This is a genomic window from Burkholderia sp. WSM2230 (genome assembly GCF_000472445.1).
In the GTDB taxonomy this organism is placed as follows: domain Bacteria; phylum Pseudomonadota; class Gammaproteobacteria; order Burkholderiales; family Burkholderiaceae; genus Paraburkholderia.
Genome location: NZ_AXAJ01000017.1, coordinates 1 through 114710 on the forward strand (window position 1 = coordinate 1; position 114710 = coordinate 114710).

General features: G+C 63.7%; 103 protein-coding genes, 1 tRNA gene and 1 rRNA gene (1 of these 105 running past the window's edge). 70 read left to right on the forward strand and 35 right to left on the reverse strand.

Features of this window, described 5'->3' with window-relative positions:
* Nucleotides 1–102: 102 nt before the first annotated feature.
* Nucleotides 103–216, forward strand: a 5S ribosomal RNA gene (rrf, locus tag A3AC_RS0124935).
* Nucleotides 217–522: 306 nt separating this feature from the next.
* Here the strand turns inward: rrf and A3AC_RS0124940 are convergent.
* Nucleotides 523–1719, reverse strand: a complete 1197-nt coding sequence (locus tag A3AC_RS0124940) for a M20 aminoacylase family protein (protein ID WP_025602178.1) — start codon at nt 1717–1719, stop codon at nt 523–525.
* A gap of 191 nt (nt 1720–1910) precedes the next feature.
* Between A3AC_RS0124940 and A3AC_RS0124945 the strand changes: the two genes are divergently transcribed.
* Entirely contained in the window at nt 1911–3989 is a 2079-nt protein-coding gene (locus A3AC_RS0124945; RefSeq protein ID WP_025602179.1) for a molybdopterin-containing oxidoreductase family protein, read from the forward strand.
* A gap of 156 nt (nt 3990–4145) precedes the next feature.
* Entirely contained in the window at nt 4146–5819 is a 1674-nt protein-coding gene (locus A3AC_RS0124950) for a long-chain fatty acid--CoA ligase (RefSeq protein ID WP_025602180.1), read from the forward strand.
* A gap of 210 nt (nt 5820–6029) precedes the next feature.
* On the opposite strand, the gene A3AC_RS0124955 is transcribed toward A3AC_RS0124950, so the two are convergent.
* Nucleotides 6030–7199 (reverse strand): porin, encoded by a 1170-nt coding sequence (locus tag A3AC_RS0124955; RefSeq protein ID WP_025602181.1) that lies wholly within the window; start codon nt 7197–7199, stop codon nt 6030–6032.
* Between the two features lie 302 nt (nt 7200–7501).
* On the opposite strand from A3AC_RS0124955, the gene coq7 reads away from it, so the two are divergent.
* The 18 genes from coq7 (at nt 7502) to lpxC (ending at nt 27978) form a co-directional block, all read left to right on the forward strand.
* On the forward strand, nt 7502–8140 hold the full coding sequence (gene coq7, locus A3AC_RS0124960) for a 2-polyprenyl-3-methyl-6-methoxy-1,4-benzoquinone monooxygenase (RefSeq protein WP_025602182.1): 639 nt from the start codon (nt 7502–7504) through the stop codon (nt 8138–8140).
* A 432-nt stretch (nt 8141–8572) separates the two neighbouring features.
* Nucleotides 8573–9001 carry a division/cell wall cluster transcriptional repressor MraZ gene (gene mraZ / locus A3AC_RS0124970; protein ID WP_013340588.1) on the forward strand — a complete coding sequence of 143 codons (429 nt, stop codon included), beginning with the start codon at nt 8573–8575 and terminating at the stop codon, nt 8999–9001.
* A gap of 15 nt (nt 9002–9016) precedes the next feature.
* On the forward strand, nt 9017–9970 hold the full coding sequence (rsmH, locus tag A3AC_RS0124975; protein ID WP_035475837.1) for a 16S rRNA (cytosine(1402)-N(4))-methyltransferase RsmH: 954 nt from the start codon (nt 9017–9019) through the stop codon (nt 9968–9970).
* The gene (ftsL, locus tag A3AC_RS0124980) at nt 9967–10329 is read left to right on the forward strand and encodes a cell division protein FtsL (RefSeq protein WP_025602184.1); all 363 of its coding nucleotides are present in this window, start codon (nt 9967–9969) and stop codon (nt 10327–10329) included. Before rsmH ends, ftsL begins: the two co-directional genes overlap by 4 nt.
* The gene (locus tag A3AC_RS0124985) at nt 10326–12191 is read left to right on the forward strand and encodes a peptidoglycan D,D-transpeptidase FtsI family protein (RefSeq protein ID WP_025602185.1); all 1866 of its coding nucleotides are present in this window, start codon (nt 10326–10328) and stop codon (nt 12189–12191) included. Before ftsL ends, A3AC_RS0124985 begins: the two co-directional genes overlap by 4 nt.
* Entirely contained in the window at nt 12188–13747 is a 1560-nt protein-coding gene (locus tag A3AC_RS0124990; protein ID WP_025602186.1) for a UDP-N-acetylmuramoyl-L-alanyl-D-glutamate--2,6-diaminopimelate ligase, read from the forward strand. The genes A3AC_RS0124985 and A3AC_RS0124990 overlap by 4 nt, the downstream gene beginning before the upstream one ends.
* Complete coding sequence (locus A3AC_RS0124995) at nt 13744–15180, forward strand: UDP-N-acetylmuramoyl-tripeptide--D-alanyl-D-alanine ligase (RefSeq protein ID WP_084515574.1); 1437 nt, start codon at nt 13744–13746, stop codon at nt 15178–15180. Before A3AC_RS0124990 ends, A3AC_RS0124995 begins: the two co-directional genes overlap by 4 nt.
* Nucleotides 15181–15197: 17 nt before the next feature.
* The gene (gene mraY / locus A3AC_RS0125000; protein WP_025602188.1) at nt 15198–16367 is read left to right on the forward strand and encodes a phospho-N-acetylmuramoyl-pentapeptide-transferase; all 1170 of its coding nucleotides are present in this window, start codon (nt 15198–15200) and stop codon (nt 16365–16367) included.
* 26 nt (nt 16368–16393) lie between these two features.
* Nucleotides 16394–17908, forward strand: a complete 1515-nt coding sequence (gene murD, locus A3AC_RS0125005) for a UDP-N-acetylmuramoyl-L-alanine--D-glutamate ligase (protein WP_025602189.1) — start codon at nt 16394–16396, stop codon at nt 17906–17908.
* Nucleotides 17905–19173: a putative lipid II flippase FtsW gene (ftsW, locus tag A3AC_RS0125010; RefSeq protein ID WP_025602190.1), complete on the forward strand. Its 1269-nt coding sequence runs from the start codon at nt 17905–17907 to the stop codon at nt 19171–19173. Before murD ends, ftsW begins: the two co-directional genes overlap by 4 nt.
* Nucleotides 19170–20288, forward strand: coding sequence for an undecaprenyldiphospho-muramoylpentapeptide beta-N-acetylglucosaminyltransferase (gene murG, locus A3AC_RS0125015; RefSeq protein WP_025602191.1), 1119 nt, complete (start codon nt 19170–19172; stop codon nt 20286–20288). The genes ftsW and murG overlap by 4 nt, the downstream gene beginning before the upstream one ends.
* Nucleotides 20285–21688 carry a UDP-N-acetylmuramate--L-alanine ligase gene (murC, locus tag A3AC_RS0125020; RefSeq protein ID WP_025602192.1) on the forward strand — a complete coding sequence of 468 codons (1404 nt, stop codon included), beginning with the start codon at nt 20285–20287 and terminating at the stop codon, nt 21686–21688. Before murG ends, murC begins: the two co-directional genes overlap by 4 nt.
* Nucleotide 21689: 1 nt before the next feature.
* On the forward strand, nt 21690–22643 hold the full coding sequence (locus tag A3AC_RS0125025; RefSeq protein WP_025602193.1) for a D-alanine--D-alanine ligase: 954 nt from the start codon (nt 21690–21692) through the stop codon (nt 22641–22643).
* A gap of 36 nt (nt 22644–22679) precedes the next feature.
* The gene (locus A3AC_RS0125030; protein ID WP_025602194.1) at nt 22680–23432 is read left to right on the forward strand and encodes a cell division protein FtsQ/DivIB; all 753 of its coding nucleotides are present in this window, start codon (nt 22680–22682) and stop codon (nt 23430–23432) included.
* 27 nt (nt 23433–23459) lie between these two features.
* Complete coding sequence (ftsA, locus tag A3AC_RS0125035) at nt 23460–24692, forward strand: cell division protein FtsA (protein ID WP_013340575.1); 1233 nt, start codon at nt 23460–23462, stop codon at nt 24690–24692.
* A gap of 142 nt (nt 24693–24834) precedes the next feature.
* The gene (ftsZ, locus tag A3AC_RS0125040; protein WP_013340574.1) at nt 24835–26031 is read left to right on the forward strand and encodes a cell division protein FtsZ; all 1197 of its coding nucleotides are present in this window, start codon (nt 24835–24837) and stop codon (nt 26029–26031) included.
* Between the two features lie 231 nt (nt 26032–26262).
* Nucleotides 26263–26766 (forward strand): peroxiredoxin, encoded by a 504-nt coding sequence (locus tag A3AC_RS0125045; RefSeq protein WP_025602195.1) that lies wholly within the window; start codon nt 26263–26265, stop codon nt 26764–26766.
* A gap of 294 nt (nt 26767–27060) precedes the next feature.
* Nucleotides 27061–27978, forward strand: coding sequence for a UDP-3-O-acyl-N-acetylglucosamine deacetylase (gene lpxC, locus A3AC_RS0125050; RefSeq protein WP_025602196.1), 918 nt, complete (start codon nt 27061–27063; stop codon nt 27976–27978).
* Between the two features lie 82 nt (nt 27979–28060).
* Here lpxC and A3AC_RS0125055 read toward each other — a convergent pair whose 3' ends face one another.
* Nucleotides 28061–28546 (reverse strand): DciA family protein, encoded by a 486-nt coding sequence (locus tag A3AC_RS0125055; RefSeq protein WP_025602197.1) that lies wholly within the window; start codon nt 28544–28546, stop codon nt 28061–28063.
* 287 nt (nt 28547–28833) lie between these two features.
* Here A3AC_RS0125055 and secA point away from each other — a divergent pair, with 287 nt between their 5' ends.
* From secA to A3AC_RS0125075, 4 genes are all read left to right on the forward strand, one after another.
* Nucleotides 28834–31644 carry a preprotein translocase subunit SecA gene (gene secA / locus A3AC_RS0125060; RefSeq protein WP_025602198.1) on the forward strand — a complete coding sequence of 937 codons (2811 nt, stop codon included), beginning with the start codon at nt 28834–28836 and terminating at the stop codon, nt 31642–31644.
* Between the two features lie 165 nt (nt 31645–31809).
* Nucleotides 31810–33051, forward strand: a complete 1242-nt coding sequence (gene argJ, locus A3AC_RS0125065; RefSeq protein WP_025602199.1) for a bifunctional glutamate N-acetyltransferase/amino-acid acetyltransferase ArgJ — start codon at nt 31810–31812, stop codon at nt 33049–33051.
* A 37-nt stretch (nt 33052–33088) separates the two neighbouring features.
* Nucleotides 33089–33958 (forward strand): ATP-binding protein, encoded by an 870-nt coding sequence (locus A3AC_RS0125070; protein ID WP_025602200.1) that lies wholly within the window; start codon nt 33089–33091, stop codon nt 33956–33958.
* A complete protein-coding gene (locus A3AC_RS0125075) occupies nt 33955–34380 on the forward strand; it encodes an NUDIX domain-containing protein (RefSeq protein ID WP_025602201.1) in 426 nt (141 codons plus the stop codon). Before A3AC_RS0125070 ends, A3AC_RS0125075 begins: the two co-directional genes overlap by 4 nt.
* Nucleotides 34381–34510: 130 nt before the next feature.
* Here the strand turns inward: A3AC_RS0125075 and yacG are convergent, their stop codons facing one another.
* The 9 genes from yacG to A3AC_RS0125125 all read right to left on the reverse strand — a co-directional run bounded on the left by yacG (nt 34511) and on the right by A3AC_RS0125125 (nt 42871).
* A complete protein-coding gene (gene yacG, locus A3AC_RS0125080; protein ID WP_025602202.1) occupies nt 34511–34708 on the reverse strand; it encodes a DNA gyrase inhibitor YacG in 198 nt (65 codons plus the stop codon).
* Between the two features lie 127 nt (nt 34709–34835).
* Nucleotides 34836–35591: a cell division protein ZapD gene (zapD, locus tag A3AC_RS0125085; protein WP_013340565.1), complete on the reverse strand. Its 756-nt coding sequence runs from the start codon at nt 35589–35591 to the stop codon at nt 34836–34838.
* 308 nt (nt 35592–35899) lie between these two features.
* Nucleotides 35900–36502, reverse strand: coding sequence for a dephospho-CoA kinase (gene coaE, locus A3AC_RS0125095; protein WP_025602203.1), 603 nt, complete (start codon nt 36500–36502; stop codon nt 35900–35902).
* 3 nt (nt 36503–36505) lie between these two features.
* The gene (locus tag A3AC_RS0125100; protein ID WP_025602204.1) at nt 36506–37459 is read right to left on the reverse strand and encodes a prepilin peptidase; all 954 of its coding nucleotides are present in this window, start codon (nt 37457–37459) and stop codon (nt 36506–36508) included.
* A 27-nt stretch (nt 37460–37486) separates the two neighbouring features.
* Entirely contained in the window at nt 37487–38716 is a 1230-nt protein-coding gene (locus A3AC_RS0125105) for a type II secretion system F family protein (RefSeq protein ID WP_025602205.1), read from the reverse strand.
* Nucleotides 38713–40002 (reverse strand): GspE/PulE family protein, encoded by a 1290-nt coding sequence (locus A3AC_RS0125110; protein ID WP_025602206.1) that lies wholly within the window; start codon nt 40000–40002, stop codon nt 38713–38715. Before A3AC_RS0125110 ends, A3AC_RS0125105 begins: the two co-directional genes overlap by 4 nt.
* Before the next feature lie 238 nt (nt 40003–40240).
* On the reverse strand, nt 40241–41536 hold the full coding sequence (locus A3AC_RS0125115) for an HlyC/CorC family transporter (RefSeq protein ID WP_025602207.1): 1296 nt from the start codon (nt 41534–41536) through the stop codon (nt 40241–40243).
* A gap of 217 nt (nt 41537–41753) precedes the next feature.
* A tRNA-Pro gene (locus A3AC_RS0125120) sits at nt 41754–41830 on the reverse strand.
* Nucleotides 41831–41878: 48 nt separating this feature from the next.
* Nucleotides 41879–42871: a polyprenyl synthetase family protein gene (locus A3AC_RS0125125; RefSeq protein WP_025602208.1), complete on the reverse strand. Its 993-nt coding sequence runs from the start codon at nt 42869–42871 to the stop codon at nt 41879–41881.
* Nucleotides 42872–43109: 238 nt separating this feature from the next.
* Here A3AC_RS0125125 and rplU point away from each other — a divergent pair, with 238 nt between their 5' ends.
* The 4 genes from rplU (at nt 43110) to proB (ending at nt 46253) form a co-directional block, all read left to right on the forward strand.
* On the forward strand, nt 43110–43421 hold the full coding sequence (gene rplU, locus A3AC_RS0125130; protein ID WP_007180329.1) for a 50S ribosomal protein L21: 312 nt from the start codon (nt 43110–43112) through the stop codon (nt 43419–43421).
* A 25-nt stretch (nt 43422–43446) separates the two neighbouring features.
* Nucleotides 43447–43710 carry a 50S ribosomal protein L27 gene (gene rpmA / locus A3AC_RS0125135; protein ID WP_013340558.1) on the forward strand — a complete coding sequence of 88 codons (264 nt, stop codon included), beginning with the start codon at nt 43447–43449 and terminating at the stop codon, nt 43708–43710.
* A gap of 234 nt (nt 43711–43944) precedes the next feature.
* Entirely contained in the window at nt 43945–45066 is a 1122-nt protein-coding gene (gene cgtA, locus A3AC_RS0125140) for an Obg family GTPase CgtA (protein ID WP_025602209.1), read from the forward strand.
* Nucleotides 45067–45134: 68 nt separating this feature from the next.
* Nucleotides 45135–46253 (forward strand): glutamate 5-kinase, encoded by a 1119-nt coding sequence (proB, locus tag A3AC_RS0125145; RefSeq protein ID WP_025602210.1) that lies wholly within the window; start codon nt 45135–45137, stop codon nt 46251–46253.
* A 164-nt stretch (nt 46254–46417) separates the two neighbouring features.
* Here proB and A3AC_RS0125150 read toward each other — a convergent pair whose 3' ends face one another.
* Entirely contained in the window at nt 46418–46975 is a 558-nt protein-coding gene (locus A3AC_RS0125150; protein ID WP_025602211.1) for a CNP1-like family protein, read from the reverse strand.
* An 84-nt stretch (nt 46976–47059) separates the two neighbouring features.
* On the reverse strand, nt 47060–47800 hold the full coding sequence (locus A3AC_RS0125155; protein ID WP_025602212.1) for an RNA pyrophosphohydrolase: 741 nt from the start codon (nt 47798–47800) through the stop codon (nt 47060–47062).
* Between the two features lie 308 nt (nt 47801–48108).
* On the opposite strand from A3AC_RS0125155, the gene A3AC_RS0125160 reads away from it, so the two are divergent.
* Together A3AC_RS0125160 and A3AC_RS0125165 are read left to right on the forward strand one after the other, a co-directional pair.
* Entirely contained in the window at nt 48109–49845 is a 1737-nt protein-coding gene (locus tag A3AC_RS0125160) for a proline--tRNA ligase (RefSeq protein WP_025602213.1), read from the forward strand.
* A 12-nt stretch (nt 49846–49857) separates the two neighbouring features.
* Complete coding sequence (locus A3AC_RS0125165) at nt 49858–50457, forward strand: MarC family protein (RefSeq protein WP_025602214.1); 600 nt, start codon at nt 49858–49860, stop codon at nt 50455–50457.
* A gap of 108 nt (nt 50458–50565) precedes the next feature.
* On the opposite strand, the gene A3AC_RS0125170 is transcribed toward A3AC_RS0125165, so the two are convergent.
* Nucleotides 50566–51117 carry a hypoxanthine-guanine phosphoribosyltransferase gene (locus A3AC_RS0125170; RefSeq protein WP_025602215.1) on the reverse strand — a complete coding sequence of 184 codons (552 nt, stop codon included), beginning with the start codon at nt 51115–51117 and terminating at the stop codon, nt 50566–50568.
* Between the two features lie 121 nt (nt 51118–51238).
* Nucleotides 51239–52606, reverse strand: coding sequence for a signal recognition particle protein (gene ffh, locus A3AC_RS0125175; RefSeq protein WP_025602216.1), 1368 nt, complete (start codon nt 52604–52606; stop codon nt 51239–51241).
* A gap of 80 nt (nt 52607–52686) precedes the next feature.
* Between ffh and A3AC_RS0125180 the strand changes: the two genes are divergently transcribed.
* The 7 genes from A3AC_RS0125180 (at nt 52687) to A3AC_RS0125205 (ending at nt 61126) form a co-directional block, all read left to right on the forward strand.
* Nucleotides 52687–53634: a cytochrome C assembly family protein gene (locus tag A3AC_RS0125180; RefSeq protein WP_025602217.1), complete on the forward strand. Its 948-nt coding sequence runs from the start codon at nt 52687–52689 to the stop codon at nt 53632–53634.
* Between the two features lie 9 nt (nt 53635–53643).
* Complete coding sequence (locus tag A3AC_RS0125185; protein WP_025602218.1) at nt 53644–53961, forward strand: PP0621 family protein; 318 nt, start codon at nt 53644–53646, stop codon at nt 53959–53961.
* Nucleotides 53958–54554 carry a 1,6-anhydro-N-acetylmuramyl-L-alanine amidase AmpD gene (gene ampD, locus A3AC_RS0125190; protein WP_025602219.1) on the forward strand — a complete coding sequence of 199 codons (597 nt, stop codon included), beginning with the start codon at nt 53958–53960 and terminating at the stop codon, nt 54552–54554. The genes A3AC_RS0125185 and ampD overlap by 4 nt, the downstream gene beginning before the upstream one ends.
* A gap of 572 nt (nt 54555–55126) precedes the next feature.
* On the forward strand, nt 55127–58150 hold the full coding sequence (locus A3AC_RS0125195; protein WP_025602220.1) for a ribonucleoside-diphosphate reductase subunit alpha: 3024 nt from the start codon (nt 55127–55129) through the stop codon (nt 58148–58150).
* A 654-nt stretch (nt 58151–58804) separates the two neighbouring features.
* Nucleotides 58805–60037, forward strand: a complete 1233-nt coding sequence (locus A3AC_RS0125200; protein WP_025602221.1) for a ribonucleotide-diphosphate reductase subunit beta — start codon at nt 58805–58807, stop codon at nt 60035–60037.
* An 87-nt stretch (nt 60038–60124) separates the two neighbouring features.
* On the forward strand, nt 60125–60451 hold the full coding sequence (locus A3AC_RS30250; RefSeq protein WP_084515578.1) for a hypothetical protein: 327 nt from the start codon (nt 60125–60127) through the stop codon (nt 60449–60451).
* Between the two features lie 30 nt (nt 60452–60481).
* Nucleotides 60482–61126, forward strand: a complete 645-nt coding sequence (locus tag A3AC_RS0125205; RefSeq protein WP_013340543.1) for a histone H1-like DNA-binding protein — start codon at nt 60482–60484, stop codon at nt 61124–61126.
* Between the two features lie 319 nt (nt 61127–61445).
* Here the strand turns inward: A3AC_RS0125205 and A3AC_RS0125210 are convergent, their stop codons facing one another.
* The 10 genes from A3AC_RS0125210 to A3AC_RS0125260 all read right to left on the reverse strand — a co-directional run bounded on the left by A3AC_RS0125210 (nt 61446) and on the right by A3AC_RS0125260 (nt 69802).
* Nucleotides 61446–61922, reverse strand: a complete 477-nt coding sequence (locus A3AC_RS0125210; protein ID WP_025602222.1) for a glycine zipper 2TM domain-containing protein — start codon at nt 61920–61922, stop codon at nt 61446–61448.
* A gap of 25 nt (nt 61923–61947) precedes the next feature.
* Nucleotides 61948–62886: a carbohydrate kinase family protein gene (locus tag A3AC_RS0125215; RefSeq protein WP_025602223.1), complete on the reverse strand. Its 939-nt coding sequence runs from the start codon at nt 62884–62886 to the stop codon at nt 61948–61950.
* A gap of 97 nt (nt 62887–62983) precedes the next feature.
* The gene (gene tpx / locus A3AC_RS0125220; RefSeq protein ID WP_025602224.1) at nt 62984–63484 is read right to left on the reverse strand and encodes a thiol peroxidase; all 501 of its coding nucleotides are present in this window, start codon (nt 63482–63484) and stop codon (nt 62984–62986) included.
* 72 nt (nt 63485–63556) lie between these two features.
* Entirely contained in the window at nt 63557–64894 is a 1338-nt protein-coding gene (locus tag A3AC_RS0125225) for a zinc-ribbon and DUF3426 domain-containing protein (protein WP_025602225.1), read from the reverse strand.
* 48 nt (nt 64895–64942) lie between these two features.
* Complete coding sequence (gene prmA, locus A3AC_RS0125230; protein WP_025602226.1) at nt 64943–65845, reverse strand: 50S ribosomal protein L11 methyltransferase; 903 nt, start codon at nt 65843–65845, stop codon at nt 64943–64945.
* A gap of 3 nt (nt 65846–65848) precedes the next feature.
* Nucleotides 65849–67216, reverse strand: coding sequence for an acetyl-CoA carboxylase biotin carboxylase subunit (gene accC, locus A3AC_RS0125235; protein WP_025602227.1), 1368 nt, complete (start codon nt 67214–67216; stop codon nt 65849–65851).
* A gap of 140 nt (nt 67217–67356) precedes the next feature.
* Complete coding sequence (gene accB, locus A3AC_RS0125240; protein WP_025602228.1) at nt 67357–67836, reverse strand: acetyl-CoA carboxylase biotin carboxyl carrier protein; 480 nt, start codon at nt 67834–67836, stop codon at nt 67357–67359.
* A 71-nt stretch (nt 67837–67907) separates the two neighbouring features.
* Entirely contained in the window at nt 67908–68363 is a 456-nt protein-coding gene (aroQ, locus tag A3AC_RS0125245) for a type II 3-dehydroquinate dehydratase (RefSeq protein ID WP_025602229.1), read from the reverse strand.
* Between the two features lie 194 nt (nt 68364–68557).
* Complete coding sequence (locus A3AC_RS0125255; protein WP_025602230.1) at nt 68558–69139, reverse strand: TlpA family protein disulfide reductase; 582 nt, start codon at nt 69137–69139, stop codon at nt 68558–68560.
* A gap of 9 nt (nt 69140–69148) precedes the next feature.
* A complete protein-coding gene (locus A3AC_RS0125260; RefSeq protein WP_025602231.1) occupies nt 69149–69802 on the reverse strand; it encodes a hypothetical protein in 654 nt (217 codons plus the stop codon).
* 269 nt (nt 69803–70071) lie between these two features.
* Between A3AC_RS0125260 and mpl the strand changes: the two genes are divergently transcribed.
* From mpl to pyrF, 16 genes are all read left to right on the forward strand, one after another.
* A complete protein-coding gene (mpl, locus tag A3AC_RS0125265) occupies nt 70072–71466 on the forward strand; it encodes a UDP-N-acetylmuramate:L-alanyl-gamma-D-glutamyl-meso-diaminopimelate ligase (protein ID WP_025602232.1) in 1395 nt (464 codons plus the stop codon).
* The gene (locus A3AC_RS0125270; protein ID WP_025602233.1) at nt 71463–72065 is read left to right on the forward strand and encodes a YqiA/YcfP family alpha/beta fold hydrolase; all 603 of its coding nucleotides are present in this window, start codon (nt 71463–71465) and stop codon (nt 72063–72065) included. The genes mpl and A3AC_RS0125270 overlap by 4 nt, the downstream gene beginning before the upstream one ends.
* 227 nt (nt 72066–72292) lie before the next feature.
* Nucleotides 72293–74410 carry a ribonuclease catalytic domain-containing protein gene (locus A3AC_RS0125275; RefSeq protein ID WP_025602234.1) on the forward strand — a complete coding sequence of 706 codons (2118 nt, stop codon included), beginning with the start codon at nt 72293–72295 and terminating at the stop codon, nt 74408–74410.
* A complete protein-coding gene (aroE, locus tag A3AC_RS0125280; protein ID WP_025602235.1) occupies nt 74407–75270 on the forward strand; it encodes a shikimate dehydrogenase in 864 nt (287 codons plus the stop codon). The genes A3AC_RS0125275 and aroE overlap by 4 nt, the downstream gene beginning before the upstream one ends.
* Nucleotides 75271–75319: 49 nt before the next feature.
* Entirely contained in the window at nt 75320–76042 is a 723-nt protein-coding gene (gene mtgA / locus A3AC_RS0125285) for a monofunctional biosynthetic peptidoglycan transglycosylase (RefSeq protein ID WP_025602236.1), read from the forward strand.
* Nucleotides 76043–76937: 895 nt separating this feature from the next.
* Nucleotides 76938–77918, forward strand: a complete 981-nt coding sequence (locus A3AC_RS0125290) for an IclR family transcriptional regulator (protein WP_025602237.1) — start codon at nt 76938–76940, stop codon at nt 77916–77918.
* On the forward strand, nt 77915–79024 hold the full coding sequence (locus tag A3AC_RS0125295; RefSeq protein ID WP_025602238.1) for a 2-dehydro-3-deoxygalactonokinase: 1110 nt from the start codon (nt 77915–77917) through the stop codon (nt 79022–79024). Before A3AC_RS0125290 ends, A3AC_RS0125295 begins: the two co-directional genes overlap by 4 nt.
* A gap of 21 nt (nt 79025–79045) precedes the next feature.
* Entirely contained in the window at nt 79046–79726 is a 681-nt protein-coding gene (locus A3AC_RS0125300) for a 2-dehydro-3-deoxy-6-phosphogalactonate aldolase (RefSeq protein WP_025602239.1), read from the forward strand.
* Complete coding sequence (locus A3AC_RS0125305; RefSeq protein ID WP_025602240.1) at nt 79723–80499, forward strand: SDR family oxidoreductase; 777 nt, start codon at nt 79723–79725, stop codon at nt 80497–80499. The genes A3AC_RS0125300 and A3AC_RS0125305 overlap by 4 nt, the downstream gene beginning before the upstream one ends.
* 138 nt (nt 80500–80637) lie before the next feature.
* On the forward strand, nt 80638–81636 hold the full coding sequence (locus A3AC_RS0125310) for an arabinose ABC transporter substrate-binding protein (RefSeq protein WP_025602241.1): 999 nt from the start codon (nt 80638–80640) through the stop codon (nt 81634–81636).
* Between the two features lie 84 nt (nt 81637–81720).
* Nucleotides 81721–83253: an L-arabinose ABC transporter ATP-binding protein AraG gene (araG, locus tag A3AC_RS0125315; protein ID WP_025602242.1), complete on the forward strand. Its 1533-nt coding sequence runs from the start codon at nt 81721–81723 to the stop codon at nt 83251–83253.
* Nucleotides 83254–83305: 52 nt separating this feature from the next.
* Complete coding sequence (gene araH / locus A3AC_RS0125320; protein WP_025602243.1) at nt 83306–84322, forward strand: L-arabinose ABC transporter permease AraH; 1017 nt, start codon at nt 83306–83308, stop codon at nt 84320–84322.
* A gap of 28 nt (nt 84323–84350) precedes the next feature.
* Nucleotides 84351–85151 carry an SDR family NAD(P)-dependent oxidoreductase gene (locus tag A3AC_RS0125325; protein WP_025602244.1) on the forward strand — a complete coding sequence of 267 codons (801 nt, stop codon included), beginning with the start codon at nt 84351–84353 and terminating at the stop codon, nt 85149–85151.
* Nucleotides 85148–86068, forward strand: a complete 921-nt coding sequence (locus A3AC_RS0125330) for an SMP-30/gluconolactonase/LRE family protein (protein WP_025602245.1) — start codon at nt 85148–85150, stop codon at nt 86066–86068. Before A3AC_RS0125325 ends, A3AC_RS0125330 begins: the two co-directional genes overlap by 4 nt.
* A gap of 236 nt (nt 86069–86304) precedes the next feature.
* The gene (locus tag A3AC_RS0125335; protein WP_025602246.1) at nt 86305–87384 is read left to right on the forward strand and encodes an aldose 1-epimerase; all 1080 of its coding nucleotides are present in this window, start codon (nt 86305–86307) and stop codon (nt 87382–87384) included.
* Nucleotides 87385–87565: 181 nt separating this feature from the next.
* Nucleotides 87566–88381 carry an orotidine-5'-phosphate decarboxylase gene (gene pyrF, locus A3AC_RS0125340; RefSeq protein WP_025602247.1) on the forward strand — a complete coding sequence of 272 codons (816 nt, stop codon included), beginning with the start codon at nt 87566–87568 and terminating at the stop codon, nt 88379–88381.
* 176 nt (nt 88382–88557) lie between these two features.
* Here the strand turns inward: pyrF and A3AC_RS0125345 are convergent, their stop codons facing one another.
* Genes A3AC_RS0125345 through thiL form a run of 4 tightly spaced genes read right to left on the reverse strand, consistent with a single transcriptional unit; the run spans nt 88558 to nt 91239 of the window.
* Complete coding sequence (locus A3AC_RS0125345) at nt 88558–89133, reverse strand: cupin domain-containing protein (RefSeq protein ID WP_025602248.1); 576 nt, start codon at nt 89131–89133, stop codon at nt 88558–88560.
* Nucleotides 89134–89155: 22 nt separating this feature from the next.
* Nucleotides 89156–89656, reverse strand: coding sequence for a CinA family protein (locus tag A3AC_RS0125350; protein WP_025602249.1), 501 nt, complete (start codon nt 89654–89656; stop codon nt 89156–89158).
* Between the two features lie 28 nt (nt 89657–89684).
* A complete protein-coding gene (locus A3AC_RS0125355) occupies nt 89685–90251 on the reverse strand; it encodes a phosphatidylglycerophosphatase A family protein (protein WP_025602250.1) in 567 nt (188 codons plus the stop codon).
* Complete coding sequence (gene thiL, locus A3AC_RS0125360; RefSeq protein WP_025602251.1) at nt 90241–91239, reverse strand: thiamine-phosphate kinase; 999 nt, start codon at nt 91237–91239, stop codon at nt 90241–90243. The genes A3AC_RS0125355 and thiL overlap by 11 nt, the downstream gene beginning before the upstream one ends.
* Nucleotides 91240–91335: 96 nt before the next feature.
* Between thiL and A3AC_RS0125365 the strand changes: the two genes are divergently transcribed.
* The 3 genes from A3AC_RS0125365 (at nt 91336) to A3AC_RS0125375 (ending at nt 95175) form a co-directional block, all read left to right on the forward strand.
* Complete coding sequence (locus A3AC_RS0125365; protein ID WP_025602252.1) at nt 91336–93675, forward strand: NADP-dependent malic enzyme; 2340 nt, start codon at nt 91336–91338, stop codon at nt 93673–93675.
* 506 nt (nt 93676–94181) lie between these two features.
* Entirely contained in the window at nt 94182–94598 is a 417-nt protein-coding gene (locus tag A3AC_RS0125370) for a ribonuclease (protein WP_025602253.1), read from the forward strand.
* A gap of 7 nt (nt 94599–94605) precedes the next feature.
* The gene (locus A3AC_RS0125375) at nt 94606–95175 is read left to right on the forward strand and encodes a barstar family protein (protein WP_025602254.1); all 570 of its coding nucleotides are present in this window, start codon (nt 94606–94608) and stop codon (nt 95173–95175) included.
* A gap of 193 nt (nt 95176–95368) precedes the next feature.
* Here A3AC_RS0125375 and A3AC_RS0125380 read toward each other — a convergent pair whose 3' ends face one another.
* The 3 genes from A3AC_RS0125380 to speE form a co-directional block, all read right to left on the reverse strand.
* Entirely contained in the window at nt 95369–96109 is a 741-nt protein-coding gene (locus tag A3AC_RS0125380) for a 16S rRNA (uracil(1498)-N(3))-methyltransferase (RefSeq protein ID WP_025602255.1), read from the reverse strand.
* Between the two features lie 19 nt (nt 96110–96128).
* Nucleotides 96129–96542, reverse strand: a complete 414-nt coding sequence (locus A3AC_RS0125385) for a VOC family protein (protein WP_025602256.1) — start codon at nt 96540–96542, stop codon at nt 96129–96131.
* A gap of 111 nt (nt 96543–96653) precedes the next feature.
* Nucleotides 96654–97532, reverse strand: a complete 879-nt coding sequence (gene speE / locus A3AC_RS0125390; RefSeq protein ID WP_025602257.1) for a polyamine aminopropyltransferase — start codon at nt 97530–97532, stop codon at nt 96654–96656.
* Nucleotides 97533–97833: 301 nt separating this feature from the next.
* Between speE and tkt the strand changes: the two genes are divergently transcribed.
* Nucleotides 97834–99855 carry a transketolase gene (tkt, locus tag A3AC_RS0125395; RefSeq protein ID WP_025602258.1) on the forward strand — a complete coding sequence of 674 codons (2022 nt, stop codon included), beginning with the start codon at nt 97834–97836 and terminating at the stop codon, nt 99853–99855.
* Between the two features lie 108 nt (nt 99856–99963).
* Complete coding sequence (gene gap / locus A3AC_RS0125400; protein ID WP_025602259.1) at nt 99964–100974, forward strand: type I glyceraldehyde-3-phosphate dehydrogenase; 1011 nt, start codon at nt 99964–99966, stop codon at nt 100972–100974.
* Between the two features lie 91 nt (nt 100975–101065).
* Here the strand turns inward: gap and A3AC_RS0125405 are convergent, their stop codons facing one another.
* Nucleotides 101066–101782, reverse strand: a complete 717-nt coding sequence (locus A3AC_RS0125405; protein WP_025602260.1) for a FadR/GntR family transcriptional regulator — start codon at nt 101780–101782, stop codon at nt 101066–101068.
* Between the two features lie 227 nt (nt 101783–102009).
* Between A3AC_RS0125405 and A3AC_RS0125410 the strand changes: the two genes are divergently transcribed.
* From A3AC_RS0125410 to A3AC_RS0125420, 3 genes are all read left to right on the forward strand, one after another.
* The gene (locus tag A3AC_RS0125410) at nt 102010–103338 is read left to right on the forward strand and encodes a C4-dicarboxylate transporter DctA (RefSeq protein WP_025602261.1); all 1329 of its coding nucleotides are present in this window, start codon (nt 102010–102012) and stop codon (nt 103336–103338) included.
* 267 nt (nt 103339–103605) lie between these two features.
* The gene (alc, locus tag A3AC_RS0125415; protein WP_025602262.1) at nt 103606–104616 is read left to right on the forward strand and encodes an allantoicase; all 1011 of its coding nucleotides are present in this window, start codon (nt 103606–103608) and stop codon (nt 104614–104616) included.
* Between the two features lie 13 nt (nt 104617–104629).
* Nucleotides 104630–105199, forward strand: coding sequence for an ureidoglycolate lyase (locus A3AC_RS0125420; protein WP_025602263.1), 570 nt, complete (start codon nt 104630–104632; stop codon nt 105197–105199).
* A 141-nt stretch (nt 105200–105340) separates the two neighbouring features.
* Here A3AC_RS0125420 and fur read toward each other — a convergent pair whose 3' ends face one another.
* Nucleotides 105341–105769 (reverse strand): ferric iron uptake transcriptional regulator, encoded by a 429-nt coding sequence (gene fur, locus A3AC_RS0125425; protein WP_012434340.1) that lies wholly within the window; start codon nt 105767–105769, stop codon nt 105341–105343.
* Between the two features lie 158 nt (nt 105770–105927).
* Between fur and A3AC_RS0125430 the strand changes: the two genes are divergently transcribed.
* The 8 genes from A3AC_RS0125430 to A3AC_RS0125465 all read left to right on the forward strand — a co-directional run.
* Complete coding sequence (locus A3AC_RS0125430; protein ID WP_025602264.1) at nt 105928–106758, forward strand: outer membrane protein assembly factor BamE; 831 nt, start codon at nt 105928–105930, stop codon at nt 106756–106758.
* 177 nt (nt 106759–106935) lie between these two features.
* Nucleotides 106936–107733: a 4-hydroxy-tetrahydrodipicolinate reductase gene (gene dapB, locus A3AC_RS0125435; RefSeq protein WP_025602265.1), complete on the forward strand. Its 798-nt coding sequence runs from the start codon at nt 106936–106938 to the stop codon at nt 107731–107733.
* 59 nt (nt 107734–107792) lie between these two features.
* Nucleotides 107793–108512 carry a MotA/TolQ/ExbB proton channel family protein gene (locus tag A3AC_RS0125440; protein WP_025602266.1) on the forward strand — a complete coding sequence of 240 codons (720 nt, stop codon included), beginning with the start codon at nt 107793–107795 and terminating at the stop codon, nt 108510–108512.
* A 138-nt stretch (nt 108513–108650) separates the two neighbouring features.
* Nucleotides 108651–109112, forward strand: coding sequence for an ExbD/TolR family protein (locus A3AC_RS0125445; protein ID WP_025602267.1), 462 nt, complete (start codon nt 108651–108653; stop codon nt 109110–109112).
* Nucleotides 109113–109276: 164 nt separating this feature from the next.
* On the forward strand, nt 109277–111868 hold the full coding sequence (leuS, locus tag A3AC_RS0125450; protein WP_025602268.1) for a leucine--tRNA ligase: 2592 nt from the start codon (nt 109277–109279) through the stop codon (nt 111866–111868).
* 86 nt (nt 111869–111954) lie between these two features.
* Nucleotides 111955–112509, forward strand: a complete 555-nt coding sequence (locus A3AC_RS0125455; protein WP_025602269.1) for an LPS-assembly lipoprotein LptE — start codon at nt 111955–111957, stop codon at nt 112507–112509.
* Between the two features lie 37 nt (nt 112510–112546).
* The gene (gene holA, locus A3AC_RS0125460; RefSeq protein ID WP_025602270.1) at nt 112547–113665 is read left to right on the forward strand and encodes a DNA polymerase III subunit delta; all 1119 of its coding nucleotides are present in this window, start codon (nt 112547–112549) and stop codon (nt 113663–113665) included.
* Nucleotides 113666–113923: 258 nt separating this feature from the next.
* On the forward strand, nt 113924–114710 hold the 5' portion of the coding sequence (locus A3AC_RS0125465) for a glutamate-5-semialdehyde dehydrogenase (RefSeq protein ID WP_025602271.1). 485 nt of this gene lie beyond the right edge of the window; 787 of the gene's 1272 nt are visible here — the first part of the coding sequence; it begins with the start codon at nt 113924–113926; the stop codon falls past the right edge of the window.

Here is a 114710-nt window from a genome sequence, read left to right on the forward strand (position 1 = left end):
CAGAAACAGCACAGCCCTATACCTTATAAGGAGAGGCCTCCTCTCCACTACTTCTTCCCGATTGGTTGTGCCGCCCCACAGGCGACACGACAACAAGTCATGCCTGATGACCATAGCGAGTCGGTCCCACCCCTTCCCATCCCGAACAGGACCGTGAAACGACTCCACGCCGATGATAGTGCGGATTACCCGTGTGAAAGTAGGTAATCGTCAGGCTCCCCAGCAGTGCCCGCAACCCCACCCCATCAAGGTGGGGTTGCGGCGTTTACGCGGCAGAAAAAACGCCCGTAACAGGACCTACACGATCACGATCCGCACCCGCCAGGCCGCTCAGTCCCCGCCGATGTGAGCGGGATTCGCATAGCCCGTCAGTTCCTGATAGGCGCGTCCAACGTCAACACCGGCACCGCTTACTAGCCTCGGCAGATAAGCAAAAACCGTCTCCGCGGACCCATACACCCGACGAGAGCCAACGGATGCAGCCTGACGCCGACGCCCTATCCAGCATCCAGCTCGTACGTCCTACTTCTCACCCGCCAGAAAACGCTCCGCAAGTCGGACCCAATACGTCGAGCCGATGGGAAGCAATTCATCGTTGAAATCATAGCTCGCGTTATGCAGCATGCAGGGGCCGGCACCGTGGCCGGCGTCGCGGTGACCACCGTCGCCGTTGCCAAGGAACGCATAACATCCAGGCTTTGCCAGCAACATAAACGAGAAGTCCTCCGCACCCATCGTAGGTTCCACGGAGTCATTGACGTTCTCAGTCCCCACAATCTCTTTCATGACGGCGGCCGCGAACCGCGCTTCTTCACTGCTGTTGATCGTCGGCGGATAGTTTCTGTGGAAGTGGACGTCGACTGTGCAATCGTAAGCGCCCGCCGTATTTTCAGCGATCTTGCGCATGCGCGCTTCAATCAGGTCGAGCGTTTCGGTCGTGAACGTGCGTACGGTGCCCGCAATCCACGCATCGTCCGGGACGACGTTGACTGCATCGCCGGCATGGATTTGGGTGATTGAGAGCACAGCGGTATCGAGCGGCTTCTTGTTTCGCGTGATGATGCCCTGCAAGCCGTTCGCGATCTGCACCGCAGTAAAGACAGGGTCATGTCCGTTATGCGGCAACGCTGCGTGCGAGCCGACGCCCTTGATATCAATGCGAAATTCGTTGCTGGAGGCCATGATGGGGCCTTCGGTCACGCCGAATTGGCCCGCCGGCATGCCCGGCCAGTTGTGGATGCCGAACACTGCATCCACGGGAAATTTTTCGAAAAGGCCATCCTCGATCATCGCCTGCGCGCCGGCGCCGCCTTCTTCTGCTGGCTGAAAAATGAATACGATCGTGCCGTCAAAATCGCCGTGTTTCGCCAGATGCCTAGCTGCGCCGAGGAGCATCGCCGTGTGTCCATCGTGACCGCACGCGTGCATTTTCCCGTCGTTTTTCGATCGATGTTCGAAACTGTTCAGTTCCTGGATCGGTAACGCATCCATGTCGGCGCGCAGACCGATCGAGCGTGTTCCATTGCCGCGTTTGAGCACGCCCACAACGCCTGTTTTGCCCAATCCGCGGTGAGTTTCAATGCCCCACGACTCGAGCGCATTCGCGACCAGCTCAGAAGTCGCGGTTTCCTCGTAACGCAGTTCGGGATGGGCGTGGATCGTTCGTCGAAGATTCTGGATTTCTCCGTGAGCAGCCTGGATTTCGGGGATCAGTTTCATAATGGAGTGCCGATGCGCTTGCGCTTTGACTTGCGTGGAATCGCCTGGAATTGCCCGGGCGACATGCGTCCGGACGCAGTGCTAACGATTCTACGCCGAAGGCTTTTTGGCGGCAGCATGCAGGCAAGCGTCGGCGGACGTAATAGAATCCGGCGTTGCGCCCTGCTTACCGTCCTCTGAATGGTTACCCAATGAACGCTCCAACCGAATTCGCTCGCGCGGTTTGTCCGCATGACTGCCCCGACACCTGCGCAATGAAGGTAACCGTTGAGGGCGGCCGGGCCCTCAAGGTGGTCGCGGACGCGGACCATCCTCCGACTCAAGGTGCGTTGTGTACCAAAGTCAGCCGCTACGCGGAACGGGTGCATCATCCACAACGCCTCACGACGCCGATGAAGCGCGTCGGCCGCAAAGGCGAGGGCCGTTTTCAGCCGATCAGTTGGGAGGAAGCGCTGGAACTGGCCGCAACGCGCCTGTCGGAAGTCGCGCGTCGCGCGCCGGAAGCGATTCTGCCCTACAGCTACGCCGGCACGATGGGCCTCGTCCAGGGCGACAGCATCGCGCAACGGTTCTTCCACAAATTAGGCGCATCGCAACTGGACCGCACGATCTGCGCTGCGGCCGGCGCAGCAGGTTTGAAATACACGTATGGCGCGAGCCTCGGCATGCTCACTGAGTTCTTCGAGGAAAGCGAGGTGATTCTCATCTGGGGCTCCAACCCCATTGCGTCGAATCTCCATTTCTGGACGCGGGCGCAACAGGCCAAACGCGCAGGCGCACGCCTCATCGCTATTGATCCGTATCGCTCGTTGACCGCGGAGAAGTGCCATCAGCATATTGCGCTGAAGCCGGGGACTGACGGTGCATTAGCCCTCGGCATGATGAACGTGCTGATCTCGGAAGATCTGCTGGATCACGCGTACATCGCCGCGCATACATTGGGCTTCGCCGAGCTCAAAAATCGCGCGCTCACTTATCCGCCGGCGCGAGTTGCTGAAATTTGCGGCATTGACGAGCAGGTTATCGTCGACCTCGCGCGGCTTTACGGAAGTACAAAGAAGGCCGCGATTCGCCTGAACTATGGTCTGCAAAGGGTGCGTGGTGGCGGCAACGCGGTGCGCGCGATTGCGTGCCTGCCGTCGCTGACCGGCGCGTGGCGCGAACGCGCCGGCGGCGCCTTGCTGTCGTCATCGGGCTGGGCGCCGGTGGACTCACATGCGTTGCAGCGCCCCGACCTGATGCCCGGCTGGCCGGCGAAGCCGAGCCGCGTCATCAATATGAATGCAATTGGTGACGCGCTCCTGCACCCGGGCGACGCTCAGTTTGGACCAAAGGTCGAGGCAATCGTTGTGTACAACTCGAATCCGGTCGCCGTCGCACCCGATTCCGAGCGCGTCGCGGCAGGCTTCGCACGCGAAGACCTTTTCACGATCGTTCTTGAGCATTTCCAGACGGACACCGCGGACTACGCCGACCTGCTCCTGCCTGCCACGACGCAACTCGAGCATCTCGACGTGCACAAGTCGTACGGCCACACGCACGTCATGGTGAACTTGCCCGCGATTCCGCCGGTCGGCGACGCGCGCCCGAATACTGAAATCTTTCGCGGCCTCGCGCGCCACATGGCGTTAGATGAGCCGGCACTCTTCGAAAGCGATGAAACGGTGGCGCGCAGTGCGTTCCGTTGGCAAGACAAGACGCTTGAAGGCGTGGACTGGGAGTCGCTCAAACAGGCCGGTTGGGCAAAACTCAATCTGCCCGACGCGCCGTTTGCCGAGGGCGGCTTCCACACGCCGTCGGGAAAATGCGAGTTTTACAGCGAGCGGCTCGCGCAGCAGGGCCTGGACCCGCTGCCGGATTACCTGCCTCCCTATGAATCCGCGGAATTTGCGCCGGAACTGGCCGCGCGATACCCGCTTGCAATGATTTCGCCGCCTGCGCGCAACTTCCTGAATAGCACGTTCGTCAACGTTGAGAGCCTGCGGTCGACGGAAGGTGAGCCACATCTCGACATTCATCCAGCCGACGCCGACGCGCGCGGCATCGCCGACGGCGCCAACGTGCGCATTTTCAACGACCGCGGCTCCATGCAGGCGCGCGCCCGCGTCACCGACCGCGCGCGCCAGGGTGTCGTGGTCTGCCTGTCGATCTGGTGGAAAAAGCTCGCGCCCGACGGCCGCAACGCCAATCAGGTCACGAGTCAGGCGCTCACCGACCTCGGCGGATCCGCAACCTTCTACGACTGCCTCGTCGAGGTGGAGCGCGTCTGACGCGCTCGCTTTACATCGCCCAAGCCTCGCCGGCAAGCCGTTTGAAGGTTCGAGGCAGCAGTCTAACCCAGCCGTTTTTCGCGAATACCGCAGAGGTGCCCATGCTACGATGCGTTTTTAGCACGACCATTCGAAAATGAGGAAGGAGACGCTGCATTGGACAAAATCTGGCTGAAATCTTACCCGCCCGGCGTTCCCGCAGAGATCGACCCAACCCGCTATTCATCCCTGGCCGAACTGCTCGAGGAGGCGTTCCGGGAGCATCGCGACAAGCCGGCCTTCGTGTGCATGGGAAAGGCGATCAGCTACGGCGAAATGGACGCGCTTTCGCGCAAGCTGGCCGCGTGGTTTCAGTCGAAGGGTCTGGCGCGCGGCGCTCGCATCGCGATCATGATGCCCAACGTGCTGCAATATCCGGTCGCCATTGCCGCGATTCTGCGCGCGGGTTATGTAGTCGTGAACGTCAACCCGCTGTATACGCCGCGTGAGCTCGAGCATCAGTTGAAAGACAGCGGCGCGGAAGCAATCATCCTGCTCGAAAATTTCGCCGTCACGCTGCAGGCAATCGTGCGCAATACCGCGCTCAAGCATGTGGTGGTCGCCACGCTGGGCGACCTGATGGGGGTGAAGGGTACCGTCGTCAACTTCGTCGTGCGCCGGGTGAAGAAAATGGTGCCGGCGTGGAGCTTGCCCGGCCACGTCAAATTCAATACCGCGATCGCACAAGGCGAACACCAGAGTTTCAAACCAGTCCAGCAGGGCCCTGACGACGTCGCGTTCCTGCAGTACACCGGCGGCACGACCGGCGTCGCCAAGGGTGCAACGCTGCTGCACCGTAATCTGATTGCGAACGTGCTGCAGTCCGAAATCTGGCTCAATCCGGCCCGCGCGAACCGCACCGACATCGGGCAGTTCATTACCGTTGTCGCGCTGCCGCTGTATCACGTCTTCGCGCTGACCGTGTGCGGACTGCTGACGATTCGCACCGGAGGGCTGGGTGTGCTGATCCCGAATCCGCGCGACATTCCTGGCATGATCAAGGCGCTGCAAGGGTATGCGATCACGACGATCCCGGCGGTCAACACGCTTTATAACGCGCTGTTGAACAGCCCCGACTTCCACAAGCTCGACTTTTCGAAACTGATCGCGGCGAACGGTGGCGGCATGGCCGTTCAGGAGGCTGTCGCGAAGCGCTGGTTCGAGCATACGAAGACGCCGATCATCGAAGGCTATGGGTTGTCTGAAACCTCGCCGTGTGTGACCTGCAATCCTGTGACGGTGACGGAATATAGCGGCACGATCGGCCTGCCGCTGCCGTCGACGGAAATCTCGATCCGCGACGACGAGGGCAACGAAGTGCCGCTCGGCCAGGCCGGCGAGATCTGCATCCGCGGCCCGCAAGTGATGGCGGGCTACTGGAACCGGCCGGAAGAGACGGCCAAAGTCATGACGCCGGACGGCTTTTTCAAGTCGGGCGACGTCGGCTTGATGAACGAACAAGGGTTCGTGAAGATCGTCGACCGCAAGAAGGACATGATTCTGGTTTCCGGCTTCAACGTGTATCCGAATGAGATCGAAGACGTCGTCGCCAGGCTGCCCGGCGTGTTCGAAGTGGCGGCAGTGGGTGTGCCCGATCAGCATTCGGGCGAGGCGGTGAAGTTGTTCGTCGTGAAGAAGGATCAGGCGCTGACTGACGCCGACATTCTGGCCTACTGCAAACAGCAGCTCACGGGCTACAAGCGGCCGAAGATCGTCGAGTTCCGCACCGAGCTGCCGAAGAGCAATGTCGGCAAGATTTTGCGTCGCGAGTTGCGCGACGGTCGGGCATGAGGCTGGCGCGCTTGAACTTCGCCAAGGGTTGACGCGCGGTAACGCGTATCCCTCACCAGAATCAAAAAGGCCCGGCCGACGACAAGTCAGCCGGGCCTTCTTTTATTTGCACTGCTGCGAGCAACAGAGCCCGCGCCACCGCGGGCCGCCACAAACATAAAAAAAGGCGCCCGAAGGCGCCTTTGAGGCAAACTGCTTTATTACGACTTATTAGAACTTGTGGCGGATGCCGACGCGAGCTGCCAGCTGGTTCTGGTTCGACGAGCCCGACAGGCCGTTGATGCCAGCCGTTGCTGCAACCACGGTGCCGGTTGCGCTCAGCGTTTCGCCCGTAGCGTGCTGATACACACCGATCACGTAGACGTCGGTACGCTTGGACAGGAAGTAGTCCACGCCAACAGCGCCTTGGTGGTACTGAGCACGCGAGTTGCCGTTGATTTCCGAGCCGCGCGTGTAGTCATACGCTGCGCCGACCAGCAGTGCCGGGGTCAACTGGTACTTGAAGTTGACTTCTGCGTTGTTGAACGTAGCCGTTTGGCCCTTGAACGGCGATGCGTACGAAGCGCCCAGGTTTGCAAAGCGGATGTTCGAGTACGTCAGGCCGAGCGTTGCTGCGCCGAACGTGTATGCGCCGCCTGCACCGATAACCTGGTACGTGTTAGCCGATGCGAAGCCTGCGTAGACCGGCGAGGTCACTGCGCCAGCCGGCGTAGCTGCCGTGCCGCCGTTGTTAAACAGGCCGCCCGAAGCTGCCGGCGTGCGTGCGTTCAAGTAGCCGACGCCCAACACCAGCGGACCGTTGTTGTAGCCGGCGCCCAACGACCAGATCTGGTTCGACGAGAAGTTGCCTGCAACGCCGCCGAAGCTGTACGTGCCGCCGAACTTCAGGCCGCCGTAATCCGCGCTCGTGTACTTGACCGTGTTGTTCGTACGGTATGCGTTGTTGAAGTTGTCGATGTCGCCCGGGTGAGCAGCAATGTAGCCGCCCCACTGGTCGCCTGCTTCCAGCGGACCAACGTAGTCGACGACGGAGTCGTACTGACGACCCAGCGTGACCGTGCCGAACTGGCTCGACAGGCCGACGTAAGCTTGACGACCGAACATCAGGCCGCCTTGACCCAGCTTGCCATTGTTCACGTCAAAACCGTTTTCCAACACGAACAGCGCCTTCAGACCGCCGCCCAGATCTTCCGTGCCACGCAGGCCGAAACGCGAGCCTTGCATAACGCCGCTGGACAGGTTGTACAGGTGCTTGCCACCAGAGTTGGTGTTGATGTTGAAGCCTTCGTCAATGATACCGTACAGGGTCACGCTGCTCTGCGCATGTGCGACGCCTGCGAATGCGCCCAGTGCTGCGAGAGCGAGAAGCGACTTTTTCATCGAATGATCTCCAAGGATTACGAATCTTTTGTACAAGGCGAATATTTATGTAGCGTTGAGGCCTTGCTTATCCAACTTCGCGAGAAGTTGCACGTAATGTAACAAAACGGCTACATGGCACAAAGAAAAAGCAGGTCGCCCGGAACGCTCCTGTTTCGTTTACGCAACATGATCTAAAATCGTAATCCTGATATCTCCGGCGCCTGATTCAAGGCTGCACGGAGGCTGCGTTTTTCCCCGCCAAGCCTTGTCGCACGGGCCGCGACGCGCGGGGAGCCGGTTGTTGAATCAGGGAGTGCCGAATGTTTCTGGACGAGTTGATTACTGAATTTGATCGGGGTTTACGCTCAATGACCGGCGTTTCGCGCATGAGCCGTCCTTTGCCGGTTCCGCAAGAATCGGCGGCTCCTGCGGAAGTGCCGGAGCTGTCGCCGGCCGAGCGCGCGCACTCCGCGGGTCTGATGCGCGTGAATCACGTCGGCGAAGTGTGTGCACAGGCGCTCTACCAGGCGCAGAAGCTGGCAACGAAGTCGCCGTCGCTGCGAAGCGCGTTCCATCGGGCCGCGATAGAAGAAGAAGATCACCTCGCGTGGACGGCCAAGCGTCTGGAAGCGCTTGATTCGCGTCCGAGTCTGCTCAATCCGCTTTGGTATGCCGGCGCGCTCGCCATCGGCCTCGCGGCCGGGCGCCTGGGTGATCGCGTGAGCCTCGGCTTCATGGCCGAAACCGAGCGGCAGGTCGAACAGCACCTCGACAGCCACATGAACCACTTGCCGGCCGCTGATCGCGAGTCGCGCGCCATTGTCGAGCAGATGCGTATCGACGAAGCCGCGCACGGCAAAGCGGCCATGGACGCAGGCGGCATGGAGTTGCCGTTCCCAGCACGTGCGTTGATGCGCGCGATGTCGAAGGTCATGACCCGGACCGCGTACTACATATAAGAAGGTCTAAAAAGACAGCAGAAGCGCCGGGCTCCCGGCCTCGCTTCGCCAGGTGGGACGACGCGCGACGCGCCGTTCGCCTACCGCCGCCGAAACTCCGCCGCCCATCCTCCAGCCGCCCTTGCTGATCGCTTACGATCCGCGCGTTTCGCTCGCACTTTTCACGTATCACCTTCACAAGCTTCGTTAGCTCTTTAATTTATAACGGTTTTCCGTTTTACGTCTGACATGAAGCAGTCGCGCTAAGTCCTTGTTCTTACAAACAAAATTCGCTCAAAAACCAGTTCTCTCCCTTGACCCGTGTTTAGCGTTCCTCTAAAGTGGGAGACAGTGTGAGAAAGTGTATTTTTGTGTGATCTCACCGGCGGTTTCGGGTAGATTTTTACGAATCGGGCAGCCGGCGCAAAGGCGCGGGCCAAGAGGGAGAGCGAAGTGTTCCAAGGGGCGTCGGCGCTGACGCTCGATGCGAAAGGGCGGATGTCGATTCCGTCGCGCTATCGGGATGCGCTGCAAACACAGGCAGAGGGCCGGGTGACGATTACCAAGCACCCGGACGGCTGCCTGTTGCTCTTTCCACGCCCGGAATGGGAAATCTTCCGCGACAAAGTCGACAAGCTTCCCATGAACGCGGCCTGGTGGAAGCGCATCTTTCTCGGTAACGCAATGGACGTGGATATGGACGGCGCGGGCCGCGTGCTCGTGTCACCGGAATTGCGCGCGGCCGGCTCGCTGGAAAAAGAGGTGACCTTGCTCGGCATGGGCCGTCACTTCGAAATATGGGACGCACAGATTTACGCCGCGAAGGAACAGGCGGCGATCGCCGAGGGCATGCCCGAAGCGTTGAAGAATTTCACGTTCTGATCGCGGCATACATATATGGCATCTGCGATGAGAAATGAATTGCAGCATCGCACGGTGCTGCTGGAAGAAGCGGTAGAGGCGCTGGTTACGCGCGCGGACGGCGTGTATGTGGACGGCACGTTCGGGCGCGGCGGTCATAGCCGCCGGGTGTTGGAGAAGCTGGGTGAAGCGGGGCGTCTGATCGCGTTCGACAAAGACCCGCTCGCCATCGCCACGGCGCAGCAGATCGCGGATCCGCGCTTCGCCATCGTGCATGAGAGTTTTGCTTCGCTGCGCACCGCGATTGCGGAGCGCGGCATTGAACGCGTGTCGGGCGTTTTGCTGGATCTGGGCGTGTCGTCGCCGCAAGTCGACGATCCGGAGCGGGGTTTCAGTTTTCGCGCCGACGGCCCGCTCGACATGCGGATGGACCCGACGCGCGGCGAGTCCGCCGCCGACTGGCTGGCGCGGGCCACGGTGCAGGAACTGACGGAGGTGATACGAGATTATGGGGAAGAACGGTTTGCTTTTCAGATTGCAAAGGCGCTTGTTGCTCGCCGGGCAGAGTCCGACCGTCTTGGGCCTCTCGTCAGCACGGGCGAGCTTGCCCAAATCGTGGCTAACGTCGTCAAAACCCGTGAGAAGGGCAAGGACCCGGCAACCCGCACCTTTCAGGCTATACGGATTCACATCAATCAAGAGCTTGCGGAGCTGCAAGTCGTTTTAGAAGCAGCGCTAGCGCTGCTGGAGCAAGGGGGGCGGCTGGTGGTCATCAGCTTTCATTCGCTCGAGGACCGGATCGTCAAGCGATTCATGCAGGCGCACGCAACTGCGCCCGCGGTAGATCGTCGCCTGCCGATTCGTGCCGTCGACCTGCCGAGTCCCCCGCTCAAAATCATCGGCCGCGTATTTGCGAGCGACGCTGAAGTCGCCGCAAACCCACGCGCCCGTTCTGCCGTGATGCGCGTGGCGGAGCGGATCGCACCATGAATCGCCTCAATATTTTCCTGCTGATGATCGTGATGGGCTGTGCCTTGTCTGTTGTCAACGCCACCAATCAGCAGCGTCAGATCTTCATCCAGTTGCAGCGCGCGCAGTCGCAGGAGCGTCAGCTGCAGCAGGACTATTCGCAGCTTCAATATCAGCAGAGCGCGCTTTCCAAGACGTCGCGCATCGAGCAGATCGCGACCGCGTCGCTGAAAATGCAGGCGGTCAGCACCGGCCGCACGCAGTACCTGACGCTCGACCCCGGCGCCGCGAAGGCCGAAGACGCGCCGATCCCGACCTCGGCGGCGGCATCCGCTTCCGCAGCTGCGCCCGCGGCGAGCCGCAAGGGAGGCGTGCGATGAAAAAATCGTCGGCCCGCAAGAGCGTCGCGTTCTCCGCCAATCCGATCCTGTCCGTGCGCCTGCCGATGTGGCGCTCGAAACTCGTCGTGTTCCTGCTCTTCATGGCGTTCGTCGCGCTGACCGCGCGCGCGTTCTGGATTCAGGGGCCCGGCAACGCGTTCTATCAGAAGCAGGGCGAAATCCGTTATCAGCGTCGCCTCGAATTGCCCGCCACACGCGGCAAGATTCTGGACCGCAATGGCCTCGTGCTGGCCACGAGTCTGCCCGTGCGCGCGATCTGGGCGATTCCCGAATCCGTGCCCGACGACCTCGGCGCCGACAAACTGAACGCGCTCGGCAAGCTGCTTGGCATGACCAACAAGGAACTGCGCACGAAGCTCTCCGAAGACAAGACCTTCGTCTACGTGAAGCGCCAGGTGCCGGTGGACATTGCCGAAAAGGTGAAGGCTCTCGACATTCCCGGCATCTACGCGCGCGACGAATACAAGCGTTTCTATCCGGAAGGCGAGATCACCGCTCACCTGATCGGCTTCACCAATGTCGAGGACGAAGGCCAGGAAGGCGTCGAACTGGGCGATCAGAAGCTACTCGCGGGCATGTCCGGCAGCCGCCGCGTGATCAAGGACCGGATGGGCCACATCATCGAGGATGTGGACGAGCAGGTCGTGCCGCACAACGGCCAGGACGTGGACCTCTCGATCGACAGCAAGATCCAGTACATCGCGTATGCGAACCTGAAGTCAGCCGTCGAAAAGTTCAAGGCGAAGGCCGGCGCGGCGATGGTGATCGACGTGCGCACCGGCGAAGTGCTCGCGCTCGTCAATTACCCGACGTACAACCCCAACGACCGTTCCCACCTGACCGGCGACCAGCTGCGCAACCGCATCCTGACCGACACGTTCGAACCGGGCTCGATCATGAAGCCTTTCACGGTGTCGCTCGCGCTCGATCTGCACCGCGTCACGCCGACTACACTGGTTGATACCGGCGGCGGCCGTTTCGTGCTTGACGGTGCGCCGATTACCGACGACAGCGCGTTCGGCGTGCTGACCGTGGGCGGCGTGATCCAGAAGTCGAGCAACATCGGCGCGACGAAGATCGCCATGCAGCTCAAGCCCGAAGAGATGTGGAACATGTACACGAGCATCGGTCTCGGCCAGGCGCCGAAGGTCGGTTTTCCTGGCGCGGCGGCGGGACGTCTGCGTCCGTGGAAGAGCTGGCGCCGCATCGAGCAGGCGACCATGTCGTACGGCTACGGCCTCTCGGTGTCGCTGTTCCAGCTGGGCCGCGCCTATACCGCCATCGCGCACGACGGCCAGATCATGCCGGTGTCGATTTTCCGCACGCCTGGCGACCAGCCGGCCAACGGCCCGCAAATCTTTTCGCCGACCACCGCGCGCGAGGTGCGAGCGATGCTCGAAACCGTCGTCTCGCCCGGCGGCACGTCGCCGGATGCGGCGGTGCCTGGCTATCGCGTCGGCGGCAAGAGCGGCACCGCGTACAAGCACGGTCCGCACGGCTACGACCACTCGAAATACCGCGCGTCGTTCGTCGGCATGGCGCCGATGCCGAATCCGCGCATTGTCGTGGCCGTGTCCGTCGACGAACCGACGGCGGGCAGCCACTTCGGTGGTCAGGTGTCGGGGCCGGTGTTCTCCGGCATCGTCGGCGATACGCTGCGCTCGCTGAATGTGCCGCCGCAGATGCCGGTCAAGCAGATGGTGGTGTCGGACGATTCAGCCTCCGCCGCGCCTTCGGCAACGCCCGCTCCGTCCGCGGCGAAGAAGATTTCGACCAACGCGAGCGCGAAGAAGATGACGATTTCCGCGAACGCGAAAAGCCATCCGGGAGTCGTTCGATGAGCGCGCTCCGTCAAAACCACCCGGCGCGCCAGCAGATCGCCGACGCCTTGAACTGGCTGCACGCGCGCGTGCAACCCGGCGCGCATCTGCACGCCGATACGCGCTCGCTCGTAGCCGGCGACGCGTTTTTCGCCTATGCCGTGGAGGGCGCGGACAACCGCCCGTTCATTAACGGCGCGCTCGAGCGCGGCGCTGCGGCGGTGCTGGTGCAGCCGGAAGGATTCACCGGCGCGCTCGACGCATCCACGATGCTCGCGGTGCCCGCATTGAACGAGCTTGCCGGTTCGATCGCCAGCGCCTGGTACGGCGATCCGAGCGACCACATGCTGACGGTCGGCGTGACCGGAACCAACGGCAAGACTTCGTGCAGCCAGTGGATTTCGGCGGCGCTCACGGCGCTCGGCACGCGCTGCGCAATCATCGGCACGCTCGGCACGGGTTTGCCGGGGCAACTCGTGCATACCGGCTTCACGACGCCCGACGCGCCGCAATTGCAGCGCAGTCTCGCGCAGCTGCGCGGCGCCGGCGCGAACGCGGTCGCGATGGAAGTGTCGTCGCATGCGCTGCATCAGGGGCGCGTGAACGGCACGGCGTTCGACATCGCCGTGTTCACGAATCTCACGCAAGACCATCTGGATTATCACCACACGTTCGAAGCGTACGAAGCGGCCAAGGCGCGGCTCTTTGCATGGCCGGAACTGCGCGCCGCCGTGATCAACCGCGACGATGCAGCCGGCCGCCGTTTGCTCGCGAGCACGCAAGGCCACGCGCGCACGATCGCGTACGGTCTCGACTTTGCATCGCAAGGCGCGCAAGTGGATGCGCCGCAAGCCGATGCGTTGCTGCTCGCATCGAATGTGCGGGCCACCGCGACCGGCACGGCGTTCCATCTGAGCACGTCCGATTGGGGCGACGCCGACGTCGAAGTGCAAACGCTCGGCGCGTTCAACGTGAGCAATCTGCTCGGCGTGCTCGGCGCGCTGCTTGCCGCCGACGTGCCGTTCGACGCCGCGCTCGCCGAACTGGCGAAGCTGGAATCGGTGAATGGCCGCATGCAGCGCCTCGGCGGCCGCTTGCAGAACGACGAGCCGCTCGTCGTGATCGACTACGCACACACGCCGGACGCGCTCGAAAAAACACTCGAAGCGCTGCGGCCGATGGCGGCTGCGCGCGGCGGCGAACTGATCTGCATGTTCGGCTGCGGCGGCGACCGCGACGCGACCAAGCGTCCGCTCATGGGCGCGATCGCCGAGAAACTGGCGGACGGCGTCGTCGTCACGAGCGACAACCCGCGCAGCGAAGATCCGCAATCGATCATCGAGCAGATCGCCGCGGGAATGAAGGACGCGTCCAAGGCGCGCCGTATCGAAGATCGCGCGAGCGCGATTCTGCAAGCGATCCGCAGCGCCGCGCGCGAAGACGTCATCGTGCTGGCCGGCAAGGGGCACGAAGCAACACAGGAAATCATGGGCAAAAAGCGCGCTTTCTCCGATCAGGACCACGCCCGTCTCGCGCTCGCCGCGCGGGCTACGCAGGCACGCGGAGGTGGCGAATGAGCGGACAAGGCAATGTGATGTTCACGCTGCGTGAAGCCGCCGCGCTGATTCCGGGCGCCACGGTCAGCGGCGACGACAGTGTCGCGTTCGAGCGCGTGTCGACCGACAGCCGCAGCGCCGGTTCGGGCGATCTGTTCGTCGCGATCAAGGGCGATCGTTTCGACGCACACGACTTCCTTCCGGAAGTCGCCGCGCGCAATGTGAGCGCCGCGCTCGTCGCGCGCGTGCCCGACGGCTGGAACGTGTCCACCGTGCCCGTCGTGCGAGTTGCCGACACGCGCGTCGGCTTGGGCGCACTCGCGCGCGGCTGGCGTCGCAAGTTCAGCATGCCGCTCGTCGCGGTAACCGGCAGCAACGGCAAGACGACCGTGAAGGAGATGATCGCGTCGATCTTCGCCGCAGCCGTTGGTGCCGACGAGCGGCTCGCGACCGCCGGCAACTTCAACAACGACATCGGCTTGCCGCTCACGCTGTTTCGCCTTAATGCCGCGCATCGGCTGGCAGTGGTGGAACTCGGCATGAATCATCCGGGCGAAACGTCGCTGCTCGCGAAAATCGCCGAGCCCACGGTCGCGGTGGTGAACAACGCGCAGCGCGAGCACCAGGAATTCATGGCGACCGTCGAAGCCGTCGCGCTCGAGCATGCCAGCGTGATTCACGCGCTCAAGCCCGAAGGCGTTGCTGTATTCCCAGCGAACGACGCCTACGCAAGCATCTGGCGCGTGGCGGCAACGGGCAACCGCATCGTCGACTTCGCGCTCAACACGGCGGAACGCACGACCGAAGCGGCCGTCACCGGCACGTTCGACGGCAAGCGGCTCAGCATCGAAACGCCGGAAGGAGCGTTGCAGGTCACGCTGCAAGTGCTCGGCGAGCACAACGCACACAACGCGCTGGCGGCAACGGCGGCGGCACTTGCCTCCGACGTTTCGCTCGACGCAATCAAGTGCGGCCTCGAATCGTTCGGCGCAGTCAAAGGCCGCTTGCAGGTCAAGCACGCCGCGCTCGGCACGCTCGCGGGCGCCACCGTGATCGACGATACCTACAACGCGAATCCCGATTCAATGCGTGCCGCCATCGACGTGCTCGCGTCGCACGCTTCACCGCGTGTGCTGGTGATGGGCGACATGGGCGAAGTAGGCGACAACGGTCCCGAGTTTCACCGCGAAATCGGCGCTTACGCCAAAGAACGCGGCATCGACGCGCTGTACGCGATGGGCGACGCCTCGCGCGACGCCTGCGCGGCGTATGGCGCAAGCGCACACCACGTCGCCGACGTCGGCACGCTGGTCGCGCAATTGCAGCAGGCCGGTTTCGGCGCGGCTGCAACGCTTCTCGTGAAAGGCTCGCGCTTCATGCAAATGGAGCGCGTGGTGGACGCCGTTACGAGTCCACAACCCAACGCAGCGGGCAGCGCGCCCGCCGCACACTGAAATAGAAGGACCGAAGCATGCTACTGGCGCTGGCGCAATGGCTGCAGAATGACGCAAGCTTCTTGCGCGTGTTCAGTTATCTGACTTTTCGCGCGGTGATGGCCACCATCACCGCGTTGCTGATCGGGCTCGTCTGCGGCCCGTCGGTGATTCGCAAGCTGACCGCGATGAAGGTCGGTCAGGCTGTCCGTAAAGACGGTCCGCAAACGCACCTCGTGAAATCCGGCACGCCGACCATGGGCGGCGTGCTGATTCTGCTCGGCATCGCCGTGGCCACGCTGTTGTGGGCCGATCTCACCAATCGCTTTATCTGGATCGTGATTCTCGTCACCTTCGGCTATGGGGTGATCGGCTGGGTCGACGATTACCGCAAGGTGGTCTACAAGGATCCGCGCGGCATGTCGTCGCGCGAAAAGTATTTCTGGCAGTCGGTGATCGGCCTGTTCGCCGCGGTGTATCTCGCCTTTAGCGTGTCGGAAGCCAGCAATGTGCGCGTGTTCGACCTGTTCATGGCGTGGGTGCGCAGCGGTTTGTCGATGGGCTTGCCCGCGCGCGCCGACCTGATGCTGCCGTTCGTGAAGTCGATCAGCTATCCGCTCGGCGTGTGGGGCTTCATCGTGCTGACGTATCTGGTGATCGTGGGCGCGAGCAACGCGGTGAATCTCACCGATGGACTCGACGGCCTCGTCATCATGCCGGTCGTGCTGGTGGGCGCGTCGCTCGGCGTGTTCGCTTACGTGATGGGCAGCTCGGTCTACTCGAAGTATCTGCTGTTTCCGCATATTCCCGGCGCGGGCGAGCTGCTGATTTTCTGCTCCGCGATGGGCGGCGCGGGGCTCGCGTTCCTCTGGTTCAACACGCACCCGGCGCAGATGTTCATGGGCGACGTCGGCGCATTGGCGCTTGGCGGCGCACTCGGCACGGTCGCGGTGATCGTGCGTCAGGAAATCGTGCTGTTCATCATGGGCGGCATTTTCGTCGCCGAAACGCTTTCCGTGATGTTGCAGGTCACGTGGTTCAAGTTCACCAAGCGCCGTTTCGGCGAAGGCCGGCGTCTCTTCAAGATGGCGCCGCTGCATCACCATTTCGAATTGTCAGGCTGGAAGGAAACGCAGGTGGTCGTGCGCTTCTGGATCATCACCTTGATGTTGTGTCTGTTCGGATTGTCCACGCTCAAACTGCGTTGAGCAGCAGGTATTAAAGGAAGCAGACGATGTTCGGCGAGAAGTTTCGGGATCGGCAAAAGCCGATGGTGCTCGTGCTGGGACTGGGTGAATCCGGTCTCGCGATGGCGCGCTGGTGCGCGCGGCACGGCTGTCGGCTGCGTGTTGCCGACACCCGCGAAGTGCCGCCGAACCTGTCCGCGCTCGAAGCGCACGGCGTCGACGCTGCGTTTGTCGGCGGCCCGTTTTCGCCGGTGCTGCTCGAAGGCGTGGAACTCGTCGCCATCAGCCCGGGCTTGTCGCCGCTCGCCGCCGACCTGTTGCCGCTGATCACAGCCGCGCGCGAGAAGGGCATTCCCGTGTGGGGCGAACTCGAACTCTTTTCGCAAGCGCTCAAGACGCTCGGCGAAAGCGGCTACGCGCCGAAAGTCATCGCGATCACCGGCACGAACGGCAAGACCACGACCACTAGCCTGACCGGCCTACTGTGCGAACGTGCGGGCAAGAAGGTCGCGGTGGCGGGCAACATCAGCCCGGCGCTGCTCGACAAACTGAGCGAAGCCATCGACAACACCGCGCTGCCCGACGTGTGGGTGCTCGAACTGTCGAGCTTCCAGCTCGAAACCTCGCATACCTTTGAGCCGGACGCGGCAGCGATTCTCAACATCACGCAGGACCACCTCGACTGGCACGGCGGTCTCGACGCCTACGCCGCCGCCAAGGGCCGCATTTTCGGTACACAGACCGTGCGCGTGCTGAACCGCGACGACGCGCGCGTCATGGCGCTCGCGCCTTCCGAGTCGAGCGACGCCGAGATGGTGACGTTCGGCGTAACCGAGCCGAAGAACGACGGCGACTACGGCCTGCTGCGCGACAACGGCATGATCTGGCTGGTTGAGGCGCACGATCTCGACGCCAGCGACGAACCCGCGCCGAAGCGGCGTCGCAAGAATGAAGCGGTCAGGCCGCCGAACATTGCGCTCAAGCGTTTGATGCCCGCAGACGCATTGCGCATTCGCGGTTTGCACAACGCCGCCAACGCGCTCGCCGCGTATGCGCTCGCGCGCGCCGTCGGCCTGCCGGGCGCGCGGCTGTTGCACGGCTTGCGCGAATATCGCGGCGAGCCGCATCGCGTGGAATTGATCGCGTCGATCGACGGCATCGACTATGTCGACGACAGCAAGGGAACCAATGTCGGCGCCACAGTCGCCGCGCTCGATGGTCTCGCGCAACGCGTCGTGCTGATTGCGGGCGGCGACGGCAAAGGTCAGGATTTCGAACCGCTTGCCGCGCCCGTCATGCGCTGGTGCCGCGCCGTGATGCTGATCGGCCGCGACGCGCCGCAGATTCGCGCCGCGCTCGAAGACACCGGCATCGCCATAACGGATCACACGACGCTCGAAGACGCGACGCGTGCGGCCGCCGCACTCGCGCAACCGGGCGACGCCGTGCTGCTCTCGCCGGCTTGCGCGAGCTTCGACATGTTCAAGGGCTACGCGCATCGCGCAGCGGTATTCCGCGGCGTGGTGGAAGAAATCGCGGCCGAACGGGGGACGATGATATGAGCTGGTCGGAACGGTTCGGTATACGTGCGGGCGGCTCGGGCGAGCCGGCCGGCGCCGCACGCGTCGGCTCGCGCACGGGCGGCAGCGGTCTCGCCAGCGCCGTCAACGGCGTGCGGCCGCTGCGTTCGCGCATGCTCGACTACGATCATTCGCTGCTGTGGGTGGTCGTCGCGCTGCTCGGGCTCGGCGTGGTGATGGTGTACTCGGCGTCGATCGCGATGCCCGATTCGCCGAAGTACGCGTCGTATCGCGACTACGCGTTTCTCGTGCGTCAGTTGATCTTCGTGGTCATGGGCGCGGTGGTCGGCGTCGTGTCGTTCCGCATTCCGATTTCGACGTGGGACAAGTACGCACCCAAGCTGTTTCTGATCGCGCTCGCCGCTCTTGTGATCGTGCTGATACCGCACGTCGGCAAGGGCGTGAACGGGGCACGCCGCTGGATTCCGCTCGGCATCACGAACATGCAGCCGTCGGAAATCATGAAGCTCGCGGTAACGATCTACGCGGCGAACTACACCGTGCGCAAGCAGGAATACATGCACAGCTTCGCCAAAGGCTTCCTGCCGATGGCGATGGCGGTGGGCCTCGTCGGTGCTCTGCTGCTGCTCGAGCCGGATATGGGCGCGTTCATGGTGATCGCCGCGATCGCCATGGGACTGCTGTTTCTCGGCGGCGTGAACGGCAAGCTGTTCGGCGGACTCGTCGCTACGGCGGTCGGCACCTTCAGCTTGCTGGTGTGGGCCTCGCCCTGGCGGCGCGAGCGGATCTTCGCGTACCTCGATCCGTGGGACGACCGCTACGCGCAGGGCAAGGCATATCAATTGACGCACTCGCTGATCGCATTTGGCCGCGGCGAGTGGTTCGGCGTGGGCCTGGGCGGTAGCGTCGAGAAGCTCAACTATCTGCCGGAAGCGCATACCGACTTCATTCTCGCGGTGATCGGGGAAGAGCTCGGCTTTGTCGGCGTGCTGGTCGTGATACTGATGTTCTACTGGATCGTGCGCCGCGCGTTCGAGATCGGCCGTCAGGCGCTCGCGCTTGACCGCACGTTCGCGGGTCTCGTCGCGAAGGGCGTCGGCATCTGGTTCGGCGCGCAGACCTTTATCAACATGGGCGTGAACCTCGGCTTGCTGCCCACCAAAGGTCTGACCTTGCCGCTTGTCAGTTACGGCGGCTCCGGCATCTTGCTGAACTGCGTCGCGGTCGCGGTGCTGATGCGCGTGGACTACGAAAACCGGGTGCTCATGCGCGGAGGAAAAGTATGACCCTCACGCAGCAACGCACGCTGATGGTGATGGCCGGCGGCACCGGGGGACATGTGTTTCCCGGGCTCGCGGTCGCGCACCTGATGCAGGCGTGGGGCTGGAAGGTCGTATGGCTCGGCAATCCCGCGGGCATGGAAGCGACGCTCGTGCCGAAGCACGGCATCCCGATGGAATACGTGCGCTTTGGCGGACTGCGCGGCAAGGGCCTGAAAACCAAGCTCATGCTGCCGATGAATCTGCTGCGCGCGTGCACGCAAAGTCTCAGCGTGCTGCGTCGCGTGAAACCCGACGTGGTGCTCGGCATGGGCGGCTACATCACGTTTCCTGCCGGCCTGATGACTGCATTGAGCGGACGTCCGCTCGTGCTGCACGAACAGAATTCGATTGCGGGCCTCGCGAACAAGGTGCTTGCGAAGCTCGCAAAGCGTGTGCTCGTTGCCTTTCCGAATGCATTGCCGCACGGCGAATGGACCGGCAATCCGATTCGTGCGGAACTTGCGCGCGCGATTGCGCCCAAAGCACGCTATGCAGAACGCAACGGTCCTCTGAATGTGCTGGTTGTCGGCGGCAGTCTGGGCGCTGCGGCGCTGAATGAAGTCGTGCCGCGCGCGCTCGCGCTGGTTAACGCGAAGGAACGGCCGCGCATCGTGCATCAGGCGGGCGCGAAGCATATCGACGCGCTGCGCGAAAACTACGCGGCAGCCGGCCTTCAAACGGGCGCGGATTTGCAACTCGTGCCGTTCATCGACGACATGACGAGCGCCTACGCGAACGCAGATCTCGTGATCTGCCGCTCCGGTGCGATGACGGTGTCCGAGATTTCAGCGGTAGGTGTGGCCGCGTTGTTCGTGCCGTTCCCGTATGCGGTGGACGATCATCAAACCACTAATGCAGCGTTTCTCGCCGACAACGGCGCGGCGCTGGTCGTGCAGCAACGCGATCTGTCGGCGGAAAAACTCGCTGACTGGTTGCGCAGCCAGACGCGGGAAAGTCTCGCGGAAATGGCGGAGCGTTCGCGCTCGCTCGCGAAACCCGACGCCACGGAACAGGTCGCGCAAATCTGCGCGACCGTGGCGGGTTCGATTTCGGGCGCGAGCCCAGAAGGAAAGCAATGAAACACATCGTCAAACATATTCATTTTGTCGGCATCGGCGGTGTCGGCATGAGCGGTATCGCGGAAGTGCTGGTCAACCTCGGCTATCAGGTTAGCGGCTCGGATCTGTCGAGCAACGCCGTCACGGATCGGCTCGCCGCGCTCGGCGCGCGTATTGCGATCGGTCACGCTGCCGAGAACATTGAAGGTGCTAACGCAGTGGTCGTTTCGACCGCCGTGCGCAGCGACAACCCCGAAGTGCTGGCCGCGCGGCATCGCCGCATTCCAATCGTGCCGCGCGCGGTCATGCTCGCTGAGCTGATGCGCCTGAAGCAGGGCATTGCGATTGCGGGCACGCACGGCAAGACCACGACGACCTCGCTGGTGGCGAGCGTGCTGGCCGCGGGCGGACTCGATCCGACTTTCGTAATCGGCGGACGGCTGATCAGCGCCGGCGCCAACGCGCGGCTTGGAACCGGCGACTTCATCGTCGCGGAAGCGGACGAGTCGGACGCGTCGTTCCTGAATCTGTTTCCGGTGATCGAAGTCATCACGAACATCGACGCCGATCACATGGACACCTACGGCCACGATTTTGCGCGGCTCAAGCAGGCGTTCATCGAATTCACGCACCGTCTGCCGTTTTACGGCATTGCCGTGCTGTGCGTCGACGACCCGAACGTGAAGGAGATTCTGCCGTTCGTGTCGAAGCCGATCATCCGCTATGGCTTCGCGCCCGATGCGCAGGTGCGCGCGGTCAATGTCGAAGCGCGCGACGGCAAGATGCATTTCACGGCGATGCGCGAAGACGCGGCGCCGCTCGACATCACATTGAACCTGCCAGGCGAGCACAACGTGCAGAACGCACTGGCGGCTATCGCAATTGCGACTGAACTCGAAGTGAAAGATGCCGATATCCAGCGAGCGCTCGCGGATTTTAACGGGGTGGGCCGGCGTTTTCAGCGCTACGGTGAAGTGCCCGTCTTAACGGAAGGCGCAGCGGCGGGCGCTTACACGCTCGTCGACGACTACGGTCATCACCCGGTCGAAATGGCGGCAACCGTCGCGGCGGCGCGTGGCGCATTTCCGGGGCGGCGCCTCGTGCTCGCGTTTCAGCCGCACCGCTTCACGCGTACGCGCGATTGTTTCGAAGACTTTGTGAAGGTGCTGTCGACGGTGGACGCGCTCGTGTTGACCGAAGTGTATTCGGCCGGCGAAGCGCCGATCGTCGCGGCGGACGGCCGTGCGCTCGCGCGCGCGTTGCGCGTCGCGGGCAAGGTCGAGCCGGTGTTTGTCGATACGGTGGACGAAGTGCCGGGCGCGCTCGCAGCAGTGGTGCGTGACGGCGATGTGGTGATCACGATGGGCGCGGGTTCGATCGGCGGTGTGCCGGGTCGTCTCGCTCAGGAAACGAAGGTGTGAGATGAGCAGTATTCAGTCAGATCAACTCGCGAGGAAATTCGGCAAGGTGGCCGTGCTGCTCGGTGGGAATTCCGCCGAGCGCGAGGTGTCGCTCAATTCTGGACGCCTCGTGCTGCAAGGTCTGCGCGACGCCGGCGTCGACGCGCATCCGTTCGATCCGTCGGAGCGTCCGCTTGCCGCGCTGAAGGAAGAAGGCTTCGTGCGCGCGTTCAACGCGCTGCATGGCGGCTACGGCGAGAACGGCCAGATTCAGGGCGCGCTGGATTTTTACGGCATCAAGTACACCGGCAGCGGCGTACTCGGCTCGGCGCTCGGGCTCGATAAATTCCGCACGAAGCTGGTGTGGCAGCAACTCGGCATTCCGACGCCGCCGTTCGAAGCCGTCCTGCGGGGCGACGATTACGAAGCGCGCGCGAAAGACATCGTCGCGAAGCTCGGCTTGCCGCTTTTCGTCAAGCCGGCGAGCGAAGGCTCGAGCGTTGCCGTGATCAAGGTGAAGAGCGTGGATGCGTTGCCGGCGGCGCTCGTCGAAGCCGTGAAGTACGACAGGATCGTGGTGGTCGAGAAGAGCATCGAGGGCGGCGGCGAATACACCGCGTGCATCGCGGGCGATCTGGACTTGCCTGTCATCCGCATCGTGCCGGCCGGCGAGTTCTATGACTATCACGCCAAGTACATCGCGAACGACACGCAGTATCTGATTCCGTGCGGCCTGACGCCGGACGAGGAAGCGCGCATGAAAGTGCTGGCGCGCCGCGCATTCGACGTGCTCGGCTGCACCGACTGGGGCCGCGCCGATTTCATGCTCGACGCCGACGGCAATCCGTACTTCCTGGAAGTGAATACGGCGCCCGGCATGACCGATCACTCGCTGCCGCCGAAAGCGGCGCGCGCGGTGGGCATCAGCTATCAGGAACTGGTGGTCGGCGTATTGGCGCTGACCTTGAAGGATTAATTGAAGTAGTGAGCGGGGCAACCCGAAAGCAACACCATGTGGAACAACGTTCGCCAGCTCAATCTCGCCGCCAGCGCATTGCATGCGTTGCTGGTGCTCGTGCTGCTGGCGGCGGGCGGTTACTGGCTGATCCAGCGCCCGAATTTCGCGCTGCGCGAGATACAGATCGACGGCGATACGGAGCACATCAATTCGCCGACGGTGCGTGCGGGCGTGGTAGGACGGCTGAAGGGCAACTTTTTCACCGTGGATCTGGACGTCGCGCGTCAGGCGTTCGAACAGATGCCGTGGGTGCGTCACGCGAGCGTGCGGCGGGTCTGGCCGAATGCGCTGGCTGTCACGCTGGAAGAGTACAAACCGCTTGGCACGTGGGGCAGCGATCAACTGGTGAGCGTCGACGGCGAGCTGTTCACCGCGAATCAGGGCGAGCTGGAAGAAGAACTGCCCGCGTTCGACGGCCCGGACGGCACGGCGAAAGAAGTGGTCGCGCGTTATCACGACTTCCAGAAGTGGTTCGCGCCGCTGAACGCCACGCCGGAAGAAGTGACGCTGTCGCCGCGTTACGCGTGGACGGTGAAGCTGTCGAACGGCATGCAGGTGGAGCTTGGGCGCGAACGCAATCAGGACACGCTGCTCGATAGGAGCAAGCGCCTGACCGCGGCCTGGAACGCGGTGACGCAACGTTGGGGAAAGGATATCGAGTATGCGGACTTGCGCTATCCGAACGGTTTCGCGATTCGTGCCGCTGGCATGCGCTTTATCAGCGAACCCGACAAGGGCAAGAAGTAAACGGACATCACACGCAATGAGCACGCTATGAGTAAAGACTATAAAGATCTGCTGGTCGCCCTCGACATCGGGACGTCGAAGGTGGTGGCCATCGTCGCCGAGCTGAAGGGCGAAGGTCACTACGAGGTGATCGGCCTCGGCCAGAGCGAATCGAAGGGGCTCAAGAAAGGCGTGGTGGTGAATATCGAAGCCACCGTGCAGTCCATTCAGCGCGCGCTCGAAGAAGCCGAGCTGATGGCCGATTGCAAGATCACGAATGTCTTCACCGGGATCGCCGGCAGCCATATCCGCAGCTTCAATTCGAGCGGCATGGTGGCGATCAAGGAGAAGGAAGTCACGCAGGCGGATGTCGCGCGCGTGATCGAAACGGCGAAAGCGATCAACATTCCGACCGATCAACAGGTGCTGCATATCCTCACGCAGGAATTCATCATCGACGGTCAGGAAGATGTGCGGGAGCCGATCGGCATGAGCGGCATTCGGCTCGAGGTGAAGGTGCATATCGTCACCGGCGCGGTGAGCGCGGCGCAGAACATCGTGAAGTGCGTGCGGCGCTGCGGGCTCGAAGTGAACGACCTGATTCTGCAGCCGCTCGCGTCCTCGCTCGCGGTGCTGACGGAAGACGAAAAGGAACTGGGCGTGGTGCTGGTCGATATCGGCGGCGGCACGACGGACATCGCGATTTTCAGCGAAGGCGCGATCCGTCACACGGCCGTGATTCCGATTGCCGGCGACCAGATCACGAGCGACATCGCCATGGCGTTGCGCACGCCGACGCCGGACGCGGAAGACATCAAGGTGGATTACGGCATCGCCAAACAGGCGCTCGCCGATCCGGATGAAATGATCGAAGTGCCGGGTCTCGGCGAGCGCGGTCCGCGCACGCTGTCGCGCCAGGCGCTGGCTGCGGTGATCGAGCCGCGTGTCGAAGAGCTGTTTTCGCTCGTGCAGCAGGTGGTGCGCGAGTCGGGTTACGAGGAACTGCTGAGCTCCGGCGTGGTGTTGACGGGCGGCGCGTCGATGATGCTCGGCATGGTTGAACTGGGTGAGGACATTTTCCTGAAGCCGGTGCGTATCGGCGTGCCCGAATACGCGGGCGGTCTTGCCGACGTGGTGCGCAACCCGCGCTATTCGACGGCGATGGGCCTGCTCGTCGAAGGACGCTCGCAACGCATGCGCGGCCGCAAGGTCGCGGTGCAGTCAGGTTCGATGGGACAGGTGTTCACGCGCATGAAGGACTGGTTCCTCGGCAATTTTTAACGGATTCGCTGTACCGCTGTACCGAACTGATTCTCGAAAAACTCGCGCTGGTGCCGGCGGCTGGCGCGCGACAGGAGGTTGCCCGATCTCCTGCCGAATAACGGCCGAGTGGCTGTAAATTTTTTATCTTGACGGAGGCATCATGGATTTCCAAATGCTGGAAACCGAAACGAACGGCACCATCATCAAGGTGGTCGGAGTAGGTGGCGCTGGCGGCAATGCCGTTCAGCACATGATCAACAAAGGCGTGCAAGGCGTCGACTTCATCGTGATGAACACGGACGCACAAGCTTTGTCGCGTTCGCGCGCCACCGCGGTGATCCAGCTCGGCAACACGGGTCTGGGCGCTGGCGCCAAGCCGGAAATGGGCCGCGCCGCAGCGGAAGAAGCACGTGAGCGCATCGCCGACGCACTGCGCGGCGCGCACATGGTCTTCATCACCGCGGGCATGGGCGGCGGCACGGGCACGGGCGCAGCACCCGTGGTCGCGCAGATCGCCAAGGAAATGGGTATCTTGACTGTCGGCGTGGTCAGCAAGCCGTTCGAATTCGAAGGCGGCAAGCGCATGCGTGTGGCAGAAGCCGGTTCGCAGCAACTGGAGGATCACGTCGACTCGCTGATCGTCGTTCTGAACGACAAGCTGTTCGAGGTGATGGGCGACGACGCCGAAATGGACAAGTGCTTCCAGTGCGCTGACGACGTTCTGAACAACGCAGTGGCCGGCATCGCGGAAATCATCAACGTCGACGGTCTGGTGAACGTCGACTTTGAAGACGTGAAGACCGTGATGGGCGAGCAGGGCAAGGCGATGATGGGCACGGCGACGGTTGCCGGCGTCGATCGCGCGCGTCTTGCGGCCGAACAAGCTGTTGCAAGTCCGCTGCTGGAAGGCGTGGATCTGTCGGGCGCGCGCGGCGTGCTGGTCAACATCACGTCGAGCCGTTCGCTGCGTCTGTCGGAAACGCGCGAAGTGATGAACACCATCAAGAGCTACGCTGCAGAAGACGCCACCGTGATTTTCGGCGCAGTGTACGACGATGCAATGGGCGACGCGCTGCGCGTGACGGTGGTGGCAACGGGTCTGGGCCGTGCGGCGAAGAAGCAGCAATCGGCTCCGATGACGCTTCTGCGTACCGGCACCGACAACCAGCCGATCAGCGCACAACACGCAACGTACGCCACGCCGTCGCACGCCAGCACAGCCGACTACGGCGCGCTCGACACGCCGGCTGTGTGGCGTACCTCGCGCGACACCGCGGCTTCGCACGTGCAGGCGCTGCAGGAAAAGGGCGTCGACACGTACGACATTCCGGCGTTCCTGCGCAAGCAGGCGGACTGAGCGCACGGGGCAGGCTTCGCTGCCGCGCCGCCGGGTTTTCCTGGCTTCAAGGCGTTGGCGGACGAATGCCCGAGCGTGGCGGGTGAACGGCAAACAAGCCGCGTATCGTGGGATTCGCGGCAAGGACGAGTGCCCTCTTCGGAATCGCGAAGCGGATTGGGCTACTGTCGCCGACTCACTGCGACACGATGACGTGCGAGCGATGCTTCGCATCGATGCAAAGGACTGAGCATGATTCAAGCTGGTGACAAGCTGCCCGACGCAACGCTCTTCGAGTATGTCGAAGACGAACGCGCGGGCTGCACGATCGGGCCTAACAGCTTCGACGTGCGCGGGCAGACGGCGGGCAAGCGGGTGGTGATCTTCGGATTGCCAGGTGCTTTCACGCCGACCTGTTCGGCCAAACATGTGCCGGGTTATGTCGAACACGCCGAGCAGTTGCGCGCGGCGGGCGTCGACGAGATCTGGTGCGTGTCCGTGAACGACGCGTTCGTGATGGGCGCGTGGGGACGCGATCTGCACGCCTCGGGCAAGGTGCGCATGATGGCGGACGGAAGTGCGGCTTTCACACGAGCGCTCGGTCTCGAGCAGGATTTGTCGGCGCGCGGCATGGGAATCCGTTCCCAGCGCTACGCGATGGTTGTCGACGACGGCGTGGTCAAGACGTTGAACGTCGAGGCTGCCGGCAAATTCGAAGTGAGCGATGCAAGGAGTATCCTCGCGACGTTGAGCTAGTTATGAAAGCGTCAGCGCCTTCGCCTCGCACGCGGTTCATCGCGTGGCGCAACGGCAACGGCGGAAACGACGCTTTGTGACAGGCCGTTACGCGGGCCGACGACCGGAAACGCCTCCGTTCCGGACGTCGGCCCGTCACGCTTTCCCTCACGGGCGCCCGTGGAAAAACGCGGGTAATGCAGCGAAACAGATTGATACGTTCCGCGCGAAGACGCTCCTTAGGGTTATGGAGTATAATTCGCGCTATGGAATAAAAAGTCCCGATTGGGATTTTCAATCGAACAAAAGATCACCATGTTGAAGCAGCGCACCATTAAATCAATCGTCAAGACGGTCGGCATCGGTTTGCACTCCGGCCGTAAAGTCAATTTGACGCTGCGTCCGGCAGCGCCGGACACGGGCATCGTGTTTTCGCGCGTGGATTTGCCCACGCCGGTGGACATTCCTGCGTCGGCGATGGCGATTGGCGATACGCGTCTTGCTTCCGTGTTGCAGAAAGACGGCGCGCGCGTTTCGACCATCGAGCATTTGATGTCCGCCTGCGCCGGTCTTGGCATCGACAATCTGTATGTCGACGTCACGGCGGAAGAAATTCCTATCATGGATGGCAGCGCCGGCTCGTTCGTGTTTCTGATTCAATCGGCGGGAATCGAAGAACAGAACGCGGCAAAGAAGTTCATCAAGGTCACCAAGCCCGTTGAGATTCGCGACGGCGACAAATTCGCGCGACTCGATCCGTATTTCGGTTTCAAGCTGAAATTCACGATTGATTTCCGTCACCCGGCTGTCGATAAGACCGGCCAGGCGCTGGAAGTGGATTTTGCCAACACGTCGTATGTGCGCGAAATCGCGCGTGCCCGCACGTTCGGCTTCGCGCATGAAGTCGAGATGATGCGCGAGCTGGGTCTCGCGCGCGGCGGCAGCATGGATAACGCGATCGTTCTCGACGAATACCGCATTCTGAACAACGACGGTCTGCGCTACGACGACGAGTTCGTGAAGCACAAGATGCTCGACGCCATTGGCGACCTGTATGTGGTCGGCCATCCGTTGCTGGCTTCGTACAACGCCTATAAGTCGGGCCACGGCCTGAACAACGCGCTGCTGCGCGAGCTGCTGGCGCATGAAGATTCGTACGAAATCGTCACGTTCGACGACACGCAGAAGGCGCCGCGAGGCTTCGCTTACGAGACGCAGACGGCTTTTGCATAGCGAATCGGCGTCACGTTTGGGTGAAACTTCCGAAACGAGTGCACGAAAATAGGCGGCTCACTGGAGCCGCTTATTTTTTTGGTTAGCGGTTTCTCCGATGCCTTGCAGCCATTTTCGCCAGCGCCTCGCGCAAAGGCGAGGGCGCGAGAGATTCGCTCAGTTCGTGCAACGCGTCCGCGCCTGCCGGAGTCATGCGTGCCTGCTTTTCCGGCGGCGGTTGCTTCGCGGGCTGCGGCCGCACGCGGATGCGCAGCGCATTCACCGGCCAGCCGCGCTGTTGCAGATCCAACAGCAGCCGCGGCTCCAGATGCCGCAAGCGCGCCGCCAGCGCATTGTGCGCGGCGAAGAGCGCCAGCACGCCTTCCTTGATGAAACCGGGTTCCACGCTCGCCGACAGGTAGTCCGGCAACAAGTCACGCAGGTCCTTTTCGAGCGCCGCGATCTGCTCGACGCCCGCGCGCAGCGCGGCGAACGCATCCGTGCGATTGAGCACTTCGGCGACCGGCTGCGGCCGGCGCACGTTGAACTGCTTGGGCGGCGGCCTTGAAAACGAGGGAGAACGGCTCATGTTTGACAGTAGCGGCGTGTTCGCACCCAATGTGATGACACGCCGCGATTGTACCGCGCAAGTTGCGGCGAGAGCCGCGCGTTGTCGCACCGTCAAAGGGCGGCGCGGCGGGCTTTGCTGCCCGCAGGCGTCGCGCCGCCGACACAAGCGTGGGCGGGGGCGCGTGCTAAAATCCCCGATTCGAATTCACTCTTGGACTAAGCCGCCGAGGCCCTTCTGACCCCGCAGCGCATGCGAGACCCGCACGCCCGCCAACCAGCCGAAGCCGCGACGCAGACACCGATCCGATGACCACCGGTTTTCTACAGAAGATTTTTGGCAGCCGCAACCAGCGGCTAGTCAAGCAATATCAAAAGACCGTCACGGCGATCAATGCGCTCGAGCCGCAGATCGAGCAATTGACGGACGATCAACTGCGCGCCAAAACAGACGAATTCCGCCAGCGTGTCGCGAGCGGCGAGTCGCTCGACAAGATTCTGCCCGAAGCCTTCGCGGTGTGCCGCGAGGCGAGCAAGCGCGTGCTGAAAATGCGCCACTTCGACGTGCAGCTGATCGGCGGCATGGTCCTGCATTACGGCAAGATCGGCGAAATGCGCACGGGTGAAGGCAAAACGCTGGTCGCCACGCTGCCTGTGTATCTGAACGCGCTGTCGGGCCGCGGCGTCCACGTGGTCACGGTGAACGACTACCTCGCGCAGCGCGACGCCGAGTGGATGGCGCGCCTCTACAACTTCCTCGGGCTGTCCGTCGGCATCAATCTGTCGCAGATGGACCACGCCGCGAAGCAGCAGGCGTACGCGGCCGACATCACGTACGGCACGAACAACGAGTTCGGCTTCGACTACCTGCGCGACAACATGGTGTACGAGCCGGAAGCGCGCGTGCAGCGCGGGCTCAACTTCGCCGTGGTCGACGAAGTGGACTCGATCCTGATCGACGAAGCGCGCACGCCGCTCATCATCTCCGGTCAGGCCGAAGATCACACCGAACTCTACGTGCGCATGAACGCGCTGCCGCCGCTGCTCGAGCGCCAGATCGGCGAAGAGAAGGCGGACGGCACCGGCGTCGAAAAGCCGGGTGACTACACGCTGGACGAAAAAGGCCGCCAGGTATTTCTGACGGAATCGGGCCACGAAAAGGCCGAGCGTCTGCTCGCCGAGTGGGGTTTGATCGGCGAGGGCGAAAGCCTGTACGCGCCGCAAAACATCACGCTGATGCACCACGTGTACGCGGCGCTGCGCGCGCATACGCTGTTCCACAAGGACCAGCACTACGTGGTGCAGAACGGCGAAGTGATTATCGTCGACGAATTCACCGGCCGTCTGATGGCCGGCCGCCGCTGGTCGGACGGTTTGCACCAGGCCGTCGAGGCGAAGGAACACGTGAAGATTCAGAGCGAGAACCAGACGCTCGCTTCAATCACGTTCCAGAACTACTTCCGCATGTACGCGAAGCTGGCCGGCATGACCGGCACGGCCGACACCGAAGCGTACGAATTCAACGAGATCTACGGTCTCGAAACGGTGGTGATCCCGACCAACCGTCCGCCCAAGCGGATCGACAAGCAGGATCAGATCTACAAGACCGCCAAGGAACGCTACGACGCGGTGATCCGCGACATCCGCGACTGCTATGAGCGCGGGCAGCCGGTGCTGGTCGGCACCACGTCGATCGAAAACTCCGAGCTGCTGTCGCATCTGCTGAAGCAGGCCGGCTTGCCGCACGAAGTGCTCAACGCGAAGCAGCACGCGCGTGAAGCGGAGATCGTTGCGGAAGCGGGCCGTCCGAAGCGCATTACGATCGCCACCAACATGGCCGGTCGCGGCACCGACATCGTGCTCGGCGGCAATGCCGAGAAGCAGGCGTCGTTCATCGAACAGGACGAGACGATTCCTGACGACGAGAAACAGCGCCGCATCCAGAAGCTGCACGACGAATGGCAGGCGCTGCACGATCAGGTGAAGGCGGCGGGCGGTTTGCACATTATCGGCACCGAGCGCCACGAGTCGCGTCGTATCGACAACCAGTTGCGTGGTCGCGCGGGCCGTCAGGGCGACCCGGGTTCGTCGCGCTTCTATTTGTCGCTGGAAGACCCGCTCTTGCGCATTTTCGCCGGCGACCGGGTGCGCGCGATCATGGACCGCCTGAAAATGCCGGAGGGCGAGGCAATCGAAGCGGGCATCGTGTCGCGGTCCATCGAATCGGCGCAGCGCAAGGTCGAGGCGCGCAACTTCGATATCCGTAAGCAACTGCTCGAATACGACGACGTCTCGAACGATCAGCGCAAGGTGATCTACCAGCAGCGTAACGAACTGCTCGAGGCGAACGACATCACTGAAACCATCGGCGCAATGCGTCATGGCGTGATTGCGGACATCGTTCACCAGTTCGTGCCGCCGGGCAGCATTGAAGAACAGTGGGACGTGCCGGAACTCGAAGAAGTGCTGCGCAACGAATGGCAGCTCGACCTCGCGATCCAGGAAATGATCAACGAGTCGAACTCGATCACGTCAGACGAGATTCTCGAAGCAGTGGAGGCCGCCGCGGACGAAGCCTACGAGGCGAAGGTCGAGCTGGTCGGCCGCGAGTCGTTCAGCGCGTTCGAACGCTCGATCATGCTGCAAACGCTCGACCGCAGCTGGCGCGAACATCTGGCAGCGCTTGATCATCTGCGCCAGGGCATCCATCTGCGTGGTTACGCGCAGAAGAATCCGAAGCAGGAGTACAAGCGCGAGGCATTCGAACTGTTCGCCGCCATGCTCGACGCGGTCAAGCTCGAAGTCACCCGCGTGGTGATGAACGTGCAGATCCAGTCGCCAGAGCAGTTGGAGCAGGCAGCCGAACAGATGGAAGAGCAGGGCGGCCACCTCGAGAACGTCGAGTTCCGCCACGCCGAGTTCGCGGAGGCATCGGCTGCGGCGCCCGCAGCGGCGGAGGCGGCAACCGCCGCAATGATCGGCGACGCGATGAGCCACGCTTCGTCGTCGCAAGCGGCGCCGCGGGTCAGCACGGACAACGTGCCCAAAGTCGGCCGCAACGATCCGTGCCCGTGCGGCAGCGGCAAGAAGTACAAGCAGTGTCACGGCAAGATCGCATAATGCCAAAGGCGGCGCGCTCAGAGGCGCGCCGCCTCGCTTTACAGCGTCTCTTTTGCACCGTGTTGTGTTGTTGATTGCGCGGTGGCACGGCGTCCTGACCGGGCCACCAGTTCCGTTTCCCTCGATGCCGGCGCCCGCCGGCATTTTCTTCGACAGGTCGCGACCATGGCTGTCAATTTCCCCTCGATCGATCCCGCTCAACTGCATCCCGTCGCCGGCGTCACGCTCGGTTGGGCGGAGGCGAACATTCGCAAGCCGAACCGCAAGGACGTGCTGGTCATTTCCGTCGACGAAGCTGCGACGGTAGGCGGCGTCTTCACGCAAAACCGGTTCTGCGCGGCGCCGGTCACCGTCTGCCGCGAGAATCTGGAGCGCGTGCGCGCCGGCGGCAAGCCGATTCGCGCGCTGGTGATCAACACCGGGAACGCCAACGCGGGCACCGGCGAGCCGGGCCTCGCGCATGCGCGCGAAACGTGCGCGGAACTCGCGCGGCTCGCTGACATTGCCCCCGAACAGGTGCTGCCGTTTTCGACGGGCGTGATTCTGGAGCCCTTGCCGGTCGATCGTCTGAAGGCGGGCCTGCCCGCCGCGCTGGCCAACCGCAAGGAAGCCAACTGGTACGACGCCGCGCAGGCGATCATGACCACCGACACGCTGCCGAAGGCGACATCGCGCCAGGTCACGATCGAAGGGCACACGGTCACGCTGACCGGCATCAGCAAGGGCGCCGGCATGATCAAGCCGAACATGGCGACCATGCTGGGCTTCCTCGCGTTCGACGCCGCCGTGGCGCAGCCGGTGCTCGACGCGCTGGTCAAGCACGTGGCGGACCGGTCGTTCAACTGCATCACGATCGACGGCGATACGTCCACCAACGATTCGTTCATCCTGATCGCGTCGGGCAAATCGAGCCTGCCGGCGATCACCTCCACCGACTCGCCCGCTTATGCGGCGTTGCGCGACGCGGTGACCGAAGTCGCGCAGACGCTCGCGCAACTGATCGTGCGCGACGGCGAAGGCGCGACCAAATTCATGACGGTCCATGTGGAAGGCGGTTCGAGCGTCGGCGAATGCCGTCAGATCGCGTATGCGATCGGCCACTCGCCGCTCGTCAAGACGGCCTTCTATGCATCGGACCCGAACCTCGGCCGCATTCTGGCCGCCATCGGCTATGCCGGCATCGACGATCTCGACGTCGGCAAGATCGATCTGTATCTGGACGACGTGCTGGTTGCAACGGCCGGTGGCCGCAACCCCGCCTACCGTGAAGAAGACGGCCAGCGCGTCATGAAGAAGAGCGAGATCGGCATTCGCGTCGTGCTCGGCCGCGGCAATGCGCAAGCCACGATCTGGACTTGCGATCTGTCGCACGACTACGTGAGCATCAACGCCGACTACCGCTCGTAACCGGTTCATCACGCGGCCCTGGCCGCTCATTCATTTCATGGACAAACTCGAACAGTTTCTGACGCGGGCCGAAGCCGTGCTGGTCCGCCTGGAAGCCATGCTTCCGCCCGCCGCGCCTGACATCGACTGGTCGGCGGCGGTCGCTTTCCGCTGGCGCAAGCGCCAGGGGCGCGGCTATCTGCAAGCGGTGCCGGCCATTTCCGCGATCACGCTGGATGACCTGCAAAACATCGATCGTCAGAAAGCGCTGATCGAGCAGAATACGCGCCAGTTCGTCCACAAGCTGCCGGCGAACAATGTCCTGCTGACGGGCGCGCGCGGCACCGGCAAGTCGTCGCTGATCAAGGCCTGCCTGAACGCATACGCCAAAGACGGCCTGCGCCTGATCGAAGTGGACAAGGACGATCTGCATGACCTCGGCGACATTGTCGAGCTGATCGCGAAGCGGCCCGAGCGTTTCGTGGTGTTCTGCGACGACCTCTCGTTCGAGGAGGGCGAGTCGGGCTACAAGGCGCTCAAAGTCGCGCTCGACGGATCGGTCGCCGCGCAATCGGACAACGTGCTGATTTACGCGACGTCAAACCGCCGCCATCTGCTGCCCGAATACATGAGCGACAACGAGACGTATAAACACACGTCCGATGGTGAGATTCATCCCGGCGAGCTTGTCGAAGAAAAGATCTCGCTGTCAGAGCGATTCGGGCTGTGGGTCAGCTTTTATCCGTTCAAGCAGGACGATTACCTGTCGATCATCGCGCATTGGCTGCGGCATTTTGGTTGCAACGACGCCGAAGTCGAGGCGGCGCGCGGCGATGCGCTAGTGTGGGCGCTCGAGCGCGGGTCGCGTTCGGGGCGTGTCGCATGGCAGTTCGCACGCGACTGGTCCGGCCGGAAATCCCAGCCATGAGCGACGCGCAGAAGAACGCGGCCGGCCGCCCGGTCACGGAGGTCGCAGTCGGCGTGCTCGTGCAGCCGGACGGGCGCTATCTGCTGGCGCAGCGTCCCTCAGGCAAGCCATACGAAGGCTACTGGGAGTTTCCAGGTGGCAAGCTCGAAGCGGGCGAATCCGTCGAGGCGGCGCTCGCGCGCGAGTTGCACGAGGAACTCGGTATCGACGTCAAAGCGTGTCACTTGTGGCATACGCTCGAGCACGATTATCCGCACGCCTATGTGCGGCTCTTTTTCTGCAAGGTGACGCAGTGGACCGGCGAGCCGCACGGCCGCGAAGGTCAGGCGTTCGTCTGGCAGGCATTGCCCGCCGAGGTTTCGCCGCTGCTGCCGGCCACCATTCCAGTGCTGGAATGGCTCGCGGCCGAAAAGACCGAATAGATAGGCAAGCAAGCCGCGCGGTTGCCGGCGTGGCGCCAGTCGGTCAACTGGCTGAACAATGCGCGTTTTTCGCGCCGATTATTGTTCCGGGCAATTGGACCGACGCCGCGCGAACTGCGCGCCGCGTCGGTCAATGCGGGTTGTAGTCCCCGCCGGGCGTCTCGTCCGAGGGCGCTTCCTGATCGGTACCGCCGATCTTGTATTTCTCGGCGGCCCAGGCGCCGAGATCGATCTGTTTGCAGCGCTCGGAGCAGAAGGGGCGAAACCGGCTTTCAGGTGTCCAGCGGACGTCCTTTCCGCAAGTAGGGCATTTGACGACGGTTGGCATACGGTCAGGCAGTCAGTGCAAATGGAACAAGTACCGAATATAAGGGCATTTCTCGCCGCTTTAAAGGCGCGGCCGAGCGAAACCGCCTGGTCTTGCGAATCTATCTGTCAGTCGTGACGAACCCGGCTTACAGGCTGCAGAGCGTCAGCTGAAAGGGTACGTCGACATCCACCGCGCGCGGGCGCAGGTCGCCGTCCTGCACCGTGAAGCGCACCCACAGCATGTACTTGTTGGCGCTGGCCTCGGGAATCACGCGCAATTCAGGCGCGACGCGTACCTGCATCAATTGATAAGAGCGGCCCGACAGCATTTGCTGATAGCTGCCCGCCATGGCCATGACCTTGGACGCCTGGCCGGACTCCCGTGCAAGCCGCAGCACGATCGTAGCGGCGTCGCGCAGCGGCAGCAGCGGCGTGACCCATTTGGCGATGTCCTGACGGCGTTGGTCGGGATGAAGCTGCTGCCAGGCATAGTAGGACGGCAGGTCGAACTTGCAGGTGCCGCCCGGAATGATCGCGCGGCTGCGGATGCTGGCAAGCCATTCGTTCTCTGCAAGATGCTGGCCGGTTTTGCCCTGCATCTGCGAGAGCCCCGCCAAGGTCTGTTCGATTTCGCCGAGCACGGCTTCGAGCGCGTTCTGCTCGATTCCCGGATTGCCGCGAAACGGCGCGAGCGTTTGCCGCTGCCGCTCGAGTTCCTTCATCAGATCCGACTTGAGATCCGCGCGACCCGCTACCTCTGAGATTTCGAACAGCGTGGTCAGTGCGACGTGGTGTTCCCTGGCGTCTTCCTGCGTCAGAAAGAACGTGAAGCGCTCGAACAGATCTTCGAGGCGCAATAGCGTCCGGATTCGCTCGTTGAAGGGGTACTCGTAAAGGATCAAGCGGGCTCGCCTCGGGCGTGGTCGGTGACGGGAATGCAGGACATTCTAATGCCGTGGGACTACCCTAGCAATCACGCGCGTTTTGCGCGCGCCCAAGCAAACTTTTCCGCGTGTTTTCGGCCGTTTTCTGCAGCTTCGTCATGCGGAAAGTGCCGAAGTTCAATCATTCGCGCCAACGGTTGATGCGCGGCGTGAGCGCGGGGTTTCATGGCGCGCGGGGAGAGTGCGGAGGCTTGCGGTCTGCTGGCGGTGCTCCGGCGGCAGGCCCCCGATGGCGCCGAACGCGGCAACTGCACCCATGACACCGACTACTCCGCCGCGAGCCCCAGGTACGTCCGATGCTGCGCGTCAACCTGCGCCGCCAGTGCGGCAAGCGGCGTGTTGTCGTTCACGATCACGTCATCTGCGGCGGCAAGACGTGCGTCGCGGGTCGCCTGGCGCGCGATGATCGCGAGCACCTGCTCGCGGCTGAAACCATTGCGCGTCATCACGCGCGAGATTTGCGTCTCAACGCTGCAATCCACGGCGAGCACGCGGTTCACACGGTTTTTCCAGCTGCCCGACTCGACGAGCAGCGGCACCACGACGATCACGTACGGTCCCCTGGCCTCGCGTTGCTCGCGCTCGGTTTCCGCGCGAATCAGCGGATGCGTGATGTTCTCGAGGCGCTTGCGCGCGGCGTCGTCGCTAAAGACGAGTGCGCGCATGCGCGCGCGGTCGAGCGAGCCGTCGGCAGCCACGAATGCATTACCAAACTCGGCGGCGATCTGCGGCATCGCAATGCCTTGCGGTGCGGTAATGCGATGCGCGATCAGGTCGGTGTCGACGATCGGTACGCCCTGCGCCGCGAACAGGTCTGCCACAGTCGATTTGCCGCTGCCAATGCCGCCGGTCAGTCCCACAACGAACATACTTCAGCCTCCAAGAGCGAGGTAAAGCGGTGTGCCGACAAACAGGGTGAGCGCACCGCCTGCGGCCAGAAACGGCCCGAAGGGCAGCGGCTCTTCAAAGCGCATGCGGCCGCGCCAGGTTGCCGCGAGGCCCACGACCGCGCCTGCGACGGCGGCGACCAGCACGATCTGCGGAAGTGCGGCCCAGCCAAGCCACGCGCCGAGCGCTGCCAGCAGCTTGAAATCGCCGTAACCCATACCGTCGATACCTCGCACCAGCCGGAATAGCCAATGCACGGCCCACAGCACCAGATAGCCGAAGATAGCGCCGAGCACCGCATCGTGCAGGCTCGCGAACACGCCGTTGAAATTGACGATGATGCCGGCCCACAGCAGCGGCAGCGTCATCGAGTCGGGCAGCAGATGCGTGTCGATGTCGATCGCGCTCATCGCCAGCAATGCCGCGCACAGTCCAAACGCGGCAAGCGCGGCGAGCGTCGGGCCGAACAGCGCCAGCGCGGCCGCCGCGAGTGCGGCGCTGGCGACCTCGATTAGCGGATAACGCAGGCTCACATGCATCTTGCATGCAGAGCAGCGACCACGCAGCAGCAGGTAGCTCAGCACCGGGACGTTCTCCCACGCACGCAGCACGTGCCCGCAGTGAGGGCACGTGCTGCGTGGCACCCAGAGGTTGTAGGGCGCCGGCAAGCCGTCTTCTTCGAGAGGTTCGTCTGTGGCCTCACTCACTTCGAGGCGCCATGCCCGTTCGAGCATGATCGGCACCCTGTGCACGACCACGTTCAGGAAGCTGCCTATCACGAGGCCGAACACGATCGCAAAGGCGAACTGCAAGGCGGCAGGCAGGTTGCCGAATACCTGACCGGGACCGGCCGCGAAATGCGCCGGCAGCAAGCTCGAAAGTGGGCCCGAAAGCAGGCTGGATGAGGTTTCTGGCACGAGTGAATGAGTTGCCTGCATGGATAAACGGTGGATTCGGCTGCGATGCTACACCACGTTGCCGAGTTGAATAATGGGAAGATACATCGCGATGACGAGCCCGCCGACTAGCGCTCCCAGCACAATGATGACGAGCGGTTCGCACAGGCTCGACAGCGTGCCGATTTTTTCGTCTACCTGACGATCGGCAAGCGAGGCTACGTCGAGCAGCATCGTGTCGATTGCTCCGGACTCCTCGGCAACTGCGATCGGCTGCACGACTTCGGGCGGAAAGCAGCGCGCCGCGCGCATCGCCGCGGCAAGCCGCTCGCCGCGCCGCAGTCGGGCCGCGATGTCGACGGTGGCGCGGTCGAAAAACGCATTGCCGGTAGCGTGCGTCAGCGAGTCGAAGGCATCGGCGAGCGGCGTGCCTGCCGACAGCAAGGTGCCGAGCGCGCGGCTCCAGCGCGCGGCGCAAAGCGTGGCGAGCAGCGTTCCGGCGACCGGCATTCTCAGCGATAGGCGCGCGAAGCGGATACGCGCCGCTTCCGAACGTCGCAGCAGAAACGTCACTGCCGAGCATGCCCCGACGATGAGCGCAATGGCCGGCACGCTCCATCTCGCAACGCCCGCCGACAGCGCCAGTACGAACAGCGTCGGCGCGGGCAGACGGGCGCCGAAGCCGTCGAAAATCTGTTTGAAAGTCGGCACTACCCAAACCAGCAACGCGGCGGTGATCGCGAGAGCCAGCAGCAGAATCGCGAGCGGATAGGTGAGCGCCGCGCGCACTTTCGCGCGCTGGGCGGCGGCACGCTCGCGGTCGTCGGCGATACGCGCGAGCACGGCAGCAAGGGCGCCCGCCGCCTCGCCGACCTCGACGAGCTGGCAATACAGCGCGTTGAACTGCGCCGGATGCCGTTGCAAGGCAGCCGAAAAACGCAGGCCGGCCGTAATGTCCCGCGCAAGCGTGCCGACGATACGCGGCATACCGGCGCGGCGTGAGTTTTGCGGCTGCGCCAGCAAATCGAGCGCGGGCGCGAGCGGCAAGCCGGCGCGCAACAGGCTCGCGAGCTGGCGCGTGAACAACGTGACTTCGGCGGCATTCGCTTTTGCACGGGGCGCCGGTCCCTTTGCCTTCAGATCGACCACGAACAGGTTGTCGCGCTTCAGAAGGGCGCGAGCGGTGCCTGCGTCGGGTGCGATGAGCGCGCCGGTCTTGCGGATGCCGTCGGCGTCGACGCCGCGCCATCCGAAGCGTGTATCGGTCGATGCGGGCGTGCCCGCTGTCGGCGTGGTCATGCTATTTCCGTCGCAGCGAGCGCCTCGGCGAGGCTTGTGATGCCGCCGCGCACCAGAGCCAATGCCGCATCGCGCAGCGTGCCGACCCGCTCGCTATGCGCCTGTCGCGCGAGTTCCTGGGTGCTCGCGCGCTCGACGATCAGCTCACGCATGGCATCCGATACCGGCATTATCTGATGGACGCCGATGCGCCCGCGATAGCCGATGCCGTGACAGGCGGCGCAGCCCGTCGCCGCATGCGGTTGCCAACCGTCGAGCTCATCGTCGGCGAAACCCGCGGCACGAAGGGCCGCCGCGGATTGCGGTGCGGGCGCGCGGCACGCCGCGCAGAGGCGGCGCACCAGCCGCTGCGCGGTGACCATGCGCAGCGCGGCGGCCAGGTTATACGGCGCAACGCCGATGTCGATCAGACGTGCCACGGCGGCTGGCGCGTCGTTCGTGTGCAGCGTCGAGAGGACGAGGTGGCCGGTTTGCGCGGCCTTCACGGCGACGTCTGCGGTTTCCTCGTCACGAATCTCGCCGACCATGATGACGTCCGGGTCCTGACGCAGAAACGCGCGCAACGCCACCGCGAAAGTGAGCCCGGCCTTTTCGCGCACGCTGACCTGATTGATGCCGGCCAACTGTATTTCCGCGGGATCTTCGACGGAACACAGGTTGCGCGCCGCGCTGTTGAGCAGGTTCAGAAAGCAGTACAACGAGAGCGTCTTGCCGCTGCCCGTCGGCCCCGTGACGAGCACCAGACCATGAGGCGCGCGGATCGCCGCGTCGACGGCTTCGCGCTGCCGCGCATCGAGGCCGAGCGAGTCGAGAGAAAGATCGGCGGGCAACGCTTCGAGCCGACGCAGCACCAGCTTTTCTCCAAACAGCGTGGGCAGCGAATTGACGCGGTAGTCCTCCACTCGTCCTGGCGATGTGGCGATGCGCAGCCGGCCGTCCTGCGGCACGCGGCGCTCGGCGATGTCCATGCGCGCAAGAACCTTCACGCGTGTGACGAACGCGTCGCGCAGATGCGCCGGGGGCTGAGTCATTTCATGCAGCACGCCGTCGATACGCAGGCGCATACGCCAGCTGTTCTCGGCGGGCTCGATATGCAGATCCGACGCGTTGCGGCGCGTCGCTTCCCGCAGCGTGTCAGTCAGCAGACGCACGGCGGGGGCATTGTCGGGATCGTTGAGCATTGCCGCGCCTGCATCGGCGGCAAACGCGCCGGGCTTGCTGCGCGAGGCGCTTTCGCCGTCGGCCGGCAGGGGCCGCAGCAGGGCTGCAGGTTGGAAAGATTGCATGAAACGCCGGCGAAGCGCCGCCTGTAGAACACGACGGCGCCAGTTTCCGGCAAAGCGCGTCTGAATGACATTCGGCCATTCGGCTAATGGTGCGCGCCGCAGGCTTATGCGATGCTCGGCGTGCCGGTCGGGAAGGCGACCGGCAGGTTTGAACGCGATGCGGGCGGTCATTTCGCGGATGTCCGCGGGATGTGTGCGAGTGCGTAGTGGAACGAAATACGAGCGGCGGCGCGGTCCGCTAACCGAGCAGCGCCTTGCCCTTGGCGCGGGCCGGGGGTTTGAAAAGCTTGACGGTGCGGATCGCCTGGTCGTCGCTGCGCATCACTTCGAGCTTGATGTCGCCGATCTGCACGCAGACGTCGCCGTCAGGAATGTCTTCGAGAATTTCGAGGATCAGACCGTTGAGCGTTTTCGGCCCGTCCGTGGGCAGCGCGAGTTGCAGCCAGCGGTTCAATTCGCGCAGCGGCATGGAACCCGCGACTATGCATTCGCCATGCTCGTTCCAGCCGCCGCGGGAGCTCGCGCCACGCGGGATCGACGTGGTGAACTCGCCGATCAGTTCCTCGATGATGTCTTCCGGCGTGACGAGCCCTTGCAGTTCGCCGTATTCGTTAACGACGAGCGCGATACGGTGGCGGCTCTCCTGGAAATACTGCAGCTGCTGGAACACCGGCGTGCCGGTCGGCACGAAGTAGGGCTCGGTGAGCAGTTCGCGCAGCGTCTCGCGCTCCAGTTCCTGGTTGTGCAGAGCCGCGAGTGTTTTGCGAACGTGCAGCACGCCGAGCACGCGGTCGATGTCGCCCTGATAGACGATCAGCTTGTTGTGATAGCAGGTTTCGAGCTGATGCAGGATCTGTTCGAACGGCGCGTCGAAGTCCAGCGCCTCGATGCGGCGGCGCGGGATCATCACGTCGTCCACGGAAATGTTTTCGAGGTCGAACAGGTTCAGCAGAATACTGCGGTGCTTGGTCGGCATGAAGCTGCCGGACTCGAGCACGATGGTGCGCAGTTCCTCGGCGGAAAGGCGCTGGTCGCGGGCGCCCTTGGTGTTGATATGCAGGACGCGCAGGATGCCGGTGGCGAACAGGTTGACGAACCAGACGAGTGGTTTGGCGGCGCGCATCATCGGCGCGATCAGCAGACTGGCGGGCAGCGCGATCTTCTCAGGGAAGGTCGCGCCCACGATTTTCGGCGTGATCTCGGCAAAGACGATGATGAGGAATGCGACGATACCGGTCGCGATCGACAGCACCACGTTGTTGCGCCCGAACGTATGCAACGCGATCGACGTGGTAAGTACCGGAATGATGGTGTTGAACAGATTGTTGCCGATCAGCACGACGCTCAGCAGTTGATCGGTATGGGCCAGCAGACCCTGGGTGGTCTTTGCGCCGAGCGCGTTCTTGTTGGCAAGATGCTTCAGCCGATGGCGATTGAGCGCCATCATCGCCGTTTCGGAAATCGAGAAGAAGCTCGAGCAGATAAGCAGCAGGAAGACGGCGCCAATCTGCGCCCATAAGGGAAGTTGTTCCACGCGTCGTGCAGGATAGAGGGAGGATGGATGGAGAGAATATAGCAGAGGGGGCTGCGCAAGCCGCCGGCGGGACCCCAGGAGCGCCGCGCTTCGCTGGTGTGCGCCCGCAAAACGGCGTCAGCGTTCTGACCCGTTGTGACCAAAAGGCGCCGCAAAAACAAAAAACCGCCGAGCAAGCTGGGCGGTTTTTCGAGCCTTGAACGAACAAGGCAAATTCTGGTCGGGGTGAGAGGATTCGAACCTCCGGCCTCTACGTCCCGAACGTAGCGCTCTACCAGGCTAAGCTACACCCCGAAAGGTACTGCGGACTCGATTCAGACTAAGCCGGCGTTTTCGTCCCGTTTAAGACTGTCTCGCCGTCGAGTAAGAACATAATTCTAGCAGGCTTTCTTTGTAAATGGAATCGGGAAACGAAGAAATTGCTGCTGCGGCGGCCTGGGCCTCCTGTTTCGCGCATTCGAGCGTGTGGTCCAGCGCGCCGGAACGCGTGATTGCCTCGAAAATCGTCTCGAAACGGTCCGTGCCGCCTTGTTCTATAGCCTCGCGGGCCAGAGCCGACTGCTCCGGCGTGCCGCGCTCGATCAGATAGATGAGCGGCAGCGTGGGCTTGCCTTCGCGCAGGTCGTCGCCGGCATTCTTGCCCATGGATTCGGCCGTGCCCGTGTAGTCGAGCCAGTCGTCCATGATCTGGAACGCCGTGCCGATGCGCCGCCCGAATTCCGCAGCGGCCGCTTCCGTGCGGGCGTCTGCGCCGGCCAGCACCGCGCCGAGCTGGGCGGCTGCCTCGAACAGCTTGGCCGTCTTGTAGCGGATCACCTGCATGTAGCGGGCTTCGTCCACGTCGGCGTCGTGCATGTTGAGCAGCTGCAGCACTTCGCCTTCGGAGATGATGTTGGTGGCCTCCGACAGAATCTCCATCACGCGCATCTTGCCGACGCCGACCATCATCTGGAACGAGCGCGAATAGAGAAAATCGCCGACCAGCACGCTCGCCGCGTTGCCGAAGAGCGCGTTGGCGGTCTGACGCCCGCGCCGCAGATCCGACTCGTCCACCACGTCGTCGTGCAGCAGCGTGGCGGTGTGGATGAATTCGACCACCGCGGCCAATTCGTGCCGGTGCCCCGTGGTTTCACCGAGCGCGCCGGCCACCAGCAGCAACAGCGCGGGCCGCAGCCGCTTGCCTCCGGCACTGATGATGTACTCGGAGATCTGGTTGATCAGCATCACCTCGGACGCAAGACGGTGCCGGATGACGCGATTCACCTGCTGCATGTCTTCGGCGATCGGAGCGAGCAGGCTGGCGGCGTTGGAGGAGGGGGTGGCAGTCGACGACATGATGGCTGAATTGGGTAGTGCCGCGAATTATAAGGCGAATCGCGGTGGTTCCGGGTCGCGGACTGCCGCGCGGCGCGCGCAGCCGCCGCCGGCTCGCGCCGTGCGCTGTGCCGTGGATCACCCCGGACGGCAGGCGCGGCGGCGCTCAATGAGTTTTGACCGAGCAGCTAACTCTATGTATAATCACGGGTTTCCGCGCGCGGTGCGTGGGAAAAATGAACACAGAGTGAGGTTCTCAATGTACGCGGTCATAAAAACCGGTGGCAAGCAGTATAAAGTTGCCGTCGGCGAAAAACTTAAAGTAGAACAGATACCGGCAGACATTGACGCTGAAATCACGCTCGACCAGGTTCTCGCAGTGGGCGAAGGCGAATCGATTAAGTTCGGTACGCCGCTGGTCAGTGGGGCTTCCGTCAAGGCTACCGTCGTGTCGCAAGGTCGTCACGCAAAAGTGACTATCTTCAAGATGCGTCGCCGGAAGCACTACCAGAAGCATGGCGGCCACCGCCAGAACTATACCGAACTGCGCATCGACGCGATCAACGCGTAAGCGCACCGGTTAAGGAGCAAATCAAATGGCACACAAAAAGGCAGGCGGATCGTCCCGGAACGGCCGCGACTCCGAGTCGAAGCGACTTGGCGTGAAAGTGTACGGCGGTCAGGCTATCAACGCTGGCGGCATCATCGTTCGCCAACGCGGCACGCGCATGCATGCTGGCGAGAACGTCGGCATGGGCAAGGATCACACCTTGTTCGCGCTGGCAGACGGCCACGTCCAGTTCTCGACGAAAGGCGCCGCGAAGAAGCACACGGTTAGCGTCGTCCCGGCAGCAGCCTGAGTTTAATCAGGCACGGGCTTCAGGACCGGAAAAGGCCCCGCGAAGTTAGCGGGGCCTTTTTTATTGCAGCAACCGCCGTTGGCACCGGGAATTCCGGCGCAGTCTTATGCCATTTGGTCGATTGATCATCGCGCGGCGGGCACGGCAAAATAGCAGAATCCAGTATTCAGCAGTATCAGGCACCACCAGATCTGGCAGCGCCATCTGGCTGCACACCATGGGACGGAGTTACGCATGAAGTTCATTGACGAAGCGAGGATTGAAGTCATCGCCGGCGACGGAGGGGATGGCAGCGCGTCGATGCGCCGCGAGAAATTCGTTCCCTTCGGCGGCCCGGATGGCGGCGACGGCGGGCGGGGCGGCAGCGTGATTGCGGTAGCAGACCGCAACATAAACACGCTGATCGACTACCGGTACGCGAAAAAGCACCAGGCGCGCAACGGCGAAAACGGCCGCGGCTCGGACTGCTACGGCAAGGGCGGCGACGACATTACGCTGCGCATGCCGGTGGGCACCACAATCACCGACATGGAAACCGGCGAACTCATCGCCGACCTGACCGAGCACAACCAGAGCGTGCAGATCGCGCAGGGCGGTGCGGGCGGTCTCGGCAACCTCCATTTCAAGTCCAGCACCAACCGCGCGCCGCGCCAGAAAACGGACGGCAAGCCCGGCGAGCGCCGTATGGTGCGCCTTGAGCTGAAGGTGCTGGCCGACGTCGGTCTGCTCGGCATGCCGAACGCTGGCAAGTCGACATTCATCTCGTCGGTGTCCAATGCGAGGCCGAAGATCGCCGACTACCCGTTTACCACGCTGGCGCCTAATCTCGGCGTGGTGCGTGTGGGCCCGAGCCGCAGCTTCGTGATCGCCGACATTCCCGGTCTGATCGAAGGCGCCGCGGAAGGCGCGGGGCTCGGCCACCAGTTCCTGCGGCACCTCCAGCGCACGGGGCTGCTGCTGCATATCGTCGACCTCGCACCGTTCGACGAATCGGTCGATCCAGTCGCGGAAGCCAAGGCGATCGTCAACGAACTGCGTAAGTACGACGAGCTGTTGTATCAGAAGCCGCGCTGGCTTGTGCTCAACAAGCTCGACATGGTGCCCGAGGACGAGCGCGAAGCGCGCGTGTCGGCGTTTCTGGAAGGCTTCGGCTGGGACGGTCCGGTTTTCGAGATTTCGGCGCTGACCGGTCAGGGTTGCGAGAGCCTTTGCTACGCGGTGTTCGACTACATCGCGGCGCATTCGGACGCGCAGCGCGCAGCCGAGGCTGAAGATCTCGCCGCCGACGTGCGCTTTCGCGAGAAGCCGGAAGTGCCCGCCGCTACGGGCGAATCCAGCGCCGATCCGCAGGAATAAACAACTTGAGCGCCGGCGCTTCAGGGCGACCGGCGCACGTCAGGCGTCATCTTGGGAGACTGCGCACAATGCGTTCCGTCATCGCAGATTCGCGGCGATTGGTAGTGAAAGTCGGCTCCAGCCTCGTCACCAACGACGGGCGCGGCCTCGATCATGCGGCCATCGGCCGCTGGGCTGCGCAGATTGCCGCTTTGCGCGCACAAGGCAAAGAGGTGGTGCTGGTGAGTTCAGGGGCCATTGCGGAAGGCATGCAGCGGCTCGGCTGGACCAAACGGCCACGTGAGATCGACGAATTGCAGGCGGCAGCCGCCGTCGGGCAGATGGGTCTTGCTCAGGTCTACGAAAGCCGCTTCGCCGAGCATTCCATTCAGACTGCGCAAATTCTGCTGACTCACGCCGACCTGGCGGACCGCGAGCGCTATCTGAATGCGCGCTCCACGTTGCTGACGCTGCTGCGACTCGGCGTGGTGCCCATCATCAACGAAAACGATACGGTCGTGACCGACGAGATCAAGTTCGGCGACAACGACACGCTTGGCGCCCTGGTGGCGAATCTGATCGAGGGCGACGCGCTCATCATCCTCACGGACCAGCAAGGGCTCTTTACCGCCGATCCGCGGAAAGATCCGAATGCGACGCTGGTCCAGCAGGCGGACGCCGGCGCGCCGGACCTGGAAGCCATGGCCGGCGGCGCGGGTTCGAGCCTCGGCCGCGGCGGCATGCTGACCAAGATTCTCGCCGCCAAGCGCGCCGCGCACAGCGGCGCGAATACAGTGATCGCCAGCGGCCGCGAAGCCGATGTGCTGTCGCGGCTTGCCTCCGGGGAGGCGATAGGCACGCAGTTGATCGCACGTACCGCGCGCATGGCAGCGCGCAAGCAATGGATGGCGGACCATCTGCAGGTGCGCGGCCACGTGGTGATTGACGACGGCGCCGTCGAGAAGCTGACCGCGGGCGGCAAGAGCCTGCTGCCTATCGGAATCGTGGGCGTGCAGGGTGCGTTTGCTCGCGGCGAGGTGATCGCGTGCCTGAACGCCGCCGGCCGGGAAGTGGCGCGCGGTCTCACCAACTACAGCAGTGCGGAAACGAAGTTGATCCAGCGGCGCCCGAGCGGTGAAATCGAATCAGTGCTTGGCTACATGCTCGAGCCGGAGCTGATTCATCGCGATAACCTGGTACTGGTTTAATCCGGCGGCCGGGTTTAGGCTCGCTCAGCAAGCAGCCACGCCATGCCGTAGCGTTAAGCAGCCAGGCTAGGCAGTCAGGTCAAGCAGCCCACCAGAAGCGGCGCATAAAAAAGCCGTTCCAATAACATCTGGAACGGCTTTTTGCCAGACACACCGTCAACGGATCAATGAACGAGAGACGTTGCCGTGCGCTTATAGCGGATGTTCTCCACAATCGACTTCGCGCTCCCCGTAGGCAGCTTGTTCGCGCACAGATAGTCCTGATATAGCGCCGCGTGATACGCGTTCAGCGCGCCGTTCTCGATACGTGTGAAGTCGTTGGCGACGGTTCGGTCCCAGCCGTCGTGATCCGCGTTCAGACCGGCATAGAGACGCCATTCGTAGGTGTCGCAGCGAATGCCCTCGTAGTTCACATTGCGCGCGCCGCTCGGGCTCGTGACCACCACCGTATAGCGCACCACGCCGTCGGAACCGACGCTCAGCGAGTTGCGGTCTATCGCGAAATGCAAGGGCGTATTGCCCGAGACGTCGAAGGGAAGCAGGCTCGAGTGCTGCGGCAACGGCGGCAATGTGTCGACGTTGTTTTCCACCCAGGTAGTGGGCCGGTCGAGCAGGTAGGTAAACGCGCTGTCGTCCTTATTGGTGGATTTGCCGGCGCTCGAACAGCCAGCCAGCAGGGCGCCGGTGGCGACGCACGCCACGACGAGAGCAAGTGCTTTCAATATGATTTCCTCAAAAAACGGGCGCGGCTCCCGTGTTTCGGGGGCCGCGCCCGCATGTGCGGCATGGGAAGCCGCGCAGAACGATCAACTACGCGCGCCCTGACGGAGCAGGGAACCCGCGGCCCCGCGAGCCGATTCGTCATCGAGCTCCGCTGCCGCGCCCGCCTTGTCCGCCGAGCCGGCATTGTCGCCGCAGTCAGACACGCTCGTTGCGTGAACTGAAGTTTCGATTCTGACGGACGTTACCGAAGTCACCGTCATCACCGTGGAATCCGGCGGACTTTCCATTGACGACGCTATCCGGGGATAGCGCGTCCCATGGTGACCGCCGGTTTTTTCCGCACGCGGCGCAGTCCGGCGCATGAAACGGGATAGCTCCGTCAGCGCCAACTGATACACATCCCGCTTGAACTCGATCACACAGTCGAGCGGCACCCAGTACTCGTTCCAGCGCCAGGCATCGAACTCCGGGTGGTCGGTGGCGCGCAAGCAGATGTCGCAATCGCGCCCCACCATTCGGAGCAAAAACCAGATTTGTTTCTGGCCGCGGTAATGACCGCGTACCTCGCGCTTGATGAACTTGTCAGGCACCTCGTAACGCAACCAGTCGCGCGTGCGACCAATCACCTTGACGTGCTCCGGAAGCAGACCGGTTTCTTCGTGTAACTCCCGATACATCGCTTGCACGGGGGTTTCTCCGTACTTGATGCCCCCTTGCGGAAACTGCCAGGAATGTTCACGGAGCCGTTTGCCCCAAAACACCTCGTTGTGCGCGTTCAAGAGGATGATGCCGACGTTCGGGCGAAAGCCTTCACGATCCAGCATACAACCACCTTCGAATCCTTTAAAATTGCTTTGATTATAAACAGATAACGGCCCTCACGCACCGATTCGCACCAGAATGGAACGATTCGCCGCAAAAGGCCTGCATTTGCGGTAGCCTGTCAGGCTCCCCGTGCGTTATCCCTAGTGCAGAAGGCATTGCGCGGCCGCGTCGGCGCTCCTGGTGGCTGAGGTGGTGTGGCGGCCGCTCGCGCGGCGCACGGCAGGGCTCGGGCGCCCAAGCGTGTCGATTTCCTGTTTTCACCCTTTTCGGGCGGTCCCTCCGGGGCCGCCGCTTTTGGAAAATCTGAATGAAAGCTTCCCGTTTCTTTATCGGCACCCTGAAAGAAGCTCCGGCAGACGCCGAGATCGTCAGCCACAAGCTCATGGTGCGCGCCGGCATGATCCGCCGCGTCGCCGGCGGCATCTATAACTATCTGCCGATCGGCCTGCGCTCGATCCGCAAGGTGGAAGCCATCGTGCGCGAGGAAATGAACCGGGCAGGCGCGATCGAATTGCTGATGCCGGCGGTGCAGCCCGCCGAGTTGTGGCAGGAATCGGGCCGCTGGGAGAAATACGGCCCGGAATTGCTGCGCTTCAAGGACCGCAAGCAATCCGACTTCGTGATCGGACCGACGCACGAAGAAGTGGTGACAGACATCGCGCGCGGTCAGATCAAGAGCTACCGTCAGTTGCCGGTCAACTTCTATCAGATCCAGACCAAATTCCGCGACGAAATCCGCCCGCGTTTCGGCGTGATGCGCGGCCGCGAGTTCATCATGAAAGACGCGTACTCGTTCGACAAGGACGCGGCGGGCCTGCGCGAGTCGTATCGCAAGATGTACGACGCATACGTGCGCATCTTCACGCGTCTCGGTCTCGATTTTCGCGCGGTGGCGGCGGACAACGGTTCGATCGGCGGCAGCGGCTCGCATGAATTCCACGTCATCGCCGAAACCGGCGAAGACGCAATCGCCTATTGCCCGACCTCCGACTTCGCGGCCAACGTGGAAGCGGCCGAAGCACTGCCGCTCTATGCCGAGCGCGCCGCCCCGGCCGAGGAGCTGAAAAAGACGCCGACGCCGGGCAAGGCAAAGTGCGAGGCCGTTGCGGAGCTGCTGAATATTCCGCTTGAGCGCACCATCAAGTCGATCGTGCTGGCGACTGACAACGAAGGCGCGGAACCGACCATCTGGTTGCTGATGCTGCGCGGCGATCACGACCTCAACGAGATCAAGGCAAGCAAGCTGCCGGGCCTCGCCGATTTCCGCATGGCGACTGAGGCGGAGATCATCGAAACCTTCGGTACGCCGCCGGGTTATCTCGGCCCGCTCAACACGAAGAAGCCGGTCAAGGTCATCGCGGATCGTACGGTCGCGAACATGAGCGACTTCGTGGTCGGCTCGAACGAAGTGGACTACCACACCACCGGCGTCAACTGGGGCCGCGATCTGCCGGAGCCGGTCGTCGCGGATATCCGCAACGTGAAGAAGGGCGACCCGTCGCCGGACGGCAAGGGCGTGCTCGACATCTGCCGCGGCATCGAAGTGGGTCATGTGTTCCAGCTCGGCACCAAGTATTCCGAAGCAATGAACGCTACCTGCCTTGACGAAAACGGCAAGCCGCAGCCTATGGAAATGGGCTGCTACGGCGTCGGCATCACGCGTATTCTGGGTGCCGCGATCGAACAGAACTTCGACGAGAAGGGCATTATCTGGCCGGAATCCATCGCGCCGTTCGAGGTCGTGCTGTGCCCCATGGGTTATGACCGCAGCGAAGCCGTGCGCGAGCAGGCCGACAAGCTGTACGCGCAACTGGTGGACGCCGGCATCGACGTGATTCTCGACGATCGTGGCGAGCGCCCGGGCGTGATGTTCGCCGACTGGGAACTGATCGGCGTGCCGCATCGTCTGGTGATCGGCGACCGCGGTCTGAAGGAAGGCAAGCTGGAGTATCAGGGCCGCCGCGACGCTGAGGCGACCTTGCTGCCGGTCGACGAAGCCGCGCAAACGGTGATCGCGAAGGTTCGCGCGGCGCTCGCGCGCTAAGCGGAGCGGACGGTGGAGTACACCTTCCTGTCCGCGACCGTCCTGCTGATTCTCATCACCGACCCGCTCGGCAACATTCCGCTTTTTATCAGCTGTCTGCGCGGTGTGTCGCCGAAGCGGCGCACCGCCGTGATCCTACGCGAGGTCGCGATCGCGTTTGCGATCCTGCTGCTCTTCATGGTGCTGGGCGACGCGTTTTTGCGCATGATGAGTCTCACGGACCAGTCGTTGCGCATCGGTGGCGGCATCGTGCTGTTTCTGATTGCGCTGCGCATGGTGTTTCCACATCCGGACGGGCCATTCGGCGGCGACACGCGCGGCGGCGAGCCGTTGATCGTGCCGCTCGCCATTCCGGCGTTGGCGGGGCCGTCGGCGCTCGCAACGGTGATGCTGCTGACGTCGCAGGCGCCCGGCAAGATGTTCGAGTGGATCGGCGCGCTGACCGTGACAATGATTGTGTGCGCCGTAGTGCTGATGCTCGCCGAGCGCATTCAGGCATGGCTCGGCGAGCGCACCATGACGGCATTCGAGCGTCTGATGGGACTCGTGCTGGTGGCGATCTCGGTGGAGATGATGCTTGGCGGCATCCGCGCGTTCGTGCATCAACTGTGAAGCCGGTGCTGCGCTGTCTCGCGGCGCAATGAAAAAGCGGCCCACGGGCCGCTTTTTTTCGTGCTACAAGCTGTAAAAGCCTGGCAGCGAGGGGCAGAAGCCAAACACTCAAGCGCCTTCAGTCAGCGCGCGAATGGTCGGCAGGTTGCGCCAGTAGCCTTTCGCGTCCATGCCGCAGCCGAACACATAGCGGTCGGGCACTTCGAAGCCGCAGAAGTCCGGGCGCAGCGGCTTTGCCTTCGGAATAATCTTTTCGCACAGCACCGCGCTCAGGAAGCGCTTCGCGCCCATCGCAAGAATGCGGTCGCGAATCGCGGCCATGGTCTCGCCTTCGTCGAGGATGTCGTCGAGCACCAGCACCACGCGATCCTTCACCGACTCCGCCGGCGCCACGCGCCATTGCATCTCGTCGCCGCCTTTGGTGGTGTTGCGGTAGCGGGTGAGATGGATGTAGTCGAACTCCAGCGGAAAATCGAGGTGCGGCAGCAGCATGCCGGTGAACACCGCCGCGCCCCCCATTACCGAGAGCACGAGCGGAAAGTCCTCGCTCATCTCGGCGCGAATGGCGGCAGCCATGCCGCTGATCGACGCATTGACCTCGCCCGCCGAAACGATTTCTTCGGAGTGGCTAAAAATGTGGAGAGCTTCTTCGCGGTTCATGACGTCTGACGGGCGGTAACTGTATACATAGTGTGAGTGAGAACGCCCCGGAGGAAGTCCTCTTTCGGGATGGCCGGCGCCGGTCGTGTCTGGAACCCACGCGCCGCCATCTTGATAAAGCTTAGCGCATGCCGGGCAACATGCCCTTCATGCCGCGCATCATCTTTTGCAGATTGCCGCCTTTCAGCTTTTTCATCATGGTGCGCATCTGGTCGTACTGGTTGAGCATGCGGTTGACTTCCTGCACCTGCACGCCCGCGCCCGCGGCGATGCGGCGCTTGCGCGTCGCCTTGATGAGATCGGGCTTGGCGCGCTCGAGCGGCGTCATGGAATTGATGATGCCTTCCATGCGGCGCATCTGCTTTTCGGCCTGACTCATGTCGGCGCCGGCGGCGGCCTGCTGGAACTGCGCGGGCAGCTTGTCCATCAGCGACGACAGCCCGCCCATGCCCTTCATTTGCGTGAGTTGCGCGCGGAAATCGTTGAGGTCGAAGTCGCCGCCTTTCTTGACCTTGTCGGCGAGCTTTTGCGCCGCCTGAACATCCACGCCGCGCTGCGCTTCCTCGACGAGGGCGAGAATGTCGCCCATGCCGAGAATCCGGTTGGCCATGCGGTCCGGATAAAACACTTCCAGGCCATCGAGCTTTTCCGCGACGCCGACGAACTTGATCGGCTTGCCCGTCACATGACGCACGGAAAGCGCCGCGCCGCCGCGTGAGTCGCCGTCGAGCTTGGTAAGGACGACGCCGGTGAGCGGCAGCGCGTCGCTAAATGCCTTCGCGGTGTTCACCGCGTCCTGGCCGAGCATCGCATCGACGACGAAGAGCGTTTCCGCCGGCTTCAGCGTGCTGTGAAGCGCGGCGATTTCCTGCATCATCGCTTCGTCGATACCGAGACGACCGGCGGTGTCGACGAGCAGCACGTCGTGATAGTGGCGCTTCGCCCAATCCACCGCGGCGCGCGCGATGTCGACCGGCTTCTGATCCGGCTCGGACGGGAAAAAGTCCGCGCCGACCTGCTCGGTCACCGTCTTCAACTGCGCGATAGCAGCGGGGCGGTAGACGTCGCACGAAACGGTCAGCACCTTCTTTTTGTACTTCTCGCGCAGCAGCTTGGCGAGCTTGCCGACCGTGGTCGTTTTACCCGCGCCTTGCAGACCCGCCATCAGGATGACGGCCGGCGGCGCGACGGCCAGGTTGAGCTCGGAGGCCTTGCCTTCATAGTCGCCGCCGATCACCGCGGTCAGCTCGCGCTGCACCACGCCGACGAGCGCCTGGCCCGGCGACAGGCTGCTCAGGACTTCTTCGCCGAGCGCCTTCTCCTTGACCTTCCCGATGAACTCGCGCACGACGGGCAGCGCCACGTCCGCTTCGAGCAGCGCGAGACGCACTTCGCGCAGCATTTCCTGTGTATTCGCCTCAGTAAGCCGGGCTTCGCCGCGCAGCGTCTTGACGACGCGCGCCATCCGTTGAGTCAGATTGTCGAGCATGGGGAGCGATGAACAGTGCGGCCCGGGCGGGCGCGAAGCGGAAGACGTCGCGGAGCAGGGGCCTAGTGTAAACTTCGAATATGGATATTGTACTGTATGCCCTCACCGCGCTCCTCTACGGCGGACTGGCCGTGGCCGGCTGGCGCTCGCACCGGCACGCCGGATCGCGTCCCATGCTGGGAAGCGTCTCGCCGCTGCCCGCCACTGCGGCACCGGCCGCGGACACGCGCTCGGGGTTCGCCGGGGCTGCGGCTTCGGGCATGAGTTCGTCGGGCCGCGCGTTGCTGTTCGTCGCGCTGCTCGCGCACGGCGTGCTGCTGCACACCACGATCTTTCCGCAGAACGCGATGGTGTTCGGCTTCGCATTCGCGCTGTCGGCCATGTTCTGGCTCGGTGCCGGCATCTACTGGATAGAGAGCTTCTTCTTTCCTCTGGACGGGCTGCGGCTCCTCGTGCTGCCGCTCGCCTGCGTCGCTTCGCTTTTGCCGCTTGCGTTCAATGGCGTGCGCGTGCTGCCGTATTCGGCCGCGCCCATGTTCAAGCTGCACTTCCTGATCGCCAACATCGCGTATGGGCTGTTCGCCATTGCGGCGCTGCACGCCGTTCTGATGCTGCTCGTCGAGCGGCGTCTTCATGCCATGCGCGGCGGCATCGGAGAGCGGCACGTCGCGGCAGCCGGCAACGGCTGGCTTTCCAGCTGGCTCGACACGCTGCCGCCGTTGCTCACGCTCGAAAAGCTCCTGTTCCGTCTGATCGGCGCAGGCTTCGTGCTGCTGACGCTCACGCTGGTGTCGGGCATCCTCTTTAGCGAGCAGCTGGTCGACCGCGCGCTGAACCTCGATCACAAGACTGTGTTCGCGATTCTTTCATGGGTGATGTTCGGCGCGCTCCTGACGGCGCGCAAGATCTCCGGCTGGCGCGGCCGTGCCGCGTTGCGCTGGGTGCTGGCGTCGTTCGTCGCGTTGCTGCTGGCGTATGTCGGCAGCCGTTTTGTATTCGAGGTGCTGCTGCACCGTGCCGTAGTGTGAGCGTGTCCCATGCGACAAATCTTTTTGCTGATCATACTGTTCATTGTCGGGCAGTGGCTGGTGAAGGCGCTGCGCCGTCATGACGCGCACACGGCGCAACGCACCGGCGCGAATGGTGCACGTGATGCGCGCCCTGGCGCGGCAACCGGCAACGGTGCGGCGCGTCCGTCCGAGGCCCCCCAACTTGCGGAGCCGATGATCCGTTGCGTCGAGTGCGGCGTGCATGCGCCCAAGGGCGATTCGGTGATCGTCGCCGGACAGGCCTTTTGCAGCGCTGCGCACGCGCAGCGGCACGGCGCACGACCCACGGGCCGCGACGCTCGATGAGCGTCGAATTCACCGTCGACGCAGACGGTTGGGTTGCTCAAGCACGCAAACTGCCATCGCCGAATTTCGAGGCGCGGCCCCAAGGCGCGGTGCCCACGCTGATCGTGGTGCACAACATCAGCTTGCCGCCCAACGAATTCGGCGGCACGGCGATCGCCGAGCTCTTCCTGAATACACTCGATTGCGACGCTCACCCATACTACGACGCGCACTTGCGCGGGGTGCGGGTGTCGGCGCATTTCGTGATTCATCGCGACGGCGCGCTCGAACAGTTCGTGTCGTGCAACGAGCGCGCGTGGCACGCCGGGCCGTCGAACTTCTTCGGCCGCGAGCGCTGCAATGATTTCTCCATCGGCATCGAACTCGAAGGCAGCGACACCACCGCTTTCGAGGCGGCGCAATACCGCACACTGAGCACACTCGTCAGCGCCCTCGCGGCGCGTTATCCGATAGAAGCCCTTGCCGGACACTCCGACATTGCGCCTGGCCGCAAGACCGACCCAGGGCCTCACTTCGAGTGGACGCGCCTCCAACGCGACACGTCGCTCGCGGATCGGTATTTCCCCTATCTCAAGTTTTTCAAAACGCCGTAACAGCCCTCCGCGAGACTTCGCGTGATGCGAGGAGAACGAGGCGCAGCCTCGTTCTCCGGGGAGGCGGCTTCGCGTCGCGCGAGGCAAAAGTCAAGACGTCAGGCGCAAATAAAACGATTTGATCTGTCTTGAAAGTCCACTATACTTGGTGCCACAAATTCGGTTACGCACTAGATATTGTGTGTCCTGTGTATAAGTGTGTGAATAACCGGGTGCACAGCTGTGTGAATAAGCCGGTGCACAACCGAGTGCGTAACTGAGTGGCCAGTCTGCGGCGCCCCGCTCCTGAGCATGGCGCCGCAAGCATTCCAGGCAGCGAAAAAATTCCTGCGGCGCCGCCGGTCCAGACCAACCGGCGGCAACCATAAGCATCAGGAAAGGGGCTGAGAGTGATCGCGACATATACGAAGAAGACCGTTACGAATTCGAATCAGGCTTCATCGCAGTCGCATCCCGCCCGCCGCAGAGGCCGGTCTTTTTCCTGCACCCCATCGTTTGCGCACGCGGCGGCGCAGCGTTCGTTTTAATCCGCGGCACTCGCCGCAACATTTCCAGGACCAGGAGCTTTGCACATGCAAACCACCGACAATGTGACGACCCGGTATGAGGGATCACCCACTGGCCAGACGTTCGGCCAGGCACAAGGCAATCAAGCGCTCGCGCCGCAAGCGACGTACGCCGACTACAAGGTGATCCGCCGTAATGGCAGCGTGGTGTCGTTTGAACCGTCGAAGATCGCCATTGCCGTGACGAAGGCATTCCTCGCCGTCAACGGTGGTCAGGGCGCGGCGTCGGCGCGCGTGCGCGAGCTGGTCGAGCAACTCACGCAGAACGTGGTGCGGGCGCTCCTGCGCAGCCGTCCGAATGGCGGCACGTTCCATATCGAAGACATCCAGGATCAGGTCGAACTCGCGCTGATGCGCGGCGGCGAGCACAACGTCGCGCGTGCCTACGTGCTGTATCGCGAGAAGCGCACGCAGGCGCGCGGTCATGACGAACAGGCGGCCGGCAGCACGCCGGGCCTGAACGTGACGGACAACGGCGTGACGCGTCCGCTGGACATGGCGGCGCTGCGCGGCATCATCGAGTCGGCTTGCGCGAATCTGGGCGACGCCGTGAGCGCCGAGCCGATCGTCGCAGAAACGGTGAAGAACCTGTACGACGGCGTGCCGATGAGCCAGGTCTATGACTCGGCCATTCTTGCCGCCCGCACGATGATCGAGAAAGATCCGGCGTATAGCCAGGTTACCGCGCGCATCCTGCTGCACACCATCCGCCGCGAGATTCTCGAAGAAGAAGTGACGCAAGCTCAAATGGGCGAGCGCTACGCCGAGTACTTCCCGCAGTTCATCAAGCGCGGCGTGCAGGCTGAACTGCTCGACGACAAGCTGCTGCAATTCGACCTGAAGCGTCTCGGCGCCGCGCTCGACAACAACCGCGACCTGCAGTTCGGCTACCTCGGTCTGCAAACGCTGTACGACCGCTACTTCCTGCATCACGACGGCGTGCGCATCGAGATGCCCCAGGCATTCTTTATGCGTGTCGCAATGGGCCTGTCGCTCAACGAGATCGACCGTGAAGCGCGCGCCATCGAGTTTTACAACGTGCTGTCGAGCTTCGACTTCATGTCGTCCACGCCCACGCTGTTCAACTCGGGCACGCGCCGCTCGCAGTTGTCGTCGTGCTATCTGACCACGGTCGACGACGACCTCGACGGCATCTACGAAGCGCTGAAGGAAAACGCGCTGCTCTCGAAGTTTGCCGGCGGTCTCGGTAACGACTGGACGCGCGTGCGCGCGCTCGGCTCGCACATCAAGGGCACCAATGGCAAGTCGCAAGGCGTCGTGCCGTTCCTGAAGGTTGTCAACGACACGGCAGTGGCCGTGAACCAGGGCGGCAAGCGCAAGGGCGCGGTGTGCGCGTATCTGGAAACGTGGCACCTCGACATCGAAGAATTCCTTGAGCTGCGCAAGAACACCGGCGACGACCGTCGCCGCACCCACGACATGAACACGGCGAACTGGATTCCCGACCTGTTCATGAAGCGCGTGATGGAAGGCGGCGACTGGACGCTGTTCTCGCCGTCCACCTGCCCGGACCTGCACGACAAGTTCGGCGCCGAGTTCGAAGCGGCTTACACGGCTTACGAAGACAAGGTCGCGCGCGGCGAGATCAAGCTCTTCAAGAAGGTTCCGGCGGCGCAACTGTGGCGCAAGATGCTCGGCATGCTGTTCGAAACGGGTCACCCGTGGATCACGTTCAAGGACCCGTGCAATGTGCGCTCGCCGCAACAGCACGTGGGCGTCGTCCACTCGTCGAATCTGTGCACCGAAATCACCCTCAACACGAGCGACGCCGAAATCGCCGTCTGCAACCTGGGCTCGGTGAATCTCGTCGCGCATCTGAAGGAACAGGCCGACGGCACGCTCGCGCTCGACCACGAGAAGCTCAAGCGCACGGTCAGCGTCGCGATGCGCATGCTCGACAACGTGATCGACATCAACTACTACGCGGTGGCCAAGGCGCGTAACTCGAACCTGAAGCATCGTCCGGTCGGCATGGGCATCATGGGCTTCCAGGACTGCCTGCATCTGCTGCGCACGCCGTATGCGTCCGAAGAGGCGGTCAAGTTCGCCGACACTTCGATGGAAGCGGTCTGCTACTACGCTTACTACGCGTCGACGGAGCTGGCGGAAGAGCGCGGCCGTTACTCGAGCTACCGCGGCTCGCTGTGGGATCGCGGCATCCTCCCGCAAGACTCGGTGAAGCTGCTCGCCGAAGCGCGCGGCGGCTATGTCGAGGTGGATTCGAGCGAGTCGATGGACTGGACGGAGCTGCGTCAGCGCATCGCCACCTACGGCATGCGCAACTCGAACTGCATCGCGATCGCACCCACGGCGACGATCTCGAACATCATCGGCGTGTCGGCTTGCATCGAGCCTACGTTCCAGAACCTGTACGTGAAGTCGAACCTGTCGGGCGAATTCACGGTGGTCAACGACTACCTGGTGCGCGATCTGAAGGCACGCGGCCTGTGGGACGAAGTGATGGTCGCCGACCTGAAGTACTTCGACGGCACGCTCTCGCGCATCGACCGTATCCCGGCTGATCTGCGCGCGATCTACGCCACGGCGTTCGAAGTCGATCCGAAGTGGCTGGTCGAAGCGGCGTCGCGCCGTCAGAAGTGGATCGACCAGGCGCAGTCGCTGAACATCTACATGGCCGGCGCATCGGGCAAGAAGCTCGACGAGATCTACAAGCTCGCATGGGTGCGCGGTTTGAAGACCACGTACTACCTGCGCACGATGGCGGCAACGCACGTCGAGAAATCGACGGTGGCTCACGGCGCGCTCAACGCAGTGAGTTCGGGCGGCGGCGAAGGTGCAGGTGGCGCTGGTGGTGCTGGCGGTATCAGCGGCGGCGCGGCTGGCGGCTTCGGCGTGAGCGGCGGTGCGGGCGGCCTTCAGGCGGCAGCAGCGACAGCGGCGGCAGCAGTGCCGGCGGTTGCAGTCGAAGCTGCGCCCGAAGCCGACGGCCCCGTCTGCATGATGCGTCCTGGCGACCCTGGCTTCGACGAGTGCGAGGCTTGCCAGTAAGCGGCGAGCAGCAAGCAGGTTCGTTGTTTGCTAAAGGGTCCTAGGTAATCACCCGCATGCAGCGACAACGAGCCTCATCGAGATGAAGAAGAAGTAACCCGACGAGCGGCGCGGCAAGCGCGATGACCAGGTGAAAGGCCGCACCGCTCATCGTCGGACAAACGAAGTAGACGTAGCGAAGCAGCGGTTCGGCATGTCACGCAACGCGCCAGATGACAGCAGACTGCAAGACCCGACGCTCAAGCAATGCCTGGCAACCCTTAAGCAATGCTTCAGCAGCGCATCATCAACGCTTTGGTCAACCGGGCGAGCAACGCAGCCGGCTACATGCATGACCCGACATTGCGTTGAACTTCGTCTCACTCGTGCGGACGAACCGGCAACGCGCAGCAAGTGCAGTAGACAGCACACGCACTCCGCAATACAGATAGATAGAGCAGCGAAACGACGCTTGAACACGTTGCTCTTTGAGCTCGCGAAGTACCTCAGCGACACACGTTCAACACGCTTCACATGAGGCGATGCACACACACCGTTGAACAAAGTGTTGTATGAACGTAGCAACGCGAATCGAAAACAGGATTTTTCATGAGCGGACTCTTTTATCGCTCGTGAAAAGATGGTACAAACCGTTCTAAATTGATGGTGACATTTATGCTCAACTGGGATGACGAGATCACTGCCGTAACTCCCTCGAGCGCTACGCAACAGAACGTGTTGCGCAACGCTGCGGGATCGGCTGTCGGTTCGCAAGCCGGAACGCGTTCCGCTCCTCATGCTCCCTCGGCTCAAGACATCTTCGCGAACGACATCGCTGTCGCTCCCGTTGCTCCGATTGCTCGCGCTGCTGGAACGGCTGCCGTTTCAGAGGCTCGGGTCAATGTCGCCGACAAGCGCATCATCAACGGCCAGACCGACGTCAATCAGTTGGTGCCGTTCAAATACAAGTGGGCCTGGGAAAAGTATCTGGCTGGTTGCGCCAACCACTGGATGCCGCAAGAAGTGAACATGTCGCGCGACATCGCCCTCTGGAAGGACCCGAACGGGCTGACCGAAGACGAGCGCCGCATCGTCAAGCGCAACCTGGGCTTCTTCGTGACGGCTGACTCCCTCGCCGCCAACAACATTGTGCTGGGCACCTACCGCCACATCACGGCGCCCGAATGCCGCCAGTTCCTGCTGCGCCAGGCGTTCGAAGAGGCGATCCACACGCACGCATACCAGTACATCGTCGAATCGCTGGGTCTCGACGAAGGCGAAATCTTCAACGCGTATCACGAGGTTCCCTCGATCCGCGCGAAAGACGAATTCCTGATTCCGTACATCAATGTGCTGACCGATCCGGGCTTCAAGACCGGCACGCTCGAAACCGACCAGACGCTGCTGCGCTCGCTGATCGTGTTCGCCTGTGTGATGGAAGGCCTGTTCTTCTACGTCGGCTTTACGCAAATCCTGGCGCTCGGCCGCCAGAACAAGATGACCGGCGCGGCGGAGCAATACCAGTACATCCTGCGCGACGAGTCGATGCACTGCAACTTCGGCATCGACCTGATCAACCAGATCAAACTTGAAAACCCGCAACTCTGGACGGCTGAGTTCCGCGCGGAAATCCGCGAGATCTTCCAGCAGGCGGTCGAACTTGAATACCGTTACGCAGAAGACACGATGCCGCGCGGGGTGCTCGGCCTCAATGCGTCGATGTTCAAGAGCTATCTGCGCTTCATCTGCAACCGCCGTTGCCAGCAGATCGGTCTCGATCCGCTGTACCCGAACGAGGAAAACCCGTTCCCGTGGATGAGCGAGATGATCGACCTGAAGAAGGAGCGCAACTTCTTCGAGACGCGTGTTATCGAATATCAGACTGGCGGCGCGCTGACCTGGGAGTGATCCGGGTTCGTGTCGTAGATGCATTCATCGATGGGGATGCCGTCGGCCTTGAGCTGCGGCAATTATGTTTAGGAGCTGAACCGCCTGATGCAAAGCGTGCCCCGTGCGCCGCGTGCCTTCGCGGCCCACAAACATGACTGGCACTTTGCGAACCCTTCAGTGGGATGGGCAAACTTCCCCCCGGAAAAAGCCGACGGCGTGATCGCCGTTGGCTCGATCAAGCAATTACCGGCGTTGCAACCCAACGCCGATGACATTTGGCGCGCGGTGCCTTCGGGCACGGCGCGCCTTACCGCATTCATTAGCGTAAGCGCGCGGCACCTGCGTACGCCGATGAATAGCCCGCTTCGTAGCGCGCGCCCTGAGAAGCGTCCGCGGGAAGCGGGTTTTGACGAAGGGTGTAGTTTGAACTGACTCTCATCTGAAAACCTGAAGGAGAAAATGATGGCAACTGCAAAGAAAGCCGCCGCTAAGAAGCCTGCAGCGAAGAAGGTCGCAGCAAAGAAGGCAGCTCCGGCGAAGAAGGCCGCACCGGCAAAGAAAGTAGCAGCGAAGAAGGCAGCGCCGGCCAAGAAGGTCGCAGCGAAGAAGGCAGCTCCGGCGAAGAAGGTTGCAGCGAAGAAGGCTGCGCCGGCCAAGAAGACCGCAGCGAAGAAAGCCGCACCGGCCAAGAAGGTAGCAGCGAAGAAGGCAGCGCCGGCCAAGAAGGCAGCAGCGAAGAAGGCTGCACCGGCCAAGAAGGCGACTGCGAAGAAGGCAGCGCCCGCGAAGAAGGCTGCAGCGAAGAAGGCCGCGCCTGCGAAGAAGGCTGCAGCGAAGAAGGCCGCGCCTGCGAAGAAGGCTGCTGCCAAGAAGGCTGCGCCCGCGAAAAAGGCTGCCGCTAAAAAGGCTGCGCCTGCCAAGAAGGCTGCTCCTGCGAAGAAGGCCGCTGCTCCTGCGAAGAAGGCCGCGCCTGCGAAGAAGGCTGTCGCCAAGAAGGCTGCGCCTGCACCCGCTGCGACTTCTGTTTCGAGCGCACCGGCGGCGACGGTGAAGACCGCGCTGAACCCGGCAGCGGCATGGCCGTTCCCGACGGGCAGCCGTCCGTAACAGGACGCGGGCAGTAGAAGTACTTCGGCACATGGTTCCATGTGTCCGATGATCGGGCAGCGCTTGACGGAGTCTCGCGAGCGCTACCCGGTCAGGATCCCGTTGCTGGTCTCCGGCAACGGGATTTTTTTCGCCCGAAGAAAACGTAAGTCGCGAGGCGTTGCGCGTCGCGGGTCCCGCGTCGACGGTGCGGCTCTCGCCGTGCACGTGGGCTCGGCATCGTGCGCTGAGCGCAGGCGAAAAAAAACGCATGCACAGGGGAGGGCATGCGTGTGAGGTCGATGCGGCCGCGTCAAGCTGGCCGCTCGAGAGGGGAAAGCTAGTGCGTGACGCGCGTAACGCCGCCGCTGGAGAGAAGCCGGACGCGCTCGCCAGCGCGGAAGATCTCGCCGGTGGAGCTTTGGGTGATCGCACGGATGTCGCCGTTATCGAGGCGTACGGTGATCTCGAGACCGTCGCGCACGGCGACGCTGTTCTCGACCGAGTTGCCGGCCACCGCGCCCGCCAGACCGCCGATGATGCCCGTCACGATCGAGCCGCGTCCGCCGCCGATCGCGCTGCCGGCCACCGCGCCCAACGCGCCGCCGCCGATCGCGCCAAGGCCGCTTGGCTGACCGTTGTTCGAACTGATCTTGACTGCGCGCACACTGTCGACCGTGCCCATACGGACCGTTTCCTCGCGCTGTGCCTGCGACGCCGTATACACGTCCGCGGAACTGCTGTTGTATGCACACCCCGACATGGCCAGCGAACCGGCAATCAAGGCGGCCACTACCAGGCGACTCGTTGTTCTCATTCCCTAACTCCAATAGCTTCCGTTATTACGGCAGGTCGTACCCGAACGCCTGCTTGAACCGTTCGTTGATCTGCGCCCGGGTGGGCGCGTAGTTTTGCGGGCCCTGGTGTTCGATCTTCAGCGCGCCCATCAGGCTTGCGAGACGGCCGGTGGTCGCCCAGCCGAGCTTCTTTTCGATGCCGTACAGCAAGCCGCCGCGAAACGCGTCGCCGCAACCTGTCGGATCGAGCACCTGCTGCGCCTTGACGGCCGGAATTTGTTCGACGCCGCCCGCGTGATGGATCTGCGCACCGTGTTCGCCGAGCGTGACGATGAGCGCTTCCACCTTGCCAGCGATCTCCTCGATCGACCAGCCTGTCTTGTTGCTCACGAGCTTGGCTTCGTAATCGTTGACAGCTACGTAAGTCGCAAGTTCAATCATGCGCCGCAGTGCAGCACCGTCGAAGAGCGGCAGACCCTGGCCCGGATCGAAGATGAACGGCACGCCCGCCGCTGCCAGGTGCTCCGAATGCTGGACCATGCCGTCGTAGCCGTCCGGCGCGACGATGCCAAGCGTGATGCCCTTCGCTTCGTCCGCGCGGTTCAGATGCGACTGCATCATCGCGCCCGGATGGAACGCGGTGATCTGATTGTTCTCGAGATCGGTGGTTATCATGGCCTGCGCCGAGTAGGTGCCCGGCACGACCAGCACGTTTTCCGTCGACAGCCCGAGTTGCCTGAAGCGGTCCATGTAGAGTTGCGCGTCGATCTCGCCGAGCGTGCCCATGATGCGCGCGTCGCCGCCAAGCAGATTCAGCGAATAGGCGATGTTGCCCGCACAGCCGCCGAACTCGCGGCGCATGGTTGGCACGAGAAAGCTCACGTTCAGGATGTGGACCTGCTCCGGCAGGATGTGCTCCCGGAACCGGCCTTCGAAGGTCATGATGTTGTCGTAGGCGAGCGAGCCGCAAATCAGCGTAGACAAGGCGAGCGTTCCTGTAAAAAACGATGGAGAAATCGGGGGGAAGATGCGACAGCGCCGCGCGTGAAGCGCGGCGCCGGAGTCTTCGTACGCTTGGGTTTTACTTCAGCGCAGCGAGTGCTGCGTCGTAGTTCGGTTCGTTCTTGATTTCGCCGACCAGTTCCGCGTGAACGACCTTGTCGTTCTCGTCGATCACGACGACGGCACGCGCCGTGAGACCCGCGAGCGGCCCGCTCGTCACATCGACGCCGTATGCCTGTGCGAACTCATGGCCACGGAAGGTCGAGGCCGTCACGACGTTCTCGATGCCTTCGGTCGTGCAGAAGCGCGACGCGGCGAACGGCAGGTCGCCCGACACGACGATCACCGACGTGTTGGTGAGCTTGGCGGCGGCTTCGTTGAACTTGCGGGTGGAGGTCGCGCAGGTCGGCGTGTCGAGGCTCGGGACGATGTTCAGCACCTTGCGCTTGCCGGCGAAATCGGCGAGCGACAACGGCTTCAGGTCCTTGCCGACCAGCGAGAAAGCAGGCGCGGTCTGGCCGACCGACGGGAAGGTGCCGGCTACTTCGATCGGGTTACCACCCAGCGTGACTTGACTCATGTGTTGTGCTCCGAAAGTTCGTCAGTGATGACGGTGAGCGCGCCCGGTCCGAGCCGGGCACGCGGGGACGCGTTACGGATAGAAAATCTGTACGCGGAAATTCGAGGCGACCGCGTTGCCCGTGTCGAGGCGCACGATCATGGTTTGCGTCATGTGCGGCGGCAGGCCGGCTGCGATGGGCGTGCCGGGCGGGACATAATCTTGCGGAAACAGCACCCGGCGCAGCGCAATGTTGTTCTGGTCGTCGAGCAGCGTCAGCTCGATCGCCGGATAAGCGAGCGCCACGTTGAAGCGGTTGCGCAGCGGCATGCGCAATTCGAGCTTGTGCGGCCCGTCGACCTGGCGCAGATCGGACGGCTCGACCTGCAGACCGTCGATGTCGTGCGGCGCGGTGAGCTGGCAGCCGAGTTGCGCGCACGCCTTCGCGTACAGCACCTGCGTGCGCGGCAGATAGACGAGCACCGTTTCGCGCTGCCACCAGGCGAGTTGCGCCAGCAGGGCGATGACGAGCAGTCCCGCCGCCACCGATCCGCCGATGATCCACGCGAGGCGGCGCGGCTCGGCCGGACGTGTTTCGCGGACCACAGCGAACGGATCGTCGTCGTCGTGGACTGGGTTCACCGAGAACGGCTCGCCGTCCGGCGTGGCCGCCGCCCGCGCCGGACCGCGCAGATCCGGATCGTCGAAATGCGGATGGGGATGCGTGGTGCCGAGCCCGGCAGCGCCTACGCCGGTCGTGCCGAAATGCGGTTCGTTGTCGGGAAATCCGTGGAAACCTGCTGATTCATTGAACACCGGTTCGTCAGCCGGCGAGCCCGCAGCGCGCTCGGTCTTGTGCCAGACGCGCGGCGCTTCCTCGTGGAGCGGCTCGCTTACCGGCTGGTTTGCCGGCTTGCTTGTTTGCTCGCTCAGTTGCTCGCTTACCGGCCCCTCTTCATAGGCGAAGGGTTCGAGCGGCGCGTCAGCGAGCACGGGCTCGTGGTCCGCCGCCGCTGCAGTCCCCGAGACGCCCGACGCGCCGGCGGACAACGTGGGTTCCGTCGCTGCATGGCCTGGTGCTGCCGGAGCGCGTGCGCCCGCGTAACGCGGCTGGGCCGAGACGCTCGCTGCGCTATGACGGAACCGTTCCTCGAAGAGCGGCGTGGGCCGCGGCGCCCAAGGATCCCACGCGGCGGGGCTGAAGTCCGCCGCGCCGGGCTGCGCGCCGGAAAGGGCCTCGATTGCGGCGGCCGCGGAGACGTGTCTCGCGCTGGAAAAATCGCCGCCCTCGCTGATGTCGTAGAGACTGCTGGAAGCGTCGAATACTTCGTGGCATTGTCCGCAACGCACGAGCCCGCGGCGTAGCGCGAGCTGCGCCGGTTGCAGGCGGAAGACAGTTTCGCAGAAGGGGCAGCGCGTCGCCAGAAGCATATTGAGCCGGATAGCCAGAAGGCCGTTGGTTGGACAATACGCCTTATTCTAATGGCTTTCGCGGCGTGTTCCCGTTAAGCATACCCAGCCTTCGTGTTCGCGCCATACGCCGATGTCGATCCAGCGCGCGTACACCTGCGCGACCTCGTCGGCCTGGCGCGCCAGAATGCCGGACAGCGCGATGCGACCGCCCGGCTTGACCTTCGACGAAAGCATCGAGGCCATCAGCTTGAGCGGATTGGACAGGATATTGGCGACCACGATCTCGAACTGGCCTGCCGGACATTCGTCGGGCAAGCCGTAGGTGACCTCGGCGCGGTTGCGTTCGCTGTTGTGACGCGCCGACTCGACCGCTTGCGGGTCGATGTCGATGCCGTACACCGGATCGGCGCCGCATTTTTTCGCGAGGATCGCGAGGATGCCGGAGCCGCAACCGTAGTCGAGCACCGACTGCCCGGGCTTCACCGATTGCTCGAGCCATTCCATGCAAAGACGCGTAGTCGGGTGGCTGCCCGTGCCGAAGGCCAGACCCGGATCGAGCTCCAGCACCAGCGCGTCCGGATCCGGCGCGTCGTGCCACGACGGCACCACCCAGATGCGCTCGCCAATCGGAATCGGATCGAATTGCGACTGCGTGAGCCGCACCCAGTCCTGCTCCTCGACGTCACGCACGGTGAAGCGCGGCGCCTCGTCGAGACCGATTTCATTCGACGCCGCAGCCAGCAGCACGGCCGGTTCGTGTTCCGGCGCGAGCAGCGCGATCACGCGCGAGCGCTGCCACGCCGTGCGCTCAGGCGTGAGACCGGGCTCGCCGAAAAGCGGCTGCTCGTCGGGCGTGTCGGCGTCCGCATCTTCAACCGATACGGACAACGCGCCCAACTCAAGCAGCGCGTCGGACAACTCCTCCGCGTGCTCGCGCGCCAGCTCGGCGACCAGTTCCCGGTAACTCATGACTTACGCTTCTTCCGGTGCGACCGCGAGTTTCGCGGCCAACCGGTTTTCGAGGTAGTGAATGCTCGTGCCGCCTTCGACGAACTTCGCATCCAGCATCAGTTCGCGATGCAACGGGATGTTCGTCTGAATGCCTTCCACGACCATTTCCGACAGCGCGATGCGCATCCGCTTGATGGCCTGCTCGCGCGTGGCGCCGTAGGCAATCAGCTTGCCGATCATCGAATCATAGTTCGGCGGCACGAAATAGCCATTGTAGGCATGCGAATCGACGCGGATACCGGGGCCGCCCGGCATGTGCCACGACGTCAACCGTCCCGGCGACGGAATGAACTTGAACGGATCTTCGGCGTTGATCCGGCATTCGATTGCGTGGCCCTTGAACACGATGTCGCGCTGACGGTAGGCGAGCTTTTCGCCGGCCGCGATGCGGATCTGTTCCTGCACGATGTCGACGCCCGTAATCAGTTCGGTCACCGGGTGCTCGACCTGCACGCGCGTGTTCATCTCGATGAAGTAGAACTCGCCGTTTTCGTACAGGAACTCGAACGTACCGGCGCCAAGATAGCCCATCTTCTTGCAGGCGTCCGCGCACCGGTCACCGATGCGGTCGATCAGACGGCGCGCGATACCCGGCGCCGGCGCTTCTTCGATCACCTTCTGGTGACGGCGCTGCATCGAACAGTCGCGCTCGCCGAGCCAGATCGCGTTCTTGAACGAATCCGAAAGCACCTGAATTTCGATGTGGCGCGGGTTCTCCAGGAATTTTTCCATGTAGACCTGCGGGTTGCCGAACGCACGGCCGGCTTCTTCGCGCGTCATGTTGACCGCGTTGACGAGTGCCGCTTCTGTGTGAACGACGCGCATGCCGCGGCCACCACCGCCGCCGGCCGCCTTGATGATGACCGGATAGCCGACCTGGCGCGCAATCTTCACGATCTCTTTCGGATCTTCCGGCAATGCGCCTTCAGAACCCGGCACGCAAGGCACGCCGGTCTTGATCATGGTTTGCTTGGCCGTGACCTTGTCGCCCATCATCCGGATGGTTTCCGGACGCGGACCGATGAAGGTGAAGCCGGATTGCTCGACGCGCTCGGCGAAGTCGGCGTTCTCCGACAGGAAGCCGTAACCGGGGTGAATCGCCTCGGCGTCAGTGACCTCGGCCGCGCTGATCAGCGCGGGCATGTTCAGGTAGCTCAGATTCGAAGGCGCCGGGCCGATGCAGACGGCTTCGTCCGCGAGCTTCACGTACTTGGCTTCCTTGTCGGCTTCCGAATAGACGACGACCGTCTTGACGCCGAGTTCGCGGCAGGCGCGCTGGATACGAAGCGCGATCTCGCCACGATTGGCAATGAGGATTTTTTCAAACATAGCGGGTTTTCGACTCATCAGTGGGCGCCGGGTTGTTCACAACACCGGCTGCCTCAGAGGATCGGGCGCGCGCTCCGGGCAGCGGGGCGCGACGGGCGCATGGGACGGCATGCGCGCAGCAAGGCGCGGTGCGCGCCGCGTTAGCCGACCACGAACAGCGGCTGGCCGTATTCCACCGCCTGGCCGTTTTCGACGAGGATTTCCTTCACGACGCCGGACTTGTCCGACTCGATTTCGTTGAGCAGCTTCATGGCTTCGATAATGCAGATCGTCTGACCTTCCTTGACCGTATCGCCCACCTGAACGAACGGATCCGCGCCCGGCGACGGCGCGCGGTAGAAGGTGCCCACCATCGGCGAGGTCACCACGTGGCCTTGCGGAGCGGCTGCGGCCGGCGTGGCCGGCGCGCCTGCTGCCGGCGCTGCTGCCAGAGCTTCGCCACCGTTGCCCGGCGCCGCTTGCGCGAATTGCTGCGGCGCGTACGAGGCGGACGGTTGCACGTAAACCGGCGGCGCATTCTTGACGATGCGGACCTTGCCCTCGCCCTCGGTCACTTCGAGTTCGGATATGCCCGACTCCGAGACGAGGTCGATCAGAGTTTTCAGTTTACGTAGATCCATCAGGAAGCCCCTTTCAATGCATGGAAGTGCCGGCGCGTGTGCGGCCGGCGCAAATTAGAAGTGTTGTTGATTCAGACGCGCGACGAACCGGCTGCCAGCCGGTCGAGCGCGAACTCCAGTGCGTACAGATAGCCCTTCCAGCCGAGGCCGCAAATCACGCCCTCTGCCTGGTCGGAGAAATATGAGTGATGCCGGAACGGTTCGCGGCGATGCACGTTCGACAGATGAATCTCGACGAACGGAATGCCGACGCCTGCCAGTGCGTCGCGGATCGCCACACTTGTATGGGTGTAGGCGGCCGGATTGATCAGAATGAAATCCGTCTTTTCCGCGCGCGCAGCCTGGATGCGGTCCACCAGTGCGCCTTCGTGGTTGCTCTGGAAGGACGCCAGTTCGACACCGGCATCCGCTGCGCGGTCGGCGAGCGCCTGGTCGATCTGCGGCAGGGTCACGCGGCCGTAAACCTCCGGTTCCCGGGTGCCGAGAAGATTGAGGTTCGGGCCGTGCAGTACCAGCAGTCGCGTCATGGTCGCTTCTTTTTCCGTGGAATTGGGCGCACTTTAGCGCTGATTAGAGAAACTTGTCTAGTTTCATGCGCGGACGCGGCGCGCGCCGCGCTGCTCAGGCGTCCGCGCTGCGCCCCAACTTCTGGCAAGTCCGGCCGATCTGCGCGCAATTCTGCACGTTTCATCGGCAAACATACGTGAAAAGATTGTGAAATTTACAGCGCGTCGAGCGTCTGTTTCAGCGCCTTGGGGTCGATCTGGCCTAATTTTGTCGAGCGGACATTGCCCTTGGCGTCGATCACGACAGTGAACGGCAGCCCGCCAGCGGTATTGCCGAAGGCCCGCGCAAGGTCCGCGCCGCTAAAGCCTGTGACGTACACCGGGTAGGCGACGGTCACTTTCTGCAAGAAACTCTGGACGTTTTTCTCGGAGTCCACGCCAAGTCCCACGAACTGGACTCCTTTGTTCCGGTACTCCCGCTGAAGTTGTGACAGCGCCGGCATTTCCTCGACACACGGGGCGCACCATGAGGCCCAGAAGTTGACGACGATCGGCCGCCCTTTGAGCGCAGTTAGCGTTTGTGGCTTGCCGTTTGGAGATGTGAGCGGCGTTGACCACAGTTGAGCGACCGCGTTTTCGTTCGACGGCGGCTGCGACTGCGCCGCGCGAGCGACCTCGCTGACATCTTCGTTGCTACCAGCGCCGCGGTTGCTATTCAACCAGTGATTGGCAAAAACGCCGCTCCCCGCAGCGATCACGGCGACGACTGCGGCGATCAGGATCCGTCGGGTATTCATGATGCGTGTCTAATTAGTGGAAGGTGCGACGCCGCTGCCGTCGAGCAGCGACTGAACCGCCTGCAGATTCGCGCGCGCGGTGCGTCCGCGGGCGTCCGCCTTGACAGCGCCGCGCAGGTCGTCCGATTCATACAGCGCGACGTGAACGCCGACGGGCTCCGAATCGCGGGCTTCGTTGGCCGGCCGCCACAGGAAGCTCAGCGTCTCCACGTACCCGCGTCCGGCGAAGTGACGCGTCTCCGAGACGTCGTACTGAATATTCGCGTTCAGAAAGTAAATGGCGACTTCTTTCGGGTTGTCGCAGAACACCTGCAAGTGAATGTCGGAATGTTCGCCGGCCGTGCCGCCGAGCACCGCACCCGTCAGATAGGGGTTGAATGGTGCGAGCCGCTCCATCCATTCGATTGCGATGCGACGCAGACGCCGCAGCAGCGCCGGCTGACTGTCGCCCTGAAAGAGCGACTGATACTCGCGGATTTCTTCCTCGATCTGATCGTTATCGGGCAGCCATTCGCCGGCTACGCGGCTTTCTCCGACCACCTGGCGGGCCGCTTTGCGTTTGGCCGTCGCATAGTCGAGACCGTCTTCCGCGATCAGGCGCGCGGCGGCAATTGCGATTTCCTCGCGCACGCGCTGCGGATCAAAATGTGATTTGCGAACCATCCGTCCATCATACTAGAGATTGATGACAGCCCTTCCTGGCCGCCCGGAGCGGCTGCCGGCGCGCGCCGCGGCGGGCGGGTGCGCTTAGGTGTTCGGAAGGCGTCGGTTACAATAGCGTCCTTTGCGGGAAGCCGCTCCGGCTGCCCGCTCACCTCACATCCCTCACAGGAAAGCGCCGGCCGCCCGGGCTTTTCTGGGCCCCTCGGGGTCTGGCGGAACGCCAGGGGAGGGCCCTTCCAGGAAAAACGCCCGCGCGGCACGACAGGCTTATGCACATCCACATCCTCGGTATCTGCGGCACGTTCATGGGCGGTCTCGCGGTCCTCGCGCGCGGCGCGGGCCACACGGTGACGGGCTGCGACGCCGGCGTCTATCCGCCCATGAGCACGCAGCTCGAGGCGCAAGGCATTCGCCTGATAGAGGGCTACGACGCGGAACAACTGAACGGGCTGAACGCCGACCTGTTCGTGATCGGCAACGTGGTGTCGCGCGGTAATCCGCTGATGGAAGCCATTCTCGACCGCGGCCTGCCGTATGTGTCCGGTCCGCAATGGCTCGGCGAACATGTGCTGAACGGCAAGTGGGTGCTGGCGGTAGCCGGCACGCACGGCAAGACGACCACCAGTTCGATGCTGACGTGGCTGCTGGAAGACGCCGGCCTGAATCCCGGCTTTCTGATCGGCGGCGTGCCGCTCAATTTCGGCGTCTCCGCGCGGCTCACGGATTCGAGCTTCTTCGTGATCGAAGCGGATGAGTACGACACCGCCTTCTTCGACAAGCGCTCGAAGTTCGTCCACTACCGGCCGAAAACCGCCGTTCTGAACAACCTCGAATTCGATCACGCGGACATCTTCCCGGATCTGGCCGCCATCGAGACGCAGTTTCATCACCTGATCCGCACGGTGCCGCGCATTGGGCGAGTGGTCACCAATGGCCGCGAAGACGCGCTCGAGCGGGTGCTGACGCGTGGCTGCTGGAGCGAGGTGGAGCGCTTCGGCGTGCAGGGCGGCTGGCAAACGTTGCCCGCGGAAGACGGCGTCCCCGTCGACGAACGCTTTGCCGTGTATCACAACGCCGAGCGCGTGGGCGTGGTCGAGTGGCAAGTGCAGGGTGAACATAACCGCATGAACGCGCTGGCCGCGATTGCTGCCGCGCGCCATGTCGGCGTGCCGCCGGCCCAGGCGGCCAGGTCGCTGGCGAGCTTTCGCAACGTAAAGCGGCGCATGGAAGTGCGCGGCAGCGTGGACGGCGTGACCGTGTACGACGACTTCGCGCACCATCCCACCGCGATCGAAACGACCGTGGCCGGCCTGCGCGCGCGCGTGGGCCGCGACAACACGCGCATTCTCGCTGTACTCGAGCCGCGTTCCAACACCATGAAGCTCGGCGTGATGAAGGCGCAGTTGCCCGCCAGTCTCGCCGACGCCGACCTGGTATTCGGCTACGGCGCACCGAGCGGGCGCGACGCGCTTGGCTGGAACCTGGCGGAAGCCCTCGCGCCGCTCGGCGGCAAGGCGCAAGCCTTCGACAATCTTGACGCGCTCGTCAAAGCCGTGGTTCACGCGGCGCGCCCCGGCGACCAGATTCTGGTGATGAGCAACGGCGGCTTTGGCGGCGTGCATCAGAAACTGCTCGACGCTCTGTCCTCGCGAGGCGCCACGTGATTCTTTATCTGCATGGTTTCCGTTCTTCGCCCAATTCTTTCAAGGCGCGCCTGCTGGCCACGCGGCTCGTGGAACTGGGCCGCAGCGACGAATGGTGCTGCCCGATGCTGCCGGTTTCGCCGTTTGAGACAGTCGCGCTCGCCGAGTCGCTGGTGGCCGCCGCCGGCACGACGCGCGTGACGGTGATAGGCAGTTCGCTCGGCGGCTACTTCGCGACTTATCTGGCGGAAAAGCACGGCTGGCCGGCGGTGCTGCTGAACCCCGCGGTGGTGCCGCAGCGCGACCTGAGCGCGTATCTCGGCGAGCAGCCGTTGTGGCACGGCGGCGGCAGCATCGTCGTGGAGCCGCATCATCTTGACGAATTGCGGGCGCTGAGCGTGACATCCATCACGCGTCCCGAACGTTATTATTTGCTGGCCGCGACCGGCGACGAAGTGCTCGACTACCGCGAAATGCTCGCGCACTATCCTGGCGCGCGGACTACGCTGATCGAGGGCAGCGACCACGCGATCAGCGAGTTCGCCGACTATCTCGACGACGTGCTGGCTTTCTGCGACGCCGAGGACATCGAGCCGCCGGCGCCGCGCGAGGCTGCTTGAACGCCGGTGGAGCCGCAGCCGCAACACGAGCGGCGCGGATAGTCCGCGCAGACAACCGGCCACATGGCCGGCGCGGTCCCGAAACAGGCAGTCCGACAGCGGCACTCAAAGCGCCGCGAGTCATCAGATTCATGCCGCATGCGCGCGTCGCGCGCGGCGGATCCATCATCACGAACACGTTGCCGTGCCGCGCACGCCGGCGGATGCAAGTCAGACGAGAGTATTGAGTGAACGTTTTCTTCGAGGAATCGGGCAGTTTCAAGGCCGGCAGCGTGCTGTCGCGTCAGGGCGATGCGTTTCAGGTCGAGTTGCCGGGCGGCCGGCGCGCGAAGGTGCGCGCGAAAGACGTGCTGATCGAATTCGAAAAGCCGGGCGCTGCCGAGCTGATGCTGGAGGCGGATGCCGTCGCGCAGGAAATCGATCTCGACTTCCTGTGGGAATGCGCACCGGACGACGAATTTCCGTTCGCGACGCTAGGCGCGGAATATTTCGGCGAGCGCTTCGGCGCGACTGAGCGCGCGGCGCTCGTGCTGCGCATGCATGGCGCGCCGGTCTATTTCCGCCGCAAGGGCCGCGGCATGTATCAGCGCGCGCCGCAGGAACAGTTGAAAATGGCGCTCGCGGGTCTCGAGCGCAAGCGCCAGCAGGCGCTCGTGCAGCAAGGCTACGAGGAAGAACTGAAAGCCGGCCGCTTGCCGGAGGCCTTCACCGGCAAGACGGCGCTCGCCCTGCTCACGAAGCCGGACAAGAACACCATCGAATACAAGGCGCTGGAAGCGGCGGCGGCCGCGCGCGGCATTTCGCAAGCGCGCCTCATGCTCGAATGCGGCGCAATTCCCTCGGCGCGTGCGCTGCACGAGGCCAAGTTTCTCGCCGAGTTTTTCCCGCACGGCACCGGCTTTCCGCCGGTCACGCTCGGCGGCTTGCCGGACGATCTGCCGGAAGCGGACGTGCAGGCGTTTTCGATCGACGACATTACGACCACTGAAATCGACGACGCTTTCTCGGTCGAGCATCTCGCGGACGGCCGCGTGCGGATCGGCGTGCATATCGCCGCGCCGGCGCTCGGCATTCAGCGCGGCGACGAGATCGACGCCATTGCGCGCGCGCGTCTGTCCACGGTCTACATGCCGGGCGACAAGATCACAATGCTGCCCGACAACGTCGTCGATGCGTTTACGCTCGCCGAGGGCGGTTTGCGCCCGGCGCTGTCGCTGTATGTGATCGTCAATCGCGAGACGCAGGAAATCGTCGCGAGCGAAACGCGCGCCGAGCGCGTGTTCGTGAAGAACAACTTGCGTCACAACACGCTCGACGAACTAGTCACCGAAGAAGCGCTTGCCGCCGGCACGGGCGACTATCCGCACAAGGAAGATATCGCCGTCTTGTGGCCGTTCGCGCAGGCGCTGTTCGAAAAGCGCCAGGCCGCGCGCGCGGGTTACGGTCTGCGCCGCGAAGTGCAGCGCAATACCGACTTCAACTTCTACGTGGACGGCGAGCACATCACGATCACGCCGCGCCGGCGTGGCTCGCCGCTCGACACGATCGTCGCCGAACTGGCGATTCTCGCGAACTCGTCGTGGGGCGCGTTCCTGCACGATCACGGCGTGCCGGGCATCTATCGCACACAGCGCGCGTTTGGCGCGCCGACCGGCCCGAAGCGCACGCGCATGCAGACCAATGCCGCGCCGCATGAAGGGCTCGGCGTCACGCAATACGCGTGGAGCACTTCGCCGCTGCGTCGTTATGTCGACCTGGTGAATCAGTGGCAGTTGCTCGCTTGCGTCCAGCATGGCGTGACCGCGAAGCTGGCGGCGCCGTTCAAGCCGAAAGACGCCGACCTGTTCGCCGTCGTGCAAGGTTTCGACGACACCTACAGCGCGTACGCCGATCACCAGCGCCGCATGGAATATTTCTGGTGCCTGCGCTGGCTCAAGCAGGAGAATAAAAAGCAGGTGGTCGCGTCGGTGGTGAAGGGCGATCTCGTGCGGCTCGAGGAGATTCCGCTGCTGCTGCATGTGCCGGGGCTCGGCGTGCATGCGCGGGGCACGCGTCTGCAGATGGAAGTGATGTCGATTGACGAATTGACCGTCGAGGCGTCTGTGCGCCTTCTGCATGTGCTGGATGCGCCCACCGTTACCAGCGGCAGCGAAGCGGACGAGGCCGACGAAGGCGAAGACGAAGAAATCGTCGAAGCATCGGACGAAAGCGCCGAGAGCGAAGCCGAGGCGCAAGCCGAAGCTGCTGCCGAGGACGCCGGGAACGCCGGGAACGCAGACGCCACGTCCGACGGCGAGGGCTCGAATTCCGCCAGCGAGCAGCAGATCACGGAACCCGGACGATGAGCGCTACGCACATGAAAGACCGTTATGCGGTGATCGGCAATCCGGTCGGCCATAGCAAGTCGCCGTTCATTCACAGTCGGTTTGCCGCGCAGACCGGCGAGCCGGTCGAGTACGGCGCGCTGCTCGCGCCGGTGGACTCTTTCGTGCCGCACGTGCGCGCGTTTATCGGAGCGGGCGGTCGCGGGCTGAACGTGACGGTGCCGTTCAAGCTCGACGCGCATGCTTTCGCCGACGTGCTTTCGCCGCGCGCGGCCGCTGCCGGCGCGGTGAATACGTTGCGGGTCGACTCGAACGGCGTCTACGGTGACAACACGGACGGTTTTGGGCTCGTGCGCGACATCGAGGTGAATCTCGGCGTGCCGCTGAAGGGCGCACGCATTCTGCTGCTCGGCGCGGGCGGCGCCGCGCGCGGCGTCGTGTTGCCGATGCTCGAGCGTGGGCCGCACACGCTTACCATCGTCAACCGGACGGCGGCGAAAGCCGAAGCGCTGGTCGCCCAGTTCGCGCAAGCCGCCGCCGACGCCGCGTGTCGTCTGACCGGCGGCAACGCGCGCTCAATCGAGCCGGGCGCGTACGACGTGATCGTCAATGCAACCGCGGGCAGCCTGGAAGCTTCGTTGCCCGAATGCGACGACGGCGCATTCGGCAACAGTACGCTGGCCTACGACATGATGTACGGCGCGCATCCGACCGTGTTCATGGAGTACGCGCAGAAGCTCGGCGCGCGCGGCGCCGACGGCCTTGGCATGCTGGTCGAGCAGGCGGCCGAATCGTTTTATGTCTGGCGCGGCGTGCGGCCCGACGGCGCGCCGGTGCTGGCGGAACTGCGCGTGCTGCTGACGGCGCCGTCGCACGCCTGACGCGCGCGCCTCGCCGCACCACTGCACTCACACAACACACGACATTCCGATGACAGCAACGCGGCGCGCGAGCCGGCCTGGTCCGGCGCGATGGATTGCTTATCTGGCTGCCGTGCTGGTTTTCGCGTGGCTCGCGACGCAACTCTTTTACTTCGCGCAGATTGCGGTGTGGAACTATGTCAATCCGCGCTCGACGGCTTATATGCGCTCGGACGCGTGGCGTTTGTCGCGCGAAAGGCCTGATCTTTCGATTCAGCGCACGTGGGTGCCTTACGACCAGATCTCGCGCAATCTGAAGCGGGCGATCATTGCTTCCGAAGACGCCAAGTTCGTCAACAACAACGGCTACGAAACCGACGCCATTCTGCAGGCCTGGGAGCGCAACAAGTCCAAGGGCAAGATTGTCCGCGGAGGCTCGACGATCACACAGCAACTCGCGCGCAACCTCTTTTTGTCGCGTGAGAAGAGTTATATCCGCAAGGGGCAGGAGTTGATCATTACGTGGATGCTGGAGACCTTGATGGACAAGGAGCGCATCTTCGAGATCTACCTGAATTCCGTCGAGTGGGCCAACGGGGTGTATGGCGCCGAGGCGGCGGCGCGTTATTACTACAGGACGTCCGCGAGCGCGCTGACCGCGGCGCAATCGGCGCGGCTCGCGGTGATGCTGCCGCAGCCCAAGTATTTCGATGAGCATCGCGGGTCGAAGTATCTCCAGCAAAGATCGCGGGTGATCGCGCGGAGGATGGGGGCGGCGGAATTGCCCGAGTGAGCTGGCGGCGGTTGGATTTTTATACACCGTTGTGGGATCGAGGTGGTCACACCGCCAGCTGATAAGTGGGTCCCCTGGCTTGGAGGGGTAGTGGTGCATCTGGAATCCGTGCCGTCGCACATTCCGCGCTAGTGACAAGGCAGTCATTCTTCCGGCCACGCTGCGCGCGCCGCAGCGGTCGTTCTGAAAACCTCTTCCCTTCCTCCCTTCGTTGTCTATTCCGTTCTTCATCTTCTGTTCGGGTTCCTGAGCTTTCGTTTCTGCGCTGCTGTTTGTGCTTGCGAGAGGCGCTGTCTGTGTTCGCGCGCCGCCGAGGCAAGCCGACGGCACCGCCCGGTAAACGCACTGGGCGGTTTCGGGCGCGACCCTTCCGGCGAGCACGCAGTGCCAGGCGGGAAGCATGACTGCCTTGTCTAACGCCGAACGCGCGAGGGAACAGATTCCAGACGCACCACTACCTTCTCCAAGCCAGGGGACCCACTTATGAGCTGGCGGTGTGAGCCCGCTTTCTTTGCTTACTTTCTTTGCGGCGGCGCCCCGAAGGAAGTCCCTTGGGGGACAAGGAAAGTAAGTGCCGCCCCGCACAGGGGCAACACTAATAGACCACCGTGAACTCAAGAAAAGGCCAATAGGTTCAAAACCCGAGCCCACGGCAACAAAAAATCCCATTATCTGACCACTCCAATCACATATTGGAGCTTTCTCAAAAACCGCCCTACAATCGGTTCCAACAAGCAGACACGCATCTGCGGCAGCAAAAAAACCCGGAGACAAAGCCAACCATGCCTAACAAAGCCACGAGGCAGCATCCCCGCGCCCGCAGCGTCGCGCGCACCCAAGGCCCGCTCTCCGGCCCCGCGCTGTAAGCGCAGAAACCACCGAAAAGCGAATCGCCATGAATAAAGCGATGCCCCATCACGCCGAAAGCGCGGCCGAAGCTGATCTGGCGCCGCATGCGGAGCACGCGTCGAGCGCCGCCCCGCGCTCGGCTGCCTCCGCAGCCAAAGCGCCGCCGCGCGCGGCCGCGCAGCCCGCCGTCGTCAACGAAATCGCGTTGCCGAGCACGCTGCTCGACATCACGCCGCAACAGGCCGGCACACAGACACTTCTGCGCGGTCTCGCGATTCTGGAAGCAGCCGCCGCCGGCGTGCGCGATCTGCGCACCTTCGGCGCCGCGCTTGGCACCACGCGCAGCACCACGCATCGGCTTGTCAGCAGCCTCGTGCAGGCGCGCTACCTGCGGCAGGTGCAAGGCGGTTATCTGCTCGGTCCCAAGCTGATCGAACTCGGCACCATCGCGCTCGAACAGATGCCGCTTACCGCAGTTGCGCGTCCGCATCTCGAATCGCTCGCGGAACAGACGCTGGACACGATTCACCTCGGCGTGCGCGACGGCGACGACGTGCTGTACATCGACAAGATTCCCGGCACGCGCGGCCTCGAAATGCGCTCGCGCGTCGGTCACCGGATGCCGCTTGCGTCGACAGGCATCGGCAAGGCCATGATGCTCGACCTCAAGCCCGAGCTCTGGCAGTCGCTCTTCGACGCATCGCGCCGCGCGCTCGCCAGTGTCACGTTCAAGCCCGATAACCGCCCGGACGCGCAGACCTTCATGCAACGCATGACGAACTATGCCGCCGGCGGCTACACGTTCGATCTCGAGGAAAACGAAGCGTCGATTCGCTGCGTCGCGGCTCCGGTGCGGGATGCATCGGGCGCGATCGTCGCGGCGCTGTCGGTGGCGAGCACGATTCCCTATATGCCCCTCGAACGCATGGACGAACTGATTCCGGTCGTACAGCGCGAAGCGCGTGCGATCTCCGAAGAACTCGGCTGGCGCGCCCCACAACCCACAACCCGCAGGATCAAGCGATGAAACAGGCGGGTTCGCCGACACCGTCGGACGCGCAGCTCGCAGCCCGCGCTGACGGAGCCAACGCAAAAGCTGGCGGCGACGCCGAAGCCGCCTGCCAGGCAGCGCTGATCGCGCTCGACTGGGGCACGACGTCGCTGCGCGCGTATCTCTACGACGCGGCCGGCAACGTACTGGCGACGCGCGCGTCGACGGCGGGCATCATGAATCTGCCGCGCAGCGCCGAGCAAGGCGGTTTCGACGCGGCTTTCAAGGACGCTTGTGGCGCGTGGCTCGACGCGGCGCCCGGCACGCCGGTGATCGCCGCGGGCATGGTCGGCAGCGCACAGGGCTGGCTCGAGGCGCCCTACGTCGAGACGCCCGCAAGCGCCGACGCGCTCGCGGCTGGCATTGTGCGCGTGCAGGCGGCCTGCGGCGCGACGCTGAACATCGTGCCCGGCGTGCTGCAACGCGGCGAGCTGCCCAACGTGATGCGCGGCGAGGAAACGCAGATTTTCGGCGCGCTCGGCGAGGACCTCGCTGGCGCGGACAGCGGCAAGCAGGCGCTGATAGGCTTGCCGGGCACACACGCCAAATGGGCGGTGGTGCAGGCGGGCCGCATCGAACGTTTTCATACGTTCATGACCGGGGAAGTGTTCGGCGCACTGCGCGAACACACGATTCTCGGCCGCACGATGGTGACGCCGGATCGTCCGGATTCCGAATCGTTTCTGCGCGGCGTGGACATCGCGCGGGACAAGGGCCAGGCGGGTGTGCTCGCGACGGTCTTCAGTTCGCGCACGCTGGGTCTCACCGGGCAACTTTCGCGCGAGCAGCAGCCGGACTATCTGTCCGGGCTGCTGATCGGACATGAACTGGCCGGCCTCGAAGCGGTGCTTGCGCAGCAGCACAGTTCGCTCGCGGGCCAGAGCCTGCGCCTCATCGGCAATGAAGCGCTGTGCGAACGCTATCGCGTCGCGCTTGCGCAATTCGGCTGCACGCACGCCGAGCTCGTCAGGCAAGCGACCGAGCGCGGCTTGTGGCGTGTCGCCTCGGAGGCGGGGCTCGTCAAGCCGGCCGCCCACGCGGCGCGCGCCGGTCGGGCGGCCACGCCGTCATCCACGAAATAGGGAACCGATAAGGGAACCGCCATGCAACCTCACATCAATCTGCCCGCTCCGTACATGCCGCACGCGGGTCTGATCGCGGCGTTCGAGGCATGTCCGCTGATCGCGATCATGCGCGGCGTGACGCCCGCCGATGCGGCGGAGCACGGTCAGGCGCTGTATGAAGCCGGCTTTCGCATCGTCGAGGTGCCGTTGAATTCGCCGCAGCCGTTCGACAGCATCGCCGCGATCCGCAAGGCGCTGCCCGCCGATGCGATCGTCGGCGCGGGCACCGTGCTGCATCCGAGTTTCGTCAAGGACGTGAAGTCCGCGGGTGGCGAACTGATCGTCATGCCGCATAGCGACCCGGAAGTGGTCAACGCAGCCAAAGCGCAAGGCATGGCCTGCGCGCCGGGCGTCGCGACCCCGACCGAGGCGTTCATCGCGCTGAAGAACGGCGCCGACGTATTGAAGATGTTCCCCGCCGAGCAGCTCGGCTGCCAGGTCGTGAAAGCCTGGCGCGCGGTGATCGCGGCAGAGGTGCCGCTCGTGCCGGTCGGCGGCGTGACGCCGGACAACATGGGGCCGTTTCTCAGTGCCGGCGCGAATGGTTTCGGGCTCGGTTCGGCGCTCTACAAGCCGGGGCAGAGCGCGGCCGTAACCGCATCGCACGCGAAGGCGTTCATCAACGGTCTGCGCGTGGCGCGCGCGGGTGCGAAGAAATGACACGGCTCGCCGGTAAAGTCGCGTTGGTGACCGGCGCGGGCCGCGGTATCGGCGCGGCCATCGCCCTCGCGTTCGCTCGTGAAGGCGCGGCGGTGGCGCTCGCCGAACTCGACATCGAGACGGCGCGGCAGACGGCTGAGCAGATCCGCTCGGAAACCGGGGCGCGCGTGCTGGCCGTGCATACCGACGTCACCCAGGCGGCCTCGGTTCAGCACGCGGTGAACGAGGCGCAAAGGGCGCTCGGACCCGTCGACGTCCTGGTGAACAACGCGGGCATCAACGTGTTTTGCGACCCGCTCACGATGACCGACGACGACTGGCGCCGCTGCTTCGCGGTCGATCTCGACGGTGTCTGGAACGGTTGCCGCGCGGTGCTGCCGGGCATGGTCGAGCGCGGCGCGGGCAGCATTGTGAACATTGCGTCCACGCATGCGTTCAAGATCATTCCGGGCTGCTTTCCGTATCCGGTCGCGAAGCACGGTGTGATTGGGCTCACGCGTGCGCTCGGCATCGAATACGCGCCGCGCAACGTGCGCGTCAATGCCATCGCGCCGGGCTATATCGAGACGCAGCTGGCGCACGACTGGTGGAACGAACAGCCAGACCCCGCCGCCGCGAGGCAGGCGACGATCGACTTGCAGCCGATGAAGCGCATCGGCCGCCCGGAAGAAGTGGCGATGACAGCGGTGTTTCTCGCATCGGACGAAGCGCCGTTCATCAACGCGACGTGCATCACCGTGGATGGCGGCCGCTCGGTCCTCTATCACGACTGAATTGCGACTGAATCACCACTGAAAAAGAACAACGCAGCACAGTTTCACCGGACGACGCGCTGGCCGCGTGTGTCATAACCGGTACAAGAAGACGCGGCCGATACCTTCTCGTTATCAATTAGTCAGGAGACACACAACATGAAACGCAGAATTTTCCTCACGCTGGCAGCAGCGGCGGCGGGTGTGCTTTTCAACGCACCGGTCGCGCAAGCCGCCGATCCGGTCAAGATCGGTTTCCTCGTGAAGCAGCCGGAAGAACCGTGGTTCCAGGACGAATGGAAGTTCGCGGAAATCGCCGCCAAGGAGAAGGGCTTCACGCTCGTGAAGATCGGCGCGCCGTCGGGCGAAAAGGTGATGAGCGCAATCGACAACCTGTCGGCGCAAAAAGCCCAGGGCTTCGTGATCTGCACGCCTGACGTCAAGCTCGGACCGGGCATCGTCGCGAAAGCGAAGGCCGACGGCCTGAAGATGATGACCGTCGACGACCGTCTCGTGGACGGCGCGGGCAAGCCGATCGCGTCGGTGCCGCACATGGGCATCTCGGCGTACAACATCGGCAAGCAGGTTGGCGACGGCCTCGCCGCCGAGATCAAGAAGCGCGGCTGGGACATGAAGGATGTCGGCGCGATCGACGTGACCTACGAGCAGCTGCCGACCGCGCATGATCGCACGAGCGGCGCCACGGACGCGCTGCTGGCCGCCGGCTTTCCGAAGGCCAACGTAATCGCCGCGCCGCAAGCGAAGACGGACACGGAAAACGCGTTCAACGCCGCCAACATCGCGCTCACCAAGAACCCGCAGTTCAAGCACTGGGTTGCCTACGGCCTGAACGACGAAGCCGTGCTCGGCGCGGTACGCGCAGCGGAAGGCCGCGGCTTCAAGGCCGACAACATGATCGGCATCGGCATCGGCGGGTCGGATTCGGCATTGAACGAGTTCAAGAAGCCGAACCCGACCGGCTTCTTCGGCACGGTCATCATCAGCCCGAAGCGTCACGGCGAGGAAACCTCCGCGCTGATGTATGACTGGATCACGCAAGGCAAAGCACCGCCCCCGCTGACGCTGACGACCGGCATGCTGGCCACGCGCGAGAACGTCGGCGAAGTGCGCGAGAAGATGGGCCTGGCTTCGAAGTAAGCATGATGCAATGAAGTGAACTGCCGGCGCGGCGCTTTCGCAGGGGCGCGCCGGCAACAGTAATAGATCGACAGAGGAGGCGAAGTGTCAGCGACGCTACGTTTTGACAATATCGGCAAGGTCTTTCCAGGCGTGCGCGCGCTCGACGGTGTGTCCTTCGACGTCAACGTCGGCCAGGTGCACGGCCTGATGGGCGAAAACGGCGCAGGGAAATCGACCCTGCTGAAGATACTCGGCGGTGAATATCAGCCCGACTCGGGCCGCGTGATGATCGACGGAAAAGAAGTGCGCTTCACGAGCGCTGCTTCGTCGATTGCGGCCGGGATTGCGGTGATTCACCAGGAACTGCAATACGTGCCCGATCTCACGGTCGCGGAAAACCTGCTGCTCGGCCAGTTGCCGAATTCGTTCGGCTGGGTCAACAAGCGCGATGCCAAGCGCTTCGTGCGCGAACGTCTCGAGGCGATGGGCGTCGCGCTCGATCCCGACGCGAAGTTGCGCAAGCTCTCCATCGCGCAACGGCAAATGGTGGAAATCTGCAAGGCGCTGCTGCGCAACGCCCGCGTGATCGCGCTCGACGAACCGACCAGTTCGCTGTCGCATCGCGAGACGGAAGTGCTGTTCAAGCTGGTGCGCGATCTGCGCGCCGACAACCGCGCGATGATCTACATCTCGCATCGCATGGACGAGATTTACGAACTGTGCGACGCCTGCACGATCTTCCGGGACGGACGCAAGGTCGCCTCGCATCCCACGCTTGAAGGCGTGTCGCGCGACACGATCGTCAGCGAAATGGTGGGACGCGAAATTTCGGACATCTACAATTATTCGCCGCGGCCGCTCGGTGAAGTGCGCTTTGCCGCGAAGGCAATTGAGGGCCACGCGCTTTCGGAGCCGGCCAGCTTCGAAGTGCGGCGCGGCGAGATTGTCGGCTTCTTCGGACTGGTGGGCGCGGGGCGCAGCGAGTTGATGCATCTGGTGTACGGCACGGAGCACAAGAAGGGCGGCGAACTGCTGCTGGACGGCAAGCCGATCCGCGTGAAGAGCGCGGGCGAAGCGATTCGCCACGGCATCGTGCTGTGCCCGGAAGACCGCAAGGAAGAAGGCATCGTCGCGATGGCGACCGTGTCGGAGAACATCAACATCAGTTGCCGGCGCCACTATCTGCGCGCGGGCGTGTTTCTCGACCGCAAGAAAGAGGCGGAAACCGCGGACCGTTTCATCAAGCTGCTGAAGATCAAGACGCCGAGCCGCCGCCAGAAAATCCGCTTCCTGTCGGGCGGCAACCAGCAGAAGGCCATTCTGTCGCGCTGGCTCGCCGAACCGGATCTGAAAGTGGTGATTCTGGACGAACCGACGCGCGGCATCGACGTCGGCGCGAAGCACGAAATCTACAACGTGATTTATCAGCTAGCCGAGCGCGGCTGCGCAATCGTGATGATCTCGTCCGAGTTGCCCGAAGTGCTCGGCGTGTCCGACCGCATCGTCGTGATGCGCCAGGGACGAATTTCCGGCGAGCTCGCGCGCAAGGATGCAACGGAACAAGCGGTGTTGGGCCTCGCATTGCCGCAAAGCTCGACCGCACTGCCAGGAACTGCCGCTCAACAGGCGGCCTGAACATTATTGGACGAAAGTCCGGCAACCCGTGGGGAACGGGAGGAGTCTTCAAATGCAAGCTAGAGAAAACCTCGCGCAACAGGCCGCCAAGAGTGCCGCCGAAGCGCTGATTCCGCAGACGAGCGACAAGGCGAAGTGGTGGCAGCAGATCACCGAGTACAGCCTGATCCTGATCTTCGTGGTGATGTTCGTGACGATGTCGCTGACCGTCGACCACTTTTTCTCGATCGAGAACATGCTCGGCCTCGCGCTGTCCATTTCGCAGATCGGCATGGTCGCGTGCACGATGATGTTCTGTCTCGCGTCGCGCGACTTCGATCTTTCCATTGGTTCGACCGTCGCGTTTGCCGGCGTGTTGTGCGCGATGGTGCTCAACGCGACCGACAACACGTTCATCGCAATTGTTGCCGCAGTGGCGGCGGGTGCTGTGATCGGCTTTGTCAACGGCGCGGTGATTGCGTATCTGCGCATCAACGCGCTGATCACCACGCTCGCGACCATGGAAATCGTGCGTGGCCTCGGCTTTATCGCGTCGCACGGCCAGGCCGTGGGCGTGTCGTCGGATACGTTCATCGCGCTGGGCGGCCTGAGCTTCTTCGGCGTGTCGCTGCCGATCTGGGTCACGCTGCTGTGCTTCATCGTGTTCGGCGTGATGCTCAATCAGACCGTGTATGGCCGTAATACGCTTGCTATCGGCGGCAATCCTGAGGCGTCGCGTCTTGCCGGTATCAACGTCGAGCGCACGCGCGTCTACATCTTCCTGATTCAGGGCGCCGTGACCGCGCTCGCCGGTGTCATTCTCGCTTCGCGTATCACGTCGGGTCAGCCCAATGCCGCGCAAGGCTTCGAGCTGAACGTGATCTCGGCTTGCGTGCTCGGCGGCGTGTCGCTGCTCGGCGGCCGCGCGACCATTTCCGGTGTCGTGATCGGCGTGCTGATCATGGGTACCGTCGAGAACGTGATGAACCTGATGAACATCGACGCGTTCTATCAGTACCTCGTGCGCGGCGCGATTCTGCTCGCCGCCGTGCTGCTCGACCAGTTGAAGAACCGCGGATCGCGGGATTAATCCACTCGCCCCAAAAAGGAATCGAACGATGTCGTCTCCGGCCAACGCAAACGAGCGCCTCGCGAATAACGCATTCGCGCGCTACCCGAGTCTTGTCGAGCGCACCGTGCTGATCACGGGCGGCGCGACCGGCATCGGCGCATCGTTCGTCGAGCACTTCGCGGCGCAAGGCGCGCGTGTCGCGTTCTTCGATATCGACGCGACGGCGGGCGAAGCGCTCGCCGACGAACTCGGCGACTCGAAGCACAAGCCGCTCTTTCTGCCGTGCGATCTGACGGACATCGACGCGCTGCAAAAAGCCATCGCCGATGTCAAAGCCGCGCTCGGCCCAATCCAGGTGCTCGTGAACAACGCCGCGAACGACAAGCGTCACACGATCGGGGAGGTCACGCGCGAGTCTTTCGACGCCGGCATCGCGGTGAACATCCGTCATCAGTTCTTCGCGGCGCAAGCGGTCATGGAGGACATGAAGGCGGCGCGAAGCGGCTCGATCATCAACCTGGGCTCGATCAGCTGGATGCTGAAGAACGGCGGTTATCCGGTGTACGTGATGTCGAAGTCCGCGGTGCAGGGTTTGACGCGCGGTCTCGCACGCGACCTCGGGCACTTCAACATTCGCGTGAATACGCTCGTGCCTGGCTGGGTGATGACCGAGAAGCAGAAGCGTCTGTGGCTCGACGACGCCGGCCGCCGCGCGATCAAGGAAGGGCAGTGCCTCGACGCGGAGCTCGAGCCCGCCGACCTCGCGCGCATGGCGCTCTTCCTCGCCGCCGACGACAGCCGCATGATCACCGCGCAGGACATCGTCGTGGACGGAGGCTGGGCGTGAAGGCGGGCGCGGATGTGAGCGCCGCGGTGCGCACACCGCGCGCTGCATTGCTCGTCGACAGCAAGTGCACGTTGGGCGAAGGCGCGACATGGTGTGCGAAAACTGGCCGCTTCTACTGGACGGATATCGAAGGCGCGCGTTTATGGCGTTACGATCCGCGCGACGGCCGCAGCACTTCATGGAAGATGCCGGAACGGCTCGCCACGTTTGCGCTGTGCGCGGATCCCCATTACCTGTTGCTCGGCCTCGCGTCGCATCTGGCGTTTTTCGATCTTGCGACAGGCGAGACGCTTCATATCGTCGATGTCGAGCCAGCTCTGAACACGCGCGTGAACGACGGCCGCTGCGACCGGCAAGGCCGTTTCGTGTTCGGCACGAAAGATGAAGGCTCGCCGTTGCAGGCTATTGGCGGGTTCTACCGGCTCAATCGCGACCTGACGCTCGAGCGTTTGCCGCTGCCCGCGCCTGTCATTTCGAACAGCATCGCGTTCAGCCCGGACGGCGCGACTATGTACTACTGCGATTCACCGACGCGTGAAATCCGCGCTTGCGACTACCTGGCGGACGGCGGCATCTTCAATGACCGCATCTTCACGCGCCTCACCGACGCGAGCGGCGAGCCCGACGGCTCGACGGTCGATCGCGACGGCGGCTTGTGGAACGCGCAGTGGGGCGGCGGCCGCATCGTGCGCTATGGCGTCGACGGCGTCGAGACCGAGCGCGTGGAGGTGCCCACGGTGCAGCCGAGCTGCGTCGCCTTGGGCGGCGCGCAGCTGGGCACGCTATACATCACGAGCGCGCGCGTCGGTCTTGACGCGGCCGCGCTCGCCGGCGATTCGCGCGCTGGCGGCGTGTTCATCGCGACGCCGGCGCGGCGCGGTTTGGCCGAGCCGGTTTTTCTCGGCGTGCCGACGTAGCGGAATTCGACGCTGCGTCGTTCGCGGACGAGCGATGCAGCGATGCAGAAGCCAGGCGGCAGCGGCGAGTTGCGTGAAAGTGTCGATGTCGCGATACCAAACAGAAAGACCGGCAACAAAAGTCGGCGTCGAGCAGCAACCAGAGTTCGGATCAGAGGCGACCGGTTCGAGAAAATCGCCCGACAGCAATCGCCAGCCATGACGGCAACGTGTCAAGCCTCTCGAAGGAGCCAGATATGAGTGTTGCGAATCCTGTTTCCGCCTTTTCTCCAGGCGCTCAGCCTTCACAAAGCACGCAGAGCCGGCGTTCACGGCTTGCGGCCGCGGCCAACCCGGTGCTGCCGGGGCCGAGCACGTCGGCGGTAGCGGTCGGCGACAGCCCGGCCGGCGATGTCGCGTGTGTCACGCTCGCCAATCCACAGTTGCGCCTTGACGTCGCGCCTACGCTCGGCGGCGGCATCACGCGCTTCGACTGGCGCGACGACGGTGCGCTCACGCCGATTTTCCGGCGCTGCCGCCACGTCGCGGCCGACACGCAACCCAATGAGCTGGCCTGTTATCCGTTGCTGCCTTATTCGAACCGTATCGGTGGCGGTCATTTCAATTTTGCGGGGCGGCGCGTCGACGTGGCGCGCAACCGCGCGGACGAGCCCTTGCCCATTCACGGCGACGGCTGGCAGTGCGCGTGGCAGGTCGCCGACTCGGACCGCGAGTACGTGCGGCTCACGTGCGACCGGCGGGACGGCAAGCCGTATGCGTTTCGCGCGGCGCAGACCTACAGGCTCGACGGCCCGTCGCTTGTCATCACGCTCGAAATCGAGAACACGGGCCGCGACGCGTTGCCTTTTGGGCTTGGCGTGCATCCGTTTTTCGTGCGCGACGCGGACACCGAGCTGTCGGCGGCGGCCGGCGGTTTGTGGCTCGCCGGCGACGACTGGCTGCCGGTCCGTCATGTGCAGGCGCCGCCTGCGTGGCAGTTCGGCGTGGCGTATCCGTTGCCGGAAACCATCGTCAATCATGCGTTCACGGGCTGGAGCGGGCAGGCGGCAGTGGTGTGGCCAAAGCGCCGGCTGTCGCTAAACATTGCCGCCGACACGGATTACTACGTGCTGTACACGCCACCGGGGGAAGATTTCTTCTGTTTCGAGCCCGTCGATCATCCGATAAACGCGATGAATCTGGCGGGCGGCGCGTGCGAAAACGGCATGACGCTGCTCGGGCGCGGCGAGCGGCTGACGCGAACGTTCCGCTTCACCGTCGAGCGCACCGGCTTGCGGTCGATGCCGGGCGCGCGCGGCACACGGCGCCGGCAGTGAGAGCGGGCGCGCGGACGGGCGTGCCGCGCTCATGTGCCCGACGCGCGCTGACCCGCTGACGCGGCGGTGCGCAAACAGGCAAACGCGCAGCCCCACAACCTCAAAGCCGCCTGACGGCCAGCTACGCCGCACAGGTAAAATACGCGCCTCTTCCGATTACCGGCTCGCCGCGAGACTCACCATGTCCAACTTCATCCAGACACTCAACGACGCCTGGCAGCGCACCAACTCGCTGCTGTGTGTCGGCCTCGATCCCGAGCCCAGCAAGTTTCCCGGCGCGTTGGCCGGCCGTCCTGACGCGATCTTCGACTTCTGTCGCGAGATCGTCGATGCGACCGCGCCCTACGCGTCGTCGTTCAAGCCCCAAATCGCCTACTTCGCGGCGCATCGCGCGGAGGACCAGCTGGAGCAGCTGATCGCCCACATTCACGCGCATCATCCGGGCTTGCCGGTGATTCTCGATGCGAAGCGCGGCGACATCGGCAGCACGGCCGAGCAATATGCGCGCGAAGCGTTCGAGCGCTACGAGGCGGACGCGGTGACGGTGAATCCGTACATGGGTTTCGATTCGATCGAGCCGTATCTGCAGCATGAAGGCAAAGGCGTGATCGTGCTGTGCCGCACGTCGAATGCCGGCGGTTCGGACCTGCAATTCCTGGAGACGGGCGGGCGGCCGCTCTATCAGGTCGTCGCGCAACTGGCAGCGCAGAAGTGGAACGCCAGCGGGCAACTGGGTCTCGTGGTCGGCGCGACTTTTCCGAAGGAAATCGAAGTGGTGCGTGGCATTGTCGGCGATATGCCGCTGCTGATTCCCGGCATCGGCGCGCAGGGCGGCGACGTGCAGGCGACCGTCAGCGCGGGCCGCACCGCGACCGGCACCGGCATGCTGATCAACTCGTCGCGCGCGATCATCTATGCGGGCAAGGGCGAGGACTTCGCCGAGGCGGCCGCGAGGGCCGCGATGGAAACGCGCGACCGCATCAACTCGTTTCGCTGATCACGTCAACGGGCGCTCATTGGCACCGGCTTATTGGCGCCCGCTTGTTGATGCGCGCTTATCGGCACCTGCTTTTTAGCATCGGCTTGTTGATACACGCGGGTTGGCACCAGCTCATTGGCACCTGCTTGCCGGTATCGGCGCATTAGCGCCGCTTATCAGCACCCACTTCGCCATCACCCGCCGCCAGGTCGAGCGGCGGCTGGTCCTAGCCGCTCGATAAGCGCGGCATGCTGCGGGTACTGCGTTTTCAACACGTCGACATCCGCGAGTTCGAATTCGCTGAACTCGAAACCGGGCGCGACCGTGCAGCCCACGAATGCGAAGCCCGCCGGGTCCGCGCATTCGGCGGCGAACCACAAGCCGGCCGGCACCACGGCCTGGAACGCCGCGTCGCGGTGAATCAGCGCATTGCCCAGCTTATGTGTGACCAGCGTGCCGCTTGTGTCCAGCACGTGGACGCTCAGCGGCCCGCCAGCGTAAAAATGCCAGACTTCGTCCGACCGGATCCGATGCCAGGCCGAATGTGCGCCGTCGCACAGCAGGTAATAAATCGCAGTAGACGCTGAACGCGTCTGCGCCGACGACATCGGCCCAGCGTGTGTTTCGGCCGCGCTCGTCGGCGCAGCGCCGTCCACGCGGCTTACACGCTGCGCCGACCGATACGTCTCGCTGAAAAAACCACCTTCCGGATGCGGCTTCAGATCGAAGCGGCGGATCAGCTCGTCCCTGGCTGCATGGGAATCCGTCATTCGCTTTCGCTCCGGGCGCCGGTCAATGTTCGCGCTCGTCGAGCAGCGCCAGCACGCCGCGCAGCGCATGCGCCGCGGCCTGCACGCGAATCTGCTCGCGGTCGCCCTTGAAAGTCTTCGTTTCCACCGATGTATGCAGCCGGTTGCTCCAGCCAAACGACACCATGCCGACCGGCTTGGTTTCGGTGCCGCCGCCCGGGCCCGCGACCCCCGTGATCGACAGCGAGACCTGCGCGCGGCTGTTGCGCAGCGCACCTTCGGCCATAGCGCGCGCCACCTGCTCGCTGACTGCGCCGAACTTTTCGATCATGTCCGCAGGCACGCCGATCATTTCGCTCTTCGCCTGATTCGAGTAGGTGACGAAGCCGCGCTCGAACCAGCCGCTGCTGCCGGAGATGTCGGTGATCGCGGTCGCGACCATGCCGCCCGTGCACGACTCGGCCGTGACGAGCATCAGGCGCTCGTCGCGCAGGCGGTTGCTCACGCGAATCGCGAGCTGGTGAACGACGGAATCGGTAGGCATGGCGTCAATCCGGAACGGGGCGCGGCGGTTAAACGGACATGCGCCAGAGCGCAATCACGAGCAGGGTGAAGAATGCGGCGACAAGGTCGTCGAACATGATGCCAAAACCGCCTTTCAGCCGCCGGTCGAAATAGCTGATGGGCGGCGGCTTCACCATGTCGAAGAAGCGGAACAGGATGAACGCCCACAACTGACCGGTCAGCGTGACCGGCGTGACCATCAGCAATACCAGCCAGAATGCGACGATTTCGTCCCAGACAACTGGCGACGGGTCGTCGATACCGAGCCTTTTCGCCGTAAAGCCGCAAATTGCAATGCCGCCGATGAAGCCCGCGCAGATCAGCACGCCCCATTCGATCACGGTCAGATAGCGGCTGAACACGACGAACGAGGCCCACGCGAACAGCGTGCCGATGGTGCCGGGCGCGACCGGCGACAAGCCGCTGCCGAAGCCGAGCGACAGCAAGTGCAGTGGATGCGACAGCATGAAGCGCGCGGTCGCGCGGCGCGGCTGCGGGCGTTGCGGGCGCTGCGGCCGGGGAGGCTCACTGCCGACGAGTTCGTCGGCGGGCCGGAGCGGGGGATCAGTCTGCATGAAAGTGGTCGAAGCCTTGCAACGTCAGGGTGAGCGGCGCACCGGCGGCGTCGCGCCAGTCGATCGCCGGGCGGTCGGCCGCCGTTTGGAGAGCGCTTATTGTACCGATGCGGGTGACCGGCACGCCGGCCTTGTGCCCGGCGTTTTCCACGGCGTCGCGCGCGGCGGGCGGCGCGGTGAAGCACAGTTCGTAGTCGTCGCCGCCTGCGAGCGTGCAGCGCCGCTGCGTGTCGAGCGGCAACTTGCGCAGTGCCGGCGAGCGCGGCACGGCGTCGGCGTTGACGGTGGCGCGCAGCTTCGAGCGGTCGAGGATGTGCTGCAGGTCGCCGGCGAGCCCGTCGGATACGTCCAATGCCGCGCGGGCCACGCCGCGCAGCGCGACGCCGAGCGCGATTCGCGGTTCCGGACGTTCGAGCGCGCGGCTAAAGAAGGCCATATCGACAGCGTCTGCGCTCCATTCGCCGCGCTGGATGCCGAGCCCCGCGCGCGCGTCGCCGAGCGTGCCGGACACCCAGATGTCGTCGCCTGGTCGTGCGGCATCGCGGCGCAGCGCCGCTTGCGGCGGCACACTGCCGAACACGGTGATGCACAGATTGAGCGGCCCGCCGGTGGTGTCGCCGCCGATCAGCGCGCAATCGTGCCGCTGCGCGAGCGCGAAGAGCCCCTCGCTGAAGGCGGCGAGCCAGGCCTCGTCGGCCTGGGGCAGCGAGAAAGCGAGGGTGAACGCCTGCGGTTGCGCACCCATCGCAGCGAGGTCCGACAGATTCACGGCGAGCGCCTTGTGACCGAGCGCCTCGGGATCGATATCCGCGAAGAAATGGCGGCCTTCCACCAGCATGTCCGTCGATATCGCCAGCATTTCGCCCGCGCGCGGCGCAAGCAGCGCGCAGTCGTCGCCGATGCCGAGCGAACCGTCCGCGGCGGCCGGCGGCTGGGCCGCCGCGCGGCGGGCAAAGAAACGTTCGATCAGCGAAAACTCTGAGAGCATTGTCGGGAAAAGTGCAGGTACAGCTACCTTTCGCTATGTTTCAGTCTCGGCAGTTGTACCCGTATTGAAGGAATTGGGCCGGCAATTGGGGCTACAATGCCGTCGAACATCTATTCTAATCCGCACTTCGAAGCCCGCCTTATGTCGACTCCCGTCAATAGCAAACTCCGCGAAGCCGCCCTCGATTACCACGAGTTCCCCACGCCCGGGAAGCTCGCGATCAGTCCGACCAAACAGATGATCAACCAGCGCGACCTCGCGCTGGCCTACTCGCCGGGCGTCGCGTTCGCGTGCGAGGAAATCGTCGAAAACCCGATGAACGCCGCGCGCTTCACGGCGCGCAGCAACCTGGTCGGCGTCGTCACGAACGGCACGGCGGTGCTCGGCCTTGGCAACATCGGGCCGCTCGCGTCCAAGCCGGTCATGGAAGGCAAGGCCGTGCTGTTCAAGAAGTTCGCCGGCATCGACGTGTTCGATATCGAGCTGAACGAGTCCGACCCGCACAAGCTCGTCGACGTGATCGCGGCGCTGGAGCCGACTTTCGGCGGCATCAACCTCGAAGACATCAAGGCGCCTGACTGCTTCATCGTCGAGCGCGAATGCCGCAAGCGCATGAAGATTCCGGTCTTCCACGACGACCAGCACGGTACGGCGATCGTGGTTGCGGCGGCGATCACCAACGGGCTGAAGGTCGTCGGCAAGGACATCAAGGAAGTGAAGCTGGTCGCCTCGGGCGCTGGCGCTGCGGCGCTGGCGTGTCTGGATCTGCTGGTCGATCTCGGCTTGCCGCTCGAGAACATTCTGGTCACGGACCTGGCGGGCGTGGTGTACAAGGGCCGCGTCGAACTGATGGACCCGGACAAGGAGCGCTTCGCGCGCGAAACCGACGCGCGCACGCTGGCGGAGGCGATCGGCGGCGCGGACGTGTTCCTCGGTCTGTCGGCGGGCGGCGTGCTCAAGCAGGACATGGTCAAGCAGATGGCCGACAAGCCGCTGATCCTCGCGCTCGCCAATCCGACGCCGGAAATCCTGCCGGAACTGGCGCTGGAAGTGCGTCCGGACGCCGTGCTGTGCACGGGCCGCACGGACTATCCGAACCAGGTGAACAACGTGCTGGTGTTCCCGTTCCTGTTCCGCGGCGCGCTGGACGCGGGCGCGACCACGGTCACGCGGGAAATGGAAATCGCAGCGGTCAACGCGATCGCGGAACTGGCGCGCCAGGAGCAGAGCGATATCGTTGCGACGGCGTACGGTATTCAGGATCTGTCGTTCGGACCGGAATATCTGATTCCGAAGCCGTTCGACCCGCGTCTGATCGTCAAGGTCGCGCCGGCCGTGGCGAAGGCCGCGATGGATTCCGGCGTCGCCGAGCGTCCGATCGAGGATATGGAAGCGTACGAGCAGCATCTGCAGCAGTTCGTATATCACAGCGGCACGACAATGAAGCCGATCTTCCAGCTTGCACGCAGTGTCGAGCCGGAGAAAAAGCGCATCGTGTTCGCGGAAGGCGAGGAAGAGCGCGTGCTGCGCGCGATGCAGATCATCGTCGACGAAAAGCTGGCGAAGCCGATTCTGATTGGCCGCCCGGCGGTGATCGAGCAGCGCATTGCGCGCTACGGGCTGCGGCTGGTTGCGGGTCAGGACTACACGGTGGTCAACACGGACCACGACGAGCGCTACCGCGACTTCTGGCAGGAATACTACAAGATGATGTCGCGCAAGGGCATCACGCAGCAGATGGCGAAGCTGGAAATGCGCCGGCGCACCACGCTGATCGGCTCGATGCTCGTGAAAAAGGGCGAAGCGGACGGCATGATCTGCGGCATGGTGAGCACCACGCATCGCCATTTGCATTTCATCGATCAGGTAATCGGCAAGCGCGAAGGCTGCGCCGTGTATGCCGCGATGAACGCGCTGGTGCTGCCGAATCGCCAGATTTTCCTGGTGGATACGCACGTGAACGTGGATCCGACGCCGGACCAGTTGGCTGAGATCACGATCATGGCCGCCGAGGAAGTGCGCCGTTTCGGTATCGAGCCGAAAGTCGCGCTGGTGTCGCACTCGAACTTCGGCTCCAGCCATGCGCCGACCGCGCAGAAAATGCGCGATACGCTGGCTATCCTGCGTGAACGCGTGCCGGACTTGCAGGTGGACGGCGAAATGCACGGCGACGTGGCGCTCGACGCCAACCTGCGCCGCGAAATCCTGCCGGACTCGACGCTCGAAGGCGACGCGAACCTGCTGGTGCTGCCGAACATCGACGCGGCCAACATCTCGTACAACCTGCTGAAGACGGCGGCCGGCAACAACATCGCCATTGGCCCGATGCTGTTGGGCGCCGCCCAGCCGGTGCATGTCCTGACGGCGTCTGCGACGGTTCGACGCATCGTCAACATGACGGCGCTGCTGGTGGCGGATGTGATCGCGGCGCGGTGATTGTCGCAGGGCGCCGGCTGATACTGGCCGGCTCGAACGGCTCGAACGGCTCGAACGGCTGGAGCGGCTCGGGCCGCCGGCGCCTCAGCAAGCTTTCCCGGCAGTTCGCCGTGAGAAGCGCCCCACCGAACTCGCCCCACAACCTGCCGGCCAACCGGATGGCCTCGCCCGATAAAAAGAAGGCGTGCCCGCAATGGGCACGCCTTAGGGCGAACAGGGGATAGCCGCCCCAAAACGGCAAACAACAGGCTTCGTCGCAAAATGCCAGCGCCCAGATCTCCGGCGCGAACGCCCGGTGAGCGGTGTATTTTGCTTCGTTGGGCTCATCTTAGCCCGACTCCGTCAAATTTTCTGTCAAAAGTGGTCAAATCGCAGTGGGCGGGGCTTTCGCGCTGAATCGGTCAAGATTGCCGGCCCGGCGAACGTTGATTCCAGGGACCATTAGCGATACCCTTACGACTTTCATGGTCGTCAAACTCTTGATTTAACAGCCGGGAATCTTGTAAATGGCACGCAGGTGGCAGCGCATCAAGGGCGTGCTGATCGGTGCTGTTGCGCTGTGCGCTTTCAGCGGCCCCGTGCCTTACGCGTTCGCGCGCAACTACACGGCACCCGCCGGCACGCATGCTGAGGCAGAAGGCACCGTCACGGTGGCACAACTGCCCCGTGAGGCGGTCAATACATTGAACTTGATTGCCGCGGGCGGGCCTTACCCGTATGAAAAGGACGGCGTCGTGTTCGGCAACCGCGAACGGTTGCTGCCGCCCAACCGGCGCGGCTACTACCACGAATACACCGTTCCCACGCCTCGCTCACGTAATCGCGGGGCGCGTCGCATCGTCTGCGGAGGTCCGCTGAAGCGAACCGACAATTGTTACTACTCGGACGACCACTACACCAGTTTTAATCGTATTGTTGAATGACATCGGGATGAACGGCATGAGCGACAACGTCTACGCGCACGACACCGGAGTCGCGACGGATCTTTTCGCGGCCGGCGAGGGCAACCTGTTCCAGCGCGTCATGCAGATGCGCGCGGGCGAGCAGGGCCGCGAGAACCGGAGCGAGCCTGACAGTGTGGTTTCATCGAACGAGGAGCCCATGAGTCTTTTCAGGACCGTACGACCGAACATCGTACAGTCGATCCGCGCGTTCCGCGTCCAGGACCTCGCGGACGAGGCGAACCACCTCGGGCAGCACTTCCTCTATGCGTACTGCGCGAACGCTCAGTCGAAGCAGGAGGTTCTGGAGACAATCGCCACGTCGTTTCTGTTTCCAAAACATTTCGGCAAGAACTATGACGCCCTCTACGACTGCCTGACCGACCTGGTCCACAAGGCCGGTGCGCAGCCGGGCTTCGTGATCGTGCTGGAGCAATTGCCCGTCGCGCAGAAATTCGACAAGGACGGGCGCGAGACGCTGCTGGACGTATTCCGCGAGGCCGCCGAATTCTGGGCCGAGCGCAAGGTTGCGTTCCGCGTCTTTTATTCGTTCGCCTGAATGCTGCGCTGAACGCATTCGCGGTCCTGGAAGTCCGTTGCAGCCGGGATTGCAGTCAGAATCAGAAAGGCCCGCCAATTCAGTTGGCGGGCCTTTGTCTTTGGCGCAGCAATGGCGGGGCTCTGTCAGCAGCGCCCGTGCCGCGGTTATTTGCTGCTCGTTGCCTTGTGCGCAACGAGACCGCTTCAGCCGATTACCACCCGCCCCACATAGCCGCCAGCGCCGACAGCACCGCGATGCCCGCGGTTTCGGTACGCAGCACACGCGGTCCGAGCCCCACGGCCTGGAAACCGTGATCCATCGCAGCAGCTTCTTCGGCGGCGGAAAAACCGCCTTCCGGCCCGACCAGCACCGTGACAGGCCCCGTCGGCGGGGTCGTGGGCAATGCCGAAAAATGGATGCTGGCGCGCGGCGACAGCAGAATCCGCAGTTCGTCGGCGGCGGGTACGCGCGGCATCGCGCCGAGCCATGTGGCGATTTCGCGCACCGGCATGACCTCGGGCAGACGGTTGCGCCCGCACTGTTCGCACGACGCCCGCACGATGCCTTCCCAATGCGCATGCCGTCGCAGCGCGCGTTCGCCGGCAAGACGCACGACGCTGCGCGTGGTCGTGAGCGGCACGAAGCTCGACGCGCCGAGCTCCACGGCCTTTTCGATCAGCCAGTCCATCTTGTCGCCGCTCGCAATGCCCTGCGCGAGCGTGAGCCGGTACGGCGGCTCGACTTCTATGTCGCGGAACTCGCGGATTTTCACCGTGATGGCACGGCGCTCGATCGTGATGAGTTCGGCGCTGTATTCGCCGCCTTCTCCGTTGAAAAGCACGATGGAGTCGCCCACCTGCAGGCGCAGCACGAGGACGTGCCGTACGACGTCATCGGGAAGTTGCACGACGCCGTCGGGCGAAAGGGGCGTACCGACGAAGAAGCGAGGCATCAGAAAAATACTCATTAGTTCACGAAAGGTGGCGAGCGAGCGCCCAACGGTAGCCGTCCAGATCCTCGACCTGGGCGAAGCGGTCGCCCCAGAACTGGTCCTGCGGCTCGCTCAACGATTTGGCGCCGGCGGCGAGCGCGCGGGCGTAGACCGCGTCGACATCGTCGACGTAGACATAGAACGATTGCGGCGCGATTGCGCCCGCGCTGCGCGGGGTTTTCGCGGTGGATCCGAACGCGCCTTCCGGCGCGAACATCACGATCAGCTGGCCCTGGTAGGTCATCTCGACATGCATGACGACGCCGTCGTCCTGCACGCTGTCCCGCAATTGGAAGCCGAACGCCGCCGTGTAGAACGCGGTCGCGGCACGCGCGTCACGCACCGTCAGATAGGGGGTCAACCAGGGCACACCGGCTGGGCGGGAGGCGGTCATGGAGTTCTCCGGATCTATGGGTTGTTGGACGCGTGCCGTGAAGCTGGCAGCGAGTCCCGTATCGACTATGAGATAGCGCCCACGGGCCAGGCCGTGCATTTTGCCCGTGCGTTAGCTTGTCGGCTTTAAGAATTGACTTAGTTTATCGCGCACCGACGCCGGAACCGTAAAGAGACCGGCGTGTGTCGCCGCGCTGTAGTGCTTCAATGCGTCGATTCGACGAGCGGCCAGGCGCTCGGTCACCACATCGGCCGACAGCGCGGCGGGGTCCAGGCTGTCGCTGGCGGTTGCCATCATCCATAGCGAGCCGTATAGGGGCACGAAGGTATGCATTGTGCGTACGACGGCGAACGCGCTGCGCAAGTCGTCGAGCAGGCCGGCAATGCGCGCGGCATGGAAATACGGCGAGCCGAGGTGGACGGACAACGCGGCGGTGGGGCTCATCACGCGCTTGAGCTGGTCGAAGAAGGCCCTCGTGTACAAGCCGGCCGCCGGCGAGTCGGGCGGCGTCAGGTCGAACACGATCAGATCGAACTGAGCGGACCGCCCTTCGGCAGCGGCAACGTAATGCGCGGCGTCGCCGATCACCAGCTCGACGCGGGCGTCGTCGAAGGCGCCGCCGTGCACTTCGGGCATGTGCTCGCGCGTGACGCGAACCACCTGTTCGTCCAGCTCCGCCACCACGATTCTTTCGATGCCCGGATGCGCAAGCAGTTGCCGCGCGGCGCCGCCGTCGCCGCCGCCCAGCACCAGCGCGGCTTGCGGTGCCGGATGCGCCAGCGCCGCCGGGTGCACCATGCACTCGTGATAGATGAACTCGTCGCCGGCGGAGGTCATCGGACGGCCGTCGAGTGTGAAGAGCCGGCCAAGCTGGAGCGTGTCCCACACCTCGATGCGCTGATAGGGCGAGTCCACGCGCGCAATCAATGAAGCGTGCCGAAATCCGTAGACGGCGTCTGGAGTAGGGTGGAACAGCAAGGGAGCGCTCAAGGGACTTGCCTGCACTAACACGCGTTGAGTTATGTCGACAATTGTAAGGGCCGGCGGCCTTTGGGACCCATGGTTCCGGCCCGATCCGGACGGGTTCAACCGGCCCACGCGGGCGGCGCCATGCGGCCCGGCGCACAGGGGCCCGGGCTGCGTTCTGTTAGAATGTCACGCTTTCAGCCTTGTCCGTTTGCTCTGCCCGTTTCGCGTCTCCCGGCGCCGCACCGTGCGCCGAAGCGGACTGGCCGCCGAGCTCCCGGGCCTCAAGCGCGCACCGCTTTTTGACTCTGTCTCCGGACTCGACATGACGACCCCGTCTCCCGCACCCACCTCTTTGATGGCCAACGCGATTCGCGCGCTGTCCATGGACGCCGTTCAACAAGCGAACTCCGGCCACCCCGGCATGCCGATGGGCATGGCCGAAATCGGCGTGGCCCTGTGGTCGCGCCATCTGCGCCACAACCCGAAGAACCCCCAATGGGCTGACCGCGACCGCTTCGTGCTGTCCAACGGCCACGGTTCCATGCTGCTGTATTCGCTGCTGCACCTGACCGGCTACGACCTGCCGATCAGCGAGCTGAAGAATTTCCGCCAGATGCATTCGAAGACGCCGGGCCACCCCGAATACGGCATCACGCCGGGCGTCGAGACCACCACCGGCCCGCTCGGGCAGGGTCTTGCGAATGCGGTTGGCATGGCGCTCGCGGAGTCGCTGCTCGCCACCGAATTCAACAAGCCTGACGCGAAGATCGTCGACCACCACACATACGTGTTCGTCGGCGACGGCTGCCTGATGGAAGGCATCTCGCACGAAGCCTGCTCGCTCGCCGGCGTACTGAAGCTGAACAAGCTGATCGCGTTCTACGACGACAACGGCATCTCCATCGACGGCGAGGTGGTGCACTGGTTCCACGACGACACGCCCAAGCGCTTCGAAGCGTATGGCTGGAACGTGATTCCGAACGTGGTCGGCCACGACGTCAACGCAGTGGACGCAGCCATCAAGCAGGCCAAGCTGTCGGACAAGCCGACGCTGATCTGCTGCAAGACCGTCATCGGCGAAGGCGCGCCGACCAAGGCCGGCAGCCACGATTCGCACGGCGCGCCGCTCGGCGACAAGGAAATCGCGGCCACGCGCGAGGCCATCGGCTGGAAGTGGGAGCCGTTCGTGATTCCGCAGGAGGTTTATGCGGCGTGGGACGCGAAGGAAGCCGGCGCGCGCCTCGAATCCGACTGGAATAAGGCGTTTGCCGCGTACGCCGCGAAATATCCGCAGGAAGCAGCTGAATTCACGCGCCGCAGCGCGAAGCAACTGCCGGCGGACTGGAAGGAAAAGGCACAGGCGATCATCGCCGGCGCGAACGAGCGCGCGGAAACCGTCGCGACTCGCAAGGCTTCACAGCAGGCCATCGAGGGTTTGTCGGCAGTGCTGCCTGAATTGCTCGGCGGTTCCGCCGACCTGACCGGTTCGAACCTCACCAACTGGAAGGCAGCGAAGCCGGTGCGCGTGAACGCCGAAGGCCGCGCGGCGGGCAACTACGTCAACTACGGCGTGCGCGAGTTCGGCATGAGCGCCGCGATCAACGGCGTCGCGCTGCACGGCGGCTTCAAGGCGTTCGGCGGCACGTTCCTCACCTTCTCCGATTACAGCCGCAACGCGCTGCGCGTCGCCGCGCTGATGAAAGCGCCGTCCATTTTCGTGTTCACGCATGATTCGATCGGCTTGGGCGAAGACGGCCCGACGCATCAATCTATCGAACACGTCGCGAGTCTGCGCCTGATTCCGCATCTGCAAGTCTGGCGTCCGTCGGACACCGTCGAAACGGCGGTGGCCTGGACTCAGGCGGTCGAGCACAACGGCCCGTCGTGCCTGATCTTCAGCCGTCAGAACCTGCCGTTCTCCGAACGCACGGACGCGCAAATCGCCAACATCGCGAAGGGCGGTTATGTGCTGCGCGACTGGAACGACGAAATCGTCGCGCGCAAGATCATCCTGATCGCCACCGGTTCGGAAGTCGAACTCGCGCTGAAGGCGGTCGAGCCGCTGGCGCGTGAGGGCATCGCGGCGCGCGTCGTCTCCATGCCGTCGACCACGGTGTTCGACAAGCAGGACGCCGAGTACCGCGAGCGCGTGCTGCCGCACGGCGTGCGCCGCGTTGCGATCGAAGCGGGCGTGACGGATTTCTGGCGCAAGTACGTGGGTCTGGAAGGCGGCGTGGTCGGCATCGACACGTTCGGCGAATCGGCCCCGGCTGGCGTGCTGTTCAAGCATTTCGGCTTCACCGTCGAGCACGTGGTGGAGACGGCCAAAGCCGCACTCGGCTGACCTGGCGCAAGGCGTTGCCGCCCGCGTGAAAGCAGCACGTGAACGCGCGGCAACGCGGCCGGTCAGACGAAACATCGACGTATTTTTTCAGCCATCAGGAGATAGACCATGACGATTCGCGTCGCAATCAACGGCTACGGCCGGATCGGCCGCAACACGCTGCGCGCCTTCTATGAAAACGGCAAGAAGCACGATATCCAGATCGTCGCTATCAACGATCTCGGCGATGCCAAGACCAATGCTCACCTCACGCAATACGACACCGCGCACGGCAAATTCCCGGGCGAAGTGTCGGTGGACGGCGACTACCTGGTTGTGAACGGCGACAAGATCCGCGTGCTGGCCAACCGCAACCCGGCTGAACTGCCGTGGGGCGAGCTGAACGTCGACGTCGTGATGGAATGCACGGGCTTTTTCACGACCAAGGAAAAGGCGAGCGCGCACATCAAGGGCGGCGCGAAGAAGGTCATCATCTCGGCGCCGGGCGGTAAGGACGTCGACGCGACCATCGTCTACGGCGTGAACCACAACGTGCTCAAGGCATCGGACACGGTCATTTCGAACGCATCGTGCACGACGAACTGCCTCGCGCCGCTCGTCAAGCCGCTGAACGACAAGATCGGCCTCGTGAACGGCCTGATGACGACCATTCACGCGTACACGAACGACCAGGTTCTGACGGACGTGTACCACGAAGACCTGCGCCGCGCGCGCTCGGCCACGCATAGCCAGATCCCGACGAAGACGGGCGCTGCGTCGGCTGTCGGCCTCGTGCTGCCGGAACTGAACGGCAAGCTGGACGGCTACGCGATTCGCGTCCCGACCATCAACGTGTCGGTGGTTGATCTGTCGTTCATCGCCGCGCGCGACACGACGGTCGAAGAAGTCAACGCGATCATGAAGGAAGCGTCGCAAGGTGCGCTGAAGGGCATCCTCGGCTATAACGACGCGCCGCTGGTTTCCGTCGACTTTAACCACAACCCGGCTTCGTCGACGTTCGACGCCACGCTGACCAAGGTGTCGGGCCGTCTCGTGAAGGTGTCGAGCTGGTACGACAACGAATGGGGCTTCTCGAACCGCATGCTGGACACGGCTGTGGCGCTCGCGAACGCGAAGTAAGCTTCGGTTGCGTATCTGGAACCGCTGCGGCTGCAAGGTCCAGCGGTTCTTAGCTACCGTAAAAGAAAAACCGCTCTCAGGAGCGGTTTTTTTACGCCTGCGGAGCCGGAGCCGCGGCAGGAGTCGGCGTCGGGAAATACACGCCGGCACGCTGCGCGGCGTTAGAAATATGCGTTTCGATGGCTTTGCCCGCCGCGGCGGAATCCCGCGCCTTGAGCGCGTCCAGAATCGCGCGGTGCTCGGTGTAGGTCGAGAGCACCAGTTCACGCCGGTAAAACGGCATGCGCTGGCTTTCCTTCATGATGTCGGCGCTGCTGCTCAGGATCGACTCGATTGCGGCATTGCCCGCAATGCTGACGATCCGCATGTGAAAGTCGTAGTCGAGGCGCGCGGCTTCGTCGAGTTCGTCGCATGCGAGCGCGGTCTGCATGGCCGTGATGTTTTCCTCGAACCACACGAGGTCCGAATCGCTGACGGCGAGCGCCGCCATGCGCGCGATAAACCCTTCCAACGCGTAGCGCATCTGATAGGTGTCAGGCAGTGAAGACTGCGCGGCAAAGCGCCAGGACTGCGCCGCCGCTGCCTGCGCGCGTTCCACGTACACGCCCTTGCCCGGCCTGATGACGAGCAGCCCCAGCGCTTCCAGTGTGGAAAGCGCCTCGCGCAACGACGCGCGGCTGATCGCGAGTTCTTCCGAGAGCTGGCGCTGGGCCGGCAGCAGGCTGCCTACGGGATAAACGCCCGCTTCGATCCGTTCGCGGATGGTCGCGATCGCGGCATCGGTGACAGTGTGCGGGACATTTTTCATCGGAACTCACAGGAAAGTGTGGTCTGACCGGCATTGTAGTACGAGCCCGAAAGACGTGCGATCAACGACGAATATGCCGCCGGAAAGTGCGACGGACAGGCTAGGAAACCCCGGGTAAACACCGTTTTATGACTTCTTGACGCCAGTATATCGGCTTCCTACTATCCTCCATAACAGTACTGGTCAGACCAGTCTGAACAGATGGAACATCCACTCAGGAGGAAGCCGTGCTGAAGTTTCTCAACTCGCTATTTGGCCGGGTCGTCATTGCGCTGCTGATCGGCGTCGCGATCGGCGCGCTGTACCCACAGTTCGCGCAATCGCTGCGTCCGCTCGGCGACGGTTTCCTGAAGCTGATCAAGATGGTGATCGGTCCGATCGTGTTTTGCGTCGTCGTGAGCGGCATGGCCCACGCGGGCGATCTGCGCAAGGTCGGCCGCGTCGGCCTGAAGGCGGTGGTCTACTTCGAGGTGATGACGACAATCGCGCTGCTGATCGGCGCGGTGCTCGCGTACGTGACGCGTCCCGGCGCCGGCATGAACATCGACCTGCATTCGCTCGACCCGGCCTCGCTGTCCACGTACACCGAGCACGCGAAAAGCCTGAAGGACACCGCCGGCTTTCTGCTGAAGATCATTCCCGACACTGCATTCAACGCGTTTGCGACCGGCGACATCCTGCAGATTCTGGTGTTTTCGGTGCTGTTCGGCTCGGCCCTGTCGTTGCTCGGCAGCAAGGGCGCGCGGGTGAGCAACATGATCGACGAACTCGCGCAGGTGTTTTTCCGCGTGATGGGCTTCATCATCAAGCTCGCGCCGCTCGGCGTGCTCGGGGCGATTGCCTTTACGACCGGCAAGTACGGCGTCGAATCGCTGAAGCAGCTCGGCATGCTGGTGCTCGTGTTCTACGCGAGCTGCATTGTGTTCGTGGTGGTCGTGCTGGGTGCCGTCATGCGGCTCGCGGGCTTCAGCATCTTCAAGCTGATGCGCTATTTGCGCGAAGAGCTGCCGATCGTGCTCGGCACCGCTTCGTCCGATGCCGTGCTGCCGCAAGTCATGCGCAAGCTCGAATGGATGGGCGTGAAGGACTCGACGGTCGGTCTCGTGATTCCCACTGGCTACTCGTTCAATCTCGACGGCTTTTCCATCTATCTGACGCTCGCCGTGCTGTTCATCGCTCAGGCGACCAACACGCCGCTTTCGACGCATGATCTGATCGTGGTCGTGCTGGTGTCGCTCGTCACGTCCAAGGGCGCGCACGGCATTCCCGGCTCCGCCATCGTGATTCTGGCCGCGACGCTCTCCGCGATTCCGGCGATTCCCGTGCTCGGCCTCGTGCTGATCCTTCCTGTGGACTGGTTCGTCGGCATTGCCCGCGCGCTGACCAATCTGATCGGCAACTGCGTGGCGACGGTGGTGGTCGCGGTGTGGGAAAAGGATATCGACCGGGCGCGCGCCCATCGGGTGCTGAACGGCGACGCTGATTTCCGCTATGTCGCGGCCGGCGAGGACGCGGCTATCGAACCGGCAACCGGCAACGGCGCACCGGCAATTTGAGGGCAGTGTGAGGGCAGCGCGAGCGGCGGCGCGTGGCCGGCGTCGGCAGGCGAGCCACGCGCGCGCCGCTCGGCGCGCCGTCTGACGCTGACTGGCTCAGCTGTGCGGCGAGTTGAGCGCATCGCTCGCCAGCGTCTCCATGCGAAGTCCGCTCACCCGCTTTTCCTGACGCTTCCCGATTCCGCGCGCCGACGCAGCGCGCTTTGTCCGCCGACGAACATGCCGAACCGTCGGCGCTCCCAACCTTTCGTCGTTTGACCCCAAACCATGGCTAATCCGATCCTCGACCCGAACGCTCCCGCTTTCACCCGTCGCTACATGAATCTCGCCGATCCGCGGCTCGGCGCGAAGGCGCTCTTCGCCAGCGACGAATTCTTCGCGCCGAAAGAGCGCATGCTCGATCCGCAGCCGGCGGTGTTCATCCCCGGCAAATACGACGACCACGGCAAATGGATGGACGGCTGGGAAACCCGCCGCAAGCGCACGAGTGGCCACGATCACTGCGTGATCCGCCTCGCGCGCCCGGGCGTCGTGCATGGCGTCGATCTGGACACGAGCCACTTCACGGGCAACTTTCCGCCGGCGGCGTCGATCGACGCCTGTCACGTGGACGGCGACCTGCCGCCCGATAACGCCGACTGGCAGACGCTGGTTCCCGCGACGACGCTGCAAGGCAATCAGCACCATTACGTCGAAGTGAACGACGTGCGCGCTTTCACCCACTTGCGCGTGAACCTGTATCCGGATGGCGGCCTCGCGCGTCTGCGTGTGTACGGTCAGCCAAAGCGCGACTGGGAGCGCGTGGAGCGCGGCACGCTGCTCGATCTCGCCGCGATTGAAAACGGCGCGTACCTCGTCGCTGCCAACAACCAGCATTTCGGGCCCGCTTCGCAGATGCTGATGCCGGGACGCGGCGTCAACATGGGCGACGGCTGGGAAACGCGACGCCGCCGCGAGCCGGGCAACGACTGGGCGATCGTCGCGCTGGCGCGGCCGGGCGTGATCCGCAAGATCGAAGTGGACACAGCCCATTTCAAGGGCAATTTCCCCGATCGCTGTTCGCTGCAGGCGGCGCGCGTGACCGGCGGCACTGACGACTCGCTCGTCACGCAGGCCATGTTCTGGCCGGTGCTGCTCGACGAGCAGAAACTGCAGATGGATCATGTCCACGCGTTCGCGGATGGCCTCGCGTCGCTCGGCCCCGTCACGCACGTGCGCTTCAATATTTTCCCCGACGGCGGCGTGTCGCGGCTGCGTCTGTGGGGCGAGATCGCGTAACGGAGCGCCACGCATGAAAACATCAGAAGCGAGCTTGCCAGCGGCATTGCAACCGACGTTGCCACGGACACTGCCACTGCAGCGCCTGACGCGCGCCGCTTTCGCGCCGTTCGGCGACGTGATCGAACTCGAGGGCACGCGGCATTTCGCGATCAATGGCGGGACCACCGAGCGCTATCACGACCTCGCGCGCGTCGACGTGACGGACGCGGGCGGACGGCCGCTCATCAACCTGTTCCGGGCGCAGCCGCAACCGTTGCCGATCGACATCGCGATGATGGAGCGGCATCCGCTCGGCAGCCAGGCTTTCATTCCGTTGACGCCGTGCCGCTATCTGATCGTCGTCGCGCCGGCCGGCGAGCTCGATGCAACCCGGTTGCGTGGCTTCTGGACCGACATCTGGCAAGGCGTCAATTATGCGAAGGGCGTCTGGCATCATCCGCTGCTGGCGCTGGATCGCGTGAGCGATTTTCTCGTCGTCGATCGCGGCGGCGAGCAGCACAATTGCGATGAACAAACGCTGCCGCAGCCATGGCGGCTCGTGTTTCCGGAGAGCGTGGCGAGCACGGCAACCACTGTCTAAAGGAGCAAGTAAGCAAGCGAAAGGGATCGGCGCGCCGGCTCCATCGGACAAAAAAAGCCCGGCCGATTTCACCCGGCCGGGCATTTTTTTCTGCTCATTGCTCACCTTCCGACCGCGCCCCCCGACACGGCCGCGGCCGCGTCAATGCTTGCGATGCGGGCAGTTTTCCTTGGTGCAGGCGCCATACAACGCCAACGCGTGCTCCTGCAATTTGAAGCCGCGTTCCTTCGCAATAGACTGCTGACGGCTCTCGATCTCCGAGTCGAAAAACTCTTCGACAAGCCCGCAGTCGAGGCACACCAGATGGTCGTGATGCGACCCTTCGTTCAGTTCGAACACCGCCTTGCCCGATTCGAAATTGCTGCGCGACAGCAGGCCGGCCTGCTCGAACTGCGTCAGCACGCGATAAACGGTGGCAAGACCGATATCGAGTTCCTCGTGCAGGAGGTTGCGGTACACGTCTTCGGCCGTCAGGTGACGGACCGGGCTGTGCTGAAAAATCTCAAGGATTTTGAGGCGCGGAAGGGTCGCCTTGAGCCCGATATTCTTGAGATCGGTTGGATTGGTCATGACAAGGGATCCCTAGAGTACAATGCTGGGCTCTCATAGTAATGCGTTTTTGCCGTTCTGGTCATCTTCGATGGAATGAAACTCGCGCGGCTCGTCAGCGGGCCCGCACGGTGAGTGAAATGATTTCAAAATCTCAACTGATCTACCGGGGGAGCCGCATGCGGGGTACCTTGATCGCTGTTGCGGCTCTCGCGATCCTTGCAGGATGTTCCACTTACGATAGCGTCACGCAGCGGATTGCTCAGAGCATCACGCCGTACCGCATTACCGTCGTGCAAGGCAATTTCGTTTCGAAAGAAGCCGCCTCGCAAATGCAGGTTGGCATGTCGCGCGCCCAGGTGCGTCAGTTGCTCGGCACGCCGCTTCTCGCGGACATGTTCCACGCGGACCGCTGGGACTACGTGTTCTACTTCAAGCGCGGCTCCACTAACGTCGTGCAGCAGCGGGACTTCATCGTGATGTTCGCCGGCGACCGCGTCGCGAGCTGGAGCGGCGGCGAAGACCTGCCGTCGAATCTGGAACTGCTGGCGGAGATCGACGGCGACAAGCGCGGCAAGAAGGCGGCCGTACCGGTCGCGGCGAGCGCCGCGGGCGCGAGCGCGCCGGCCGCTGCGACTGCGCCGGTCACCGTGGACACGGCGCGTTCGCCGTCCGTGGAGGGCGCAGCAGCCGCCGCGACGCCGTCCACCGACCCGAACGCGGAAGCCGCGCAAGCCGCCAATCGTGCGACGAATGCAGTGCAAACACCGTCGCGCAACACGCAGTCGTCGGTGCGTTCCACGGCGCCCACCGCGAATGCCGGCGGCGTGCCGTCGCAAGGCCCAACGTCCGCTGGTCAGCCGCAGTTCCAGTTCCACCGTCCGCCGCCGCCGCCCTCGCCGTCGGCGCAAGACAATCCGGTGGGACCGACGGGTTCGTCGCAAAACGGCAGCGGCCCGACGTATAACGCGCCGCTCACCGCGCCGTCCACGTCGGGAACGAGCCAGTAATCCCGCTGTCCTTGTTTTAAGACGGTGGCTGCGCAACCGCCCGCTGCGGCGTAGCGTCCTGCGTTGCGCGGCACCGTTTGCTTCTTTGCTGGTCCAGTCATGCGCGGCGCGAGGGCGTGCTGCCCGCCGCCGCTTTTGCCCGCCCTTGCCGGGCTGTTCTTTCGAACCCTCGTAGCCATGAAAATTGCGATTGCTGGCGCATCGGGCCGTATGGGCCGCATGCTCATCGAAACCGTTCTTAACGATTCCGACGCCACGCTGTCCGGCGCGCTCGACCGTGTGGGTTCGCCGCAACTCGGTCAGGACGCCGGCGCTTTTCTCGGCAAACAGACGGGCGTCGTGCTGACGGACGACATCGAGCGTGTATTTGCCGAGTCCGACTATCTGATCGACTTCACGCGGCCCGAAGGCACGCTGGTGCATCTGGAAGCGGCGCAGCGCCACAACGTGAAAATGGTGATCGGCACGACCGGCTTCGACAATGCGCAGAAGGCGCAGCTGCGCGCCGCAGCGGACAAGATCGCGATCATGTTCGCGTCGAATATGAGCGTGGGCGTGAACGTCACGCTGAAGCTCCTCGAATTCGCCGCCAAGCATTTCGCGACCGGCTACGACATTGAAATCATCGAGGCGCATCACCGTCACAAGGTCGATGCGCCGTCGGGCACCGCGCTCACCATGGGCGAGGTGATCGCCAATGCGCTCGGCCGCAATCTCGACGACTGCGCGGTCTACAGCCGCGAAGGCGTGACGGGCGAACGCGATCCATCCACCATCGGCTTTTCGGCGATTCGCGGCGGCGACATCGTCGGCGATCATACGGTGCTGTTCGCGGGCATTGGCGAGCGCATCGAAATCACGCACAAATCGGCAAGCCGTCTTTCGTACGCGCAGGGCGCGCTGCGCGCGGTGCGCTTCCTCGAAGGCCGCCAAACCGGTTTCTTCGACATGCAGGACGTGCTCGGCCTGCGCTAAGCGGGCGAAACGCACGCCAAAACGCACGCAAAAACGGCACTTTCTTACGGCGAGGTCAGATGGCAGGCGGCAGCGGCATCATCCATTACCTGCAAACGAGCGACGCGATCACGCATGGCGTCGCCTATGTGTTGCTGGCGATGTCCATTGCGAGCTGGTGCTTTCTGATCGTCAAGAGCTGGGTGCTCGTGCGCGCCAAACGTCAGGGCGCGCGCGCGGTCGCACGCTTCTGGCAGGCCGCGACGCTCGCCGAGGGCGTCGCTGCCCTGAAGCGCGCCGACCGCGAGCGCGTTTTCGCACCGCTCGCCGAAGCCGCGCTTCATGCCGCCGAAGTGGATATTCCCGGCGCGCTGCTCGCGCGCGTGGAGCGCAATGAGCGGGTGCTGAGAGCGCTGCGGCAAGCGCTCAATGCGTCGCAACGGCGGCTCGAATTCGGCCAGGTGCTGCTGGCTTCGGTCGGAAGCACGGCGCCTTTCGTCGGCCTGCTCGGCACCGTGTGGGGCATTTATCACGCGCTCGGCAGTATTGCGGCGAGCGGTCAGGCGCAGATCGAGAACGTCGCCGGTCCGGTCGGCGAGGCGCTCATCATGACCGCCTTCGGTCTGGTGGTCGCGATTCCCGCCGTGCTCGCCTACAACGTGCTCGGGCGGCTCGTGCGACAGTTGTCGGAAGAACTCGACGGTTTCGCGCACGACCTGCACGCGTACGTCTGCGCGCCCGCCGGCCAGCCGCAAGCGCCGCTGCGCGGACAGCAGGCCGCCGCTCAACAGGCTCGTTGAGCGTGCCCGGCAAGGCGGACTGACTAAGTGCGTTGACGGGTCAGGCGAGTCAGGACGCCAACTCGGGAAGCTGGCTGAGGACGCCAGCCAAGCAGATCAACCAACCACGCTAACCGGGCACTCGACGAAGGAGGCGACATGGCATTCGGCGGATTCGAGAAAAAACAGACGGCTGCGCCCATGGCGGACATCAACATGACGCCGTTGATCGACGTGATGCTCGTGCTGCTGGTGATCTTCATCATTACGGCGCCTTTGTTCACGCACGCAATCAGGCTCGATCTGCCGAAGGTCGCCGCGGCGCCAGCGCGCGAAACGCCGCAAACCATTTCGCTTTCAATCGACGCCGCGGGCAAGCTCTACTGGAACGGCAGCCTTACCACGCTCGAGCAGATGCGCGCGCGTTTCGCGCAAGCGGGCAAAGAGGCGGAAGCCCAAGCCGACCAAGCCCGGAAAGCGGCCGCGCAGCCGGAAATCCACCTGCACGCCGAGCGCAATACGCGCTATGAGGTGATCGCGCAGGTGATGGGCGCCGCGCAGCAGGCTGGGCTCGAGCGCATTGGCTTCGTGACGGACCCGCCGCCGGCCGGCAAGCAATAACCGCAAGCAGGCGCACGACGCTGGGAGCGCGGCGCAGCCGTCCGCGAACGGTATAATCAGCCCTTTCCCCGCAGAAGGGGAAACGACGCCATTTCATCCAGCAAAAGCACCAAAGCAGCATAGCGGCCGGTGCGGAAGCACCGAACCCAGCGATCCATCACACCATGCACGAAAAATACGTTCCCTCCGACGTCGAATCCGCCGCGCAAGGGCAATGGCGCGCCGTCGACGCATACAAGACGACGGAAACCACCGACAAGCCCAAGTTCTATTGCGTCTCGATGCTGCCGTATCCGTCGGGCAAGCTGCACATGGGCCACGTGCGCAACTACACGATCAACGACGTGATGTACCGCTATCTGCGGATGAACGGCTACAACGTGCTGATGCCGATGGGTTGGGACGCGTTCGGCATGCCGGCGGAAAACGCGGCGATGGCCAACAACGTGCCGCCCGCGAAATGGACCTACGACAACATCGCTTACATGAAGAAGCAGATGCAGTCCATGGGCCTCGCCATCGACTGGTCGCGTGAAGTCGCCACCTGCAGCCCGGACTACTACAAGTGGAACCAGTGGCTGTTCCTCAAGATGCTGGAAAAGGGCATCGCGTACAAGAAAACGGGTACCGTCAACTGGGACCCGGTCGATCAGACCGTGCTCGCGAACGAGCAGGTGATCGAAGGCCGCGGCTGGCGTTCGGGCGCGCTCGTCGAAAAGCGCGAAATCCCGATGTACTACATGCGCATCACGCAGTACGCCGACGAACTGCTGAACGATCTGGAAGGCCTCGGCTGGCCGGAGCGCGTCAAGATCATGCAGCAGAACTGGATCGGCAAGAGCTTCGGCGTGAACTTCGGCTTTCCGTACGAAATAGACGGCGAGCAGAAGCTGCTGCGCGTGTTCACCACGCGCGCTGACACGATCATGGGCGTGACGTTTTGCGCAATTGCCGCCGAGCATCCGCTCGCCACGCGTCTCGCGAAAGACAAGCCGGAACTGCAGGCTTTCATCGACGAATGCAAGCGCGGCGGCGTGGCGGAAGCCGACGTCGCGACGATGGAAAAGAAGGGCATGGCGACCGGCTTTTACGTCACGCATCCGCTCACGCAGGAGCAGGTCGAAGTGTGGATCGGCAACTATGTGCTGATGAGCTACGGCGAAGGCGCGGTGATGGGCGTGCCGGCGCACGACGAGCGCGACTTCGCGTTTGTGAAGAAATATGGTCTGCCGGTCAAGCAGGTGGTGGCGGTCGAAGACAAGGAGTTTTCGACAGACGCCTGGCAGGAATGGTACGGCGATAAGACGGGCACGCTCGTCAACAGCGGCAAGTACGACGGCTTGAACTATGAGCAGGCCGTGGACGCGATCGCCGCTGACCTGAAGGCGCTCGGCTTGGGCGACAAGCAGATCACGTGGCGTCTGCGCGACTGGGGTGTGTCGCGCCAGCGTTACTGGGGCACGCCGATTCCGATCATCCATTGCCCGAAGTGCGGCGACGTGCCGGTGCCTGAAAAAGACCTGCCGGTCGTGCTGCCTGAAGACCTCGTACCGGACGGCACGGGCAACCCGCTCGCGAAGTCCGAAGCGTTCGTGAACTGCACCTGCCCGACCTGCGGCGGCGCGGCCAGGCGCGAAACCGACACAATGGACACCTTCGTCGATTCGTCGTGGTACTTCTACCGCTACGCGTCGCCGGACGCAAAGACCATGGTCGACGAGCGCACCGATTATTGGGCGCCGATGGACCAGTACATCGGCGGCATCGAGCACGCGATTCTGCACCTGTTGTACTCGCGTTTCTGGGCGAAGGTGATGCGTGACCTCGGCCTCGTCAAGTTCGGCGAGCCGGCCAAGAACCTGCTCACCCAGGGCATGGTGCTCAACGAAACGTATTACCGCGAAGACGCGGCGGGCAAGAAGACCTGGTACAACCCGGCCGACGTGACCGTCTCGTTCGACGACAAGGGCCGCCCGGTCGGCGCTGTGCTGAATGCGGACGGCGAGCCGGTCGTGCTCGGCGGCGTCGAGAAAATGTCGAAGTCGAAGAACAACGGCGTCGACCCGCAATCGCTGATCGACCAGCACGGTGCGGACACCGCGCGTCTGTTCGTCATGTTCGCCGCGCCGCCGGAGCAGCAACTGGAATGGTCGGGCTCGGGCGTGGAAGGCGCGAGCCGCTTCCTGCGCCGCGTCTGGAGCTTTGGCCACGCGAACGAAGCCGCGCTGCGCGCGGACGGAAAGTTCGACGCCGCGCAACTCGGCGACGCCGACAAGCTGCTGCGCCGCGAAATCTACAGCGTGCTCAAGCAGGCCGACTTCGACTACCAGCGTCTGCAGTACAACACGGTGGTGTCGGCGGCAATGAAGATGCTCAACGCGCTCGACAGCGCGAAGGGCGCATTGCCGGCCGTGCTGCGTGAAACGTACGGCGTGATGCTGCGCGTGCTGTATCCGGTCGTGCCGCATCTGACGTTCCAGTTGTGGCAGGAACTCGGTTATGCCGACGAATTCGGTTCGCTGCTCGACGCGCCGTGGCCCAAGGTCGACAAAAAAGCGCTCGAGCAATCGGAGATCGAACTCGTGCTGCAGGTGAACGGCAAGGTGCGCGGCGCGCTGACGGTGGCGAAAGAGGCGTCGCGTGAATCGATCGAACAGCTCGCGGCCGCGCACGAAATGGTCGCGAAGTTCAGCGAAGGCAAGGCGCCCAAAAAGATCGTCGTGGTGCCGGGCCGCCTCGTGAACGTGGTCGTTTGACAGCAACATCCGCCGGCCGGCATGGCGCCGCCTCGCGCGGCGGCGCTTGCCGCGCGCCGGGAATTCACTGCGAACCAGGAGCCAATGTGACTCGCAGATCGCTTTTCGTAACGCTGGCTTGCAGCGTATTGATGTTGTCCGCGTGCGGCTTCCAGCTGCGCGGCCAGCAGGACTATGCCTTCAAGCGCCTCTTTATCGCGGGCGGTTCGCCGGCGGCGAGCGCGCGGCTCGCGCGCATCGTGCAAGGCGGCAGCGACACGGTGGTGGTGAGGTCCGTGGCCAACGCCGACGCCACCTTGCAGATCACCGAAGCTCGCGGCACCAGCACGCTGACGCTGAATTCGCTGGGCGTCGTCGCCGAATATCAGTTGAATCTGAACATGAACTACACGCTGGTCGGCAAGGACGGCACTGTGCTGATCCCGCCGAGCGTGATCGCCCTGAACCGCGCGATGACCTATAGCGACCAGTATTCGCAGGCAAAGACCGCCGAGTCGGACATTCTGTTCGCCGACATGGAAAACGACGCAATCGACCAGCTCACGCGGCGTCTGTCGAGCGTGCGCTCGCTGCATCCGGCGCCGGGCGAGCAGCTGCCGGGCGTCGTGCCGCGCGCGCCCTTGCCGCCGCCGCCGCTGTGAGCGTCGCGCGTCGATCCGACCTGGGACACACGTAGCCATGCAACTGCGACTGGACGCGCTGGAAGCGCATCTCGCCAAGGGACTCGCCGGACTGTACGTCGTGTACGGCGACGAGCACCTGCTCGCGCAGGAAGCATGCGACCGCATTCGCGCGGCGGCCCGCGCGGCCGGCTTCACGGATCGCTCGGTGTTCACAGTCGAGCGCAGTTTCGACTGGAGTTCGCTGCTGGGCGCGAGCCAGTCGATGTCGCTGTTCGGCGACCGTCAACTGGTCGAATTGCGCATTCCGTCGGGCAAGCCCGGCAAGGAAGGCGCGGATGCGCTCAAGTCGCTCGCGGGTTCCGTGAACGACGACGTGCTCACCATGATCACGCTGCCGCGCCTCGACGCCGCCACGCAGAAATCCGCGTGGTTCACGGCGCTCGCGGATGCGGGCGTCGCGCTGAAAATCGATCCGGTCGAGCGCGCGCAGTTGCCGAACTGGGTCGGCCAGCGGCTCGCGGCGCAGGGCCAGCGGGTGGCCGCAGGCGAGGAGGGGCGGCGCGCGCTCGCGTTTATCGCGGAGCGTGTGGAGGGCAATCTGCTCGCCGCGCATCAGGAAATCCAGAAACTCGGGCTGCTGTATCCGGCGGGCTCGTTGAGCTTTGAACAGGTCCACGACGCCGTGCTGAACGTCGCGCGTTACGACGTGTTCAAGCTCAACGAGGCGATGCTCGCGGGCGACGTCGGCCGCTTGTCGCGTATGCTCGACGGGCTGCGCGGCGAAGGCGAGGCGGCGGTGCTCGTGCTGTGGGCCGTTGTCGAAGAATTGCGCACGCTGTTGCGGATCAAGCGCGGGGTCGCGGCCGGCAAGCCGCTTGCCATGCTCGTGCGCGAAAACCGCGTGTGGGGTCCGCGCGAGCGCTTGATCGGGCCGGCTTTGTCGCGTGTCAGCGAGGCTTCGCTTGAGAAGGCGCTGGCGCTGGCGGCGCGGCTGGATCGGCAGGTGAAGGGTTTGTCGGGTGGTACGCCGGGTAATCATCGCCATGATCCGCCGCCCGATCCTTGGGACGGCCTGTTCGAGCTTGCTATGACGGTGGCCTCGCCAAAAACGTCGGCTGTGCCGCCGCCGCGACCTCGGAGCGGGAGTGGTGCCGCGGCGCGTAGGCCGGTGTGAACTTGACTGCTGTGCCGGGCGCCGGAGTTTGAGAGCATTGCAGCTTCAGCGCAACCAGGTCAAGACAAGCAAAACTTCGCAGGCCAAAGCGCAGCCTTCCGGTATTGCAGCATTGCAGCGTCCAGGTATCGCAAGGCCACCAAGCGCGCCCGCGCAAGCAAAGCTCCCTGGCCCGACTTACAATCGTTGAATCTTTCCCTACTCAGCTAAACAACCTGCCCGCCGCGACTCGGCGTGCGCGTCACCACGAGAATCACCATGGATATCGACCAGTACATGACCGACCTCGGTCGCCGCGCCCGTCAGGCTTCGCGTGCCATGGCGCGTGCGTCGACGGCTGCGAAGAACGCCGCGCTCGCGGCGGTCGCAGCGGGCATCGAGCGCGACGCCGCGTTGCTCAAGGAAGCCAACGCGCGTGACCTGGCGCGGGCACGCGACAAAGGCCACGACGCGGCTTTCATCGACCGGCTGACCTTGTCCGACAAGGCGCTGAAGACGATGGTGGAAGGTCTGCGCCAGGTCGCGGCGCTGGCCGATCCGATCGGCGAAATCAGCAATCTGAAGTATCGGCCGAGCGGCATTCAGGTCGGGCAGATGCGCGTGCCGCTCGGCGTGATCGGCATCATCTACGAATCGCGTCCCAACGTGACGATCGACGCCGCCGCGCTCTGCCTGAAGTCGGGCAACGCGACGATTCTGCGCGGCGGTTCCGAAGCGCTCGAATGCAATACGGCGCTCGCAAAGCTGATCGGGGAGGGGCTCAAGGCCGCGGGCTTGCCGCAGGACGCCGTGCAGGTGGTGGCCACCTCGGATCGCGCCGCGGTCGGCAAGCTGATCACGATGACCGAGTATGTGGACGTGATCGTGCCGCGCGGCGGCAAGAGCCTGATTGAGCGGCTCATGAACGAAGCGCGCGTGCCGATGATCAAGCACCTCGACGGCATCTGCCACGTGTACGTGGACGACCGCGCCGATCTGGCGAAGGCGCTGACCGTGTGCGACAACGCGAAGACGCACCGCTACGGCACGTGCAACACGATGGAGA

Excerpts from the sequence above, each read along its gene's own strand:
- A3AC_RS0124940 (WP_025602178.1), bottom strand. The coding sequence starts at position 1,719 with ATGAAACTGATCCCCGAAATCCAGGCTGCTCACGGAGAAATCCAGAAT.
- A3AC_RS0124945 (WP_025602179.1), top strand. The coding sequence starts at position 1,911 with ATGAACGCTCCAACCGAATTCGCTCGCGCGGTTTGTCCGCATGACTGC.
- A3AC_RS0124955 (WP_025602181.1), bottom strand. The coding sequence starts at position 7,199 with ATGAAAAAGTCGCTTCTCGCTCTCGCAGCACTGGGCGCATTCGCAGGC.
- coq7 (WP_025602182.1), top strand. The coding sequence starts at position 7,502 with ATGTTTCTGGACGAGTTGATTACTGAATTTGATCGGGGTTTACGCTCA.
- rsmH (WP_035475837.1), top strand. The coding sequence starts at position 9,017 with ATGGCATCTGCGATGAGAAATGAATTGCAGCATCGCACGGTGCTGCTG.
- ftsL (WP_025602184.1), top strand. The coding sequence starts at position 9,967 with ATGAATCGCCTCAATATTTTCCTGCTGATGATCGTGATGGGCTGTGCC.
- A3AC_RS0124985 (WP_025602185.1), top strand. The coding sequence starts at position 10,326 with ATGAAAAAATCGTCGGCCCGCAAGAGCGTCGCGTTCTCCGCCAATCCG.
- A3AC_RS0124990 (WP_025602186.1), top strand. The coding sequence starts at position 12,188 with ATGAGCGCGCTCCGTCAAAACCACCCGGCGCGCCAGCAGATCGCCGAC.
- A3AC_RS0124995 (WP_084515574.1), top strand. The coding sequence starts at position 13,744 with ATGAGCGGACAAGGCAATGTGATGTTCACGCTGCGTGAAGCCGCCGCG.
- mraY (WP_025602188.1), top strand. The coding sequence starts at position 15,198 with ATGCTACTGGCGCTGGCGCAATGGCTGCAGAATGACGCAAGCTTCTTG.
- murD (WP_025602189.1), top strand. The coding sequence starts at position 16,394 with ATGTTCGGCGAGAAGTTTCGGGATCGGCAAAAGCCGATGGTGCTCGTG.
- ftsW (WP_025602190.1), top strand. The coding sequence starts at position 17,905 with ATGAGCTGGTCGGAACGGTTCGGTATACGTGCGGGCGGCTCGGGCGAG.
- murG (WP_025602191.1), top strand. The coding sequence starts at position 19,170 with ATGACCCTCACGCAGCAACGCACGCTGATGGTGATGGCCGGCGGCACC.
- murC (WP_025602192.1), top strand. The coding sequence starts at position 20,285 with ATGAAACACATCGTCAAACATATTCATTTTGTCGGCATCGGCGGTGTC.
- A3AC_RS0125025 (WP_025602193.1), top strand. The coding sequence starts at position 21,690 with ATGAGCAGTATTCAGTCAGATCAACTCGCGAGGAAATTCGGCAAGGTG.
- A3AC_RS0125030 (WP_025602194.1), top strand. The coding sequence starts at position 22,680 with ATGTGGAACAACGTTCGCCAGCTCAATCTCGCCGCCAGCGCATTGCAT.
- ftsA (WP_013340575.1), top strand. The coding sequence starts at position 23,460 with ATGAGTAAAGACTATAAAGATCTGCTGGTCGCCCTCGACATCGGGACG.
- ftsZ (WP_013340574.1), top strand. The coding sequence starts at position 24,835 with ATGGATTTCCAAATGCTGGAAACCGAAACGAACGGCACCATCATCAAG.
- A3AC_RS0125045 (WP_025602195.1), top strand. The coding sequence starts at position 26,263 with ATGATTCAAGCTGGTGACAAGCTGCCCGACGCAACGCTCTTCGAGTAT.
- lpxC (WP_025602196.1), top strand. The coding sequence starts at position 27,061 with ATGTTGAAGCAGCGCACCATTAAATCAATCGTCAAGACGGTCGGCATC.
- A3AC_RS0125055 (WP_025602197.1), bottom strand. The coding sequence starts at position 28,546 with ATGAGCCGTTCTCCCTCGTTTTCAAGGCCGCCGCCCAAGCAGTTCAAC.
- secA (WP_025602198.1), top strand. The coding sequence starts at position 28,834 with ATGACCACCGGTTTTCTACAGAAGATTTTTGGCAGCCGCAACCAGCGG.
- argJ (WP_025602199.1), top strand. The coding sequence starts at position 31,810 with ATGGCTGTCAATTTCCCCTCGATCGATCCCGCTCAACTGCATCCCGTC.
- A3AC_RS0125070 (WP_025602200.1), top strand. The coding sequence starts at position 33,089 with ATGGACAAACTCGAACAGTTTCTGACGCGGGCCGAAGCCGTGCTGGTC.
- A3AC_RS0125075 (WP_025602201.1), top strand. The coding sequence starts at position 33,955 with ATGAGCGACGCGCAGAAGAACGCGGCCGGCCGCCCGGTCACGGAGGTC.
- yacG (WP_025602202.1), bottom strand. The coding sequence starts at position 34,708 with ATGCCAACCGTCGTCAAATGCCCTACTTGCGGAAAGGACGTCCGCTGG.
- coaE (WP_025602203.1), bottom strand. The coding sequence starts at position 36,502 with ATGTTCGTTGTGGGACTGACCGGCGGCATTGGCAGCGGCAAATCGACT.
- A3AC_RS0125100 (WP_025602204.1), bottom strand. The coding sequence starts at position 37,459 with ATGCAGGCAACTCATTCACTCGTGCCAGAAACCTCATCCAGCCTGCTT.
- A3AC_RS0125105 (WP_025602205.1), bottom strand. The coding sequence starts at position 38,716 with ATGACCACGCCGACAGCGGGCACGCCCGCATCGACCGATACACGCTTC.
- A3AC_RS0125110 (WP_025602206.1), bottom strand. The coding sequence starts at position 40,002 with ATGCAATCTTTCCAACCTGCAGCCCTGCTGCGGCCCCTGCCGGCCGAC.
- A3AC_RS0125125 (WP_025602208.1), bottom strand. The coding sequence starts at position 42,871 with ATGTCGTCGACTGCCACCCCCTCCTCCAACGCCGCCAGCCTGCTCGCT.
- rplU (WP_007180329.1), top strand. The coding sequence starts at position 43,110 with ATGTACGCGGTCATAAAAACCGGTGGCAAGCAGTATAAAGTTGCCGTC.
- rpmA (WP_013340558.1), top strand. The coding sequence starts at position 43,447 with ATGGCACACAAAAAGGCAGGCGGATCGTCCCGGAACGGCCGCGACTCC.
- cgtA (WP_025602209.1), top strand. The coding sequence starts at position 43,945 with ATGAAGTTCATTGACGAAGCGAGGATTGAAGTCATCGCCGGCGACGGA.
- proB (WP_025602210.1), top strand. The coding sequence starts at position 45,135 with ATGCGTTCCGTCATCGCAGATTCGCGGCGATTGGTAGTGAAAGTCGGC.
- A3AC_RS0125155 (WP_025602212.1), bottom strand. The coding sequence starts at position 47,800 with ATGCTGGATCGTGAAGGCTTTCGCCCGAACGTCGGCATCATCCTCTTG.
- A3AC_RS0125160 (WP_025602213.1), top strand. The coding sequence starts at position 48,109 with ATGAAAGCTTCCCGTTTCTTTATCGGCACCCTGAAAGAAGCTCCGGCA.
- A3AC_RS0125170 (WP_025602215.1), bottom strand. The coding sequence starts at position 51,117 with ATGAACCGCGAAGAAGCTCTCCACATTTTTAGCCACTCCGAAGAAATC.
- ffh (WP_025602216.1), bottom strand. The coding sequence starts at position 52,606 with ATGCTCGACAATCTGACTCAACGGATGGCGCGCGTCGTCAAGACGCTG.
- A3AC_RS0125180 (WP_025602217.1), top strand. The coding sequence starts at position 52,687 with ATGGATATTGTACTGTATGCCCTCACCGCGCTCCTCTACGGCGGACTG.
- A3AC_RS0125185 (WP_025602218.1), top strand. The coding sequence starts at position 53,644 with ATGCGACAAATCTTTTTGCTGATCATACTGTTCATTGTCGGGCAGTGG.
- ampD (WP_025602219.1), top strand. The coding sequence starts at position 53,958 with ATGAGCGTCGAATTCACCGTCGACGCAGACGGTTGGGTTGCTCAAGCA.
- A3AC_RS0125195 (WP_025602220.1), top strand. The coding sequence starts at position 55,127 with ATGCAAACCACCGACAATGTGACGACCCGGTATGAGGGATCACCCACT.
- A3AC_RS0125200 (WP_025602221.1), top strand. The coding sequence starts at position 58,805 with ATGCTCAACTGGGATGACGAGATCACTGCCGTAACTCCCTCGAGCGCT.
- A3AC_RS30250 (WP_084515578.1), top strand. The coding sequence starts at position 60,125 with ATGCAAAGCGTGCCCCGTGCGCCGCGTGCCTTCGCGGCCCACAAACAT.
- A3AC_RS0125205 (WP_013340543.1), top strand. The coding sequence starts at position 60,482 with ATGGCAACTGCAAAGAAAGCCGCCGCTAAGAAGCCTGCAGCGAAGAAG.
- A3AC_RS0125210 (WP_025602222.1), bottom strand. The coding sequence starts at position 61,922 with ATGAGAACAACGAGTCGCCTGGTAGTGGCCGCCTTGATTGCCGGTTCG.
- tpx (WP_025602224.1), bottom strand. The coding sequence starts at position 63,484 with ATGAGTCAAGTCACGCTGGGTGGTAACCCGATCGAAGTAGCCGGCACC.
- A3AC_RS0125225 (WP_025602225.1), bottom strand. The coding sequence starts at position 64,894 with ATGCTTCTGGCGACGCGCTGCCCCTTCTGCGAAACTGTCTTCCGCCTG.
- prmA (WP_025602226.1), bottom strand. The coding sequence starts at position 65,845 with ATGAGTTACCGGGAACTGGTCGCCGAGCTGGCGCGCGAGCACGCGGAG.
- accC (WP_025602227.1), bottom strand. The coding sequence starts at position 67,216 with ATGTTTGAAAAAATCCTCATTGCCAATCGTGGCGAGATCGCGCTTCGT.
- accB (WP_025602228.1), bottom strand. The coding sequence starts at position 67,836 with ATGGATCTACGTAAACTGAAAACTCTGATCGACCTCGTCTCGGAGTCG.
- aroQ (WP_025602229.1), bottom strand. The coding sequence starts at position 68,363 with ATGACGCGACTGCTGGTACTGCACGGCCCGAACCTCAATCTTCTCGGC.
- A3AC_RS0125255 (WP_025602230.1), bottom strand. The coding sequence starts at position 69,139 with ATGAATACCCGACGGATCCTGATCGCCGCAGTCGTCGCCGTGATCGCT.
- A3AC_RS0125260 (WP_025602231.1), bottom strand. The coding sequence starts at position 69,802 with ATGGTTCGCAAATCACATTTTGATCCGCAGCGCGTGCGCGAGGAAATC.
- mpl (WP_025602232.1), top strand. The coding sequence starts at position 70,072 with ATGCACATCCACATCCTCGGTATCTGCGGCACGTTCATGGGCGGTCTC.
- aroE (WP_025602235.1), top strand. The coding sequence starts at position 74,407 with ATGAGCGCTACGCACATGAAAGACCGTTATGCGGTGATCGGCAATCCG.
- mtgA (WP_025602236.1), top strand. The coding sequence starts at position 75,320 with ATGACAGCAACGCGGCGCGCGAGCCGGCCTGGTCCGGCGCGATGGATT.
- A3AC_RS0125290 (WP_025602237.1), top strand. The coding sequence starts at position 76,938 with ATGAATAAAGCGATGCCCCATCACGCCGAAAGCGCGGCCGAAGCTGAT.
- A3AC_RS0125295 (WP_025602238.1), top strand. The coding sequence starts at position 77,915 with ATGAAACAGGCGGGTTCGCCGACACCGTCGGACGCGCAGCTCGCAGCC.
- A3AC_RS0125300 (WP_025602239.1), top strand. The coding sequence starts at position 79,046 with ATGCAACCTCACATCAATCTGCCCGCTCCGTACATGCCGCACGCGGGT.
- A3AC_RS0125305 (WP_025602240.1), top strand. The coding sequence starts at position 79,723 with ATGACACGGCTCGCCGGTAAAGTCGCGTTGGTGACCGGCGCGGGCCGC.
- A3AC_RS0125310 (WP_025602241.1), top strand. The coding sequence starts at position 80,638 with ATGAAACGCAGAATTTTCCTCACGCTGGCAGCAGCGGCGGCGGGTGTG.
- araH (WP_025602243.1), top strand. The coding sequence starts at position 83,306 with ATGCAAGCTAGAGAAAACCTCGCGCAACAGGCCGCCAAGAGTGCCGCC.
- A3AC_RS0125325 (WP_025602244.1), top strand. The coding sequence starts at position 84,351 with ATGTCGTCTCCGGCCAACGCAAACGAGCGCCTCGCGAATAACGCATTC.
- A3AC_RS0125335 (WP_025602246.1), top strand. The coding sequence starts at position 86,305 with ATGAGTGTTGCGAATCCTGTTTCCGCCTTTTCTCCAGGCGCTCAGCCT.
- pyrF (WP_025602247.1), top strand. The coding sequence starts at position 87,566 with ATGTCCAACTTCATCCAGACACTCAACGACGCCTGGCAGCGCACCAAC.
- A3AC_RS0125345 (WP_025602248.1), bottom strand. The coding sequence starts at position 89,133 with ATGACGGATTCCCATGCAGCCAGGGACGAGCTGATCCGCCGCTTCGAT.
- A3AC_RS0125350 (WP_025602249.1), bottom strand. The coding sequence starts at position 89,656 with ATGCCTACCGATTCCGTCGTTCACCAGCTCGCGATTCGCGTGAGCAAC.
- A3AC_RS0125355 (WP_025602250.1), bottom strand. The coding sequence starts at position 90,251 with ATGCAGACTGATCCCCCGCTCCGGCCCGCCGACGAACTCGTCGGCAGT.
- thiL (WP_025602251.1), bottom strand. The coding sequence starts at position 91,239 with ATGCTCTCAGAGTTTTCGCTGATCGAACGTTTCTTTGCCCGCCGCGCG.
- A3AC_RS0125365 (WP_025602252.1), top strand. The coding sequence starts at position 91,336 with ATGCCGTCGAACATCTATTCTAATCCGCACTTCGAAGCCCGCCTTATG.
- A3AC_RS0125370 (WP_025602253.1), top strand. The coding sequence starts at position 94,182 with ATGGCACGCAGGTGGCAGCGCATCAAGGGCGTGCTGATCGGTGCTGTT.
- A3AC_RS0125375 (WP_025602254.1), top strand. The coding sequence starts at position 94,606 with ATGAACGGCATGAGCGACAACGTCTACGCGCACGACACCGGAGTCGCG.
- A3AC_RS0125380 (WP_025602255.1), bottom strand. The coding sequence starts at position 96,109 with ATGCCTCGCTTCTTCGTCGGTACGCCCCTTTCGCCCGACGGCGTCGTG.
- A3AC_RS0125385 (WP_025602256.1), bottom strand. The coding sequence starts at position 96,542 with ATGACCGCCTCCCGCCCAGCCGGTGTGCCCTGGTTGACCCCCTATCTG.
- tkt (WP_025602258.1), top strand. The coding sequence starts at position 97,834 with ATGACGACCCCGTCTCCCGCACCCACCTCTTTGATGGCCAACGCGATT.
- gap (WP_025602259.1), top strand. The coding sequence starts at position 99,964 with ATGACGATTCGCGTCGCAATCAACGGCTACGGCCGGATCGGCCGCAAC.
- A3AC_RS0125405 (WP_025602260.1), bottom strand. The coding sequence starts at position 101,782 with ATGAAAAATGTCCCGCACACTGTCACCGATGCCGCGATCGCGACCATC.
- alc (WP_025602262.1), top strand. The coding sequence starts at position 103,606 with ATGGCTAATCCGATCCTCGACCCGAACGCTCCCGCTTTCACCCGTCGC.
- A3AC_RS0125420 (WP_025602263.1), top strand. The coding sequence starts at position 104,630 with ATGAAAACATCAGAAGCGAGCTTGCCAGCGGCATTGCAACCGACGTTG.
- fur (WP_012434340.1), bottom strand. The coding sequence starts at position 105,769 with ATGACCAATCCAACCGATCTCAAGAATATCGGGCTCAAGGCGACCCTT.
- A3AC_RS0125430 (WP_025602264.1), top strand. The coding sequence starts at position 105,928 with ATGCGGGGTACCTTGATCGCTGTTGCGGCTCTCGCGATCCTTGCAGGA.
- dapB (WP_025602265.1), top strand. The coding sequence starts at position 106,936 with ATGAAAATTGCGATTGCTGGCGCATCGGGCCGTATGGGCCGCATGCTC.
- A3AC_RS0125440 (WP_025602266.1), top strand. The coding sequence starts at position 107,793 with ATGGCAGGCGGCAGCGGCATCATCCATTACCTGCAAACGAGCGACGCG.
- A3AC_RS0125445 (WP_025602267.1), top strand. The coding sequence starts at position 108,651 with ATGGCATTCGGCGGATTCGAGAAAAAACAGACGGCTGCGCCCATGGCG.
- leuS (WP_025602268.1), top strand. The coding sequence starts at position 109,277 with ATGCACGAAAAATACGTTCCCTCCGACGTCGAATCCGCCGCGCAAGGG.
- holA (WP_025602270.1), top strand. The coding sequence starts at position 112,547 with ATGCAACTGCGACTGGACGCGCTGGAAGCGCATCTCGCCAAGGGACTC.